The following is a 115,343-nucleotide window of genomic DNA, read 5'->3' as shown; positions in this document are numbered from 1 at the left end:
GATCGGGAGAAGCTGCTTGCTTATCGGCGCTTGGCCGCAGCCGAATCCCGCGACAAGGGCGTGCTTTTCGGCGGGCGCCTGGGCACCTACCAGTACCTAGACATGCACATGGCCATTGGTGCGGCGCTGTCCCTGTTCGACAACCACCTGCGCCCCCACTTTGAAAACGGTGCGCCGCTGGAGCAGCCGCGCGGGCACTAGGGTGTTGCGAGGCGAGTGCCAAAGTTTCGCGTTTCGCTTTCGCATTTCGCTTTTCGCGCAGTCGCCCAGCGCGAAAACAGCCGAGGGATTTTTACTGCCCAAATTCCTTCTTGTAGTGCGCGTCCCAGTCGTAGCTGTCGAAATCGCCCTGATTGTTGGGAATGCTCGGGTCGTCCGCCTCACCCACCTGGGTGAGGCCGAGATCGGGCGCGCTGCGGGAGGTGTCGGTTCCTTGCGCGCCGCGAATGAGCAAGACAGCCGCGGCAATCGAACAGAACACCGCTACGTAGACGGCGGTGGGGCCGTCGAGAAAGATGACCGAGAAGGCGGCGAGGATAAGCAGCGCACCGCCGGCGACGTAGTTGCTCATGCCCCGAGTATCCGGGTGCGGGGCGCGGGGCGCAACCAGGTAAGGGGTCCGCATGCAATGGCGGGGAGTTCAACGATTGCCACCAACTGTTGAGCTGCAAGGCTTTTCAGCAAGGAGTAAAGCCCAGGGGCGCACAAATCCTGCTGGCCGGGCACACCGCCCTGAAAGCCCCGGATGTCGGGGGCGGTTGGGGAGGCGTCGACAAGCTAAGGCGCGCATGCTTGTCAACGCCCGCACCGCGCGCAGCAGCGCAACCTTCGGTGCGAAACGCCTACGCCTTGTCGCGTCGAGGTGAGGGTTCGCGCCCCACGGACGCTACTGTCTAAGGGAGTAGACACGATACGCCTATCCCGAAAGAGAGATCTGTGAACGCCGAACCAGCAGTCGAGGTGCTGCAGCGCATTCTCATGCCCCGCAAGGGCGAACCGCACGACGTCCGGATGCTTTACCTGATTGAGGCGGAGCAGAACAAGGCGCGCCTGAGCTGGCCAGACCGCACCCGGCTGAGCATCCCGGCGGGCGCCGAGGTGTCCTTCCAGACCTACTTCAACGCCTTCCCGGCATCCTACTGGCGCCGCTGGTCGCAACTCGACCGCGTCATCCTCTCCCTCGACGTCGAAGGAGAGGCCACCATCTCCGTCTACCGCTCCAAGCACGACGGCGTGCGCATCTGCGTGGTCAGCGTGGAGGCGCGCGACGAGCACATCGAAATCCCCCTCGAACTGCGCAACTTCGAGGACGGCGGCTGGCTGTGGTTCGACATCACCGCCGAAACAGAGGTAGCGGTGCGGGGCGCCGGTTGGTGCGCCGACCGGCTGCCGCAGCCCCAGACCATGCCCGACGGCACCCAAGTCGGGCCCTTCCCGAAGGAAGTGGCGGTAGGCATTCCCACCTTCAACCGTCCACGCGACGCGGTCAACGCGCTGCACGCCCTGTCCGAGGACCCAGTCGTGCTCGAGGCGATCACTAGCGTCCTAATGCCCGACCAGGGCAACCAACACCCCGCCGATGAGACGGACTTCACCGCCGCAGAAGCCAAGCTTGACGGCAAGCTGCGCATGTTTTCCCAAGGCAACCTCGGCGGCTCCGGCGGGTACTCGCGCATCATGTACGAGGCTGTCAACAACACCGACGCCCCCTACATCCTCTACATGGACGACGACATCGCCATCGAACCCGACTCCATCCTGCGCGCCGTCCAAGCCGCCCGCTACGCCAAAAGCCCCATCCTGGTCGGCGGGCAAATGCTCAACCTGCAAGACCGCGCCCAGCTGCGCACCACCGGCGAGGCGGTCGACCCGCACACCTTCATGTGGGGCGCGGCCCCCCACGCGGTCTATGACCACGACTTCGCCACCTACCCGCTGGGCTACCTCGGCAGCGAACAAGAGGAGCTGGATCCGCGTAAAACCACCTCGCGTGCGCTGCACCGCCGCATCGACGTGGACTACAACGGCTGGTGGATGAACCTCTTCCCGCGCGTCGTCGCCGAGAAGCTCGGCCTGCCTTTGCCGCTGTTTATCAAGTGGGACGACACCGAGTACGCCCTTCGCGCCAAGGCGGCGGGCTTTCCCACGGTGACCTGGCCCGGCATTGCCATCTGGCACATGGCCTGGGCCGACAAGGACGACGCCATTGATTGGCAGGCCTACTTCCACCTGCGCAACCGCCTCATCGTCGCGGCGATGTACCACGAGGGCGAAAACCCAGATGGCATTTTGAAGAACATGCTGAAGTCCACCTACAAGCACATCATGTGCATGGAGTACTCCACCATGGCCATTCAGATCGAGGCCATGAAGGACTTCCTGGCCGGCCCCGAGCAGCTTTTCGACGTCCTCGAGTCGAGCCTGCCGCGCATCCAAAACGTCCGCAAGGATTACTCCGACGCCCAGGTCATTTCCTCTGCCGCCGAACTGCCCGCGCCCACCGGCGCGCCGGGCGTGCCCACAGCCAATATCGGCGGCCGTTTGGCCAAGGTGAAAAAGATCCCGTGGGCTGTCAAAGCGTTGCGCCACCAGATGCGCACCGAGGACCGCGCGCATTGGCAGGCTCCGCAGCTCAACTTGACGGCGGAGGAAGCCCGCTGGTTTACCTTGGCGCGCGTGGATTCGGCGACCGTTGCCACCGCAGGTGGCACGGGGGTGGTGTTTCGCAAGCGTGACAAAGAGCTGGCCGATAGCCTGCTGAAGCAAACCAAGCGGCTGCACAAGGACATCGCCGAGCGGTGGCCGCAGCTCAAGCGCGAATACCGCGCGGCGTTGCCGGAGCTGACCAGCCACGATAACTGGGGGAAGATCTTTGATGAGCAAGCGTGAAGCCGACCTGCTTGTTGAGGTGCAGTCGCGGGCCTTTGCGCCGGGAGTGCTGAAGCTGGCACGCGGTTTGAGCCACTTCGGGGAGCACGACCTGGGCTGGCTTGTAGTGGCCAGCGTCGGCATGGCTACCGACGCCAAACGTCGGCGTCAATGGGCTGCGCTGGGGGCCGGTACTTTTGCTGCCCACGCCGCCTCGGTGGTGATCAAGCGCATAGTGCGCCGACCGCGCCCGAGCGACCCGCGCGTCCAAATCGGCGCGAAAACACCCTCCCAACTGAGCTTTCCTTCCTCGCACGCGACGAACACAGCCGCGGCCGCAGTGCACCTCGCCGACATCACGGGATCGAAGGTGCCGTATGTCGCAATCCCCGTCATGATGCTTTCGCGTATGGTGCTTGGCGTGCATTACCCGACTGACACCCTCGCGGGTGCTCTCCTCGGCGCGGGTGTTGCCTCAGCAACTATCAAGGCGGAGAAGGAGACGCGGTGAGAAAAACGCACGAGCCCTTGCTCAAATCGGAGCCACATACCGAGGGAGTCGACTACTCCCGGAAGAAAACGCCACCGAAGAACCTGCCGGACGCGATCCTGAAGGGTTTGCGCCCGAAGCAATGGGTAAAAAACGTCCTGGTGCTCGCGGCGCCCCTCGCGGCGGGCATGGACGCCTTCACCTCCCGCACGCTTTTGGATGTCGCTTTGGCGTTCATTGTTTTCTGTTTAGGTGCTTCGTCGATCTATCTGGTCAACGACGCCCGCGATGTGGAGTCCGACCGTGAGCACCCGACGAAGCGGTATCGCCCAATCGCCTCGGGCATGTTGCCGATTAAGCTGGCCTACGCCATGGCGGTGGCACTCATTGCTGCGGCGGTAGGGATTTCTCTGCTCGCCAGCGACGGCGTCGCCTTGGCCACGGTCATCGCTATCTACATCGTTTTGCAGTTGGGTTACTGCTTCGGCTGGAAGCACATCCCGGTCATTGACATTGCCCTGGTGTCTTCCGGTTTCATGTTGCGCGCCATGGCTGGCGGCGTCGCCGCCGACATCGAGCTGTCCCAATGGTTCCTTTTGGTTGCGGCTTTCGGCTCCCTGTTTATGGCCTCCGGCAAGCGCTATGCCGAGATGCTTCTGGCGCAGGAAACCGGCGCGAAGATCCGCAAGGCGCTGGAGGGCTACACCCCCACCTATCTGCGTTTCGTGTGGACGCTTTCGGCCACAGCCGTGGTCATGTCCTACGCCCTGTGGGGTTTCCAACTGTCATCTTCCGTGGTCGGTCCGGCCAGCGTGTGGTACCAGATATCGATGGTGCCTTTCGTCATTGCCATCCTGCGCTACGCCGCGAAGGTCGACGGTGGACACGGTGGTGCACCGGAGGAAGTTGCGCTCGAGGACCGTATTCTTCAGGTGCTTGCGCTGCTGTGGATTTTCTGCATTGTCATGGCGGTGTATGTTGTTCCGCTGCTGACCCAGTAGACTCACCCCGGTGAAGATCAACGCCCGTTTTTCCCTGCTGTTTTCTGCGGTTTTCGCGGGCGTTTTCGCTTTTGTGGGCGGTTGGCAACGCCGCTGGATCAGCGATGACGGCCTGATCGTTTTGCGGACGGTGCGCAACCTGCTTGCCGGCAATGGCCCCGTCTTTAATGTTGGCGAGCGCGTGGAGGCAAACACTTCCACTCTTTGGCAGTATGTGATCACGATAGTCGGGGCGGTATCGAACGCCAGGTTGGAAAACGTCGCCATGTGGCTTGCCCTTGTGTTTGCCACGGGCGGGGCGCTGCTTGCCACGCTGGCCAGCGGGCGGTTTTGGAACCGCTTTTCCGCTGCACCTGTTCACATTTTGCCCTTCGGCGCCATCATTTATTTTGCGCTTCCCCCGGCCCGCGACTTTTCCACCTCCGGTTTGGAGTGGGGTTTATGTGTTTTTTGGTTGGGGCTCTGGTGGGCTCTCCTGGTGGGGTGGGCGCTGCCAGCGGGGAAGCGTTCCTTGCCTGCTGTTGGCTATTGGTTGGCGTTTTGGGCGGGCCTGTCGTGGCTGGTGCGCCCGGAGTTCGCCTTGTACGGCGGGGTGACCGGCATTGTTTTGCTGGCCGCTAACCCGCGCAAGGCGGCAGGTATTCTCGCGGCGGCTTTGCCGGTGCCGGTGGGCTACCAAGTTTTCCGGATGGGCTATTACGGTCTGCTCACGCCGCACACGGCGGTTGCCAAGTCTGCCGCTGATTCCGAGTGGGCGCAGGGCTTCGGGTACTTGAAGGATTTCGTGGGGCCTTACGCGCTGTGGTTGCCGGTTCTCGTGGCGGTGGCGTTGGGGCTGTGGTTGCTTCACGACGCCTACGGGCGCGAGGCGGCCATCGTTTTGCTTGTTGTCGGCTGCGCGCTGGTTCACGTGCTGTACGTGCTGCGTGTCGGTGGCGATTTTATGCATGGGCGGATGCTGCTTCTGCCACTGTTTGCTCTGCTTCTTCCCGTCATGGCGCTGCCTGCACGCCCGCTGACTGTTGTGGCGTTCGTGGGGTGTTTGTTGTGGGCTGGCGTGGTGATTCAGCGGGCTCACCCGTTGGAGGAGGATTTGACGTCGGCAAGCGCAAACACGTTGGGGATCGTCGATGAGCGCGAGTTTTGGACGATGGCTACCTTGCGTCAACCGGGCGACCCGCCGCGCTACGCCGAGGATTTTTTGACCACCAAACTTATGTCCGACTGGGCTGAGGTATTGCCGCAGGCCGAGGCGGCTGACGCGGCGCAGATGGCGTTGGCGCGCATCCAGGAAGATCCGGAGATGTATCGCTGGTATTACCGCGACCGTGTGCCGGGCACGGTTGCGGAGACGGACTTGCAGAATTTCTTGCTGTCGGTGTACTTAATCAACCTGGGGATGACCGGGATGAATTCGGATTTGGATGTGCGCATCCTCGACACCGTTGGTTTGGCGACCCCGCTTGCTGCGCGCATGCCGCGTGACCCGGAAGGCCGCATTGGTCACGACAAGTATTTGGAACCGGAGTGGCAGGTCGCGGACACGGCGACGGACATCGATAAGCTTCCCGAGTGGTTCGACACGCAGAAAACTCTCCAGGCGCGCGCTGCGCTGCGCTCCCCGGAAATCGCGGAGCTTTTGGCTTCGTCCCGCGAGCCGATGTCGTGGTCTCGTTTTGTTAGAAATTTCGCGTTCGCTCTCGGGCCGGGACGCACGCTGCAGCTTTCCGACGACCCCTCGATCTACCTTTCCGAGGACACCCTCCGTCGCATTTCGGCGGGCGAGGATGTCGGCCAGCGCGGAGCCCAGGTTGCATGGCCGACTAATTGACGTTGAGTAACGCAAAGCGAGTGGCGTGAGATACAACAAATTGATAACGTAACCGTTGATTTTGTATTTCAAACACCCTGAGGGGGTCCTGTGAACTCGTTCAGCACTTTGAGGCGCGCCGTTGTGGCGATGCTTGTCACGCTCGCCACCGCACTCGGCCTAATCGTTGGCGCGCCGAACGCCGCCGCCGCTAACCGAGACTGGCTGCGTGCCGATAACACTGGTGCCTGTATCTGGGACCCGGTCGGATATTGGGTTCAGCGCTGCGATGTGTGGTCGCCTGCGATGAACCGCAATATCGCGGTCCAGATCCAGCCTGCTATCCGTGGCGGCAACGCGGGCCTTTATATGCTTGACGGTTTGCGCGCCACTGAGCGCACGAGTGCCTGGGTTCACGACGTTAATGCCGCCCAGACTTACGTCGATTCCAATATCACCCTTGTCATGCCCGTCGGTGGCGCCAGCTCTTTCTACGCTGATTGGCAAGCCCCGGCGACGTATGATTTCAACAACCCGGTCATCTACCAGTGGGAGACTTTCCTGACGAAGGAACTGCCGGGCTACTTGGAGCGTAATTTCGGCGTTGCCCGCAATAACAACTCCATTCTGGGCCTGTCGATGGGTGGAACTGCCGCGATGAACCTCGGCGCTAAGTACCCGCAGCAGTTCCGTCAGGTCTTGTCGTTTTCGGGTTACCTGACCACCACCTTCCCTGGTTCCCAGACGGCGTTGCGCGCCGCGCTTCTTGACGGCGGCCTCTACAACCTCAACTCCATGTACGGCTCCGTGATTAACCCCCGCCGTTTTGAGAACGACCCGTTCCTCAATATGGGGGGTCTGCGTCACTCGGACGTTTATGTTTCCGCAGGTTCTGCGTTGCCCGGCCCGCAGGATGCCGGTTATAAGCCGGAGCACGTTGCTTCTGGTGTTGCGCTTGAGGCATACTCGAATTTGACCACCCGTGCGTGGTCGCTCAAGGCCCGTGCGACGGGTCTGAGGTTTACCGAGGTTTACACTCCGACTGGTCTGCACAACTGGGAGCAGTTCGGCGGCCAGATGCGCGCCACTAAGAGCCGTGTTCTCGATGTGATGAACGCCTGGTAGTCAACCTTTTGCCCTGCACCACCCCCGCCCGCGTGGCGCCTTTCACGGCGCTCGTGGGTGGGGGTGGTTTTTGGTGCAGGGCATGCGGCTAAGGTTTCGGCGGCTTTTGCTGGATTGGGGGTGGTGCGCTTTTGGTTGGTTGCGGTTTGGCGGGAAAATCGCAGCGCGTGTCGCTACATAAAGTCTCAAGTAAGACTTCATGTTTCGTGTAACGTAACGCCACGATAGATGTGACCGATGTTTCTGTTGTGTAAAGGCGCCGGGGGAGGGGAACCCTCGGAGCCGAAAAGCGCAACGGATCTAACCATGCGATCTCGAAAACTGACGAAGGCAGGAAATATAATGCGAGTTCACCGTTTTCCGCGTCTGCGACGCTCTTTGTACGCGGCAGCCGCGATTCCTACCGCGGCGGCTGTAGCTTTGAGCGCTTCCCCCGCGATGGCGCAGAGCAGCCTACCACTCGGCTCGCTCAGCTCCGGCAGCAGCCTGTCGGACAATATCCGCCCCTCGGATCCGCCGCAGCGCACCCCGATTGAGGTTGACAACAACCCACGGGTAGACGGCCTTCCTGAGGGCGTCTCGGTGGACCGCATTGAGTGGTTGACCAACCGACGTGTCGCTGTTTTTATCAAGTCAGCCGCCATGCCGGAACAGCTCATGCAGGTGCAGATCCTGCTCGCCCGCGATTGGCACTCCAGCCCGACCGCCACCTTCCCGGAGGTGTGGGCACTCGACGGCCTGCGTGCCCGCGACGACGAGAACGGCTGGACCATTGAGACCAACATTGAGCAGTTCTACGCCGACAAGAATGTCAACGTCATCCTCCCCGTCGGCGGCGAGTCCTCTTTCTACTCCGACTGGCAGCGCCCAGACAACGGCAAGAACTACAAATGGGAGACGTTCCTGACCAAGGAGCTCGTCCCAGTGCTGGACAATAAGTTCCGCTCGAACCACAAGCGTGCGGTGGTGGGCATTTCCATGGGTGGTACTGCCGCGATGAACTTAGCGCAGCGCAACCCGCACCTATTCGACTTCGTCGGTTCCTTTTCCGGTTACCTAGACACCACCACCTCCGGCATGCCGACGGCTATCAAGGTTGCGCAGATGGACGCTGGTGGCTACAACTCCGATGCGATGTGGGGCCCTCCGGGGACCCAGGACTGGATTGATCACGACCCGAAGCTCGGCATCGAAAACTTGGCGGGCAAGACCGTCTATGTCTCATCCGGTTCTGGCCGCGACGACTTCGGCACCCCGGATTCGGTGGCTAAGGGTGCGGCCAACCCGGCCGGTGTGGGCCTGGAGGTCATCTCCCGCATGTCCACCCAGACTTTCGTCAACTACGCGAATCGAACCTCGGTGAAGCCGATTGTGAAGTTCCGCCCCTCGGGTGTCCACTCGTGGGAGTACTGGCAGTTCGAGATGAGCCAGGCGTGGCCGTACATCGCTAACGCCCTTAACGTCTCTGAGGGTGACCGTGGCGCCGATTGCGCGCCGATCGGTGCGATCGCTGAGGCTACCAAGTCCGGCATCATCGGTTCCTGCGTTAACAATGAGTACGACGTCGCTGGCGGCAAGGCCGAGGACTTCCGCGGCGGTCAGGCTTTTTGGCACCCGAGCACTGGGGCGCACGCCCTGTTCGGTCAGATCCTGGCCAAGTACAACGCTCTCGGCGGCGCTGCCGGCTGGTTGGGCTTCCCGACGACCGGTGAAACCAAAACTCCGGACGGCCGTGGCCGCTTCGTCCATTTCCAAAACGGTTCTATCTACTGGACTCCGCAAACCGGCGCGTTTGCCATCCCGGGCGATATGTTCGAGGCTTGGGGAGCAAACGGCTACGAAAACGGTGACCTGAAGTACCCGATCGCTGAGGCGCAGAAAATTGGCGACGGCTGGGTGCAGAAGTTCGAGGGCGGCTACCTGACCCGCAACCCGGACGGAAAGAGCCACTACATCGTCCACGGTGCGATCGGGCAAAAGTACGGCGCGCTCAACCATGCTGCCTCCAGTTTGGGCTTCCCCAGGGGCAATGAGAGGGCCATCAGGGGCGGGTTCTTCCAAGAGTTCGAGAAGGGCAACATTTACTGGTCACCGAGAACCGGCGGTCACGTCATCTACTACGGCAACATTTTCAACGCCTGGGGCGAGCAAGGCTGGGAGCAGGGTCGCCTGGGCTGGCCCACCGCCGACATGAAAGAGATTCCGGCTGGCGGCTTGACCATGAGCTTTGAAAATGGCGTGCTGCAGGAGATCAACGGCCAGGTCCAGGAGATGGGTCGCTAGTGCGCCGCAGTCTGCCTGGGGCCACGCTCGTGGCCCTTACCTGCGCGGCGCTGGCCCTTTCCGCGTGCGGAGAAACGACCGTCGAAAGTACCCAGGCCCCGGAAAAACCCACGGCGAGCGAGTCCGCCACTGCCGAATCGAGCGCGACAGAGTCGAGCACGACAAGGTCGAGCGCCACAGAGTCGAGCGCGGCAGGTTCAAGCGCGGCCACGGTGGCGTCGGCAAGCAATGGCTCCGCGCAACAACCTGAACAGCCGGCACGTGAGGTGACCTCCGTGCCCGAGACCGGCGGGAGTTTCTCACCAGCGGAGGAGAAGTTCTTCGACGCTCTCAGGAACAAAGGAGTCAACGTCGATGGAGTTGAAGCCCAGGTCGCAGCAACCGGGTTTAGTGTGTGCGACGGAACCACGTTCACCCGTGACGCGGTTGCGGGCCAGTTAGTTGAGCAGCGACGCACCGATCTAGACCCAGCGGCGACTGCAGAGCTTATCGACGCCACCGCGCACGACCACCTCTGTTAAGGAAAACCATGCGTAAGCCCCTCACCGTGGCGGCGGCCATCGTCATCCTCGCCCTGATCGGCCTCGGCCTGTACCAGTGGAGACTCGGCGACGGCCCAAACAACGAGGGAACCGGACCCCTGCCGGGTCTGCCCACCGAGGAAACGGCGCCGGAGGCTCCCGCGTGGTGCCCGGCCGTGCAGGTGGTGTCTATCCCCGGAACCTGGGAGTCATCGCAGGAGGACGACCCGTTCAACCCGCAAGCCAACCCGTACTCTTTCATGCTCTCGATCACCCAGCCGCTCCAGCAGCAATACCCCATTGAGCAGGTTCGGGTGTGGACAACGCCCTACACAGCCCAGTTCCGCAACATCCAAACCGACCACGGCCGCCGGGAGATGACCTACGATGCCTCCCGCGCCGAGGGCACCGCACGCACCAACGGCGAGCTGAACTTCGTCGCCGAGACGTGCCCGGCAACCAAGTTCATCGTCATGGGTTTTTCCCAGGGAGCGGTCATCGCCGGGGACATCACCAACCAGATCGGCACCGGCAACCATAAAGTCAGCCCCGACCGGCTGTTGGGCGCCGTGATGATCGCCGACGGCCGCCGCGAAAACGGTGTGGGTGTCAACCCTGGAGTGGACTTGCCGGGTGTTGGTGCCGAAATCGCTTTGAAGCCTTTCAACCAGGTCGTTCAGGCTGTCACTCCGGGAGCAACCATGACGGGCGCGCGTCCGGGCGGATTCGGTCAGGTCGCGGACCGCGCCTACGAGATCTGCGCTCCCAACGACACTGTTTGCGACGCGCCGCAGGACGCGGGCACGCTCGTCGCCCGGGCCGGCGACATCATTTTGGCAAACGGCAACCACGCTCGCTACGCCACCAATCCGGAAGTAATTCCGGGTATGACGGTGCCGGAGTGGACTGTGGGCTGGGTGCGCGATGTGGTCAACGGCGGGTGAGAGGCGACAAAAAGCGCCCGCAGTGCCCGCCTGCTCAGTAACACTTAACTAAGCGAAACAATATACTTTAAGCACAGGTACGTAGAGGTAGCGCTAAGAAGTGCGAACCTCAGATTGCGAACGCTGTCACTGGAACGATCCACGAAGAAAAGGAGTCCCATGGATCTCAGCGTTATTATCCAGCGCTTCATCGACGAAGACGGCCAGATTGTTCTGCCGCGTAACTTCACCATCCCGGCACTGACCGAAATGTTGCACTTCATGGGTGCTCAGATGGGGCAACTGGATGACACGAACATCCGCTACTGGGACTTCTCCGAAAGCGCGGAAGGTGAGCTGCGTACTTACACCCGCCGCGACGTCAACACCCGCATCAAAGCCGTCGCCGCGCGCCTGATGCAGGTGGGCAAGCCCGGCGACCGCGTCGCCGTTCTCGCCCCGAACTCGCCGGAGTACCTTTTCGGCTTCATGGGCGCAATGTATGCAGGACAGGTGCCCATCCCGCTCTACGACCCCAACGAGCCGGGCCACGGCGAACACCTCAAAGCCGTGCTCGAGGACTCCGGCGCTACCACGGTGGTGACCAGCAAACTCGGCGCACCAGCCGTGCGTGCCTACTTTGCCAACCGCCCTGCGGCGCAACGTCCCCGCATCCTCTCCGTCGACTCCTTGCCGGACTCGCTCGCTGAATCCTGGGAGCCGCTGGAGGTTCCCGAAGGCACCGACACCGCCCACGACACTGCCTTTTTGCAGTACACCTCCGGCTCGACCCGGATGCCGGCCGGTGTGGTGCTAACCAACGAGTCGGTGGTTACCAACGTCATCCAGATCTACACCGCCGCCGACTTGAAGCAGCCGTTGCGTGGCGCTATCTGGCTGCCGCTACACCACGACATGGGCATTATTGTCAGCATGCTGCTCGTCGTGTTGGGCAACGAGATCGAACTGATGACCCCGGCTAACTTCATGCAGCAGCCCAAACGGTTTATCAAGCAGCTTTCGCGCCGCGAGGACGACCCAGAAGACATCCACATCTACTCGGTCATCCCGAACTTTGCCCTTGAGGTTGCCGCCACCTACGCCAACGTCACCGAAGGCGACAACCTTGACCTTTCCGCCGTCGAGGGTTTGGTCATCGGCTCGGAGCCGGTAACTAAGTCGGGCGTGGACACCTTCGTGGACACTTTTGCGGCCAACGGATTCAACCGCAATGCCATTCGACCTGGCTACGGCTTGGCGGAAGCGACTTTGATCGTGGCGTTGGCGCAGCGGCCGGAGCGTCCGAAGTTTCTCACCTTCGATCGTGAGAAACTCACCCAGGGGCAAGCAATTCAGACGGAGGACCTTTCCAAGGGCGTTGTTTTGGCCTCCAACGGTGAGCCGGTGCGTTGGATGGACTTCGCCATCGTCGACCCGGAAACCACAAACGAGGTCGGGGAAGGTTCCATCGGCGAGATTTGGATTCACGGGGCCAACATTGCCGGCGGTTACTTGGATCGCCCGCAGGAGACTGAAGCTGCCTTCGTCAACACCATCGGCACCACGTTGCAGGACAATGTGCCTACCGACGGCTGGCTGGCCACGGGCGATCTGGGCACTTTGATTGATGGGGAGCTCTACATCACGGGCCGGCTGAAGGACCTCATCGTGGTGGCGGGGCGCAACCACTACCCGCAGGACATCGAAATCACCGTCCAGGAGGCGAGTGAGCACGTGCGTGCCGACTCGGTGGCGGCCTTTGCGGTGCCGGGGGAAAACGTCGAAAAGCTTGTGGTCTTTGTCGAACGTGCCGAAGGTGCCGATGGTGCCGGCGACAAGGCCGCCGAAGATGCGATCCGCGCCGCCGTGACCTCGGCGCACGGCCTGTCGCCGGATGTGATCGAGTTCTACGCGCCGCACGAGATCGCCCGGTCTTCCTCCGGCAAGATCGCGCGCCGCGTGAATATGACGAAGTACCTCGAGCGCGAGCAGAACTAGAAGAAGCAGAGGGAAAATAACGAAAGGGTCAACGCGAACGATAGTGTTGAGTGCTATGAGTGACAACGAGCTAAGTGCATGGCTGCAGAAGTGGGTCGCCGAGGCCGTCGGCATCGATGCGTCCGAGGTCGAGCCCGCAAAGCCGCTGGAATCTTACGGCTTGTCCTCCCGTGATGCGGTGATCATGTCGGGCGAGCTGGAAAACCTGCTTGGCCGCCGCGTCGACCCGACGATCGCCTACCAGTACCCGACGATCGGGGCGTTGGCCGCCGCGTTGACCGCGCCGGAAGACGAGGCCCCGGTGGTGCAGCAGCGCCGTGTGGAGAAGTCCTCCTTGGCGGCGCGCGACATCGCCATAGTGGGTTCGGCGGGACGTTTCCCGGGCGCGAAAAACAACGACGATTTCTGGCAGTTGCTTATCGACGGCCGCACCACCACGGGCCCCCTCCCGGAGAAACGTTGGTCGGAGTATCTGGGTGATCCGGTGGTGCGCACGAAGATGGCGGAGGAGAACACCTCCGGCGGCTACCTCGACGACATTGAAAGCTTCGACAACGAGTTTTTCGGGCTCAGCCCCCTTGAAGCCACGAACATGGATCCGCAGCAGCGCATCATGCTCGAGTTGGCCTGGGAAGCGCTTGAAGATGCGAACCTGCCAGCCAACACGCTGCGCGGCACCTCCGTCGGCGTGTTCGTCGGATCTTCCAACAACGACTACGGCATGCTCATCGCCGCCGACCCGGCCCAGGGACACCCTTACGCGCTGACCGGGGCGTCTAGCGCGATTATCCCGAACCGTATCTCCTACGCCTTCGATTTCCGTGGGCCTTCGGTCAACGTGGACACCGCCTGCTCGTCCTCGCTGGTGTCAGTACACCATGCGGTGCGCGCGCTGCGCGACGGCGAAGCCGACGTCGCCCTGGCCGGTGGCGTCAACATCATGGCCAACCCCTTCGCCTCCCTGATGTTTTCCGAACTGGGCGTGATCTCCCCGACCGGCCGTATCCACGCCTTTTCCGAGGACGCCGACGGTATCGTGCGCTCGGAGGCAGCCGGCTTCCTGGTGCTCAAGCGGGTTGAAGATGCGCTTGCTGATGGCGACACAATCCACGCCGTCATCAAAGGCTCCGCCACCAACTCCGATGGGCACTCCAATGGCCTGACCGCACCGAACGTCGACGCGCAGGTCGATGTGCTGCGCCGTGCCTACGCCGACGCCGGCGTTGACCCGGCCGAGGTCGACGTGATTGAGGCACACGGCACAGGCACAGTCCTGGGAGACCCGATCGAGGCGACCGCTTTAGGCACGGTGCTCGGCAAAGGCCGCAGCAGCGCCAACCCGCTGCTGCTCGGTTCTGCAAAGTCCAACATCGGCCACTCCGAGTCGGCCGCCGGTGCCGTCGCGTTGATCAAAGTGCTGCAAGCACTCAAACACAACACCATCCCGGCTTCGGTGAACTACACCGGCCCGAACAAGTACGTCGATTTCGACGCGAACTTACTCGAAGTAGTGGAGGATCCGCGCGAGTGGCCGCGCTACTCCGGTCGGCGCATCGCCGGTATCTCCGGGTTCGGCTTCGGCGGCACCAACGCGCACGTGGTGGTCGCCGACTTCGACCCGGCGGACTACCACGAGCAAGCCACCCCAGCCCCGGCGGAACTCACCGGCGGTGAAAACGTGGCCCTGCCGGTGTCCGGCCTGCTGCCAACGAGGCGTCGTGAAGCGGCTGCCGCCGTGGCCGATTTCTTAGAGGGCCGGCCCGATAGCGAACTTGTAGCCGTCGCCCGTTCGCTAAGCAAGCGCAACCACGGACGCTCCGCCGCGGTTGTGCAAGCCGCCACCACCGAGGAAGCCGTGAAGAAACTGCGGCAAGTCGCCGAAGGCAAGGTCGCACCCGGTATCACCGTGGCCGACTCGCCGAACGCGATGGGCCCCGTTTTCGTCTACTCGGGCTTCGGCTCGCAGCACCGCAAAATGGCCAAGCAGCTCCTTCAGACATCTGCGCTGTTTGCCGCGCGCATGGAAGAACTCGACGAATACGTCAAGTTTGAGGCGGGCTGGTCCATGCTCGAAATCATCCGCGACGACGAGCAAACCTACGACACGATGACCGGCCAGGTCACCATCACCGCGATCCAAATCGCGCAGACGGACCTTCTGGCCTCCTTCGGCATCATTCCAGCCGCGACCATGGGCATGTCCATGGGGGAGATGGGCGCAGCCTACGCCGCAGGCGGCATCACCGCCCGCGACGCGATCCTCATTGCCTGCCACCGTGCCCGCCTGATGGGCGAGGGCGAGGAGATGATCGCCGGTACCCCGCAGGAAGGCGCCATGGCGGTCGTTGAACTCAGCCGCGAAGACCTCGCCGCCTTCATCGAGCAGCACCCCCAAGCCCACGGCGCGGAACCCGCCGTCTACGCCGGGCCGGGAATGACCACCATCGGCGGGCCTGCTACCGCCGTCGACTTTGTGGTCGCCGAGTTGGAAAAGGCCGAGAAATTCGCCCGCAAACTCAACGTGCGCGGCGCCGGCCACACCAGCATGCTGGACCCAATCATGGGCGATCTCGCCGCCGAACTGGCCGGCCTTGAGCCGAAGCCTTTGCAGATACCGTTGTTTAGCTCCGTTGACCGCGGTCGCATCTACCGCCCCGGCGAAACGGTGCACGACGTTGACTATTTCCTGCGCATGACCCGCCAGCCGGTGTTTTTCCAAGACGCCACCGAGGCTGCCTTCAACGCCGGCCACACCACTTTGGTGGAGATTGCCCCGAACCCGGTGGCCATGATGGGAATGATGAACACCGCGTTTTCCGTGGGCAAGCCCGATGCGCAACTGCTTTTTACCACCAAGCGCAAGGTCGACGAGGTTAGCTCCATCATGGATCTGGCTGCCAAACTTTACGTGCAAGGCGAAAATGTTGACTTCACCGGCTTTTACGGGCCCGGTAAGGTCATCCCCGCCCCGGCCACGCCGCTGCGCCGCAACCGGTTGTGGACCAAGGCGCGTCCCTCGGCGTCGGCCACCTCGCTGCTCGGCGCGAAGGTGACGTTGCCGGACAACACCGTCGCCTTCGCCACACAGGCCGACCAGGTGTTTAGCCCGCATCAACTGGTGGAGGCTGTGGCCGAGGAGATCGACCCGGCAGCGCATGTGGTAGCGACTGAGGAGCACGGCTATCTGCCCGCCGATGGCGAGCTGACCACTATTGTGTCGAGTTCGCTCGGCGGTTCCAGCATTAAGGTCTACAACGGCACCGAGTTGGTTGTTGAGGGCTTCGCTACCTCCCTGGACTTCGGCCGTCCCAGCAGCCCCCAGGGGGTACGTGAAGTCACTCTCGCTGAAGGTCCGGTTACTGCGGCCAGTGAGGACCCAGAAATTGAGGTGGTGCGCTGGGATCCTGCCTCCGGTGAAACCGTCCGCGAGCGCCTGCGCTCAATTGTGTCTGAATCCATGGGCTATGACGCTGAGGACCTTCCTGACGAGCTGCCCCTGATCGATTTAGGCCTCGACTCTTTGATGGGCATGCGCATTAAAAACCGGGTGGAAAACGATTTCCAGATCCCGCCGCTGCAGGTGCAGGCGCTTCGCGACGCCTCCGTGGCCGACGTGATCCGCATGGTCGAAGAAGCAGTTGCGCAGCGCACCGGCGAGGAATTCGCGGCTGAACCTGCTGAGGTTTTAGCCGTGCCTGCTTCCGTAAACCCTGCTGCGCCCCAGGGCGTCGGCGTTGCCCCGCGCGATGCGGCCGAGCGCGTGGTTTTTGGCACCTGGGCTAAATTTACCGGCGCTGCTGCGGCCGGTGTGACCTCGCCGCTACCGGCGATCACCGCCGAGCAAGCCGGTGAGATTGCCGCGCACCTCAGCGATCGCTCCGGCATCGAGGTCACTGCCGCTGAAGTGCAGGCAGCCGAGAGCCTTGAACCGCTGGCCAACAAGGTCCGTGAGGGACTCGAAACACCGGTCGACGGCAACATTCGTGTGCTGCGCGAGCGCACCGAGGACATGGACGCGCCCAGTGTGTTCGTTTTTCACCCCGCTGGCGGCTCCAGTGCGGTTTACGAGCCTTTGACCCGCCGCATCGCAAAAAACATTCCGGTTTACGGCGTGGAGCGTGTGGAAGGAACGCTTGAGGAGCGTGCCGCGGCCTACCTGAGCGACATTGAGAGGCTTTCCGGCGGCAAACCCGTTGTCTTGGCTGGTTGGTCTTTCGGTGGCGCCTTAGCCTACGAGGTGGCGCACCAGATGGGTGATGACAAAGTGGCGTTCATCGCGCTGCTGGATACCACTCAGCCCTCGGAGCCTGCCCCGGATACCCCGGAGGAGACGAAGAAGCGCTGGCAGCGCTACGCCCAGTTTGCCAAGGACACCTACGGGCTGGATTTTCCGGTGCCCTACGATCTGCTCGAAGAAGCCGGTGAGGAGGCGGTGCTTAACATGCTCGGTGAGTTCCTGGCCACCACCGACGCCTCCGCGCACGGTTTGGCCGCCGGTGTGCTGGAGCACCAGCGCGCCTCCTTTGTGGATAACCAGATTTTGGGCAAGCTGGACTTTGCCCGTTGGGCAAGCGTCGGCGTTCCAGTGCTGCTGTTTCGGGCGGAGCGCATGCATGAGGGTGCGATCATCCTTGAGCCTGCCTACGCCCACATTGACGAAGACGGCGGGTGGGGCGCTATCGTGGAGGATTTGAGGATCGTGCACTTGCCGGGGGATCACCTCGCTGTGGTGGACGAGCCGGCGGTTGGGATCGTCGGCAAGCATATAAACGAATGGATTGATAATGTCGACAGCCTCTAAGCTCGCTGAACTGCGCGCCCGGCTGGAAAAAGCCCAGGACCCAGGTTCTGAGCGGGCCCGCAAACGCCGCGACGACGAAGGGTTTACCACACCACGTGAGCGCATCGACGCGCTTTTAGACGAAGGAACCTTCGTTGAAATCGGCGCGCTTGCCCGCACCCCAGGCGACCCAGATGCCGTCTACTCCGACGGCGTGGTCACAGGCTATGGGCGTGTTGATGGCCGTCCGGTGGCGATCTACGCGCATGACAAAACGGTCTACGGCGGCTCCGTCGGCGTCACTTTCGGCCGCAAAGTCACCGAGGTAATGGAGATGGCCATTAAAGTTGGCTGCCCCGTTATCGGTATCCAAGATTCTGGTGGCGCCCGCATCCAAGACGCAGTGACATCTTTGGCGATGTACTCAGAGATCGCCCGCCGCCAGTTGCCGCTTTCTGGCCGGTGCCCGCAAATTTCGGTCATGCTGGGCAAATCGGCGGGCGGCGCCGTCTACGCCCCGGTCACCACCGATTTCGTGGTGGCCGTGGATGGCCAATCCGAAATGTATGTCACCGGCCCCAACGTGATCCGGGAGGTCACAGGCGAGGACATTTCCTCCGCTGAGCTGGGAGGCGCCCGCATCCAGGAGCAGTCCGGCAACATTTCCGCCGTTGTCGATTCCGAGGAGGAGGCCTTTGATTACGTGCGCGACTTGTTGGCGCATCTGCCCACCTCCGCTTTCGACCCGGCGCCGGAGGCATGGGCGCCGGCCGACGAGGATCTTGACGATTCCGCGCTAGATACCTTCATGCCCGATGACACCAACGCGGGCTACGACATGCGCGACCTGTTGGTCCAGCTTGGCGACGACGACGAGCTCATTGAAATCCAAGCCAACTACGCCGAGAACATGATTTGCGCCTTCGGGCGCATCGACGGCAAAACGGTCGGCTTTGTGGCGAATAACCCGATGCACTACGCAGGTTGCATCGACGCGGACGCCGCCGACAAGGGCGCTCGTTTCGTGAGGATTTGCGATGCCTACAACATCCCCCTCGTCTTTGTCGTGGACACCCCTGGTTACTTGCCGGGCGTGGAACAGGAAAGGCAGGGGTTGATCCACCGTGGCGCGAAGTTCGCCTTCGCTGGGGTGGAAGCGACAGTTCCCAAAGTTGCGTTGATTGTGCGTAAGGCCTACGGCGGCGCCTACGCGGTGATGGGCTCGAAGAACCTCTCCGGCGACATTAACTTGGCGTGGCCGACAGCCCAGATTGCGGTCATGGGCTCCGCTGCGGCTGTTGTGATGATCCAGGGCAAGCAGCTTGCTGCCGTGGAGGACCCAGTGCAGCGTGAGGCGATGAAGAAGATGTTCATGGACTTCTACGACGAGAACATGACCTCACCTTATGTTGCTGCTGAGCGCGGCTACATCGATTCCATGATCCAACCTTCGCAGACACGGCTCGCTTTACGACGCGCCCTTCGCCAGCTCTCCACCAAGTACGCATTGGATTTGCCGAAGAAGCACACCATCTCCCCGCTGTAACATTCCTTCTCGGCAGCACGCTTAACCAAAGAGATACAGTCACTTAAAAAAGAAAGGCTCGCGCTTATGCTCTCCAGTGTCCTCGACCTCTCCGGCGACCTCATCAACTACCTCATCTGGGTCATTTCCGCTCTGCTGTCGGGCGACCCGCTCTACAACCTGGGTTCGAGCTTTCCCCGCCCTTAAAAATTGATGGAACTGCGCACGCCTTCCGCGTCGCTCTACGAATCATTCCGCCGGGCCTTTAGCGATATTGAAGGCAAGTTGCCGCCCGGCTGTGGCCTTGCCTCGCCCGAGGAGGCGGACAGCCCGGAGGTGGTTTCCTTGCTTGTCGAGGCTGAAACCGCCCCCCAACACGCAGGCTGGGTCACCGCTTCTAACTACTGGATTGTCGACGACGGCGAAGTGGCTGGGTTTATCAACCTCCGCCACGCCCTGACACCCCAGATTGAGCAGTTCTACGGCCACATCGGCTACTCCGTTCATCCCTCTTGGCGGCGACAGGGCGTTGCCAAGTGGGCGCTTGGGGAAATTATCCGCCGAGCCGCCGAGCGTGGCATGGACCACGTCCTCGTCTGCTGCGACCACGACAACGAAGCCTCCCGTCGCGTCATCCTCGCTCACGGCGGCGAACTGGAGGACACTCGCCTAGACCCTGCCGGGGTGAAGGTGGAGCGCTATTGGATCCCGACCGGGGCTTAAGGCTGCGGCGCCGGGTTGTGCCGCAGCAACCCTCACTTCGGCACAACCCGGCGAGGCAAGAAAATACTATCGGCGCTTGAGTACCACGCGGTAGGCGCCGCGCCAGCCGAGCATGAGTAGCGCAGACATAGAGCTAGCCACAATGACAAAAGACGGGTGGGGGAGTTTGTCGCGGTAAAAGCTCCAGATGACCAAGCCCACCACCAGTGTGATGAGCCAGAGGGCCCAGCCTTTGTTTTGCCGAAGGGCGAGCCACGCTAATGTCAGCCCGACGGCGAAGGGGACAAATGTTTCTAACCACCCGAAAAAGTTAAAGGGCATTTCGGGGGTGCGGTGTGCTGCGCGGGCCAGCAGTGCGAAGGCGGCGATGGCGACGAAGTCGGCGGCGCTGGCGCAGGGCTTAGAGATCCTAGTGTGAGGCATAATCCGAGCCTAGCGTGCCGGTGCGCTGAGCATGAAGCCGCGCCCGGCGTAGTGGGTGAGGTAGATGATCCAGCCGATGGTTGTGATGAGGACGAAGGAGATGAGTCGGTAGAGGACGGTGGTGGCGGTGGCGTCGACAAGCGTGAAGCCGGAAGCGACAAGGACGCCGACGGTGGCGGCTTCGACAGTGCCGACGCCGCCTGGGGTGACTTGGGCGGCGCCGGCGAGTTTGGTCATGGTGTAGGCGAGGGCGATGGCCTTAACGGAGGGCTCCCCGCTGATGGCCCAGGCGGCGCAAAAGAGGACGGTAGCGTCAAGCAGCCTATTGAGCAGGGAAAATAAGACAGTGAGGCTGAATTCGGCTGCGTTCATGCGCAGCGCAGCGATCTGTTCAGCGAGATTGCTGACTTTGGTGCCGAGGAGCTCGGGCAAAAGCGAAGCGCCGCGTTTGATGATGTGCGGGTTGTGTGCCGCCCAGTAGAGCGCGGTTGCGAGCGTGATGGATAAGGCGAGCGAGAAAAGCAGGGAGGTGAGGGACAAGGACGCGTCGAGGGCGACAACGGAAACAATGCCGATGAGGATCAGCCACATGGTGGATATTGCCCCGGAGATAACGATGAACCAGCCACTAAGGCCGGTGGAGGCGCCCCAAAAGCGGTGAACTCGGTACGTGAGCCAGGCGGACCACGCGGGGCCACCCGGCAGACTTGTCGACCATGCGTTGGAGGCCAAAGTCACGGACATGCAGGGGCCAAGGCTAGTGATGCGACCTTGAATGTTCAGAAGAACCTGCATAGTAGCGGCCATTGCGGTAATCGACGCGAAGGCGAACGCAACGGAGGCAGCGACAGGTATCGGGGAGGCACGGCGAAGTGACTGCCAGGCTTCGCCGAGGAAGGGCATTTCGCCGCGGAACAAGATGAGGCCCCCGATGAGCAGCGCGACTGGAAAGAACCAGCGTAACCAGCGGGCGAGATCTCTCACTAGCTTTCGAGCTCCCGGCCATTGCGAGCTTCGATTCGGCGCATGAGTTCGGCAAACGGAACGAGTTCGGCGTCGTCGTTGACGGAGACGCCGCCGCGGACGGGGGTGGTGTCGACGACCATGTCGCTAATCGCGAGTTCGCCGGTGCGGGGCTGTTGAACACCAGGATCCACCGGGGCAGGCGCGGAATGTTCGCCTAGCGTGTCGTAGGCTTTCTTCACCCAACGCGGCGCCCACCAGTTGTCCTCGCGGAGAAGATGCATCACGGCGGGTACCAGCAAAAGACGAATCACGGTGGCGTCTAAAGCCAGTGAGAAGATCATGCCGAAGGCGATGTATTTCATCATGACGATCTCGCTCATGGCGAAAGCTGCCGCCACCACGATCATGATGGCGGCAGCGGCAGTGATGATGCCGCCTGTGTGAGCTGTGCCGTAGCTGATGGCGTCGTCCGTGGATCTACCTTTGTCGCGGGCTTCAACCATGCGGGAGACGAGAAAAACTTCGTAGTCTGTAGATAGCCCGTAAAGGATTGCGACGATGAGCACGAGGACTGGGCTCATCAGTGGCCCAGGGGTGAAGTTGAGCAGGCCAGAGCCAACTCCGTTGACGAAAACGGCAGTGAGGAAGCCAAGGGTCGCACCGATGCCCAGCACGTTCATGATAACGGCCTTGGTGGGCAGGAACAGGGAGCCAAACAGTAACGCCATGAGGATGAAGGTGGCTACCACCATGTAGAGAGCCATCCACGGCAACTTCGCCAGGAGCGCTTCGATTGATTCGACTTCCATGGCTGGGGTGCCCGCGGCGTAGAGCTCAACTCCGGCGGGGGCTTCAATGCGGCGCAGTTGCTTGACCACCTCCGCCCCGCCGTTGCGATCCGCGAGTGGTGCGGAGAGCACGGTTGTTCCGTCGACCGTTGGGTGAGAGGGTGCCAAGGGGGAGGCGAGGCCTTCGATGTTGCGGGTTTGCAAGACGACGTCGACAAGCTGCTGGTTGTCCGCGCCGGTGACGACAAGCTTGACGGGGTCGGTGCGGAAAGCCGGAAACGCCTCGTTGAAGTGGTCTTGGGCTTGGCGTGTTTCCTGATTTGGCGGCAGGTAAGTTTCGTTGATGCCGCCGAAGGTGATGCCCACCATCGGAATGGTCAGGGCAAGAAGGAAAAGGGAAACACCGACGGCGACGAGTTTGGCGCGGCGCATGGCCCACCGCGGGATGCGATACCAAATGGTGTCTTCGATCCGACGCCCGCGGCGGGAGGTTCGCCGCACCGACCATTTGTCAATGTTTCGCCCCAACAGCCCAAAGAGGGAAGGCAGAACGGTCACGGAGATCACAGCAGCTAGAACCACCGCGCTGATTGCGCCGTAGGCCACAGATTTCAAAAAGGCCTGGGGGAACATGATCAGGCCCGATAAGGCCACGCCGACCATAAGCGCTGAGAAGAAAACAGTTTTACCGGCGGTGGCGGTGGTCACCGCCACCGCTTCCTCGATGTCGCTGCCGCGGTCGAGTTCCTCCCGGAAACGCGAGACCATGAACAACCCGTAGTCAATAGCCAGGCCCAAACCGAGCAGGGTGATCACCGACTGGGAAAAAACATTGACCTGCTGGAAGCTCGCCAGAATGGACAGAAGCGACAATGAACCGATGATGGAGAGGATGCCAACCACCAACGGCATCGCGGCGGCGATAACACCGCCGAAGACGAACAGGAGGATACCCGCAACAAAGATCAAGCCGATTCTTTCGGCGCGGGCGATATCGTCGGCCATGCCGTCGTCAAGCGCGTCCGCGACGGCTGTCGCACCGGCGACTTCCACGGTGGCGCCCTCGGGCAACTGGATGGCTCTCAGGTCCCCCTCAATGGTGCGGAAGTCTTTCAGGGTTTGCTCGCCGTCGCCCTTCAACGCGATGGCGGCGAAAGCGCGGGTGCCTTCGCTGTTGACCTGCTGCGGGTTCGGGGAGGCGAAATAGCTGGAGACAGACGCGATCTGCTCTGGATATTTCTGTTTCAGCTCGTTGATCTGCCGGTTAGCCTCGTCAAAGACGGGGCCTTGGGTGAGGCCGTTGGGGGCGTGGACAAGCACAATAACATCGCCGGAGTTATCCCGGCCGAAAGTCTCCTCCTCGATGCGCGCTGCCGTAGTCGAATCGGCGTGCGGGTCCTCCCAACCCTCTTGCGACATGCGCTCTCCCAGCTTGGAGCCGAAGAAAACCTGCAGCACAAGGATCACGGCGACGACCACGACAGGAATGATCCGGCGGCCCCGGTAGGCCAAGTGGCCCCACGTGTAAAACACTCCGCCTCCTAGTTTGTGTTTGTGTTGGTGTTGGTGTCGCGGGAGTTTTTGAGCAGCGCCGCGAGCGGTCGGAAAGGCTGCAGCCAGGCACCTTCGATGGGCAGTTGGTCCAAGTTGATCCGCGGCAGGGGCTCACGGAAAACCCCGGGGATGTCCTCAAGGTCGACGAAGGTGATGTCCGGGTTTGTCACCGCCCAGGAAGCATGCTCGTGGAAGCCGAGGACGGTGACGGGGATGTTTGCGTTGAGAAGTGCCTCGATGTCGGCGAGGAAGTTCTGCCCGTCGGCGGAGGCGATGACTACCCCGCGCAGCACACCTTCGCTGCGGCGCCGTTCAATGTGGACAAGCATGTCCTGGTCGACGTCGGAGTCCTCCTCGCTTTTCGGTTTAGCAAACACTGCAAAGCCGACGTTGCGCAACGCCTCAACCCAGGGACGGACCACGTCGGCGCCCTGCGCGGAGACGTTGGTAAAAACGGTGGCCTCCGGTTCGACGCGGCGGCCAAGTTGCTCGGAGCGCTGCTCAGCGAGGCTGATAAGCCAGCGGCCGATGGCGTCGAAGCGCGGGCGGTAGGCGGCAGTGGGGCGCCCGCCGAGAATGGCCCCAAGTCCCATGTCCAGGTTTGGTGCGTCCCATACCAGCAGCACGCTTTCCGGGCCGGGCTGCGCACCGGGGGAGTAAGGGTGGGTCAGTCCGTGCAGGTCGGTCATCTAGATCTTCTCCCAGAGGTATTCGCGGATCACGTGGTCTTTGTCCAGGCCTTTGCCTTCGAACTTAGTTATCACCTGGCGGTCGGTCATATGCGGGCAGTTGGGCCACGGCCAGCCGCGGTAGCGCAGCGCAGGCTCAACTTCGACGAGATCGTCGATCCATTCGGCGTAGTTGGCGTGGTCTGTGGCCACGTGCAGCACGCCACCTTTTTTGAGGCGGGTGGCGATGAGGTTGAGTGTGCCCGATTGGATGATGCGTCGTTTGTGGTGACGCGCTTTAGGCCAGGGGTCGGGAAAGAAGATGCGCACCCCGTCGAGGGATTCTTCTGGGAACATGCGGGCTAATACTTCGACGCCGTCGCCGCGGATCATGCGGATGTTGTTGATGTTGCCGCGCACCACGGCGCCGAGCAGTTTTGCTAGGCCCGGTTTATACAATTCGACGGCGATGATGTTGGTGTCGGGCTCTAAGGGGGCCATCGCGGCTGTTGAGGTTCCCGTGCCTGAGCCGATCTCCACGATGGTGGGGTGGTTGGCGCGGCCGAACCAGCTTTCTACGTCGATTTCTTCTTCGCTGAGAAGCTTACCTAGGCGCGGCCAGTGTTCGTTGAACAGGGCTTCTTGGTTGTCGGTGAGGGTGCCGCGGCGGAAGGTGACGGAACCGAGGCGCGGGTAGTCGAGGCCGGTGTTGAATTCGGTTTGTGGAGGTCGGCCGTGGGGCAATTCGCCTATCCCTGGCCGAACAATTTTAGGATTATCAGAAATATTCATCGTGTTAATTCTTCACATGACATGCGATAACGCAAGTAGCGGGACGGTGGGTGCGTGGGTGGGGACGGACACAAGGTTATTACCCCCGTACAGGGGTGGCAATCGGTAGGGTGGGCTATGGCTAGTTGTTTGATTTTGAGGTAGCCCCTTGTTTGTGCAGTTTAGCCCATAAAACGGCCTCAATCGACTTGTGTTTTCCACCCCTTAATGGGGGCATGTTAGGGCGCCGGAAAGGTGCAAAGTATGTGCCGTCCCTCACTGGTTATAACCGGTTGGTGTATGCTTAGACGTGTGTTTAGGCACGGTGCGCCCACTTTTGGTTAATCTAGGCACCTACCGAAATTGAGTCTTGACTCCCCACCGGAGATAACCAGTCCCGGATGTTGAGTCCCCCTACAAATTCACATTTTGATTGAAGAAAGCGACAGGAGAGCACATGGCTACTGCAGTCAAGCGCATGGCGCAGGCCGCGCCGACTGACAACGAAGCGCTCATCTCGTGGGTGAACGAAGCCGTAGAGCTGTTCCAGCCCGAGCGCGTGGTATTCGCTGACGGTTCCCAACAGGAGTGGGACGACATGGCGGCTGAACTGGTGGAAAAGGGCACCCTCATTAAGCTCAATGAGGACCTCCGTCCGAACTCCTTCCTGGCCCGCTCGCACCCCTCCGACGTTGCGCGAGTCGAGTCGCGCACCTTCATCTCCACGGAACACGAGGAGGACGCAGGCCCCACAAACAACTGGATGAAGCCGGCGGCCCTCAAAGAGGAAATGCTCACCCACTTCCGCGGCGCCATGAAGGGGCGCACCATGTACGTTGTTCCTTTCTGCATGGGCCCGATCTCAGATCCCGATCCCAAACTCGGCGTCCAGCTCACCGACTCCGCCTACGTCGTCATGTCCATGCGCGTCATGACACGCATGGGCCAAGAAGCCCTGGACAAAATTAAGGGCGACAACTTTGTGCACTGCCTCCACTCCGTCGGCGCCCCGCTCAAAGACGGCGAGGAGGACGTCGCCTGGCCGTGCAATGAGACCAAATACATCTCCCAATTCCCAGAAACCAAGGAAATTTGGTCCTACGGCTCCGGCTACGGCGGAAACGCCATCTTGGCTAAGAAATGCTACGCGCTGCGCATCGCCTCCGTCATGGCGGAAGAAGAAGGCTGGATGGCGGAGCACATGCTGATCCTCAAACTCAACTCCCCGGAGGGCAAAAGCTACCACATCGCTGGCGCCTTCCCCTCTGCTTGCGGCAAAACCAACCTCGCCATGATCACCCCGACCCTGGAGGGGTGGTCTGCCGAGGTAGTCGGCGACGACATCGCCTGGCTGCACCTACGCGAGGACGGCCTGTACGCCGTCAACCCGGAAAACGGCTTCTTCGGTGTCGCGCCGGGCACCAACTACGCCTCCAACCCGATTGCCATGCAGACCATGGAGCCAGGCAACACCCTGTTTACCAATGTGGCGCTCACCGACGACGGCGATATTTGGTGGGAGGGCATGGACGGCGAAGCGCCAAGCCACCTGATCGACTGGCGCGGCAACGATTGGACACCGGAGTCTGGCAACGACGCAGCCCACGCGAACTCCCGCTACTGCGTCCCGATCGAGCAGTGCCCAACGGCCGCGCCGGAGTTTAACGACCCGAAGGGTGTCAAACTCGACGCCATCCTCTTTGGCGGTCGCCGCTCCGACACCGTCCCACTTATCACCCAGGCCCTGGACTGGAACCATGGCACCATGATGGGTGCCATGCTCTCCTCCGGCCAAACCGCCGCCTCGTCCGAGGCGAAGGTAGGCGCTTTGCGCCACGACCCGATGGCCATGTTGCCCTTCATGGGCTACGCGGCGGGCGACTACTTCCAGCACTGGATCGACATGGGAGAAAAAGGCGGCGACCGGATGCCAGCTATCTTCCTGGTCAACTGGTTCCGCCGCGGCGAGGACAAGCGCTTCCTGTGGCCGGGATTCGGCGAGAACTCGCGTGTACTGAAGTGGATCGTGGACCGCATTGAGGGCCGCGTCGGCGCCAATGAGACCCTGGTGGGCCACACCGCCCGCGCCGAGGACCTCGACTTGAGCGGCCTCGACACCCCGCTGGAGGATGTTGCAGAAGCCCTCTACCCGGACCCGGAGCTGTGGGCGCATGACATCGAGGACTCGCGCGGCTACCTTGAAAAGCTCGGGGATCGCGTGCCGAAGGAGATCTTCGACCAGCTCGACGCTTTGGAAAAGCGCGCTGACATGGCTCGCGCTGAGGTCAAAAGCTAAGGCTTGAGGACCACTACTAGGTTGGACACCGCAAACTCCCGCAGCAGCGGGATACGTGTCAGCCACCACGCCCAGTGGGGGTGGTAGCGGGGAAAAGCGACAAGGAAATCGCCTTTCCCCGCTTTCGCTACGCCGCGGGCCCAGGCGAGGCCTTCGGCGGCGGAGACACTAAAAAGCGAGGTGCCCCATAGATTCTTCGGTTCGTGACCGTGTTTTTTCACATAGCGGCGACGCGCGAACTGCCCACCGAGGTAGTGCTCCCACAGTCCAGTCTCGTGGCCGCCGAAGGGGCCGAGCCAAACGGTGTACGACAAAACCACCAGCCCACCGGGGCGGCACACACGCAGCATCTCGGCGCCCATGTCTTGCCAGTTAGAGATGTGCTCGGCGACGTTGGAGGAATAGACGAGGTCGAAGGAGTCGTTGGCAAAGGGCAAGGCTGTGCCATCGCCGCGCACGGCACCGAAGCCGGAAAGCCCCGCAGCGCTCAGCTCCGACACACTGGGCTCTAAACCGACGTAGAAGGTGCCGGAAAAGGCGTCGGCGAAGTAGCCGGGGCCACCACCGACATCGAGGACACTGTGCCCGGCGAGACTGTGGCCGGTCAGGTCGCTGGTGAGGGCGTCGAGAAGCGAGCGCGTGTCGCGGGCCAGCCCTGAGTAGAAAATGGCGGGCCGGAACTGTTCATAACGAAAAGACCGCAGCAGACGCAGCGAACGGCGGAGCGTGGCAAGGCGGCGGGTACGGTACATAACCTATGAAGATACTTCTCCTGTGCTGGCGCGATACGACCCACCCGCAGGGTGGCGGTTCTGAGCGCTACCTCGAGCGGGTGGGGGAGCACCTGGCGCGGCAGGGCCACGAGGTCATCTTCCGCACCGCTAAGCACACCGACGCGCCGCGGCGCTCGCGTCGTGGCGGTATCCGTTACGAACGTGCCGGAGGTAAATACAGCGTCTACCTGGCCGCGCCGCTGTCGGTGTGGCGCCACCGCCCGGACCTTATCGTGGACACACAAAACGGCATCCCGTTTTTTGCCCGACTGTATTCGCGGGCAACAACGGTGCTGCTCACCCACCATTGCCACCACAACCAGTGGCCGGTGGCAGGCCCGGTCATCGGCAGACTTGGGTGGTTTTTGGAGTCTCAGGTCGCCCCGCGGGTCTACCGCCACGCGCAGTATGTGACGGTTTCCGAGGCCTCCAAGTCCGACCTGGTGGGGTTGGGGGTGCCTGCGGGCGACATTGAAATCGTGGAAAACGGTGTCGATCCGATCCCGCAGGAGGTTGCGGTGCCGCCTTTGGACGACAAACTCCACGTGGTCACCCTGTCCCGGCTGGTGCCGCATAAGCGCATTGAGCACGCCATTGATGCGGTCGCCGGGCTTGACGGGGTTGTTTTGGACATCATCGGCTCCGGCTGGTGGGAGGACAAATTGCGTGAATACGCTGCGCCTTATGGGGACAAAGTTGTCTTTCACGGACACGTCAACGAGTCCTACAAGCACGGCCTTTTGTCCCGCGCCGCGTTGCATCTGATGCCTAGCGCGAAGGAGGGCTGGGGTATCGCGGTGATAGAGGCGGCCCAGCACGGCGTGCCCACGGTGGGCTACCGCGATTCAGGTGGGTTGCGCGATTCGGTGGAGCACGGCAAGACGGGCGTGCTCGTCGGCAGCAGGGAAGAGTTCAACGAGGCCACGAAGGCATTGCTTTTCGACGCCCCCTTGCGCACCCGCCTCGGCTGCGCCGCCCGCGCCCGCGCTTCCGCTTTTTCCTGGGAGGAGACGGGCCGCCGGTTCGCGGCGGTGCTGGGGCTGTGAGTCGTTTTCTGCGCTGGCGGCTGAGCGACTCGTTGGCAATGTAGCTAGTCTGTGTTGCATAGCTATAAAAAGCGCCGCACCCTCTGGCTTTCCAGGGGTGCGGCGCTTGCTCTGTCGAATGTGTTTAGTGGGCTTGTTCCATCTCTCCGTCGCGGAGGCGGTTGAGCATTTCGGCCTCGACGAGGACGGGGACGAAGTCCTCGATGACTGCTTCTGCGCGGTGGTTGGCGAGGACGTTGTCGAAGACGTCGTTGATGTGGGCGGCCTCGTAGCGGTCGGACCAGTCATTGATTAGGTCCTTGCGGATGTTGCGCAGGGCGCGCTCACGGATGATGCTGAAGTCGATGTTGTTTTTCATGGTTACTTCTCTTTCTTTTTCAGATTGTGGTCCAAAAGGTCGTTCGTCTCAGCTTCGGCGAGAACGGGGATGAAGTCGGTGATCGTGGCCTCTGCCTGGTGGTGGGCTAAGACGTTGTCGAAAGTGTTGACAACTTCTGCGTCGCTGTAGTGCCCGCTCCATTTCTTCACGAGGCCACGGCGTACACGCCGAATTACCCTTTCGGTCAGTGCGTTGGTCATGTTGTTGATCACCCTTTCTGATTTTCTCGATCTACACCCCTTTCGGGAATGTAACCTTTTGTTCAACTGCCGTTAACTTTAGGGAGATGGGGAAAGCGAAGCAAGTGTCCAAACGCTTGGCGCGCACAATTAATTGCGTTTCACCAATCAATTCGGCTAAAAATGCAGCTCAAAGACTTGATAACGATTTTATAACGATATGGGTGCGCGGGTTATCGGCACCCAGGAAGCAGCCCTCTCCAGCCCTCACGGGAGAAACTTCACGGCTAGTTAAATCGACGTTTGCTAAACGCAAGGTGAACAGCCATTGTCGCAAACGGTGCCAGCCACCACACACCCAGCAAAAACAGCCCCAACGGCGCCAGCCTGCCCGCCGGCACGTCCATGTGCCACTGACTCCCGTCAGGAAATACGACCACGCCTACGCCCAGCGCCTTCAACGCCTCCTCGTCCCTGCGCTGCGTCGCATCGCGGGCCGCGACCCAACGAGGGGACACGGGGTCGACGACGGTGCCGTCAACCACAAGCTCACCGGGCTCCACAACGTTCATCATCTTCGGCGCTGGATCAACCACAGGCGTGCCGTCATCGCGCAAAAGCAGTGCTGGCCTGTCCACGAAGAACACGTCGCGACCATTGTGCTCGACATCTGGAACCACGAGGGCGGGCACCGGTGTGAGGGCAGCAACGGCGACAGGAGCATCCGGGACCTGCAACAACGCCAAAAACAGAGCGGCTGCCGCACCGCGGGAAGGCAAAGCGCCAGCAGCGATGACAAAGGAAGGAATGGCAAGGATGAGCCACTTGTGGGCGTCGCGAAGCAATCCTCCCCCAGGCACGTGCGTCACCGCCCAGTCAAGCAGACCCGCATGTGAGGCGAGCGCGATAACGAAACCGAGTCCCGCGAGCACCAACAGCCGCCGCGGAACGGCCCGCCACCCAAAAGCAAGGACCACGAACAAACCAACGCCAAAGATGGCAAAACCAACCGAACGAGAGGCCGGCACGGCAGCGGCGTTCCACATCCCGCCCAGGCCAGCAAGCGCACCGAGCGTTCCTGCCCACTGCTCAGCACGCGGAGCGAACGCAGCGGCAGAGGCTTGCGAGGCCACACCCGAACCCGCGAGAGCTCCCGACACCACCCACGGCAAACACAAAACCGCCGCGAGCAGCGCCCCCGCCCGCGTACGCGCGACCAACAGGCAAGCAAGCGCCCCAGTGGGAATCAACGAGGAAACCCACACCGCGACAGGCGCCGCAGAGACCGCCACCAAAGGGATCAGCCAAGCCGCTGCCGCTAAGGACCACTGACCCTGCAGCAACCGCTCAACAACGAAGGGGTTCCACACCGCAACCGTCATCGCCGCCGCCTTGCCCCACGCCGTTGCAGAGACGCGCCACCCAGCACACGCAGCACCACAGGCCGAGGCCACCATGATCACGCGCACAGCCAGAACTGGGAAAGGAAGGATCCCCAGCAGCGCATCCTGCGGCACGTTACGGGCGGGTAAGTCACCGTAACCAAGAGAGGCTCGCGTCAGCGTCATCTCGGGAAACACCATCATGTCGCGCAGCGCGAAAGCCTCACCAGGAACAAAGAAGGGCCACGTCAGAGCCAACACCAAGAAAAATCCCCAGGCTTTAGCGGCGCGCATAAGACAACGCCAGCCACACCAGGGTCACAACTATCACAGCGCGAGTAAGCCACGCAAGAACTTGCAAGGCACGCAAAAGGATCACGTCGCCCTTCGCCTGATCAAAAGCCTCCGCCCGCGAGCTTTCCGCCATCCGGAAAAAGCCCTCGACCGGCCCGCCCGAGGTTGTCCACGTCTCGTCGAGGATCCGGCCGGTGCGCCGCTCCATATCGAAAGTGCGCTCGGCGCGGTAGTCGCCGTCCTCGATGAGCGCGAGGTACTTGTATGTTTCCAGGCCTCCAACATTGCGAGGGCCCACGTAGTCCATGGCGACAGCCTCCAACGCGAAGGGATCCGAGTAGGGGTAGCTGCGCCGTTCCGGACGGTAAGGGAAAATATAAGTCATGCCGCCGCGATCGCGCACAGGAAAAGCAGTGGTGACAGCGGCGGTGTAGGAGTCGTGGTATTCGGTGGAACCGATAAGCAAACGCGCCCGAATGTCCACCTCATCCTTTTTCGTACCCTGCTCAAACTCCGTTGTGACGGAATAGGGCACAGGCCCGTCGAATACCGTGGTGTACGTTGCAGGGCGATCAATGGCGCGCTGTGAAGCGATTACCGCCGGCGGGATGAAATTCAAAAGAATGCACAAGAGCACCACAGCCGCGGCGATGCGGACACGCCTGAGTCCTACACTGTACACATCAGAAACAATAACCTATTGCCGGAACTTGAGGGCCTGCGCGCTGTCGCCGCCCTCGGGATCCTTGTCACGCATGTAGCGTTCCAGACCGGCGAGGATTCGCCGATCCTCGCCCGCTTCGACTACTTCGTCGCTGTATTTTTCGCCCTGTCCGCCTTCTTGCTTTCGCGCGCCACCCCGCGGACTGGTTACTACTCGCGCCGTATCGCGCGCATCGCGCCCGCATACCTGGTGTGCGTAGTTGTGGTTTCACTCGTACTGCCGGAGCTTTCGCACCTCGGCGCGAGGCAGTTTCTGGGCAACCTCTTTTTGGTGCAGATTTACATGCCTGACGGCCTTGTCGCCGGGCTGACCCACATGTGGTCGCTGTGTGTGGAGGTTGCCTTCTACCTGGCTTTGCCGCTGTGCGTGCGGATACGGCAGCGGTGGATCGCGCTTTTGGTTATGGTGCCGCTGTCACTATTGTGGCCGTGGGCTGTGGCGCCTGTCGACGCCGTAAATATGCAAATCTGGCCGCCGTCGTACATTCCTTGGTTCGCGGTGGGCTTGGCCGCGGCAGAACTGGAACGTTTGGGCGTGACCTGGCGCTGGCCCCGGTGGCCTCTCGTCGCGCTTTTTATCCCTCTGGCCTGGCTCGGCGGGGTTGTGGGCCCAGCCGGTCTGGAACACCCCACACCGGCGCAGTTCAACGTGCGAGTGCTCATCGGCGCTGCCTTCGCTGCGGTTATCGTGGTGCCCTTCGCTCTCGGCCCACGCGAAAACGGACTGCTCGCCTCGCCGGTGATGCGCCATCTTGGGCGCTGGTCTTACTCCATTTTCCTGTGGCATGTCGCCGTGTTGTCATTGGCTTTCCCTGTTCTCGGCGTGCCAGTGTTTAGCGGGTACTTCCTGCCAGTGCTGGTGTTTACTGCTGCGGCGAGTGTGGCAGTTGCATACATCTCCTACGAATGGGTGGAAAAGCCCGGCGCGCGCCTGGTCCGTGGCCTGTCTGGGAGGGTGCTTCGACCTGCAACGACCTCTACAGCAATGCCGCCATCTTCGGGTTGATCAGGGCGCGCACCGCTGCTTGGGCATCGGCGGCGGAAGCAGCGTCGAGGGCGTAAGCCGCCATCTGTTGGCAGGTGGCGCGGTCGTGCATCCTCAGCGCTGCGCGCACGGCGGGCACCTTGGATGCCGCCATGGACAGCGAGGACACACCCAGGCCGACCAAAACCAGCGCCATGAGGGGCTCTCCTCCGGCCTCACCGCACACACCGACGGGTTTGCCGGTGGCTTCGCCGCCCTGGCAGGTGGCCTTGATGAGCTGCAAAAGCGCTGGCTGCCACGGCGAAAGCAGCTCGGCCAGTGCGCCTTGCATGCGGTCGGCGGCCATTGTGTACTGGGACAAGTCGTTGGTGCCGATGGAGGCGAAGTCCACTACCGATAAAAGCCGTGCTGAGGTGATGGCGGCGGCGGGGATTTCGACCATGACGCCCACTTTGGGTAGGTTACGGGCGCGAGCCGTGTCGGCAAACCAGGTGGCCTCGTCGAGGGTGGCGACCATAGGTGCCATAACGCGCAGGTCCGCGGCGCGGCCGGTGGCCTCGTACGCGGCGGCGAGTGCGTCAAGTTGGGTGTCCATGAGATCCTCGCGGGCTTGCGACAGGCGCACGCCACGGCGTCCCAGCGCTGGGTTTTCTTCCTCGCCGAGGTCGGCGAAGCGCAAAGGTTTATCGGCGCCGGCGTCGAGGGTGCGCACCACCACGCGCCGGGTGCCGAAGGCTTTAAGCACTCGGGTGTAGGTGTCGGTTTGTTCCTCAAAGGAGGGGGCGCTGTCGCGGTCAAGGAAAAGAAATTCGGTGCGAAACAGGCCGGTGCCTTCGACGTCTTGGGCAGCGGCGGTGTCGGCGTCTTCGGGGGTGCCGATGTTGGCCAGGAGGTTGATGGGGTAGCCGTCGGCAGTTAAGCCTGCGCCGGTCGAACCAGCCAGCGCTGCTGCACGGCGCTGTGCCCGCTCCCGGAGTTGCGTGACGTCTTCGTCGGTGGGGTAGACAATGACTTCGCCGGAGCCGCCGTCGATGGCAACCTGCGTTCCGGCCTCAATGTCCATGGCGCCGGAGGCACGGACGACGGCGGGAATGCCGAGCTGCGCGGCGAGGATTGCGGTGTGGCTGGTTGGCCCGCCAGCGGCGGTGACGATACCAACGATGAGCTGCGGGTCGAGGCCGACGGTTTCGGCGGGCGCGAGGTCCTCGGCAATCAGGATCGTCGGCGAGGTGACATCGGGGACGCCCGGTTTGGGCAGTCCGCGCAGCTCACAAATGGTGCGGTCGCGAACGTCGTAAAGGTCGGTGACGCGCTCGGCCATGTACCCGCCGAGGTTGGCCAGCAACTGCGCGTATTCTTCGACAGCGTCGTTGACGGCGCGGGTGACACCGGAGCCATGTTTGAGCCGCTTATCGACGGCCTTAGCAAGCGCCTTGTCTTTAGCTAGCTGCGCGGTCGCCTCGAGGATCGGGCGGGCAGCGGGAGCGGAGGTTTCGGCCTGCGCTTTTAGCGACGCCGCCACCGCGTTCATGGCCTCGCGCACTCGTGCGCCATCTGCCGCTGGGTCGGTGGAGTTTGGCTCATGGGCATCCACACCCGGGGCGGGCAAAACCTTGACCACCTCGGCGTGGGCGGTGCCGGTTGAAACGCCGATGCCGTAGATGACGCTGTGTTGCTTAAACATGTCTCCAGTTTCCTTCCAATCAGGGCGAAACGGCGTGCTACTCGGCGTCGAGGTCGCGCTCGAGCATGGCGGCGAGTGCGTCGAGGGCTTCAGCGGCCCCGTCATCTTCGCTGCTTAAGGTAACAACGTCGCCGTGTTTGGCGCCCAAGGTCATGACCTCCAGGATGGAGGCGGCGTCGGCTTGTTCTCCGTCGAGGGAGATGACGATGTCGAAGTCGTACTCGCCGGCGGCCTCGGTGAACAGGGAGGCCGGGCGGGCGTGGAGTCCGACGGAGGAGCCAATGGTGGCGGTACGGGAGATCATGGTGGAATCCTTTCCGGTTGTTTGCTTGCTACTGCCTGTATACCCCGGCGCGGGGGCGGGGGTTGTCTCGGCTGCTTTGAGGATGCGCACGATGTGCAAAGTGAGGTAGGAAATTTCGTCTTCGGTGAGCCCGGATCCGAGCCGCAGCTCGATGACGGAGGCGATCCGCTGCGCGCACTTGTGGGCCGCGGGAGAGGAGGCGCGAATAGCCTCCGTGATGGCAAGGCCCTGCTCGTCGAGTTGTTCATGGTTGGAGATGCGCACGAAAAGATAGCGCATGTGGGTGATGAAGCGGGCGACGTTGATGGTGTCGCTGCTCAAAGCGATGGAGAAATCGCTTTCGATAATGGAGATAAGCTGGTTCAACACACCGGTCATGGCGTAGGTGAAGCTGAGGTCCCCGGTGGAAAAGCCTGCGTTGACCAGGTGCAGGGTGATTGCGATGGCTTCCGTGTCGGGCAAGGGGTCGATGCCGCGACCCGCGAGGGCGGCATTGAGGTGGGCCAAAATCGCTTTCGCCTGCTGGTATTCGGCGCCGTAGAGCTGGCTGACCTCAGCGAGGAGCGGATAGTCGACCTGCTGCCCGTTGGCCGCGCGGGTCAGGGCACAGCCGATGTGGTCGGCAAGGGCGATGAGCAGCGAGGAGTTCTGGGAAAGCTTCTCAGGCACTCCGGTTGCGGCCACCGCATCTGTGACCAAGGTGATATGGGCCAGGGGAATTTCGGAGAGTAGCGAGGCAATATGGTCGGGGTCGGGGTCGGGGTCGGGGTCGGGGCCGTCGTCAGGAACGAAAGTGCGGGCGATCTTCGCCGGGTCGACAACACTGCCGGGGCGGGCTTTGAAGCCGATGCCGCGCCCGGTGACGATCCTCTCGCCTGCGTGGTCTTTTGCCAAGACCACGTTGTTGTTAAAAACCCGCAGAATTTCCATCCTGACACCGATTATGGCTGAACTTCGATCACGGTGTCCCCGGCGCTTACCGTTCCTGCGGCGAGAGGTTCAACGCTGGAAAGCTTCTTGCTGTTCGTCACCGTGATCAAGGTGGTTGTGGGGTAGCCGGCCTTTGAGATGGCGTCGAAATCGACGGTGGTGAGCAAGTCGCCCGCTTTCACGCGCTGCTTTTTCTCCACGGCCACCTCGAAGCCTTCACCGTCCATCTTGACGGTGTCGATGCCGACGTGGACGAGCACCTCGACACCCTCATCGGTTTTGATGCCAAAGGCGTGGCCGGTCTTGGCCACAGTGACCAGGGTGCCAGTTACCGGCGCGACCACGGCGGATTCTCTAGGTACGATGCCCACGCCGGCGCCGAGGGCCCCGGAAGCGAAGACTTTGTCGCCGGATTCTGCGAGGCTGACCAGCTCTCCAGCAACCGGCGCCTGCACTGGGATAGTGGCAATCGCGGTGGCGACGGCGGTGCCGCCGCCAGCAGAAGCAGCAACCAGCGTGGGTTCGACACGCTCAGCCTCGGCACGCTCAGCCTCGGCACGCTCAGCTTCGCGTGCGGCTGCGGCTTCGGCTTTTTCCTCGGGTGTGCGGTAATCAGTAAGGACGATGGCGAACATGGCCACGAAGAAGGCCACCGCGATGGACACGATGTAGACCCACACGGGGTTAAACACCACGGTGGTCAGAAGCGAGGTGAACACGAAAGCTTGCGTCTTCACACCTTCAAAGGGGGCGGACAGGATCGCGATGGTCACACCGCCTGCGAAACACCCCAGCAGCATACGCGGGTAGATGCGCTTAAAGCGCAGGTGGATGCCGTAGAGCGAGGGCTCGGAAATACCGCCGAAGAGGCCGGCGGCGAGGGCACCGCTGGCGGTTTGGCGCATCTGGGTGTCGTGGTCGCGCATCGACAAGGCAAGCACACCGGCGGTGGCGCCGAAGCAGGCGAAGTTCCACACGCCCATCGGGCCCTGGATGAAGTCGTAGCCCAGTGTTTGGATATTCACCAGCATCAAGGCGTTGAGCGGCCAGTGCAGGCCGAGCGGCACGAGGAAGGGGTAAAGCATCGGGATCAAAATGGCGAAGATAAACGGCGCGTTTGAGTTCATCCAGGCCAAACCGGTGCCGATTCCGTTGCCCAGCCATATCCCCAACGGGCCGATGAAAAAGGCAGTCAGCGGGATCATGATCAGCATGGAGATAAACGGCACAAACACCATCTGCACGTTGTCCGGGAAGATCTTTTTGAGTGCGTGGTAGACCACCGCCAGGATCGCCACCATGATCAGCGGCACGAACACCTGCCCGCCGTAGTCATTGAGCTGCATCGGCAGACCGAAGATCGTGGTGCTAAACAGGTCCTTGCCCAGGGCCTCGTTGGTGGTGGAGACGGTTTCGGGGAAGCGCTGCGGGTCCGACAGGCTCATGAACTCGGGTGTCATGAGCGCGCCCATGATCGCAGCACCCAGCCACGGGTCGACGCGCAGCTTCTTCGCCGCGTTGTAGGCCACCATCAGCGGCAGGAAGTAGAACACGCTGCGCCACATTGCGTCGAAGAATACCCAGGTGGCCGACTTGTTGTCGTCGCGGAAATCAATCACGTGGAACGCGTCGAGCACCGCCGCGATCGCAATGATGAGCGACGCACCCAGCAGCACGCCCAAAATAGGACGAAACGAGTCCGACAGGTACTCGAAGAAGTTGTCCAGCCAGGCGTACTTGCCGCGCGCTTTGGAGCGGGCTTCTTCCTTGACGTCGGCGTCGGAGCGTGCGGCTGCACCACTGTTTTTCATCTCGGGCAGGTGCGTAATGGCGGTATACATGGACTCCACGCCACCACCGCAGATCACTTGGTAGCGGCTGTCGCCTTGGTGGACGGTTCCCAAAACTCCGGGGACTGCATCCAATTCGACTTCGTTGACTTTGCCCACGTCATGTAGCTCGAGGCGCAAACGTGTGGCGCAGTGCGTGAGGCTGGCGATGTTTTCTGCCCCGCCGAGATTTTCGACGATCGCCCGCGCACTGGAATCCCGCGATGTTGACATCGTGACCTTCCTTGACTTGTTAGGGCAGGGCTGGTGTCGAAGGTGAGGGGAAAGAAAAAGACCCGAGACACCACCAAGTGGATGCCTCAGGTCTTGCCTCATTTCCGAGTAACAACCCTGGGTTGGTTTCTACAATTGTGACTTTAGACCCCACCACGGCAATAAGGCAAGGCAAGTCACAGTCCGTCCCCATCAGGCCAGGAAAGAGCCGCAAGCGCCGCGCAGCCCGCTATCAGAACCAAAAATGAGCTGCCCGCGTAGTTTTCCTGGGGCCAAGGCGCACGCGCCAACCACAAACCCATAAACACGGTGGACCCGCCAGCGATTAACCACGAGGGGATCAACGTGAAGCGTCGGATCGCCCACACAGCGGTAAAGGCCAACGCACCCGGCACAAGGCCAACACCGACGGCGGCCAGTGAGGCAGACCAGGTGCGCTCGCCCGGGCCCGGATGGGCGAAACATTCGCGGCGGCGCAACCCACACAGGCCAAGTATGGTGCAGCCCACAAAGGTGAGAAAGGAAAGTGCACCTCCTGCGGCGAGACTGAGGCGGTAGGGGCGCTCACCGGCAAAGGTCATGGTGAACTCACCGCCGACGCCGGGTGGGACGCGGAAGCCCTGCATGTGGGCGTCGATAAGCGTGGGCTCAAGCGTTGTGTCGTCGATACTGCCGCGCAAGCCTGCGTTGAAACCGCGGGTAGTCACAATGATCTGTTCATTCTCGCGCGCGTCGACGTGGCCGTTGAAAGCCGTCCACGCTGGCGGCTCAAACACCGTACGGCTAATGCTGAGGGTTTCAGCGGTCGAAAGCACCTCATGGGCGCCCGCCTCAAGGTAGGCAGTGCCTTCGACGGGCTCGCCGTCAACCGTGGCGGGCGCACTAAACTCCCAGGTCGCAGGGGTGTCCGTGGTGAAGCGGCGGTGGATGAGCTGCGTTGCGGGAAAGATGCGCTGGAAGAAGTAATTCTCAGCGGTGCCCGGCACCTCCACGATGCGCGAAACACCTGAGTCGATTTGGGTAATGCCCACGCGCCCTGTCAACGTGATGCGCGCTAAATCACCGTGAACCCGGATGGAGCGAGCTTCTGCGCCGACAAGGGAAATGGAGCGCTGGGAGGAATCGTCACTAAGCACAACGGTGGTGTCCTCAGTGGCGGTAATAGAGATGGAGCTGCCCTCGACACTTGTTTCGATCCAGGCCTCCTCGTCGCCGGGGGCGGGCCACCAAGCCGTCTCAGCAAGACCATCAAAAGCGGCGGTGAGCGAAGCGGAAGGGTTGGCGCCGCCGAACGCGGTGGCGTCGGCAGCAGAACTCGAAGCGCGAGCCTGACCCACCTGCGTTACCGCCACCGGCGTGCCGGAGGAGGGGTAGTCCTTCAGGCGGTTGCGCACATCGGCGCCCTCCGCAAGATCGTAAAGATGGGCAGAAAGCGGAGAGCGCAGCGTGCCGTAGTTGCGTGCCGCCAACGCTGGGGTGTCGGTAATGATCGTGGGATTGTCCCCGGTCAAAGTGGCGGGGAAATAACCGCGCTCCTTATACAAAAGGGCTAAGACCTCCCCGCCGCCGTCGACACGCACCGGGGCAAAAGACGTAAGCATCATGTCGCGGCTGCCCTCCAGAAGATGAATTTCCACCGCGCCGAAACGCGCCGTGGGCGCACCTAACTGCGGGGTGTCAGGTGCGGCCTCAAGGTCATGGCGCACAATGATCGCACCGACACCAAGGGAGCGCAACGCCTCCCCGTCCAAAGCGTAGACCTGCCCGTCAAGCCCACGGATTGTCTCCGGAGCCACCAAAGGAACCGCGTCGCGCACCGCAAAATTGACATCAGTGACAGCCTGAATCGGCTCGTCGCGGGTCCAGCCCCAGTCTTGGCGCGCAAAGGAACTCGCCGGCACCACCAAACTACGAGTGCCCGCAGCATGCTCATTGAGCCACTGACCAGCCGCAACCCAGTCGGGCGACACTTCCGTCCACGTCCCCTGGGGCAAAAGGCGCAGCGACCATACAGGGGCAATCGCCACCACCGCCGCCAGCACCGCCGCCACCACCGCCGGTGGGCGCACATGCGACAGCGCCCACCCAGCACCTAAAACCACAGGCAAACGCACCAAGAAATCGAGTTTGTGCAAGTTGCGGAAGGGGGCAAGGGGGCCGTCGTAAAGCGAAGGCACAAAGTGCGCAGTGCCCAGAACAAAAAAGCCGAGCGCGAAAAGTGCCACGAAGAAACCACGCCACGGCATGTCGCGCCGGGCAAGTCCCGCCACCCCGATCGCAGCAACAAAGGTGGTGGCCAGGATGAACACAGGTTCAGCAACAAGCAGGAAACCGGCGGCGCGTTCCGTGTCCACGAACGGCGACCAACTTGTCATCCCGCGCAGGATCTCGGCTGGGTTGAGCCAAAAGGAGGTGACGAAGGCGGATTCGATGAACTCCGTAAACGGCGGCGAGTAGCGCCCCAGCACGAGCAGCGGGCCGATCCACCAGGCGCTTAGCAACACCGCACCAACAAACCAAAGAGCAGCGGCGCGGGCTTGGCGGCGCCACAGCAAAAACACCAACGCCGGAACGCAAGCGAAAATGGTTGCGGTGGCGTTGACCGCCCCCATCAGGGCGACCGGGATGAGCGAAGCCGCCACGTTTGGGCGTTGCCGCACAAGACCAACAAGCGTCCACGGCACGAGCGCGACCGGCCAGGCCTCCGAAGAAATAGCGGTCAGGGTGGTCAAAATCCGGGGGCTAAAGGCGTAGAGCACCGCGGAGAAAACAGCGGCCCCGTGCGGCAGCCCGATCCGGCGGGCCAACAGTAAGGTTCCCGAAAAGGCGAGGCAGACAAGCAACGACCACCACAAACGCTGCAGCACCCAATCCGGAAATGGCAAGAGGAAAAAGGGGCCCTGGGGAAAGAGGTAGCCGTAGGCTTGGTTTTGAATCTGCCCGAGAGTGAACTGGTCGGTATAAGCGTGGGTGGCTTGGCGCAAAAACCCGAGCGGGTTCTGGGTGAGGTTGAACTTCGTATCGGCGGCGACGCGGCCCGGAGGTTGCGCGAAAATGACCAGGGTGAAAAGCACCCACCCGAAAAGGTGACTGAAGACGGGGTGTTTATTAAGCAAGGGCGCCTACTGGCGCGAGCCGTACTCCGGGCCGCCGAGGACGGCCTCGTGTGCGGGCACGGCGTTGCCCGCCGGCACTGTGCTTTGACCGGAAAAGGAGGCGATGCCGATAACTCCGACGGCGCCCAGCACGATGCCGACAACGATGCTGGCCACCAGCGGGGACAGTGCGCGCTGGGGAAGGTGCTGGGGTTTTTTCGACATGGCCGAGATTCTAGCAGCGCGGGCGGTTGAATCCAGGCTGTGTTCGGGAGAGGGGGCGTTTTTCGCTGTTATGGGTAGGTGGAGTGGGCGCCTCTGGGTACAGTGAACACGTTTTGTCCCCGTCGAAAGACCGCACCTAGTAAGGAGGAAGACGTGATAGTTTCCGCCCGCGCCTTCGTGGTCGCCTTCAGTGTGTTGGCGCTTGCCGGGTGCGCGCCGCAGCAACCCGCCGGGGAGTCGTTGCCGGAGCCGACGGTGGACGTTGAGCAGCCGGAGGTTTCGCCCGCCCAGCAGCGCGTTCCTCAGGAAGTCAGGGCGAAGGTCGCCTCTTTGATGGTGGTTGGCGTGGCGAACTATGAGCAGGCCCGCGCCGCGCTCGACGAGGGTGTGGGTGGGCTGATTGTTCCGAGTTGGGCAGATCCGCGGCTGCTGACGGAGCAGGGGCGCAACATTAACGCGCTGCGGGAGCAGTACCAGCGGCCTTTTTCGGTGGCGATTGATTTTGAGGGTGGCCGTGTTCAGCGCCACACGCAGGTGCTCGGCGAGTGGATGCCGCCGGGTGACCTTGCCCAGCAGCCGCCGGAGGTCATCCAGGGCACCGGCTACGACATTGGGCGTTCCCTGCGCGCCCACGGGGTCAATGTTGATTACGCGCCGCTTCTCGACGTCGACGGCGCTGGTCTTGCGATCGTCGGCGACCGTGCTTTCGATTCCGACCCGGCCGAGGTCGCGCGCGTGTCGATGCTGTTTGCGCAGGGGCTTGCCGACGCCCACGTCACCCCGACCTTCAAGCATTTCCCCGGCCACGGCCGCGCCTCCGGCGATACTCACTTAGGTTTGGCGCTGACCCCACCGATTGAGGAGCTGCACCGCTTCGACCTTGTGCCTTACGGCCCGGCGTTGAGTCGTTTTACCCAGGCCAGCGTGATGATGGGGCACATGATTGTGCCTGGCCTCGGCCCGGAGGGGGTGCCGTGTTCGCTTAACCCTGAGGCTTACCGCATCCTGCGCGAGGGCGATTACCCGGGAGGGGTTCCTTTCGATGGGGTGGTGGTGACTGACGATTTATCGGGCATGCGCGGGATTTTGGATTACCAGCCCACCCCGGAGGCGGTGAAGAACTCGATTGCGGCTGGTGCGGATCAGGCGCTGTGGTCCTCGGGAGCCGATGTAGCGTTGATCATTGATGAGGTCACCGCCGCGGTGAAATCCGGGGAGATCCCAATGCAGCGCATTGATTCTGCGGCGGTGAGGACGCAGCAGCAACTACTCAGCGTAGGCCTCTGACAGCGGCATCTACGGTCACCACTAGGCAGTTTTTTAGTCCTCTACTACCCTTAGACGGGTGAGTAAGGTAACAGGAACTTCGCGCGGACGGCAAGGTGGCGGCAGGGTGGGCAGGATCCTGCTGGGGATAGTCGTCGGTATTTTCGCTATTTTGCTGGCGCTTTACGTCGCGGACATGGCGATGAACCGAGGCAATGTGCCTCGCGGCACGACGGTCGGCGGGGTGTCAATCGGCGGTAAGGCACCCGATGAGGCAGAGGCGAAGCTGAAAAATGAGCTCGGTTCGAACGTGACGAAACCTGTGACCGTACACGCCGGCAAGCAGTCCGCGAAGTTCGTTCCTGCCGAGGCGGGACTGGACGTAGATTGGCGCGAGACGGTCCGCTCCGCCGGTGTTGAGTCCGCCAACCCGATTGTGCGGTTGAAGAACCTGTTTACTACCCACGAAGTTGATACGGTCACCGCTGTCGACGATTCAAAGCTTTCCCCCCAGCTCGACCGTTTGCGCAAGGAGCTCTACCGCGACCCGATCGACGGCTTCATTGAAATTGCCAGCGGCAACGCGAAGGTCAACGACCCGGTCTTAGGGCAAGAAGTTGAGCGCGCCGCGTTGAAAGAAGCGATCACTTCCGGTTGGCTCAGTCCCGAAGGTGTCAACGTTGAGCCGAATCCTGTGGAACCGAAGATCAACGAAGCAGTGATCACAGCGGCGCTGGAGGGCCCCGTTAAGGCCGCACTATCTGGCCCGCTGAGCGTGCGTGGGCGCGAAAACGTCGAGGCGGTAATAAGCAAGGAGCGGCTCGGCGAGATCGTTGAGTTCAACAATGTCGATGACCGCATCGACGCGGTGATCAACCGTGAGCGCGTCGGGCAAATCCTCGGAGAACAGCTCGCCCCCACAGTCACCGAGATGAAAAACGCCCGTGTGCTTGCAGGCGGCGGTGTGGAACCCAGTGTTGATGGTTTGGATGTTGACTGGGATAAAACCCTTGCGGGTTTCGATGATCGGCTCCTCGGCGCCGCTGAGCGCGAGTGGGTTGCGGAGTACAAGCCAGTCCCGGCGAAGTTCACCACCGAGCAAGCGGAGTCGGCGACCTTCAACGAGGAAGTGGGCTCCTTTACCACCGGTGGGTTTAGTTCCGCCTCCGGGACCAACATTCGCCTCGTGGCTAACAAGGTCAACGGTGCCATTGTCAACCCGGGCGAAACTTTCTCCCTCAACGGCTACACCGGGCCGCGCGGCACGGCTCAGGGTTATGTGGAATCTGGGATTATTCTCGATGGACACGCCGACAAGGCTGTCGGCGGCGGTATCTCCCAGTTCGCCACCACGTTATACAACGCCGCGTATTTCGCGGGCATGACGGATGTGGCTCATACGCCGCACTCCTACTACATCTCCCGCTACCCGGCTGGCCGCGAAGCGACCGTCTTTGAGGGTGCGATTGACCTGGTCTTTCGTAATGATTCGGCGTACCCAGTCAGAATTGTCGCTAGCGCCAGCGCCAGCGATGTGACCGTGAGGCTGATGGGTGTCAAAACGGTCCAAGTTGAGTCGATCAACGGTGGGCGCTGGGTGCCGACCCAGCCCCAGCCGAAGACGGTGGCTGGCCCCAGTTGCGCACCTTCGGGTGGGGCGCCGGGCTTTACCACCTCAGACACACGGGTAATTAGGGACCTTTCGGGCAACGAAATCTCCCGCGAGACGCAGACCACGGTGTACGACCCCCAGCCGATTATCCGCTGCGGGTAGTCCCCCGGCGCATTGAGCCCACACCCACTGCAACAGCGTGAGTCCGGGCCGCAACGGCAGACAAATTGGGTGAGGTAGGCCTAAAGAGTCATTGCCGGGCAGGGGCGCTGGGGGGATACGGCCCTTAAAGTTTGGAGCCGGCGACGAGAATCGAACTCGCGCTCTCAGCTTGGGAAGCTGATGTTCTACCATTAAACTACGTCGGCAATGCTAGGAAATCTTAGCACCCGACGGCGGGTGTTTAACAAACTGGTGGCAGCTAGACTGTGGGCGTGCTTCTTTCAGACCATGACATCCGCGAGGCCGTCGATTCGGGCCGCCTCGGCATCGCCCCTTACGACCCTCAGCTCGTGCAGCCTTCGTCCGTTGATGTGCGCATGGACCGCTTTTTTCGGGTGTTTAACAATTCGAAGTACACCCACATTGACCCGAAGTTGGAGATGGAGGAGCTGACCACACTGGTTGAGGTCCCGGAAGGCGAGGCTTTTGTGCTTCACCCGGGCGAGTTCGTGTTGGCTTCCACCCTTGAGCTTTTCACTCTGCCCGACGACCTCGCTGGCCGTCTTGAGGGCAAAAGCTCCTTGGGTCGCTTGGGCCTTTTGACCCATTCAACTGCCGGTTTCATTGACCCCGGTTTTTCCGGCCACATCACCTTGGAGTTGTCGAATGTGGCAAATTTGCCGATCACGCTGTGGCCGGGCATGAAGGTGGGGCAGATGGCGCTGTTCAATCTGACTTCACCAGCGGCTGTGCCTTATGGTTCCGGTGGTTTGGGGTCGAAGTACCAGGGCCAGCGCGGACCGACACCGTCGAAGGCGTACCTGAATTTCCGTTAGTTTCTCGCGCAGCGGTTTTCCTGTGTGCGTGCCATGATGGGACGCATGCGTATGACGGTGATTGGTACCGGGTATTTGGGTGCGACGCACGCGGCGTGCATGGCTGAGTTGGGTCATGATGTGTTGGGTGTGGATGTCGATGAGTCCAAGATTTCGCGGTTGAAAAATAGTGAGGTTCCGTTTTTTGAGCCGGGTTTGCCGGAGGTGTTGCAGCGCAACATTGAGGCGGGCCGGTTGGATTTCACTACTGATTACGCTGCGGCGGCGCGGAGTGCGAATGTCCATTTCATTGGGGTGGGTACGCCGCAGCAGCGTGGTTCTTATGCGGCTGATACACGTTTTGTGGAGGCTGTGATTGATGATTTGGTGCCGCTGTTGGAAGGCGATCATGTAATTGTGGGCAAGTCGACGGTGCCGGTGGGTACGGCGGCTGCTTTGCAGGAACGGGCTGATGGTTTGGCGGGGCCGGGCACGCGTGTGGAGATTGCGTGGAATCCGGAGTTTTTGCGTGAGGGTTACGCGGTGAAGGACACGATTGAGCCGGATCGGATTGTGTTGGGTACGCGGGGGCATGATTCGCGTGCGGAGGAGATCGCCCGTGAGGTCTACGCGGCGCCGTTGGCTCAGGGCACGCCGTTTCTTGTGACGGATTTGCAGACGGCGGAGCTGGTGAAGGTGGCGGCGAATGCGTTTTTGGCCACGAAGATTTCGTTTATCAACGCCGTGAGCGAGGTCTGTGAGATCGTGGGTGCGGATGTGACGCAGTTGGCGGACGCTATTGGTTATGACGACCGCATTGGGCGGAAGTTTCTTGGTGCGGGGTTGGGCTTTGGTGGGGGTTGTTTGCCGAAGGATATCCGTGCCTTTATGGCGCGTGCTGGTGAGGTGGGTGCGGATCAGGCGTTGACGTTTTTGCGTGAGGTCGATGCGATTAATATGCGGCGGCGTCAGCGTGTGGTCGATATTGCGCGTGAGGAGCTTGGGTCGTTGATTGGCCGGCGGATTACGGTGCTGGGGGCGGCGTTTAAGCCGAATTCGGATGATGTGCGTGATTCGCCGGCGCTGGCGGTGGCGGGGCAGTTGTCGTTGGCGGGTGCGGATGTGCGTGTGTTTGATCCGGAGGCGATGGATAATGCGCGCCGTGTGTTTCCCACGTTGGATTACGCAGCTTCGCTTGACGATGCGCTTTCTGGCGCCGAGCTTGTCATCCTCGCCACGGAGTGGCAGGTGTTCCGCGAGATGGATCCTGTTGAGGTGGCGGGGCTCGTCGATAAGCAATTGCTTATCGACGCCCGCAATGTCCTCGCTGTGCCCGCCTGGCAAGCTGCTGGCTGGACCGTGCGCGCACTGGGAAGAAACGTTTGACATGCGAAGCTGCCTCAGCGTCGGGCAAGATGGTTCCCATGGCCAAAAAGATGACAGGAAAGTTTGGCAAAGGCGCGCTCGGTGCCGCCGCTGCGGTGTTGGGTGGCGTTGCCATTCATGACCTCACCCAGACGAAGCACCCCATCTTGCGGATGTACCCTGTGCGACGTGCCCTCTGAATGGGCCGCCGACTGGGAACTGTCCTGCCCGGACAGCTTCCGGCAAAGCTAGGGCGCTGGGCTTTCAGCTTCTTCGTGCACCGTAGAGCCCCAGGCCACAAGACCCCCAGCAGCCCTAGTGTTGGTGGTAATCGCTAAGGAAGTTGCCGAGACGCTCGATGGCGTTTTCAAGCTGGGATGCCCAAGGCAGGGTCACTACACGGAAGTGGTCAGGTTTCGGGTAATTGAAGCCGGTGCCCTGCACCATGAGGATTTTCTCGGATTTGAGTAAGTCGAGCATGAAGCGTTCATCGTCGTGGATGTTGTACATTTCAGTGTCGATTTTGGGGAAGGCGTAGAGCGCGCCTTTGGGTTCGATGACAGAAATGCCGGGGATTTCACGCAGCTTCTTCACGGTGATGTTGCGTTGTTCGGTGAGGCGTCCGTTTTCGGCGGTGAGTTCGTAGATGGATTGGCGGCCGCCGAGGGCAACTTGAATGGCGTGTTGTCCGGGCACATTCGCGCACAGGCGGGTGCCGGCGAGCAGATCAAGGCCTTCGATGAAGCCTTTGGCGCGGCGGCGAGGCCCAGTTATCACCATCCAGCCAGCACGGAAGCCGGCGACGCGGTAAGCCTTGGACAGGCCGTTGAAGGTCACAGTGACAAGGTCGGGGCCAACCTCGGCCATGGAGATGTGTTGGGAGCCGTCGTAGAGCACACGGTCGTAGATTTCGTCGGAAAAGACGACCAGCTCATGTTCGCGGGCGATGTCGGCGATACCTTTGAGGGTTTCGCGGGAGTACACCGCGCCCGTCGGGTTGTTGGGGTTGATCACCACGATGGCTTTGGTTTTTGAAGTCACCTTGGAACGGATGTCTTCGAGCGAGGGGTTCCAATTATCCTCCTCGTCACACAGGTAGTGCACCGGTTTGCCGCCAGCGAGGGTCGAAGCCGCAGTCCACAGTGGGTAGTCGGGGGCGGGGATGAGGATTTCGTCGCCGTCATTGAGCAAGGCTTGAGTAGACATGGTGATCAGTTCGGAGACACCGTTTCCCAAGTAGACATCGTCGATATCGAAGTGGGGGAAGTCGTCGATCACCTCGTAGCGGGTGACAATCGCGCGGCGTGCCGGGATGATGCCTTTTGAGGCGGAATAACCTTGTGAAGTCGGCAGCGCGGCGATCATGTCGCGCATGATCACATCGGGTGCGTCGAAGCCGAAAATGGCGGGGTTGCCGGTGTTGAGTTTGAGAATGGTGTGGCCGTCGCGCTCCATCGCCTCAGCGGTGGCGCTCACAGGGCCACGGATGTCGTAGAAGACGTTTTTCAGCTTGTCCGCCTGGTCGAAGTGGCGGTGCTTGGGCACAGCGCTCGTCGACTTGACGTTGTCACCAGACTTGCCATCCTGCTTTTTGCTCATGTGACAATACTAGCCAGGAGTCTTAAAGCCCCGAGGGTTATTGCTTTTTGAAGCGGTTGACTGTGTGGTGCGCGACGTTGATCGCGTCGGTCGTCAACTGGCTGACCTGTTGTTTGCGTTGGACGCGCTGAGCTGCGATCTCGTGCGCGCGGGAGGCTTCAATTTCGAGTTGTTGGACGCGCACCAGCTCGCGGCGGCGCTTCTCCAGTTGGCGGATGCTGGGGAGGTACCAGTTGTCTGGGCCGACCTTCATCACGTAGAGCAGGATGAAGAGGGTGGGGATAATGAGCAGGGGCAGTGCCGTCGCGCCGCTTCCGGAAAAAAAGGCTGCGATAATGGTCGTACCGATGGAGCCGAGGGTGCCCAACCAAAACACGCCAGCGCGGGTGCGTTTGCCGCGCATCTGCGCGTAATGGATCTCCTCCGGGGTATAAAGCGTTTGCTCGCCGGGTACCGGTGCAGCGGGCAACCCGGAGAGTTTGATGGCGGGGGCGGGGCTGGGCAGATCGTCGAAAAGCGGTGTGAGCTGGGAGAAAAACTGCGCCTTGGACACGGCTGCGCAGCGCTCGTCGAATTCGTCCATGGTGAGGCGACCTTCGCCGAGCGCCTGGCTGAGCGCGCTGATCGCTTCGGTGCGTTCGCTGTCGCCGATGCGGAAATTTCCGTATGAGGTGCTCATAGGTCCTCAGTTTAGCTACTTTTCGCCGGAGAATTGCGACTGGTTAAGCCTCCAGTAGGTGCCGCGGCGGCCAAGTAACTCGGTGTGGTTGCCGTGTTCAACGATGCGGCCGTTTTCCATGACGAGGATGGTGTCAGCTTCGCGGATGGTAGAGAGGCGGTGGGCGATAACGAAGGAGGTGCGCTCGGCGCGCAGCGCGTTCATCGCCTTTTGCACGAGAACCTCGGTGCGTGTGTCCACTGAGGAGGTCGCTTCGTCGAGGATGAGCACCTGCGGGCGGGCAAGGAAAGCGCGCGCAATGGTAATTAACTGTCGCTCGCCCACGGACAAAGAACCGGAGTCTTGGTCGATGAGCGTGTTGTATCCCGCGGGAAGGGAATGGACGAAGCGGTCGACAAAAGTTGCCTTGGCGGCGGCGATGACTTCCTCGTCGGAGGCGTCGAGCCGACCGTAACGGATATTGTCCATAATGGTGCCCGAAAACAGCACTGCGTCTTGCAGCACCATACCGATTGCGCTTCGCAGTTGCGTGCGCGGCATGTCGCGGATGTCTTTGCCATCGAGGGTGATCGAGCCTGAATCGACGTCGTAGAAGCGCATGATCAGGTTCACCAGTGTTGTTTTGCCGGCGCCGGTGGGCCCCACGATCGCCGCGGTGTGGCCCGGCCGCACTTCCAAGGTGAGGTCCTGGATGAGCGGCTCGTCGGTGTAGGAAAAAGACACGTTGTTGAAGCGCACATGGCCCGCCTCGGCCTTATCGCCCACTTCTTTCGTGTCGGGAGATTCCTCCTCGGCGTCGAGGAACTCGAAGATGCGCTCGGCGGAGGCCACGCCGGACTGCAACATTTGGGCCATGCCAGCGATCTCCCCGAGGGGTTGGTTGAACTGGCGAGAGTACTGAATGAACGCAGTGGCACTGCCGAGCGTGATCGTGCCGGAGGCGACTTTCAAACCACCTAAAACTGCGATGACCACATAGGACAAGTAGGAGATGAACTGCATGATCGGGTGCATGGAGTTCGACAGGAACTGGGCGGTGGAGGAGGCGTCGAAAAGCGCGGAGTTTTTGCGCTCGAAGTCCTCGCGCAAAGACTCAGTGCGCCCAAAAATCAACGCGATCTCGTGGCCGGTAAAAGACTCCTCGACGTGGCCGTTGAGCTCTCCGGTTGCCTTCCACTGCGCGGTGAACTGTCTTTGGCTGCGGGTGCCCACCACACCCATGACCAGCGCGGTCAACGGCAAGGTGAGAAGGGCGACGAGCGCGAGTTGCCAGGAAATCCAAAACATCATGGACATGATGCCCAGCACCATCAACGCAGCGTTGAAAAGCTGCGACAGCGCCTGTTGGAGGGCCTGCTGGACGTTATCTACGTCGTTGGTGGTGCGCGACATGATATCGCCGCGTTGCCGCGAGTCGAAGTAATTTAGGGGCAGCCGATGAAGTTTGGTTTCCACACCCTGGCGCAGCGCGTACACCGCGTCCATGGTGAGTCTGTTCAAAATGGCGCCCTGTAACCACATGAGGATGCTAGATGCCAGGTAGAGCCCTAAAACGACGAGGATAAGGCTGCCTAATCGGTCGAAATCTATGCCCTGCCCGGGACGCACATCCATTGCCTCCGCCATGGAAGCGAAGCGTTCCTGACCGGCCGCGCGCATGGATTCGACGGCCTGCTCTTTGCTTAGCCCGGCAGGGATCTGCGCGGCGAATACGCCGGAGAAAATTACGTCCATTGCGTCGCCGAGCACGCGCGGGGCAGACACGGCAAAAACAACAGATCCAACGTTCATCAAAAAGACCGCGGTTAGCGCGATTTTGTAGGGGGCGAGCAGGCCAAGTAGACGTTTGGCGGAAGGCCAGAAGTGTTTCGCCTTGCGTGGGGCTTTGTTGGACCAGTCGTCGCCGGCCATCTTCTCCTCATATTCGGCGAGTTGTTCGTCGCTCATCTGCTCGCTCACGCGCTGACCTCCTGTTGGGACGCGACGATTTCTTGGTAGGTTGCGTTGGTTTCCAGCAGTTCGTCGTGGGTGCCGCGCGCGACGATTTCGCCGGCTTCCATAACGAGGATCTGGTCGGCACCGCTTATCGACGCCACCCGTTGCGCCACCACCAGCACCGTAGCGTTTCGGGTGTAGGACGTCATTGCCTCACGCACCTTCGCGTCCGTGATGGCGTCTAGGGCAGAAAATGAGTCGTCGAAAATAAACACTTTCGGGCGTGCGACTAACATGCGGGCGATGGACAGTCGTTGGCGCTGCCCACCGGAGACGTTCGTTCCGCCCTGGGAAATTGGCATCTCGAGGCTGTCCACGAAGTCTGCCTGCGCGGCGCGCAGCGCTTCCCACAGTTCCTCGTCAGTTGCCTCTGGGTCACCCATGCGCAGGTTGGAGGCTACCGTTCCAGAGAAGAGATAAGGTTTTTGGGGCACCATCGAAACCCGTTGAACTAAGTCAGCGCGTTGCATTGCGGTGACATCGGTGGCGTCGACGAGGACTTGCCCCTCGGTGGCGGTGCGCAGCCGGGGGATGAGCGAGATGAGCGTCGACTTGCCGGAACCAGTAGAGCCAATGATCGCGGTGGTGGTGCCGGGGCGCGCGGTGAAAGACACGTCGCGCAGCACCGGTTCCTCAGCGCCGGGGTAGGTGTAAGTGACATTGCGAAGCTCCACGAGCCCTTCGTTGGTGGCCGGGAGCACAGTTTGTGTCGGCCGGCCCGCGACCGGCTCATGTGTTAGAAGTTCCCTGATGCGGCGAGCGCACACGAGGGCGCGTGGCAGCATCATCGCCACATAGGTGCCCATCATCACCGCCACAAGAATCTGCATCAGGTACTGCATGAAAGCGGTTAGAGCGCCAACTTCGACCTCGCCGGCTGCAACCCGATGCCCGCCGAACCACAACACCGCGGCGGTGGCCAGGTTGAGAACAAACATGATCACGGGAAAGAGCAACACGAACACGCGGCCAATGTTGAGGGAGATCCGTGTGATCTCATCGTTAGCAGTTGTGAAGCGCTGCGTTTCGTGTTCCTCGCGAACGAAAGCGCGCACGACTCGGATGCCGGCGATTTGCTCCCGCAGCACCCCGTTGATGCTGTCAAGCTTGTTTTGCATTGACTTGAACATGGGCAGCAACAGAGCCATGAGCACACCGACAATGGCAAAAAGCGCGAGGACTGCTGCCGCAACGAGCCACGACATTCCAGGGTCCTGCCGGATGGCCATGACGATGCCGCCGACAGCCATGATGGGGGCCGCAACCATGAAATTGAGAAAGAGCAGGAACACCATTTGCACCTGCTGGACGTCATTGGTGCCGCGTGTGACCAGGGTGGGGGTGCCGAACTTACTTAAGTCCTCCGCAGAAAACGCATTGACGCGCGTATATACTTCGCGGCGCACATCGCGCCCGAGCCCCATTGCTGTCCGCGCCGCGAACCATACCGCCGCAACGGCGGCTATGACCTGAACGAAGGCGACGAGCAGCATAAGCGCGCCGATGCGCCAGATGTAGTCCACGTCGGCGTTGACTACGCCCTCGTCGATGATCTTCGCGTTGAGGTCGGGAAGATACAAGGTGGCCAGGCTGGTAATGAACTGCAGTAGGACGATCAGGCCGACGTACCCCTTATACGGCCTAGATGCCCGGATGAGAATGGTCACGAGGTCCAACGTCGGTGGCCCTTTCACAACATAACAAGGTGGGCAAAAGTGACCACGCCGATCTTACGCGCCGAGCTTCAGTGCCCCCAAACTGCGCAAGGCGTGGCCAATTCGAGTGAATGAAAAACCAGTGGCCTATATCACTAAAGTTCCTTGCTGTGTTATAGAGTTATGAACATCCCACAATTGGCGTCGAGACGTTGTCCCCTCACAGGAAGGGGGCAACGCGGACCGGACCTCAAAAGGAGTACGCCATGGTTGACAACGACAAAAGCCACAGCAAAGACGACTCGCGCGGCGCGGGAGCCGTGACGTCTCCGGACAGGCCCTCGGCACCTTCTGGGACTGACAACACCTCCACAGGCAATAAATGGGTGGACAAATTCCTCAACGGTGTCGAGTACGTGGGCAACAAGCTGCCCGAGCCGTTCACCATCTTTTTGTTCCTGTTCTTGCTCACGGGCGTCATCTCAACCTTGTTCGCGTGGCAGGGAGTGACGTTTTCCGTTCCCGGTGACGAGGAGGCGAAACAAGTCAAGGGCTTGTTCACCGGCGAGGGCCTGGCGTGGTTTACCACCACCATGGGACAAAACTACATCGGCTTTCCTCCCTTGGTCACGGTCCTGCCGATCTTGCTGGGAGTTGGGATCGCGGAGCGCTCCGGCATGCTCTCCGCGCTGATCCGCAAACTTTTCGGCGCAGCACCTAAAGCGATCCTGCCCTACGCGGTGGGAATCATTGGTGTGACGGGATCAATTCTGGCGGACGCTGCCTTCGTTGTCATCCCTCCCTTGGCGGCGATGGTGTTCAAGGCGGCGGGCCGCCACCCCGTCGCCGGTTTGCTAGGAGGATTTGCTGCGGTGGGCGCGGGATATTCCACGGCCCTGTTCCCAACCTCCCTTGACGCGCTGTTTGCCGGAATCACCACGGCGGTGATGGAGACGTTGCCTAACTTTGATTTTCAGGCTGTCAACGCCGTGTCTAACTACTTCTTCAACATCGCTAGCTCGCTTGTTTTGGGTTTGATCGCCGGCTTTATCATCGACAAGGTTTTGGAGCCGCGCATGTGGAGCCAGAGCGTGCCCACCGAGGAGGAAATTGACCCGGCAGAAGCGAAGGAACGCGGCGACCGTGACGCGGAGGGCAACGAGTTGTCCCCGGAGCTGTCCGCGGCAGAAACCCGCGGCTTGGTGTGGTCGCTGCTGGCGACGCTCGTGCTGACAGGGCTCATCTTGTTCGGGGTGCTCATCCCTGATTCGCCGTGGCGCAACGAAGACGGCGGCTTTTTGCCGAAGTCTCCGCTGCTCGGATCCATCGTGTTCATCATTTTCGCGTATTTCATTCTCATGGGCGTGGTGTACGGCTCGATTGTGGGAACGGTCAAGGGCATGAAAGATGTCGTGAAGATGATGGGGCAGTCGTTGAACTCGATGATGGGTTTTTTGGTGCTTGCTTTCATCCTGGGGCAGTTCGTGGCGTTGTTCGCCTGGACCGGAATCGGCACCTACACCGCAGTCAAGGGTGCGGCGTTTTTGGAAGGCATCGGTTTGACTGGTTTCGCGGCCATCCTCGCCTTCTGCGTGTTGGCTTCGCTGCTGAACCTTCTGATCATCTCCGGCTCGTCCATGTGGACACTGATGGCCGCAGTGTTCGTGCCGATGTTCGCGTTGTTGGGCTACGAACCGGCGTTTATTCAGGCCGCTTTCCGTGTCGGTGATTCTGCAACGCAGATCATCACCCCGCTTAACCCCTACCTGATTGTCATGCTTGGGTTGTTGCAGCGCTACGAACCGCAGGCCGGCATCGGCACGTTGATGTCGCGGCTGATCCCGTTCGTGCTTCCTTTCTGGGTGGCCTGGGCAACCCTGCTGGGAATCTGGTACTTCGCGGATCTGCCGCTCGGACCCGGAAATGGCATTATGATCGGCGGTTAATATGTGCGCCGAACAGCCCCAAAGACAGCCCCAAACGCCATCGACAGCTTTCCTTGAAGCGACGAAAAACCTGATTGAACAACGGGTCGCCGCAGCGCAGGAGGAGCACCTAGCACGAGATTTCGCTGTGGATGCTTATCCGCAGCAGTCCGCGGTGTGGGCTGGTGTGGAGGCAGCCGTTGAAGAAGTAGCGGGGGATCTCGAGTTCATTGTGGGCGACCTCCACGCCAACCCGGAGGTGGCGTTTCGTGAGGTGCGTTCCCAGCGAATCTTGGCGCAGGTGCTGGAAAGACACGGCCACAGTGTTGAGTTGGGGCCCTACGAAGTGGAGACAAGTTTCGAGTCTTCGGTGAGCTCGGCGGCATTTGACCCTGCGGTGCACCCGAGTGTGGTGATTATGGCGGAGTACGACGCTTTGCCAGGAATCGGGCATGCCTGCGGCCACAACATCATTGCCGCGGCCGGGGTGGGGGCGTACTTGGCGGCGGCGAAGACGTTGTCCTCCGCGGCCGCGGAGGGGGTCGAAGGCCGGGTAGTCCTGCAGGGCACTCCCGCTGAGGAAGGGCACACCGGCAAGGAATACATGATCCGCGGCGGCAGCTTGGAAGGCATCGATGCTGCGGTGATGGTGCACGGTTTCGGCTACGACATTGCCTCTCATGCGTGGGTGGGAAGGCGCTCTGCGACTGTGCGGTTCTACGGGGTGGCGGCGCACGCGAGTTCGCAACCCTACATGGGTAAAAATGCGTTGGATGCGGCGTCGTTGGCTTATCAGGGATTGGGGCTTTTCCGCCAGCAGATGCCGCCCAGCGACAGGCTGCACGCGATCATTACCGAAGGTGGGCACCGGCCCTCCATCATTCCTGCCGAGGCGCAGATGGAGCTTTACGTGCGCTCTTTAAGCGTGGATACGTTAATGGATGTCTCGCAGCGCGTGGAGGAGATCATTGAGGGGGCGGCTTTGATGGCGGGTTGCGGTTGGGAAATTGAGTGGGATCCGCACCCTATGTCGCTTCCGGTGCGTAACAATGAATCTATGGTGGCTCGGTGGGCGGCCACGCAGGCTAGGCGGGGCAGGGTGGCGTTGCCGGCGGGGACGGTGCCGGACTCGTTGGCGGCTTCGACGGACTTCGGCAATGTTTCCCAGTTGGTGCCAGGTATTCACCCGATGGTGAAGGTTTCGCCGGCGGATGTGGCGTTGCACACGGAGGCTTTTGAGAAGTGGGCGAATTCGCCGCAGGCTGTGGCCGCGGCGGTCGATTCGGCGGTGGGTTTGGCGCAGGTGGCGCTCGATCTGCTTGCCGACGCCGCCTTGCTTCGCGCCGCTAAAGAAGATTTTGCTCGGGCGGGCGGGAAGGTGGGCGTCGATAAGCTTTTGCCCTCATCGAGCCCACGCACTGCCCGGTAGTGGTTGGGGCCACGCCTTAGTCTAGTCATCCGGCTGGTGGCGACGCGATTGCCAAAGCGCCCGGTGGGGTGCGCACTAGGCCTGCGCGTGGCGCACCATTTCTTCCCACTCGACGATCTTCTTGCGCTCGCGCGGGTTGAGGTCGCATTTCTCTCCGAGGGCGCGCTCGATCTCGTCGAGGCGGTACCAGCCGTCCCAGGTGGTGTACGTGATGCCGCGTTTCTCCAATAGGTTCAGGATCTCGTCCGGGTCGGCGACGGCTGGGGCGGAAAGCTTGCCGGCTTCGGCGTCAGCGAAAAGCATGTCGATGGTTTCTTTCGCATCCGATTTGGTGTTGCCGATCAAGCCGACGGGTCCGCGTTTGATCCAGCCGGTGACGTAGAGGGAGTCGACGAGCTGGGCGCCGTCTAGGACGTGGCCGCCGTCGTTCGGGATGACGTTGCGTTCCAGGTCGAAGGGCACTCCCTCGATCGGTTCAGAGCGGTAGCCGATGGCGTGGTAGACCTGCTGGGCCGGCCAGTCGGTGAACTTGCCGGTGCCGCGGATGCCGCCTTCGCCGTCGAGTTGCTGGCGCTCGGTACGAATACCCACCACCTTGTCGCCTTCTGTGAGAACTTCGACGGGTTCTTCGAAGAAATGGATGTGGATTTTGTGGGGGGCACCGTCCGGCTCGCGCATGGCGTACTGCTCAAGAACTTGGCAGACCAGGTCAACGGACTTGTCGGCGCGGCGCAGTTGTTCGGATTGGGTGTCGTAATCGATGTCTTCTGGGTCGACGAGGACCTGGATGGTGTCGGACTCGTCAAGTTCGCGCAGCTCCTTCGGCGTGAACTTGGCCTGGGCGGGCCCGCGGCGGCCGAACATGTGGACCGTTTCCGCCTTGTTGTTTTTCAGGGAGGCGTAGACGTTGTCGGGGATTTCGGTGACGAGCAGTTCCTCGCCGGTCTTGGCAAGGATGCGGGAGATGTCTAGGGCGACGTTGCCCACGCCGATGACGGCGACTTCGCGGGCTTCGAGGTTCCAGTCGCGCTCGAAGCGGGGGTTGCCGTCGTAGAAGCCGACGAACTCTCCGGCGCCGATGGATGTTTCGCCGCCGGGGATGGTGAGCTCTCGGTCGCGCACGGCGCCGGTGGAGATGACAATGGCGTCGTAGCGTTCTTGCAGTTCCTCGATGGTGATGTCCTTGCCTACTTCAATGTTGCCGAGCAGGCGGAGGTTCGGCTTGTCTAAGACGCGGTGCAGTGAACGGACGATGCCCTTGATGCGTGGGTGGTCGGGTGCCACGCCGTAGCGGATGAGGCCGAAAGGCGCCGGCATCTGCTCAAAAAGGTCGACGCTAACGTCGTGGTTTTCGTTGCGCAGCAGCAGGTCGGAGGCGTAAATGCCGGCTGGTCCGGCGCCGATGACGGCGACACGCAGACTCATGTGAGGAGGTTTCCTTTCCACGGGGTCAGATTTTTATTCGTCCATGATACCTCATAGACCGATTAGTCTAAGAATTCTTAAGCGTGCCCTGTGTTGTCAAGGCAGCGGGCCTTTTTCTATTCATGTGCTCCCCTGCGGGCTTTTAATTCATGGGTAAATGCACTGCTTAAATGCCGTTAATGGAGGAGACCTGTTGTTGTAGACAAAGTGGTATGGCACACTTGCGGAACACAGCAGAAGGATAGCCGTAAATAGACCAAGCAGTACGGCTTTGGTTGTGAAGAACAGGAGCGTACATGGCCGCGACCCACACCAAGACCCACACCAAGACCCACACGTCAGGAACCCGCACGCCCAAGCCTGAAGGGCAATGGCTCGTCGACGGCACCACCCCCCTCAACCACGACGAAGAGCTCAAACAGATGGAGCCGGTGATGCAAGTCAAACAGCGCGTCATCGACATCTACTCCAAGCAAGGATTCGACTCCATCCCACCGGAGGACCTCGCCCCGCGTTTCAAATGGCTCGGCATGTACACCCAACGCAAGCAAAACTTGGGTGGCGAGTACACCGGCCAGGACAACTCGGTTTTGCAAGACAACTACTTCATGATGCGCATCCGCTTCGACGGCGGCCAGTGCACCACCGCGCAAGCCCGTGCCGTCGGCGAGATCTCCCGCGACTGGGCGCGCTCGACCGTGGATCTAACGGACCGGCAAAACATTCAATTGCACTGGGTCGAAATTGAAAACGTCCCCACCATCTGGGACAAACTCGCATCGGTGGGCCTCAACACCTGGGACGCCTGCGGTGATGTGCCGCGCGTGGTGCTCGGCTCGCCCGTGGCAGGCATTGCCAAAGACGAAATCATCGACGCGACACCGGCGATCCGGAAAATCCAGCAGATATACACCGATGAGGAATTCCAAAACCTGCCGCGCAAATTCAAATCCGCGATCTCAGGAAACGCCCGCCAAGACGTCGTCCACGAGATCAATGATGTCGCCTTCATCGGCGTGGAGCACCCCCAACTCGGCCCCGGCTTCGAGTGCTATGTCGGCGGAGGGCTTTCGACCAATCCGATGCTTGCCCAGTCCCTCGGGGCCTTCGTCACCCTCGATCAGGTCCCGGAAGTGTGGGCGAGTGTGGTGCGCATCTTCCGCGACTACGGCTACCGCCGGGTGCGCAACCGCGCACGCCTAAAGTTCCTCGTCTCCCAGTGGGGCGTGGAGAAGTTCCGCCAGATTCTTGAGGACGATTACCTAGGCTACAAGCTTCCCGACGGCCCCCGTGCCCCCAGCAACCTCGTCGACCGCGACCACATCGGTGTCCACGAGCAGAAAAACGGAAACTTCTACCTGGGTGTCAAACCCACCCTCGGACACATGTCCGGCGAGCAACTCATCGCCGTGGCGGACTTAGCCGAATCCTACGGGCTGCACCAGCTACGTTTCACCCCCTTTAAAGAGCTGCTGTTTTTGGATGTGAAACCGGAAGACGTCGACAAGCTCAAAGCCGACCTGACGCAGATGGGGCTGTACTCTGAACCCTCCGAATTCCGCCGCGGCCTGTTGTCCTGCACCGGGCTCGAGTACTGCAAACTTGCGCACGTGACCACCAAATCCCGCGCCATCGAACTTGCCGATGAGCTTGAGGAGCGCTTCGGTGACCTCGACAGCCCAATCACCATCTCACTCAACGGCTGCCCGAACGCCTGCGCCCGCCACCACGTCTCCGACATCGGGCTGAAAGGCCAAATGGTGCCAGGCCCAGACGGGGAGAAAGTCGAAGGCTTCCAAGTCCACCTCGGCGGCACCATCGGCGAAGGCGCGAACTTCGGCCGCAAAATCCGCGGCCACAAGGTGCGCTCCGATGAATTAGCCGAATACGTCACCCGCATCGTCGGCCACTACCTCAACGACCGCCACACAGGGGAGGTCTTTCGCACCTGGCTGCAACGAGCCGACGAGGAGCTTCTGAAATGAGTATCCGCCGCAAACCGAACCCGAACCGCAACTTCCCCACGTTTTGCCCCTACTGCTCAGGGGAGGACTTATATCCAAACGAAGAAACGGACTTCGCCTGGAAGTGCGGTGAGTGTCTGCGTGTTTTCGAAGTGAAGTTCTACGGCCAAGATGACCCGGATATCGCCCACGCCGCAGCCCCGTCCACCGAGGAAGCGCTGCAGAAATCGCTGGCGAAAAACGGACACACTGCGGTGTTGGCAAGGATCGGTGAAACTTATGGGGATCAAGGAAGGGACTGAAAAGAAAATGCAGAACTTGCTCGGCGGCAACGCCGACTACCGCGACCCCGCCATATCCCCCACGGGGCCGACCACCACAACCCCGCTGAATGAAAAGGTTGCCACACGCAACCGGGAACTCGTCGACAAGCATGCAGCGAAGCTCAACGACGCTTCAGCAGAGACCATCCTCACCTGGGCCCACGAACATGCGCTGGGCGCAGTGGCCGTAACACTGTCGATGGAAAACACCGTGCTTGCTGAGCTTTCCCGGCGCCACCTACCTAACGCAGACTTCATCTTCCTCGACACCGAATACCACTTCGAGGAGACTCTTTACGTGGCGCAGCAGGTAAAGCAGCGCTACCCGCAACACCCGCTGGTGCGCGCTACGGCGCAGCTTTCGCGGGCGCAGCAAGACGAAACCTACGGCCCGAACCTGTACCTGACCAACCCCACCGCCTGCTGCCGAATGCGCAAAGTGGAGCCATTAGCAGTCTCTTTATCTCCTTACGTCGGCTGGGTGACGGGGATTCGCCGCGCTGACGGCCCGACCCGCGCCGAAACCCCGGCCCTGTCGCTGGATTCCACAGGCCGACTCAAGATCTCGCCGCTGGTGACATGGAGCCTGCAAGACACCGAGGACTTCATCGCCGACAACAATTTGATCGTCCACCCGTTGACCACGCAAGGCTACCCCTCGATCGGCTGCGCGACCTGCACCCTGCCGGTGGCGCAAGGCGATGATCCGCGCGCCGGACGGTGGGCGTTCGCTGACAAGACCGAGTGCGGCCTACACGGTTAATGAAAGGGCAAAAGATGACAAGGAAAGGACGTAGGTGAAGTGACTATCGTTAGCCACGCGGCGTTGTCGCCGCACTTAAAGGACCTTGAGGGCGAGTCCATCCACATCCTGCGTGAGGTGGCAGGACAGTTTGACAAGATAGGGCTCCTGTTTTCCGGCGGCAAAGACTCCTGCGTGGTGTTGGAGCTTGCGCGTCGGGCCTTCGCCCCGGCGGCGATGCCCCTGGAACTGGTCCACGTGGACACGGGCCATAACTTCCCGGAGGTCATCGAGTTTCGCAACCGTGTTGTTGAGGAGTACGGGGTGCGCCTGCGCGTGGCCCATGTGCAGGACTGGATCGACCGCGGTGATGTCGTTGAGCGCCCCGACGGCACCCGCAATCCGTTGCAGACTGTGCCGCTGGTCGACACGATCTCTGAGGTGGGCTACGACGCGGTGCTTGGTGGTGCGCGCCGCGATGAGGAGCGTGCCCGGGCCAAGGAGCGCGTGTTTTCGGTGCGTGATTCCTTCGGCGGCTGGGATCCGCGCCGCCAGCGCCCGGAACTGTGGGACTTGTATAACGGGGCGAAGCTGCCCGGCGAAAACATTCGCGTTTTTCCGATCTCCAATTGGACGGAGGCGGATGTGTGGGAGTACATCGGGGCCCGCGCAATCACGCTGCCGGAGATTTACTTCGCCCATGACCGTGAGGTGTTCCAGCGCGACGGCATGTGGCTGACCGCCGGTGAGTGGGGTGGCCCGCGCGAGGGTGAAAAGTTGGAGGTGCGTCGGGTGCGCTACCGCACCGTCGGCGACATGTCGTGCACGGGGGCCATTGAGTCCACAGCGTCCACTATTGATGAGGTCCTCGCTGAGATTGCCAATTCCACGCTGACGGAGCGCGGGGCGACCCGCGCCGACGACCGTTTAAGCGAATCTTCGATGGAGGACCGCAAGAAGGAGGGCTATTTCTGATGAGCGTTGCATCCGTTTTAGCCGAGCGCCAGACGCTGCGGCTGTGCACCGCAGGCTCCGTCGACGACGGCAAATCAACCTTCGTTGGCCGCCTGCTGCACGACACGAAGTCGGTGCTTGCCGACCAGCTTGCCAGTGTGGAGCGCACCTCCGCTGACCGCGGGTTCGATGGCCTCGATTTGAGCTTGCTTGTCGACGGCCTCCGGGCCGAGCGGGAACAAGGCATCACTATCGACGTTGCCTACCGCTACTTCGCCACCGACAAGCGCACCTTCATCCTTGCCGATACTCCAGGCCATGTGCAGTACACCCGGAACACGGTAACTGGCATGTCTACCTCTCAGGTGGTTGTGTTGCTTGTCGACGCCCGCCACGGCGTCGTCGAACAAACCGTCCGCCACCTCAACGTCGCCGCCCTTCTCGGGGTCAAAACGGTGATCCTGGCGGTCAACAAGATTGACCTGGTCGATTATCAAGAAAGTGTTTTCGCCGCGATCCGCGACGAGTTCGAACGCAAGGCCGACGAGCTGGGCATCGCTGAGCCGCATGTGGTGCCGATTTCCGCTTTGCAGGGCGACAATGTGGCCGAGCGCTCTCCAAACACCCCGTGGTACGCAGGCCCTACGGTGTTGGAGCTGCTAGAGGACATCCCGGTTCACTCCGGCCGCGCTCTCGACTTGGATTTCCGTTTTCCCATCCAGTACGTGTTGCGCGAGCATGCCAGCGACTACCGTGCTTACGCGGGTCGCATCACCGCCGGCCACATCAGCGTGGGCGACGCCGTGACAGCTGGTGGGCGCACTTCTAAGGTGACGCACATTGACACCTCCGACGGTGAGGTAGATCGCGCCGCGGCCGGGGATTCGGTGGCGCTCAGGCTTGCCGACGACATCGACCTTGTCCGCGGGGACCTCATCTGCGCCGGTTTCGCCCCGGAGCCGGTGCGTCAGTTCGCCGCCACGGTCGTGGGCCTGACGGAGAAAAACCTCGCCCCCGGCCAGGCGGTGAAGCTGCGCATCGGCACGGCCCTGGTCAAGGCTCGCCTAGCCAGCATTGAGCGCTTAGTGGATATTGACTCCGCCGATAAAGATATTGCCTCCCCCGAGTCCTTTGGACTCAACGACATCGCCCACGTGACCATTCAAACTGCCCAGCAGGTTTTTGCCGAGGACTACGCCGCCCGCGGCGCGGTGGGCAATTTCCTTCTGATCGACCAGGCTTCCGGCGGTACCCTCGCCGCCGGGCTGGTGGGCACCCGCCTGCGTTAAGGAGCCGACGATGACCGCGCTGATCACTTTGTCTCACGGCTCCCGCCACCCCGGCGCGCAGCGTGGCATCAAGGAGTTAACAGCCCACGCCGCCGCGGACCTTGGTGTGCCTGGGTGGGATTCCCACTTGGAATTCAACTCACCCGACCTCCTGAGCGCGGTAGACGCCGCCCATGCGGCGGGGGTGGAACGCGCCGTGGTGGTACCTCTGTTGTTCACCAGGGCATTCCACGCCACCCACGATGTGCCCGCAGCCCTCGCAGCCGCAGCTGCGCGCGGCGTTGAGCTTCACCTGGCGCAGGGGCTGGGTCAAGGCGCAGACATCGCTGAGCTTTTGGCCGGCCGTGTCGCGGAGGGCGCCCACACAATTTTGTATCCGGTGGGCACCTCCCACGCCCAAGCCGCCGCGGAAACGACGCAGCTTGGACAGCAGCTTTCCCGGCTGACTGGGCAAGGCACCACCGTGGTACCCGCCACTGGGAAAAACGGGCTGCGGGGCAACGAGGGCATTGAAGCTGTGGCGAAGCGCCACAACGCTGTGCACCTTGTGCCCCTTTTTGTCACCGAAGGGCTGCTGCTGGATAAGGCCATGTCGGCCTTGGACGCGATAGCTGCTCGCACAGGGGCAAGCATCACCGCCTCGCCGCCGTTGGGCGTGGCGCTGAGCCGTATCGTCGCTGCCCGCCACCGGGCAACGGCGGTGACATTTCCACCCACCGAGAGATGAAAGCCGGGTTTTTCAATGCACCGCTTGACTACCCTCATCCTGATCGCCGCGGCCGGTTTGGCCGCCCAGCTTGTCGACGGCGGACTCGGCATGGGCTTCGGCGTCACCTCCACAACTTTGTTGATCATGCTGGCGGGCCTGGGCCCGGCACAAGCATCGGCGGTGGTTCACGCCGCGGAGCTGGGCACCACGCTGGCCTCCGGCGTATCGCACTGGCGCTTCGGCAACGTGGATTGGAAAACCGTGGCCTGCATCGGCATCCCCGGCGCGATCGGCGCCTTCGCCGGGGCGACGTTGTTATCGTCGATTTCCACGGAGGCGGCCACGCCGGTCATGTCGGCGATACTGGCGCTCATTGGCATCAACTTGATGTTGCGGTTTTCCCGGGGGCTGACGCGCCGCACGCTCGCGGCGAAGCCCCATTCGGCGGGTTTTTTGGGGGTACTTGGCATCTTCGGCGGGTTCGTTGACGCCACCGGCGGTGGTGGTTGGGGCCCGGTGACCACCTCGTCGCTGCTCGCGGCAGGTCGCTCGGAACCGCGCCGTATCGTGGGCACCGTCAACACCGCTGAGTTTTTGGTCACGTTCGCAGCCACTCTCGGCTTCGTCATCGGGATGTGGCAGGACCTCGTGGCTAACACCGCCGCAGTGGTGGCGTTGCTTATCGGCGGCGTCATCGCAGCGCCGATTGGTGCGTGGCTGGTCACCCGACTTAACCCCATCCTGCTTGGTGGGGTGGTGGGAACCTTGATTGTGGTACTTAACCTGCCGGTGGTGCTTTCCGCGCTTGGGGTGAATGAGCACCTGATGTGGGTTCGCGGTGGAGTGCTCGTTGTCGGCCTGCTGCTCGCCGCCCGCGGAGTCAAACGTGCGCGGGCAAACTCCAAGGCGGCGTCTGTCAAGGAGGGGCACAGCACCGGCGAAATGCGCCACCCCGCGGTTACGGGATCCGCCTCGTCCACTCATCGGTAGCGAACTTCGTGGCCACCAGATCTTCGGCCGCAGCGATGTCTGCGGCTAAAAGCTCGGCGGGACGCGAGTCGTAGCGAGACATAAACGTCTCCAACAATGTGCTGATGACGTCTTCGCGTGCCACACCTGTTTGGCGGCGCAAAGGATCCACTCTTTTCTTCGCACTGCGCAAGCCCTTGTCGGCGACCTTCACCTTGCCCACGCGCAGCACTTCCATCATTTTGTCGGCGTCAATGTCGTAGCTCATGGTGGTGTGGTGCAGCACCGCGCCGGGTACCCGCTTTTGCGCCGCGCCGCCGATCTTGCCGGCGTCGGAGGTGATGTCGTTGATGGGCACGTACCAGGCGTTGACACCCAACTTCTGCAACCCGGCCAGCACCCAAGCGTCGAGGTATTCGTAGCTGTCGACGTAGCTTAGGCCCTTGACGGCGTCGTCGGGCAGGTACAGGGAGTAGGTGATGCAGTTGCCTCCTTCCATGAACATTGCCCCGCCGCCCGAGATCCGGCGAACAGGAACAATGCCATGCTTTTCGACGCCTTTTTGATCCAGCTCGTTGCGATAGGACTGATAGGAACCGAACACGACTGCCCGGTCCTCCCACTCCCAAAACCGCAACGTGGGGTTGCGCTTTCCTGTCCGTACCTGATCCAGCAGCAACTCGTCGAGCGCGACATTGACTGGGGTGGGAAGTACCGGGGTTGGGGTGAGCACATCGAAGGTGTAATCGGTCAGATCGGTGGCGTCGACAAGCGCGCGGCGCGCGGTCACGGCGACGTCACGGGGACTGAAACCGTGTAAATCTACGCCGTCGATTGGGGCAAGCGCATCCTCGATGCGCTTGTGCAGTGCGTCCGTGTCCGCAGAAACCTCTGCGCCGACGAGCGCACCCGTCATCGCCTCGTAGGCATGGTCGGGTTCGAGGAAGAAATCGCCCGAAATGACGGCCTCAGTAATGTGCTTTCCGTCATCAGTGATATCGGCGACCACCAATTTTCCGCCTGGGACTTTCAATTCGAAGTGATGCTGCGACATGGCCGCGACTATACGCTTGTAATCTGGCTGTCATGAGCCTGCTTATCGTCGCCGCCATGAAAGAGGAGGCCGCGGAGATCACCGCGCGCACCGACCACGAAGTGCTGGTCACCGGCATTGGTACCGTGCCCGCAACGATCGCGCTGACGAAGCGCCTCGCCAAAGGGCCGCTGCCGCAGCGCGTCGTGAACGTCGGCACCGCAGGCGCCGTAGCTGACATGGAACCGGGAGTCTACGAGATCGTCGCCGCGCTGAAACACGACCACCACGTTTTGCGCGTCGATGGCCTCACCGACTTTGTCTACCCCCGGGTCTTTCACTTCGAACCCGTCACCGACCTGCCCAAGGCGTCACTGGCCACCGGCGACACCTTCGTCAACACCACCCCATTGCGTGAAAAGATCGCCAGCGAAAGCGACCTGGTGGACATGGAAGGCTACTGCTTGGCGGCGGTGTGCAGCGAATTCGGTGTTCCGCTGACGCTTCTTAAGCAAGTCTCCGACAACGCCGATGAAACCTCCAACATCTCCTGGCCGGAGTCCCTCGCCGCCGCTGCCGTCGACCTGCACGAGGCGCTGAGACTGCTCTAAGGGCTGGTTGAATTAGTGAGAAAACAGCTCAACGATCGCTTTGTTAAACGCCGGCAGGTCATCCGGGGTGCGCGAGGAGACGAAACCACCATCGACGACAACCTCCTCATCTACCCACGTGGCGCCAGCGTTGGACAGATCCGTCTTAAGCGAGGGAAAAGACGTCAGTGTGACACCTTGGATCACGTCGGCGTCGGTCAGAATCCAGCCGCCGTGGCAAATCACGCCGACTGGTTTATCAGCGCCGCGAAGCTCCGCCACCAGTTTCACGGCGTTGGCGTCCGTGCGGATCGTGTCTGCGTTAATGGTGCCACCCGGCAAAATCACCGCGTCGAAATCAGCAGCATTGGCATCAGCCGTGGTCAGATCAACCGCCACCCTCGTGCCCTTCTTTCCCTCAATCTCACCGGAGGCGGTTGAAATCACCCGGGCGGTGGCGCCGGCTGCTTCCACCGCCTCCTTCGGCGAGGTCAACTCGGAATCCTCGAAACCGTTGGTGGCAATGATTGCAATTATCTTGTTGTTCAGATCAGCCATGATGGTCACTTCCTTGCATCACCACAGTGTTTTGACGAAGTGTTGCGTATGCCACCCCAGGGTAGGGAAGAAGGAAGTAGTTCGCACAAAGCCCGCAATGACTACTTGTCGTGGTTGATCGCAGCGGTGTCTTCCTCGCCGTTTTTAGAAGAGGCTTCGTCTTTTTGGGGGACGCGAGTCGAGCCCAGTTTGGTTTTGGTGGCGGAGGTCAAACCGCGGCGGATACTCATGTCGCGTAAGTGGTCGCGCAGTGCGCTGAAAGCTGTGCGGGAGTCCACTGTTTGGCTTTGTTGAGTGGCGATTTTGATGTCGTCGGCAGTGATTTCTCCGGCGCGCAGGGCGGTCATCTCGGCCCAGTAGCCGAAAAACACCGCGATGACGGCGGCGACTGGAACTGCCAGGAAAGCACCGATGATGCCAAAGAGGGTGCCACCGACGGTGACGGACAGCAACACGATCGCCGCGTGGAGGCCCATTGCTTTAGATTGCAGGATTGGCTGTAAGACGTTGCCCTCAACCTGTTGGACGATAATGACGAGGCCAAGGACCAGCAGGGCGGTGACTACTCCTTTCGACACCAGCGCTACCGCGATGGCGAGTACGCCAGCGGTGAAGGCGCCGATGATGGGGATGAACCCGCCGAAGAAGGTCAGCATGACCAGGACCGGCCAGAGGGGAATGCCCAGAATGATCAAGCCGATGCCGATGAAGATGCCGTCGACGGCGGAGACGATTGCTTGCGTGCGGATGAAACCTGACAGGGTGTTCCAGGAGCGCATGAGAACCTCGGTGAGGTGCCAGCCGGTTTTAACTCCGGCGTATTTGCGCAACCATGGCAAGAAGCGGTCGCCATCTTTGAGGAAGAAGAAGGTCAAAATGAGGGTGAGCACAAGGGTTGTGCCGACAGAGGCGACGATGCCAAGCCCGGACATCACGCCGGACGCGATGCTTGAGGATTGACCTCGGATGAACTCGGCGGCCTGGTCGAAGGCTTCCTGTACGCGGTCACTGTCGATAACCCCGATGTCGAAGCGTTGCTCCGCCCACTCGACGACCTTGGTAATGCCTTCGCGTCCCTGGTTGATGAGCTCGCCGCCCTGCGCTTGGACCAGTGGGGCCATGGCACTGATCAGCCCAGCAAGGATGCCGAAGAAGGCAATGAGCACTCCTCCGGTGGCCAGGGCCGGCGGAGCGTGGAGTTTGCTGCGCAGCCAACGCACAGGGGGCCACAAAACAGTAGAGACGATCAAGGCGAGCAGTGTTGGCAGGATGCCTACCCACACGAACTTCAGCAGGTAGAGCAGCAGGGCTGTGGCGGCGACGATGATGATGAAGCGCAGTGCCCACGCTGCGGCGGTGCGACCGTCAGCAGCGATGATTTCGCCGCGGTCGATCTGAGCCGACGACATTTCCTGGGCGGCATCGGCTGGGGTGGGAAACGTCTCGACGGGGTTGGCGGCGGTATCCAGCGCGCCAATGAAGTCTTTGTTGCGGCGGTCCTCGTTGGAGGTGGCGCGGTCTTTGTCTTTCGAGCTAGTCACGCAATGTGATTCTGCCACACGGTCTGAACTGGTAAAAGCGGCGGCTACAACACGGCATTGTGGCGCATATTACGTCGCACCGATAATGTGAGCTATATCTACTTTTGCGCACGAAAGGATATGACCGTGACTATTTACCCCAACCCCGGCTCTGCCGGCTCGAAAGTCGAGTACAAGAAGCGCTACGACAACTACATTGGCGGCCAATGGGTGCCGCCAGTCGACGGCGAATACTTCGACAATCTCACCCCGGTCACTGGCGAGGTTTTCTGCCAAGTGGCGCGGGGTAAAGAGGCTGATATTGAAAAGGCGCTCGATGCCGCGCATGCCGCCGCCCCCGCGTTCGGCGCTACCTCACCCGCTGAGCGTGCGTTGATGTTGCACCGCATCGCTGACCGCTTGGAGGAACATCTGGAAGAAATCGCCATCGCCGAAACCTGGGAGAACGGCAAGGCTGTGCGCGAGACTCTCGCGGCGGATATCCCCCTGGCGATCGACCACTTCCGCTACTTCGCGGGTGTGATCCGGGCCCAGGAAGGTCGCCTTTCGCAGATTGACGAGGACACAGTGGCCTATCACTTCAACGAACCCCTCGGTGTCGTAGGCCAGATCATTCCGTGGAACTTTCCGCTGCTCATGGCGGCGTGGAAGCTTGCTCCGGCGTTAGCGGCGGGAAACTGTGTCGTGCTCAAACCGGCGGAGCAAACTCCGGCGTCGATCCTGTACGTGATGGAGCTAATCGGCGATCTCATCCCAGACGGTGTGATAAACATCGTCAACGGCTACGGCGATGAGGCTGGCGCGGCACTCACGAGCTCTCGCCGTGTGGCTAAAATCGCGTTCACCGGTTCGACGCAGGTAGGCAAAATTATCAACAAGGCGGCCGCCGACAAGGTCATCCCGGTCACCCTCGAATTGGGCGGCAAATCGCCGGCTCTGTATTTCCCCGACATCATGGATCGCGACGACTCTTTCCGGGCCAAGGCAGTCGAGGGCTTCGCTATGTTCGCGCTGAATCAGGGCGAGGTGTGTACCTGCCCGTCCCGCGCGCTGGTCCACGAATCCATTGCAGATGAGTTCATCGCTCTCGGCGTTGAGCGGGTGAAGAAGATCAAGATGGGCAACCCGCTTGACACAGACGTGATGATGGGCGCGCAGGCGTCCCAGGAACAGATGGATAAAATTACCAGCTACCTTGAGCTCGCCCCGCAGGAAGGTGCGGAAACTTTGACCGGCGGCAGTGTGGGCAAAATTGACGGCCTCGGCGGCGGCTTCTACATTGAGCCAACTGTATTTAAGGGCAGCAACGACATGCGCATCTTCCAGGAGGAGATTTTCGGCCCCGTCTTGTCGGTGACCACCTTTAAAGAGTTTGACCAGGCGGTTAAGATTGCCAACGACACTATCTACGGTTTGGGTGCGGGAGTGTGGGCGCGCAACGGCAATACTGCCTACCGCGCAGCGCGGGCGATCAAGGCCGGTCGTGTGTGGGTCAACCAGTACCACACCTACCCCGCGCACGCAGCTTTCGGCGGTTACAAAGAATCCGGTATTGGCCGGGAGAACCACCTGATGATGCTCAACCACTATCAGGAGACGAAGAATATGCTCGTGTCCTACTCCGAGCAGGAGGCGGGCTTGTTTTAGGTGCACGCCCACCGCAGCGGCCTAAAAGGCGACCCCGCGTATGGTGTGGGTCGTTTTTTAGGCGTAGAATCCGAGGACAAGAACCTGTGATATGGGTTAAAGTTGTCGTAATTGTTTCTGATTCGAAAGGTTAGCCATGGCTCGTGCCCGCCTTCTGGCCCCCGTCCTTGCTGTATCCCTTCTTGCCTCGGGTGTAGGTGCGCCCCAGGCTCAGGCGTACAGCGTCTCTGTAGATAAAGACTCCGATGTCTGCACCATCACGTACACGGATTCCGACAAGATTAACGTCAACAACGCCTACTCGGGTCTGTTCCTGCGCTTGGCGCAGGAGGTCCGCGACTCCTTCGAGAGTGAAAAGTCTAAGGCTGACGCGGCCATTGTGTACGACTACGGCATCCGGGAAGATGTCAAACGTGCGAGTGATCCGCCGATTCCGGCCACTCCGCCGGTTAACGGGGCGCAGCTCCGGCTTGCCTTGGGCGGCGAAAAGGACAAGTACTGGCAGATGGTGGGATTTATCAACGCCTCGAAGAAGGAGGTTATCACGCGGCAAACCCTCACGATGACCCGCGAGGAGGCGCGTAAGAACGGTGGTGTGACCTACGGGGTGCCGCTTGGGGATATCGCCGGGGGAGTCATCGGCGGGCTTTTCTTCGGCGGTGAAATCGCCGATGTGAGGGACGCGATTTTGAACGGGGCGCAGAAATACGCACCTGAGTTCGCGGTGCCGATTGCGTTGTATGCAAAGTCCTTTAAGGACTGTGAGGAAGGAAAGAGCACTTCGAGTTCGATTATGCCCGGCAGCGCCATGACCTCCAGTCAGGCGACAGGCCTGGGGATAGCGGGCTTGATCGTCGGTCTCCTGTCCTTGGTTGGCATTGGGTTCGCCATGCGTCCGGCGATCGACCAGTTTATGGCGCAGTTCGCGCGTTAACCCCCGCCGCTAAGGCGCATCCCCTCCCAGCAGTGACTGTTGGGAGGGTTTTTTGCGCCTGCATTAGGGCTGTCCCGGGGCAGTTGTGAAAAAGTTGAGTGAATCGGGAACAAGTTTGGGCGGTATGCCGTTAGATGAATTGAGTGCGAAAGGCTCAAGGCTTCGGAGACTATATGTATAGTGGTTGCCGGAAGTTGAGCTAACCGCCATCAACCTACAAACGAAACATTTTCTACAGGAGGAAAACACATGGCACGTGCAGTTGGTATCGACCTTGGTACGACGAACTCGGTCGTTTCTGTTCTCGAGGGCGGCGAGCCCGTCGTCATCGCCAACGCTGAAGGCTCCCGCACCACCCCGTCGGTGGTTGCCTTCGCAAAAAACGGTGAGGTCCTGGTCGGTCAGTCCGCCAAGAACCAGGCTGTCACCAACGTCGATCGCACGATCCGTTCCGTCAAGCGCCACATGGGCGATGACTGGACTGTTGATATCGACGGCAAAAAGTACACCCCGCAGGAGATTTCCGCTCGTACCCTGCAAAAGCTCAAGCGTGACGCCGAGGCTTACCTAGGCGACGAGGTCACCGACGCAGTCATTACTGTTCCGGCTTACTTCGAGGACGCGCAGCGCCAGGCCACCAAGGAAGCTGGCCAGATCGCGGGCCTGAACGTTTTGCGTATCGTCAACGAGCCGACCGCGGCCGCTTTGGCTTACGGCCTTGAAAAGGCAGACAAAGAGCAAACCATCTTGGTCTTTGACCTCGGTGGCGGCACCTTCGATGTCTCCCTGCTGGAAATCGGCGACGGTGTTGTCGAGGTTCTCGCCACTGCCGGTGACAACGAGCTTGGCGGCGACGACTGGGACCAGCGCATCGTTGATTGGTTGGCTGACAAGTTCAAGGCCCAAAACGGCATTGACCTGACGAAAGACAAGATGGCCTTGCAGCGTTTGCGTGAGGCCGCCGAGAAGGCGAAGATTGAGCTGTCTTCCGCCCAGCAGGCTTCGATCAACTTGCCGTACATCACGGTCGACGCCGAGAAGAACCCGCTGTTTCTCGACGAAACTCTGACCCGCACCGAGTTCCAGAAGATCACCTCCGACCTGCTGGATCGCACCAAGAGCCCGTTCAACCAGGTCATCAAGGACGCAGGTATGTCCGTCGGCGACATTGACCAGGTTGTTCTGGTCGGTGGCTCCACCCGTATGCCTGCTGTCTCCGACCTGGTCAAGGAGCTCACCGGCGGCAAAGAGCCGAACAAGGGCGTCAACCCGGACGAGGTGGTCGCTCTCGGCGCTGCCCTGCAAGCTGGTGTTTTGCGCGGTGACGTCAAGGACGTGCTGCTTCTCGACGTCACCCCGCTGTCCCTCGGTATTGAAACCAAGGGCGGCGTGATGACGAAGCTTATCGAGCGCAACACCACCATCCCGACGAAGCGCTCCGAGACGTTTACCACGGCTGAGGACAACCAGCCGTCGGTTCAGATCCAGGTGTTCCAGGGCGAGCGTGAGATGGCCTCCGCCAACAAGTTGCTCGGCTCCTTCGAGCTGGCCGGCATCGCCCCGGCGCCGCGCGGCGTTCCGCAGATCGAGGTCACTTTCGATATCGACGCTAACGGCATCGTCTCCGTCTCCGCCAAGGACAAGGCGACAGGCAAGGAGAACACGATCAAGATCCAGGAGGGCTCCGGCTTGTCCCAGGAGGAGATCGACCGGATGATCCAGGATGCGGAGCAGCACGCTGACGAGGACCGCAAGCGCCGCGAGGAGCAAGAAACCCGCAACAACGCAGAGTCGATGGCTTACCAGACGCGCAAGTTTATGGAGGAAAACTCCGACAAGCTCGCCGAGGACCTGAAGGCCCGCGTCACCGAAGCGGCAGATGCTGTCGACGAGGCACTCAAGGGCGAGGACCTGGATGCGATTAAAGGTGCCGTCGAAAAGCTCACGACCGAGTCCCAAGAGTTGGGTAAGGCTCTCTACGAGGCGGAGGCAAACACAGGCGCGACCGAGGCTGACTCCGCGGCTGATGACAACGTCGTCGACGCCGAGGTTGTCGACGAAGACGACAAGAGCGACAACTCCGAAAAGTAAGCCCGACTAGCAATCCCTTCTACGAAAGGAGGCCTGCCCATGGCACATGGCGATTCCCAGATGCCGGAGGACCCCGGCGCGCCGGAAAACACCGATCCGGAATACATTTCCCCGGACCAGGCGGAAAGCTTGGCCGACGAGGCGGCTGAATCCGAGGCGGAAGAATCCGAGGCGCTTGGCGGTGAGAATGATCCGCTGGCGGACAACCTCGACGAAGAACTGGACAACCTTGAAGCCGAATTGGCTGAGCAGGTCAACCCCGACTTCGACGGCGATGGAACCGTCTCGGACACCGAGATGCAGCTTGCGGAACGTACAGAGGATTTGCAACGAGTAAGTGCGGAGTACGCCAACTACCGGCGCCGCACTGAGCGTGAACGTACGCAAATCATGGCACAGTCCAAGGCCAAGGTTCTCACTGAGATGCTGCCGCTTCTCGACGACCTCGACCTCGCCGAACAACACGGCGATCTTGAGCAGGGCCCGTTGAAAGCCTTCGCTGACAAGTTCCGCGCGCTGCTGACTGGCCAGCAGGTTGAGCAATTCGGCGCCGAAGGTGAAGTATTCGACCCGGAGATCCACGAGGCGGTCCAGGACCTATCTACGGGAGATGAGAAGGTCATTGGCACCGTCTTGCGCAAGGGCTACCGCGTCGGCGATCGCCTGGTCCGCAATGCGATGGTGATCATCTCTGATCGCGTTGCAGGCAACGAAGCGCACCCCGGCTCCCAAGAGCCGACCAACGCCTAGGTGTTTTCTTAAACGAGGCATGTGCCGGGGTCGGTTGGGGCACTTGATAGTCGCTACCCCAACCCACCTCGGCTTTTTACTTAGATAGCAATAAAACTAAAACTTAGACTGGCAACGACCCCACACTCTCAGGAAAGGAGGGGTGAGACTGATGGCCATGCAGCAGGAATGGGCGAACAAGGATTACTACGGTGATTTGGGTGTTTCCTCGACCGCGTCGAGTGCAGACATCAAAAAGGCATACCGGAAACTGGCGCGGGAGAATCACCCGGACTCCAACCCCGGAAACAAAACGGCGGAGGAGAAATTCAAGCGCGTCGCTGAGGCTTATGACGTCATCGGTGATGAACAGAAGCGCAAAGAATACGACGAGATGAAATCTATGATCAACTCCGGCGGCTTTAGAGGCTTCGGAGGGACAGGAGGTCCGGGCTTTCCGGGCGGGTTTCGTTCGACGTCCACGACGGGAGCGGACTTCGGATTCAGCGACATCTTCGGAGGAGGCGCTGGTGGACAAACTGCAGACGGCGGCCTTGGTGATATCTTCGGTAGCTTCTTTAACCGCGGCGGCGGTCCTGGCCGGAACGCTCGGCCGTCGCGGGGGGCCGACGTCGAAACGGAAATAACTCTCGATTTCCGGGAGGCGGCCAAAGGAACCACTATCCCGTTGGAGTTGACGGGCGACGCCCCCTGCACCACCTGCCACGGATCCGGTTCACGTTCGGGCCACGTCTCGACGTGCGACCAATGCTCCGGAAGCGGCTTCATTCGGGAAAACAGCGGCAGCTTCGGCATGGCCCGACCCTGCCCGAAGTGCGGCGGCACCGGCAACATGATCGAAGACCCCTGCCCGACCTGCACCGGCACTGGAACTGTGCGTCGCACCCGCTCAATTACGGTGCGCGTGCCCGCAGGTGTCGTCGACGGGCAGAAAGTTCGTCTTGCCGGGCAAGGCGAAGCGGGGCCCAACGGCAAGCCGGCCGGTGACCTGTTTGTCACAGTCCACGTGCGCCCCGACCCGGTGTTTACCCGTTCCGGCGACGACCTCGAAGTCACCGTCCCGGTCTCCTTCGGTGAACTCGCACTGGGCGGCACCGTCGCAGTGCCCACCTTGGACAACCCAGTCAAGGTCAAAATCCCGGCAGGTACACCAAACGGTCGCACCTTGCGCGTGAAAGGCCGTGGAGTGCCGAAGCGCTCCGGTGACAACGGCGATCTCCTAGTAACGGTCGAAGTGGCGGTGCCTTCCAGCCTCGACGCCACCGCCACCAGCGCGTTGCGCGCCTATGCCCAAGCGGAAAAGGACTCCGGTTTCGACCCGCGCGCCGGGTGGGCCGGACTTAACTAGCGGGGAGGTGGAAAAGAAGATGGCCACGCAGAAACATCAGGAGTATTACGTCATTTCCGTCGCTGCGGAGCTAACCGGTATGCACGCCCAAACCCTGCGCACCTACGACAGGCTCGGTTTGGTCACTCCGTTGCGCACCCAAGGTGGTGGGCGCCGTTATTCAGGCCGTGACATTGAGCTGCTCCAGCGCATCCAGCAACTGTCCCAGGAAGAAGGGGTCAATCTCGCCGGAATCAAAACAATCATCGAGTTGACCAGCCGGATCGATGACCTGCAAGACGAGCTGGAACGCCAGCGTGAGGAAAATGAGCAGTTGCGCCGCGAACTGGATACCCGCCCAGCCCGCGGCGGGGAGTTAGTCCACGTTCCACGTTCCACAGCCGTCGTGTCGTGGGAGCCTGCTTATCGACGCCGCCGCAACCGCCCAACGTCATAGTTATGCCCGCTTTCGTCCCAGGGTCTACTTCAACGCAATAGAAGACGCCGCGCCGATGTGGCGGAGATTAGAGCGGGCTAACTCGACCATGCGGCCCACGCCGCCGTCGAGAACAGTTTTTATGCCGGCGGTGGTAAAGCCCTTCATCATGTCCCAGGTGATGTTCGGGGGCATGGACAAGGCATCGGGGTCGGTGACGATGTCGACAAGGACGGGGCCGTCGTAGGCGAGGGCCTCTTTGAGCACTGGGCGCAGGTCTTTGGGGTCTTCGATACGGAAAGACTTGATGCCCACACCTGCGGCAATGGCGGCGAAGTTGACCTGTTCGTGGTCAGTTTCGTGGTCCGGGTATCCAGCGACCAACATTTCTAACTTGACCATGCCGAGCGAGGAGTTGTTGAACACCACGGTTTTAATCGGCAGTTTGTGCAGTTTGACGGTGAGCAGTTCGCCCATGAGCATCCCGAGGCCGCCGTCGCCCGACCAAGAGATGACCTGGCGGTCCGGGAAAGCGGCCTGAACACCGATGGCTTGTGGTAGCGCGTTGGCCATGGTGCCGTGGAGGAAGGAAGCGGATTCTCCGCGCTTGCCGTTGGGGGTGAGATAGCGCGAAGACCACACGTTGCACATGCCGGTATCGACGGTGAAGTAGGCGTCTTCGTCGGCAAGTTCGTCGAGCACGGAGGCTGCGAGCTCTGGGTGGATCGGGACGCGGGACTCGTTGGCTTCGTGGGTGTATTTGTCCACGACGGACTCGAGAAGTTGAGCGTGACGGCGCAGCATGGAGTCGAGGAAAGAGCGGTTAGTCTTCTCCTCAATGTGGGGCAGGATGTTGTCGATGACGCTTTTGACGTCGCCGACAACCGGATAGTTCACCGGGGTGCGACGGCCAATGTGGGTACCGTCGATATCTACCTGGGCGACGTTGTGCTCCGGCAGCCAGTCCGAGTAAGGGAAGTCGGTGCCCAGCATGATGAACAGGTCGGCCTTCTTTGAGGCTTCGTGGCAGGCACCGTAGCCCAGCAGTCCAGACATGCCCACGTCGAAGGGGTTGTCGTACTCCAGGAACATCTTGCCGCGGAAGGAGTGGCCCACCGGCGCCTTGATCTTGTCGGCAAGAGCGAAGACTTCCTCTCGGGCGTCGCGGGCACCGTAGCCGACGAACAAGGTGACGGTGTCGGCCTTGTTGATAGCCTCCACCAAGGCGGCTGCCTCAACCGGGTCGGGAAAAACACGCTTGCGGGCGCCGCTGGCGTAGGTGCCGGACGTGGTGTGGCGGGACGTGGAAACCTCGTCGTCGAAGATGTCGCCCGGGATAACCATTACGGATACGCCGTTGCCGGCCAGGGTGTTTTGAATTGCGTTGTGCAGCACACGCACGCCCTGATCGGCGCCGTTGACCACCTCAAGGTAGGAGGAGCACTCTTGGAACAGGTGCTCCGGGTGTGTCTCCTGGAAGAAGGAGGAGCCGATTTCCATCGAGGGGATGTGGGAGGCGATCGCAAGAACCTTGGAACCATTGCGGTGAGCCTCGAAAAGGCCTTGGACGAAGTGGGTGTTGCCGGGCCCGCAGGAGCCACCGCACACAGCCAGTTCGTCGGCGGCGAGGGAGTCGGCGCCGGCGGCGAAGGCAGCGGCCTCCTCGTTGCGGACATGGACCCATTCCATGCCTTCGGTGCGGCAGGCGTCGGAAAGCGGGTTCAGCGAGTCGCCCACGAGGCCGTAGATGCGCTTGACGCCGAGGTCTTTGAGGTGCTTGACCATGAGATTGGCAAACTTTTCAGCCACTTGTGTTCTCCTGACTCTCCAGTTTTGTGGTTGTGTCACCCACAATACGTCCACGGCGGGATTTAAGGCGGGGGTTGTGAAAGTGCTCTCAATAGGTCCGGGTCTGTGAAATAAGCCGAGTGACCACCTTCGACTCCGGGCACCACAGTGGCACCGAAGGAAGGGGCGGAAGGCGAAAAGCCGTGCACGCCACGTTTGTCGTTGCGGAGAAACCTGATGAGGTCGCGGTCGGAATCGGCAACGAAAACGCGCGGTTGATCGCCGAGCAGTATCATCTCATCGACGTGGCTTACAGGAACGCCGGGAGAGCCAAGCAACCACAAGTCATCAGCAATCAGACCTTGGTGCTTGGCGGCCCGGGCTGCAACCACAGTGCCGTAACTGTGGGACAGAACTGTCTTTTGGGCGTCGGGGTAGTGCAGATCTAAAGCTATCTGGAAACGAGACAGGGCTTCACCGCCCGCCCGCGCCGCACCAGGATCGATGCCCTCAGCAACGCTGGGTGGTGGCTCGTAGCCCTGCCAAACCACCACAGCACCGCCGGTGGCCTTGGCAATCGTGGCGGCGCGCTCTAACTCGTGAGAGAGGTCATCGGGCTTGCCCGTCGAGACACCCGCAACCATCGTGGTGATCCTCTCAGGGTTGGTGATATCACCCACGATCACTGAAGCGCGCTGGGGGCTAGCCTCCAGAATGAGCCCACCGGCACGCGAAACCGCCTCGGCGGTGGACGCCGGCACGGTAGTTAGGTTGAGTTCGTGGATCTGTTCTAAAGGTGTGTACGGGCGGTAAATCAGTTCATGGAAGTCCCCGTCTCCTCTCCCGCGCAGAGCAGTATAAAGGCCCTGCGCTGCGGCGGAATCGAGCGCCCAGGACACGAGGTTGAGCCATACGATCATGTCGTTGTGGCTGACACTTAAGAGCAAAGCAGCGAACTCGTCGAGCTTTAACTGCACCGAAGCAGCGGCACTGAGTATCTCCGCGGCGCGGCGCAGCGCGTCGGCCCTGGTATAGAAGGACTCCGAAAAGTCGTTGAGCTTGGCCAGCCCGACGTTGGCGGCGGGGCCGGCGAAGCCCGTGGCGCGGATCATTTCCACGGCGGCAGCGGCGCTGGTACCGCGCTGTTCAACGAGGTCGGCGGCGGCGTTGAGGGCTCGGGTCGCGACGTAGAGCTCCCCGGTCCGAAGCGCCGGGGAGTACACGGCGCTCACAGCTTACCTGCCAAACGGCGGGCCAAGGCCGAGTCCAGCCGCTGGGCTTTTTGCGTGAAGTCGGCAAGGGCGGCGGTGTGGGCGCGGGTGGCGGCAGCGGTGGCTTTGATAAGCGAATGTTCTTGCGCCTGCACCTCGGCGAGCGCGGCTGAAAGCGAGCCAGGGCTGAGGTGGGCGGTGGGCAGATTCGGCCAGGGAGGAAGGCTATTGCGGGCGGTTTCGGCGGTGGCTGTGGTGAATTTCAGATAGGACATGCCCACACAGTGGTAGAGGGAAGGCGCGCGAGCAAGGGTGCGAACACGAACCTGGGGATAACGCATGGTGCCGAGCGAGTTTTCCACATATCGTGGCGCTATGAGAATCGCTCTTGTGCAAGTTGAGACCACCGGTGATAAGAAGCGCAACCTGGAGATCATTGAGCCTGAAATCCGCGACGCGGCCTCCCACGGCGCCACCCTCATCGTGCTGCCCGAAGCCACCATGTACGCCTTCGGGCAAGGGCGCCTAGATACGCAGGCGGAACAGCTTGACGGGCCCTTCGCCACCGCACTGCGGTCACTCGCGAAAGAACTCGACGTGACCATCGTGGCCGGCATGTTTCGCCCGGCCGACACCAAAGGCAAGCGCAACCGCGTCTATAACACGGCACTGATCACTGGAAACGGTGTGCATAAGGGCTACGACAAAATCCACACATACGACGCTTTCGACTTCAAAGAATCCGACAACGTCAAGCCCGGAACAGAGCTGGTCACCTTCACCCACGAAGGCGCCGTCGTGGGAGTGGCGACCTGCTTTGACATCCGCTTTCCCGAGCAGTTCAAGGACCTTGCGCGCCTGGGGGCGGAGGTCATTGTGGTGCCGACGAGCTGGGCTGACGGCGACAACAAGCTTGATCACTGGCGCGCGCTGACGGTGGCGCGCGCCCTCGACGCTGGAGTGTTCATCGCGGCGGCCGACCAGGCCCGCCCCGGTGGGGACCACGTAGATAAGCCCGATGGTGCGCCGACGGGTGTGGGTCACTCCGTGATCGTCAGCCCCACTGGGCAGCGTCTCGTCGAAGGCGGATTTAATCCCGGGATCATCTACGGCGACATTGACACCGCAGAAGTGGCACGGGCGCGCAAAACGCTGCCCTTGCTGTAACCGTCAACAGTAATCCTGGCCCAGCCCCAGCGACTGATCTGGGGAGAGGACGTCGACCCGCACGCCGGCTGAGCGCACGTTGGCGGCGGCCGCCTCGGCGCGTTGTCGCGGCCCGCACACGACCACGCTTGAGCCCTCGCACAGCTCCCGCGGTATGTCGCTGCCCAGTGGCGCGCGGTGCAAGTTCAGCCAATCGTGGTGTTGAGCCACGGCGTGAAAGGTAGAAAAGTCATAGTGGTCGCGCCGGTTCTGTGCGTGCAGCAAAAGGTCGACCTCGGGGCGCTTGTCGCGCTCTAACAGGTCGAACACCAGTGCTTTGGCGGTGGCTGCACCGGTTTCCAAGGCCACGATGAGGACCCGTTCCTGACCGCTTAGCTCTACTACGGGGCCGCGGGCGGCGCCGAGGGTGAGGTAGCTTCCGGGGGCTGGGTCAATCGTGTTGTCGACGTGGAACTCCAACTGTCCGTATGGGTTGGCGGGGCAGGCGGGCACCAGGTTTGTCCACACTCCGGGGGTGGCGGGGTCGAGCACGGGGATGAATTGGCCGGGGGCGTAGTTTAGCTCCATGCCCGCTTCGAGTCGGATCACTTTAATGCGGGCGTCGGTGCCGCGGGCGTCGACGTGTCCGACTCGGGCGGCGGTGGCCGGGGGGATGCCGGCGTAGTCGGCGGCGGAGGCTTCGGCGGACATAAGGGCAGCGGTGGCGTCGATAAGCGCGGCAGCGTCGGGCTCGGCCAGCAGTTTTTTGAGTATGTCCGCGAATGTTTCGTAGGTTTCGGCGGGGAAGCCGAAGCGGCGCAGATCACGGGCGGCGCCGCGCAATTTCGTCCTCAGTTCGGCGGTGAGATCGCCGTCGAAGGAGTTGGCCAACAGGTAAGTCAACGAGTCGAGCAGCGCAGGGGCAACGGCGCTCGCTCCGGCCGGAAACATGCCCGCGGCATGGGGAATTTCGGCGAGGAGTTCGTCGAAAAATTGCGTGCGCAACCTCTCCGACTGTGCTTCCAGGCGGTCGATGAGTGCTGAAAATGGGGCCATGGGGACAGCCTACTGATTCCGAAAAAGCGGATAGGCTCGGTTAATGTCTGCAACACTGAACACGATTGCGCACGCATAGGGAGGATCGGTGATGGAATACACGCCGTACACACTGCTTCTCGACGTCGGGTGGATCTCAATCCTCCTCATCGTTGGTCACGCTCTACGGAACCGGCTCAAGTTGTTGCAGGCGCTGCTTCTTCCTGCGCCGATCACCGCGGGCCTGATTGGTCTGGTGCTTGGCCCGGAGGTGCTGGGGTGGATCTCCTGGTCCGATCAGGTGGGAACGTACACGTCGCTGTTAATTGCGGTGGTTTTTGCCTCAATGGCCTACTCGATGGATCTGGGCGGCTCCGTAGCGGCTGGCGCGCGTAACATGTGGGCGTACTCCACTACCATGTTTATGGGCCAGTGGGGCCTTTTTATCTTGCTGGGCTTGTACCTGTTTGCTCCCCTGTTCGGCACAGAGCCGTGGTTCGGCATGATGCTTCCGGTTGGGTTCATCGGCGGTTTCGGCACCGCGGCTGCGGTCGGTTCCTCTTTGGAGGACAACGGGGTGGAAGAAGCGATGTCGATTGGTTTTACTTCCGCGACTGTGGGTACGCTCGTGGCGATCGTGGGTGGGGTTATCGTGGCTAACTGGGGGATTCGAAAAGGCAAAGCTACGCAACTGACAGGTGATCTGCCTGACGACCTGCGCACTGGGTACATCAGCGAGTTAGATGATCGTCCCTCTATTGGCAGCGCGACGACGAACCCCTCCTCCATTGAGCCGCTCGCCTTACACGGCGGATTCGTCGTGTTTACCGTGTTAATGGCGTATATGGCAAACAGTATGATCAAACAACAGTGGGAAAACGTGTCGATTCCTCTGTTCGCTATGTCTTTCGTTATCGGTTTGGTTGGCCGCGTGGTGTTGCGTGTGGGCAAGCGAGAAAACTTCCTCGACGGCCGCACTATTAACACCATTTCGGGTGCGGCGACGGACTACCTGATCGCCTTCGGCATTGCCTCTATCGTCCCGGCGGCACTTGCCGACTACTGGCAGGCGCTGGTGGTGTTGTTTCTCCTTGGTGTCGTTTTTTGTGTGGCGTGGATGTTGTGGGCCGGTCCGCTGTTTTTCGGTGAGCAGTGGCTTGAGCGCGGCATTTTCGGCTGGGGTTGGGCAACGGCTGCGGTGGCCACCGGCATTGCGTTGTTGAAGATGGTGGATCCGCGTTTGAAGTCCGGCACGCTCAACGAGTATGGGGTGGCCTATGTCGGTTTCGCGCCTTTCGAGATCGGTATGACGATCCTGGCGCCGATCGCGGTGATCGCAGGCTTTACGACGGGCTTCGGGTGGGCGTCGTTTGTTATTTCTTTGGCTGTGTTGATCGCAGCGTTTGCTTTTGGGTGGGTGCCCGCGAAGAAGCGTGGTGCGGCGCAAGGTGGCGGGGAGCAAGGTGGCGCGGCGCAAGGTGGCGGGATCTCCCGCGCGAAGATGATCAACAATAGTTAGCTTCTGCTCTTTGGCGTGCCTGAAAAAATCTTTGGGTTGAGTGGAACAGACTCAACTTGTCGTGCGTTGCATCGGGTGTAACAACAAATCATGAATTGAGACAGAAAGGAAGGATGCGCATTATGGCATCGTTCAACCCGACAACGAAAACGCAGGAGGCGATCCAGCAGGCACTGCAGCGCGCCTCCAGCGCCGGCAACCCGGATATTCGTCCGGCGCACTTGCTTGAGGCCATTTTGCAGCAGGAGGACGGCATTGCCGCGCCGGTGCTCAAGGCCACGGGTGTGGATCCGGCTACGGTTGCCTCCGAGGCCGGCGAGATCGTCGACGGTTACCCGAAGGCGGAAGGCCAAAACATGGCGAACCCGAACTTCAACCGTGACGCCCTCAACGCGATAAATACCGCTCAGGAGCTAGCTGGCGAACTGGGCGATGAATATGTTTCCACCGAGGTTTTATTGGCCGGCATCGCCCGCGGCAACGACCAAGCTGCGGAGCTTTTAAAGAAGCGCGGCGCGACATACGACGTGCTCAAAGGAGCTTTCCCGTCGGTGCGCGGCAATAAGAAGGTGACGTCGCAGGACCCAGAAGATCAGTTCCAGGCGTTGGAAAAGTACTCCACTGATCTCACGGCGCGCGCCCGCGAGGGCAAGATCGACCCGGTGATCGGCCGTGATTCGGAGATTCGCCGGGTGGTGCAGGTGCTGAGCCGTCGCACGAAAAACAACCCGGTTTTGATTGGTGAGCCGGGTGTGGGAAAGACCGCGATTGTTGAGGGCCTTGCCCGCCGTATCGTGGCTGGTGATGTGCCGGAGTCGCTGAAAGGCAAGACGTTGATTTCCCTGGATTTAGGCTCGATGGTTGCGGGTGCGAAGTTCCGCGGAGAGTTCGAGGAGCGTCTCAAGGCGGTTCTCGATGAAATTAAGTCGTCTAATGGCCAGATCATCACCTTCATCGACGAATTGCACACGATCGTGGGCGCTGGCGCCTCGGGCGATGGTGCGATGGATGCGGGCAACATGATCAAACCCATGCTTGCCCGTGGGGAGCTGCGGCTGGTGGGTGCAACCACGCTTGATGAGTACCGGCAGTACATCGAGAAGGACGCCGCCTTGGAGCGCCGTTTCCAACAGGTGTATGTGGGTGAGCCGACGGTGGAGGACACCATTGGCATCCTGCGCGGCTTGAAGGAGCGCTACGAGGTACATCACGGCGTGCGCATCCAGGACTCTGCCTTGGTGGCGGCGTCTGAGTTGTCGAACCGCTACATCACGAACCGTTTCCTTCCGGACAAGGCGATCGATCTTGTCGACGAAGCCGGCTCTCGCTTGCGTATGGAGATTGATTCTTCTCCGCAGGAGATCGACGAGCTTGAGCGCGTCGTTCGACGTTTGGAGATTGAGGAGATCGCTTTGCAGAAGGAATCGGATGCAGCTTCTCTGGAGCGTTTGCAGGTTTTGCGCCAGGAGCTGGCGGACCAGCGGGAGGCCCTCGGTGAGATGAAGGCACGCTGGGCGAACGAGAAGTCCGAAATTGACCGCGTCCAGCAGGCCAAGGAGGAGCTGGAAAAGCTGCGTAACGAGTCCGAGATCGCGGAGCGTGAGGGAGATTACGCGAAGGTGTCCGAGTTGCGCTACGGCCGTATTCCCGAGTTGGAGCAGGAGGTAGCGCAGGCGGAGTCGCAGGCTGAGGCGAATAACCGCACTATGTTGACTGAGGAAGTCACCCCGGATGTCATTGCGGAGGTGGTTTCTAGCTGGACGGGTATCCCGGCGGGCAAGATGATGCAGGGTGAGACGGAAAAGCTGCTCAACATGGAGGCCGTGTTGGGCAATCGTGTCATCGGCCAGCATGAGGCGGTCACCGCGGTCTCTGATGCGGTACGTCGTTCCCGTGCGGGCGTGGCTGACCCGAACCGTCCGATTGGTTCTTTTCTTTTCCTCGGGCCCACGGGCGTGGGTAAGACCGAGTTGGCGAAGGCCCTGTCCGAGTTCCTCTTTGATGACGAAGCGGCGATGATACGCATCGACATGTCTGAGTACGGCGAGAAGCATTCGGTGGCGCGCCTGGTCGGTGCCCCTCCGGGATACGTCGGTTATGATTCCGGCGGCCAACTCACGGAAGCTGTGCGCCGTCGCCCGTATTCGCTGATTCTTTTCGACGAGGTGGAAAAGGCCCACCAAGATGTCTTCGATGTCTTGTTGCAGGTGCTCGATGAGGGCAGGCTTACCGACGGTCAGGGACGCACTGTTGACTTCCGCAACACGGTTGTCATCTTGACCTCCAACCTGGGAGCCGGCGGTAGCCGTGAGCAGATTATGGATGCGGTCAGGGCCCACTTCAAGCCGGAGTTCATTAACCGATTGGACGACGTGGTGGTCTTTGAGCCGCTGAGCAGTCAACAGCTTGTGGGGATCGTGGATATTCAGCTTCGCCAGCTCGCGCAGCGGCTTTCTGGCCGGAGGCTGACGCTGCAGGTGTCTGACGCGGCAAAATCCTGGTTGGGTGAGCGTGGCTACGACCCAGCTTATGGTGCCCGCCCGCTGCGCCGTCTGATCCAGCAGGCTATCGGTGATCGTCTGGCCAAGGAGCTGTTGGCTGGCTACGTCCGCGACGGTGATACCGTTTTCGTGGATGTGGCAGAAGGTGGGCAGTCGTTGACTGTTGATGCCGCTTAAGGCAAAGCCGGGAGGTGTCGTGGGTCATTTTCTTCCCTTGAAGATGATCCACGGACTAAGGTACGTGGCATGCAGCCGACAACGACGATCATTACTCGTGTGGCCGTACCTGGCATCGAAAACGAGCAGCTTGCAGCTCACCAGTTGGGAGGAAACAAGTTTGTGGTTGCCAGCGTCCCTTTCGTCGACACGACGCTGGCGCTGGGCGACATTGTCGAGTGCGTGGTGCTCAACCGTCAGTACCACGTCGACCGCGTCCTGCTTAGGGGAGGTGCGTCGACAGTGCGGATCCTGCCGAATGAGGAGCAGCCGCAAGACATCGCGGAGACTTTGCTGGCCTTCGGTTGCCGCGTGGAGATGGGCCCGGGCGGCATGCTCGCCGCCAGCATTGGGGCGGACTGCCCGCGCGAGGGCATCACGCAGTGGTTGGACGGCTTGGAAGACGAAGGAGTCATCCAGCTTGCCCCCGGTTACACCGCCTAGCCGCTTCGCCGGGGCGCGCCTGAACGGGTAAGACTTTAGACTGGTGCGCATGAGCGTCTTTGTATCCGTCGAAGAACTGCACGAACGCATCGCTTCCGGGCCGAACCAATCGGTTATCGCCGTTTTGTGGGAGGCCGAGGAAACGAAGGCGTGGTCGAAGTTTCAGTCTGAGCACATCCCGACCGCGCAATTCTGCGATCCTTCGCATGCGTTGGCGGGGCTGCCGGGACGTCAAGTGGGGCGCAACCCGATGCCGTCGATAAGCACTCTCACAAAAGCTGCCCGAAGCTGGGGTTTGCACAAGGCAACACCAACCTACATTTATGATTCGGGTAATGGGCTGTACGCGGCGCGCGCATGGTGGTTGCTGCGGTGGTTGGGCATCGACGACGTCTACATTGTCAACGGTGGCTTCCATGCGTGGGAGGCGGCAGGCTTCGATACGGTCGCTGGACCCGGCAACATCACTGTTTCCTCACGGGTCGAGCCGCAGCCGCACTCGATGCCGACGAAAACAATCGACGAGGTGAAAAGCTTCGCAGGCTTGCTTATCGACGCCCGCGGCACCAGCCGTTACAGCGGACGCCGTGAGCTATTCGACCTCAAAGCCGGCCACATCCCCGGTGCGGTAAACCTGCCGGTTACAGGCCTGTTCGAGAGGTCCACCTACAAGATTAAAAGCACCGATTTCGTGCGCGACCGCTTCTTCGACATTGGCGTTACCCAAAACACCGATCCTGCTCGCGCCGTCATCTACTCGGGCTCAGGCAACCACTCCGCACTCCTGCTCGCCGCCATGGAACATGTCGGTTTGCCGGTGCCCTGCCATTTCGTCGGCGGTTGGTCGCAGTGGAGCGCTGACCGTTCAAACCCGGTGGCCAGTGACCTGTAGCGCCCGGCGCTGCAGCTACAGTAAACCGCGATGGCCTACATACTCATTACCCTCGGCGTTGTCGCCCTCGTAGCGGCTCTCCTGCTGCTTGTCTCCGACGTGCGCGAAAAGAGCGAAAAGTCGCAGCGGTGCGAAGACCTGGGCACAGACAGTGATGCGGATAACCGGATGCAAGGAGAAGAGCCCGGCGCGTTGAACATGGCTAGCGTGACTGGCGAGCCGGAGGTGAAGCCCGAAAAGGAGCGTGAGCCGGAACCTGAAGCCGAGGATGTGGCCCCAGAGCCCAACGCGGAAGAACCCGCCCCAGAGCTCGAGGCCACGCTTCGCCCGCACCGTCGCTCCGGCCTGCAGTTGCCGGGTTCTTCGCGCCGGGAGCGCCGCGCGTGGGCGCAGCGCCACGACTTTTCTTTTGCCAAGCAGGACGAGTTTTTGCTGGGGGAGTGGGAACGCGGTGCGGCGTCGACAGGCGCGGCGGCTAGGGATGTGGCTTCCGGGTCGATGTATGGCCACGAAACCTTCGTCGCGGATTTGGGTGGGGTGACTGTGATGGCGATGCGCACGGGTGAAATCAGCGACGTGGTTGTTGATTTGCGCCGTAACGGTTTCCTGCCAGCATCCTCGAACGATTTGGTGGAGGTCGGCCAATTTAGCGGCTTTAGCGTCCACGCCACCGAGGCAAATCCGGCAAAGCGTTTCCTCGACGTGCGTGTGCGCACCGCGCTGGAGCAGCTACCGGCCACGGTGAGCGCAGTGTGGTTCGAGTCCGAGTGGGTTCTTGCGGAGACTGACCGTGGCGCCAGCCCCGACGAGTGGGACTCGATGCTAGCCCCACTTGCTTTGCTTGCCGACGCGGCCCGCGTCCTGCCCCCGCGCACCTTCACGGTCCTGGAGGTGGACTATCCCGGACGGGAAATGGGCGAACAGATCGACGTGCCGGGGGAAATTGAAACGCTGGACAGCGCCGCACCGAAGGTGCAACGCCCAGAGGAACCGCTTGAGATGCCCACCCGCTCTACTGGGGCGCGGCGCGGGGAGATGGATTACCGTGCCGTCGGCGGAGACGAAGTTGAGGCGATCGCGGATGGTGCACAGGGCCCCGAGACTGACTCAGATGGTGCGGGCGATCTGACGCGGGTGCGCCGCGAGCAGCATCCCCCATCGATCTTCGGGGACTGAAACAGCCTGCGATCGCCCGATAACCACGGATCGCGCGGAACCTTCACCACTGTCCGCGCGCGGTGAGACTACAGTTTAGAGGCGACACAACACGCTTAATCTCCGAAGGAGTCATCCATGAGCCGCACCGAAGTCGATGCCGCCGCGTTGTCGAAGCTGGCGGGGTTGGTCAAGCAATTGGCCGTCGTGCACGGCGAGGTGACGTTGTCTTCCGGCCGAAAGGCCGACTACTACGTGGACTTGCGCCGTGCTACGTTGCACAACGAGGCTGCCCCGCTCATCGGTGCGTTGTTGCGCGAGTTAACGGCAGATTTGGATTTCGACGCGGTTGGCGGGTTGACGCTGGGCGCGGACCCGGTGGCGACTTCCATCATGCACGCCGCAGGCCGGCCCATTGACGCTTTCGTGGTGCGCAAGGAGGCGAAGAAGCACGGCATGCAGCGCCGTATCGAGGGGCCGAGTATCCAGGGCCGCCGCGTGCTCGTCGTGGAGGATACAACCACCACGGGCAATTCACCGTTGACGGCGGTGGAGGCGTGCCGTCAGGAAGGTGCGGAAGTTGTGGCGGTGGCTACGGTGGTCGATCGCGCCACTGGTGCGGGCGATGTGATTGAGAAAGAGGGCGTGGAGTACCGCTATTTGCTTGGGCTTGGGGATCTTGGACTCGCCTAAGCCAGATAGGGGCCCCACCGAGTGGGCTGAGGGACGTCACGGCGTCGGTCCGTGGGAGGGTTCATGGCCGGATGATCCGCGCTACGACCCTGCGCTTTTGGAACAGGGCGATCGCCGCAACGTTGTCGATGCCTACCGTTTCTGGTCCCTTGAAGCAATCAATGCTGACTTGGACCGGCGCCGCCACCCGTTCCATGTGGCCATTGAGAATTTTGAAAACGACATGAATATCGGCACCGTGGTGCGCACCGCTAACGCTTTTCTCGCCGAAGCGGTGCATATTGTGGGCCGACGTCGCTGGAACCGGCGCGGCGCCATGGTCACTGACCGCTACCAGCATGTGCATCATCATGACACGGTGGCAGATCTTGTGGTGTGGGCGCGGCAGGAGGGCTTGGCTGTGGTGGGCATTGACAACACGCCGGGTTCGGTGCCGTTGGAGACTGCCCAGTTGCCGCGCCGCTGCGTGCTGGTTTTCGGACAGGAAGGACCTGGCATTACTCCGGAGACTCAGCAGGCTGCGGACATGACCTGTGCGATTGCCCAATTTGGGTCGACGCGTTCGATCAATGCGGGTGTGGCGGCGGGCATTGCCATGCATGCGTGGATTCGCCAGCATGCGGACCTGAAACGATCCTGGCAGTGATGGCAATATAGGTAGCAGATTAGTGATACAAGAGGGAGCGTTGCGTGTCGGAAACATGGTCACACCGTGCCGACCTGGCTGAAGCTGCTATCCAGGAGCGTCATGCGATGCGGCTTTTAGGTATGCCCCGCACCAATCTTGCTGCCGTGGCGTGGCCGCCGAGCTGGCGCGAAACCACTTTCCTGCACTGGCACTACTGGTGGCAAGCACACTATTTGGACTGCTTAATTGATGCTGCTTATCGACGTTCCACTAAACTGCGTCGTCGCCGCATCCAGCAGACCTTGCGCGGCATTTATGTGCGGAGTCGCCGCAAGCTGACAGCGAACCGTTACTACGACGATAAGTCGTGGCTCGCCTTGGCTTGGAATCGAGCGTTGAAGTTGGACGGGTTTTCTCGCACCAAGCAGCTTACTGCTTTGGAGTTCGACATCCTCTCCGGTATTGACAACTCCACCGGGGTGTTGCCGTGGCGGCGCAACGAAACCTTCTTTAACGTGCCATCGAATGGTCCCGCCGCGATCCTGTTCGCGCGCACAGGGAGGTTGGATAAATCTCGCGAGATCGTCGACTGGATTTTTGACAACTTGATGGCGGATAACGGGCTAATCCAAGACGGTATTCGGATGCGGATGGACGGTCCAGAAGTTGTGGACAAGATCTATACCTACAACCAGGGCACCGTACTTGGCGCTAGCCTGGAGATTGCGCTGGCGCTGCGGCAAGACGTCGGCCTGGCCAAAGACGAGCCCATCGACTCCTTCGACCACTCCGAGCGCGCCGACGCCTCCGTGTTCTACATCACCCACATCCGCTCCCTGGTGCGCGCCATTGCTCGACATCTGGCCACCCCGCGGGGGGTGATCGTGTGCTTGCCTGAAGAAACCCACGACGGCGACGGAGGCCTTTTCCAGGGCATCCTCGTGCGTTACCTAGCGGATGTGGCAGTGCGACTGCCGGAAGACAGTCGGGAGAACATCGCCACGAAAAAGCTGGCAGCGCGGCTTGTTATTGCCTCCGCGGAATCCATGTGGGAGCACCGCCTGGAGGTCGACGGGTTGCCGATCTTTCCCAGTGATTGGACGAAAGACGCGCGCCTGCCCCATAATTACTCGCTTGGCCCCTCAACTCTTGGCGAGGCCGTGGGGCTTGTCCGTATCAATGAACGTGACTTGTCGGTGCAGCTATCGGGCTGGAAGCTGCTGGAAGCAGCGGCGAAGGTGGCTGCTGCAGCAGCCGAGTAAAGAAGGCATACTGGGGAGAGTACGTAACTTTCTCACTTGGAGGTTTTCCAGCATGCCTATTGCCACCCCTGAGGTTTACAACGCGATGTTCGACCGCGCGAAGCAGGAAGGTTTCGCGTTCCCGGCGATCAACTGCACGTCGTCGGAAACCATTAACGCTGCTATTAAAGGCTTCGCTGAAGCTGAGTCGGACGGTATCATCCAATTCTCCATCGGTGGCGCGGAGTTCGGCTCCGGTTTGGCACTGAAAAACAAGGTGGCTGGCGCCACCGCCCTGGCGGCGTTCGCGCACGAGGTAGCCCGGCACTACGATGTCAACATCGCTTTGCACACTGATCACTGCCAGAAGGAAGTGCTCGACGATTATGTCCGCCCGCTCATTGCGATCTCGCAGGAGCGCGTGAACCGCGGTGAAAACCCCTTGTTCCAATCTCACATGTGGGACGGTTCGGCCATCCCAATCGACGAAAATCTGGAGATTGGCCAGGAACTGCTGGAAAAGGCCCGCCAGGCCAACATTATCCTCGAAGTTGAGATAGGTGTCGTCGGTGGCGAGGAGGACGGAGTCGAGGCGAAAGCCGGCGCGAACCTTTACACCACCGAGGAGGATTTCGCCAAGACCATCGACGCGCTAGGCACCGGCGAAAACGGCCGCTACCTGCTTGCTGCGACCTTCGGCAACGTCCACGGGGTATATAAGCCAGGCAATGTGAAGCTGCGCCCGGAAGTGCTAGACCAGGGCCAGAAGGTGGCCGTCGCCAAGCTTGGCCTCAACGAGGGCGATCAACCTTTCGACTTCGTCTTCCACGGCGGCTCCGGCTCCGAGAAGGACAAAATTGAGCAGGCTTTGCGCTACGGCGTGATCAAGATGAACGTCGACACCGACACACAATACGCATTTACCCGTCCCATCGCTTCACACATGTTTGAGAACTACGATGGCGTGCTCAAGGTTGACGGTGAGGTAGGCAACAAGAAGGCCTACGACCCGCGCTCATACCTCAAAAAGGCGGAGCAGTCCATGTCAGAGCGCGTGATCGAAGCGTGCCAGGATCTGCACTCCATCGGAACCTCCTTGAATAAATAAGGACGCACCCGGCGCCTCGTCGGCGAGTGCATGTCGCGTGTGGTCGAGGGCAAAAGACTGCACCGAATATGAAACAAAAGCCCACTATCGTCTGCAGGGAGAAGAAAAGCAGCTAGGCTGACTCCTGAAATGTGAGAACCCTAGCTGCGTATCTTTAGGCCCCAGTGCCTCGCCCATGAGACGCAGCACCCTTCGAGGAAGGAGGACTGTGTGACAGCACCAATTGGAGCCACAGCCGCCCCGACAATCGAATATCATCCTGACGCACCTCGTCCGAGCTTTGTATGGGCTGCGCAGTTGCCATTGAATTGGCGATATGTAGATACCCACCCCGCCAAATGGCGCACATGCGCCGAACGCTTGGCAGATGACTACCTGCCCGGAGTGCGGTTATCGTCCCCGCAAAAAAAGACCGTCAAAGCTCAACTAGAACAGACAATCGCACAGGCGCAAAACGCGGGAGTCCTCGTGGTTCTCATACTGCCTGGGCTCGAAGGCGAAGATGCCTCTGCCGCAACTCTTCTTCTGCGGTGGGTTGATTCCTCCCCGTCGCCGGCGAGTGTGATTGCAACACAACGTCAGATGCAGGCGCACAATCCGATCGTGGAGCGTACTGGTCGCGGCGAAAGCTACGTTTTCGTCTCAAAGACCGGATTGGTGGGTCCGGTGACGGACCGGCGCACATCCTATACGCACCAGGCGTTTTTGCCGGTGGCGGGCACAAACTGGACGCTCGTAGTATCCGGTAGCGCCCCGAGCGAGGAAACTGGCGCTGCGATAGCCAGTGTTGTCCGTCGATTAGTATCAAGCGTGCGTACGTACGCTGACACTGCCGGGCAGAGGGTCATCGAGCCTGCTGCCAGCGGTGAAGACGTCGAATCGGTAGAGGGAGTTGTTGTCCTCATGGGCGCAGAAGGGTCAGTGAAATAAATGGCTTCTGATTTCTGGCAGGTTCCGGTGGCGGATCTGGAGACGATCCAAGCAAATCTGACTTCGCTAAGCGATGGCCTAGACAGCGTGGAACAAGGCGCGCAAGGAGTCAAAGGTGTCGATGATATTCACGGACATGTCATCGAGTCTGCGGTGAGCGATTTCTTCGCTGACTGGAAGGCATCGCGGCGGGTGTTAATTGAAAACGTTGAAAAACTGGGTGATGTTTCGGGTTCCATCGCCCAGGTAGTCAGCGAATTTGATTCCGAGCTTGGCGGCGGGATCGACCAGATGGGTGCGGCACTGCGCGGAGAGGAAGTTTAACTATGGCGAGTGTTTATTCTTTCCAAACATCGGACGCGACAATTTCCGCCTCGGGCATCCTACGCACGCAAAGTGATATCGGCGAAACTTTAAACGAGATTGATGCTGCGCTGAAGCGACTGCATCCACAGTGGGAAGCAACCGAGTCAGATATGTACCAGGAAATGATGGCCAAGTGGCAGGAAGGAGCGGAAGGCCTGCGCAGTGTACTAACCGAAGTACGCGAAGTTTTGCTGAAAACGAGAGATGGAAATACCGAGGTGCGCAGCGCAGTGCAGCAGGTCCTGGATCAAACTCACTGATGGTGCAAACAATTTCTAAATAGGGGGTTATCGGTGCACACAGGTTGAGGGTCGGAAATCCTCGCTTCATAAGGTTCCAGTGCTACCGAAACCCCACCCAACTAAGTCCGTCGTCGACGAAAAGCAAAGGATATAACCACCATGTCTATGTCAGACAAACTCTCCGTTGAACATTCAGCCGTCTCCAGCCATGTTTCATCGTTGCAAACGAGCTATGGCCAGTTGAAGGCGCAGTCCCAACAGTTCCTGGATGCCATTGAACCACTGAAGTCCTCCTGGAAAGGCACCTCGGTTGAAGCATGGAATCGAATGACCGAGGCATGGAACGACAACATGGAGCAAGTCAACTCTGCGCTTGACCAGCTCACTAGCCGCGTGGAACAGGCCGGCAAAGACTACCAGGCAGGTGAGGAGGATCAAACCGCAACGCTGCAGCAGCGTTTCGCAGGTATGAACTTCCAATCCGGTCCGATTCTTTAAACCTCAACTTTTCATAGGAGAACTTGAAATGTCTGTTTATTCTTACACCCGTTCTGACGCTGAAGCTGCGGGTTCTGATTTGAACTCGGTGATGAACGCCATCGAATCCACTTTGTCTGAGATGGACTCCGATATCCAGAAGCTTGCCGCTGGATGGGAAGGTTCTGAGCAGGAAACGTATCGGGGTATTCACGGTAAGTGGTCGTCGGCGGCGCAGAACATGAAGTCGATTCTGGGACAGATCCGTTCTGCGTTGGAGGAGAACACCGCCGCTGTTGCCGAAACTCGCGGTCGGGTAACGGGCTCGCTCGCCGGCCAATAACACCTCTTTTCGCCGGTCGGGTTTCGCGGCCGGGCATCGTCCTTTTGATTTTAAATGTTGGTCTCCCTCTCGAAGTTAAGGAATGAGTTCTCGTAATGCCTGCTGTGCCACTTCCACCGTTTGAGGTGTTTGTTCGTCCGCATTTCCATATTGGTGGGTCTGTGTTCTCGGTGTTGGCGTCGGCACGGACGTGGCGTGATTTTGCGGATCGTGCGGTGGAGACGTCGGGGTTGCTGCGCGCGATTAATGATGGGGGGTTTGTGGGCAGCGAGGGGGATCGGTACCGGGAGTTGTTGCACGGGGATTTCCCGCAGCATCTTTTGGTCACGGGCCAGGCCCATGCTGGGTTGGCTGATGCTTTGCATGCCTATGGTTTAGATTTGGGTGCGCGGCGGACTGAAATGGATGCTTTGCGGTCTGTGGCGCGTGTAGATCATACGGCGGTCAATGCTGCTGTTGTGCAGGTTAATCAAGCTGAAACTGCGGTGGCTTTGGCGCCGGACGCTGCAACGAAATCTGCGGCGGCAGCCGCGTTAGTAGCGGCGCAGGCGCAGCTTGCGGCTGCGCAGGCGAAATGGGAAGCGGATATTGCAGCGGCTGAGGAAGTTAAGGCATCGCTGGGTGGGCAGGTTTCGCTGCATGCTGCGGAGATCTCGGCGCAGGCACGTAAAGCCTTTGAGGAAAATCCCGGGTTTTTGGGTGGGACTTGGCAGGCGATTAAAGATTTTATGCATGACAACGCCGACCTTTTGTCGGTGGTGTCCGATGCCTTGCAGATTATCGGCGGCATTATGATGCTGATTCCTGGTTTGCAGATACTTGGGGCGGTGTTGGTTGGCATTGGTGTGGGGTTGAAGTTTTTACTGGCGGCAGCAGGGGAGGCAAGTTGGGGTGAGTTCCTCTTTGATCTGGCGACGTGTGGGGCGCTGGGGGCTTTAGGCAAACTGGCGAAGACTGGAAAACTTGGTTCGAAGGTTGCTGCCTTGCAGCAGTCGGCGGTGGCGCTGAAAGAGTCGGCGGGTAAAGCTGCGGCTCGTGGCATTGATCGGATCTTGTTTGCGCTTGATCCGGTTGATATTGCTACTGGAGCAATGGTAGATAGCGACACTGATATTCGCATTGAGGGTACGTTGCCGCTGGTGATAGACCGTCACGCGTTTTCTACGCATGAGGTGGGTCGTGCGTTGGGGCCAAGGTGGATCTCGCGTATGGATGTCCGTTTGGAGGTTGCGGCGGATGTGGTGACGATGCTGTGCCCGGATGGGGCGCTAATCCAGTTTCCCCCTGCCCCTGTGGATGGTTCGGAAGTGCGCGGTAATGGACGTGGCTGGCTGTTGTCATTTGGGGACGGAGCGTACCGCGTGCGTGCCGTCAATGAGGCGGTAACGTATCACTTTCATGTGTATGAGCAAGACGATCTGCGTCCCGATGGTGTAGGGGTAGCTCATGGGCCTGCAAGCGTGGGACGTAGCATGGTCGGAGCTGGGATTGTGTCTGGCAGTGTCGCTGAACGTTTCGGTATAAGCATTGAGCTGGGAATAAGCTCGATGGTGCACCGTACGGGGCAGCGGATCGACTATGTGTGGGATAACGCGACGGGGCACATGGTGGCGATGGTGCGTTCTGATGGCACCCGATTGGATCTGAGTTGGGATGGAGCGATTAACCGGGTGTCGGGGGTTTGGGTGTCGAACCCGTTGACGCATCCGGACGACGATCCAGTGCGGTTGGTCTCTTATGGCTATGACCCGTTTGGTCGGTTGATAACGGTGCGGAACTCGCATGCGGGTGTGCTGCGTTATCGCTACGACGAGCAGGGACGTCCGTGTGGGTGGACGGATCGAAATGGGGTGTCGTATGTGTACCGATTTGATGAAGCAGGTCGTGTGAGTTCCCAGGTTGGCACGGGAGGGTTCTTTCCGAATACTGCGGTGTGGCTTGACGATACTGCCGAGGATGCCCCAGCCGGCGGGATAGTAGTGGTAGCGATTGAAACTGCGACGCCTTTTGAACAGGACCCGTTGGCAGTCGGGGACTCAGTGATGGATGAGTTTTTGGACCGGTTGGATCAGCTTGAGTTGGTCGCAGCTTTGCGCGAGGGCGGTCTTGTTCAGGCAGGGTTGACCGGGCGTGGCCGTGCAGGTGTACGCGATGAGGATGGTTGGAGTGTCCCCGACGCGTGGCTACACGATGAGGTTCTGGGGGATGTGCGTCCGACGGTGTACCGGTGTAGCGCGGACGGGGATGTGTGGCGGATAATCACCCCGGAGGGCCGGGTAACGGATTTCGAGCATAATTCGTATCACCAAGTCACTAAAATTGTCGATTCGGCCGGAGAAGTGTGGTCGATGACTTATAACGAAGATGGGGTGTGCGTTGGTGAAGGCTTCCCCGATGGCACGAGTAGGCGCGTAGAGCCTGGAGCGTGGGGCGTTCCGGCACGCATCATTGAACGCGACGGCTCGATAACTGAGTGTGATGTTGATGCTTTTGGGATGGTTACTGCGTTGCGTGAACCTAGTGGCGCCGAAACTAAGTGGGATTGGCAGGTGCGTGCCTCAGGGATTGTTTTATCGTCTGTGACCGACCCGGGCGGATACACAACCGTAATGGAGCACGATGATGCGGGCCGTTTGATGGCAACTGTTGATCCTGCTGGGCGACGCATGAGTTGGGTGCGTGATGTGTGTGGTCGTGTCATTGAGGCAATGGACCCGAATGGTGCTGTCACCATGATTGGCTACACCCCGGAAGGGTGGGCAAATGAGGTTGTGTTTGAAGATGGGGCGAGGCAGTCAGCAACATTTGATGGTGAGGGAAACCAGCTCAGTTTCACCAATGAGCTCGGGCTGACATCGACGGTGCAGTACACTGTGTTCGATCAACCTGCTTTAACGACCGACGCGGATGGAGCGGTAACTCGGATTACCTATAACACCCAGATGCAGCCTGTGGCAGTGACCAACGCTGATAATCGTACGTGGCGGTACGAATACAACCTTGATGGGACGATCGCCCGCGAGATTGATTACAACGGCCGCCCAGTGACTGCCTCGACCTCTGTGGATGGATTGCGCACGGTCGTTGAGTCCCCGGCTGGCACGACAACCCTTGAGCGTAACTGGATGGGGAATGTTGAGCGCGTAGTTGACTCCTCTGGAGTATCTGAGTTTGCTTATGACCTGGCGGGGCGCGTGACAGGCGTATCTAATGCCTTCTCGTCGGTTTCTTACACTTATGATGCGGATGGCCAGATAGCCGGGGAGACGGTCACTTTAGCCTCCGGGGAGTCTACCGGCTATGAAGCTCACGTTGATGCGGCGGGCCAAGCCTACGGCTATAGCATCCTTCTTCCGGCGGGCGAGAGGATTTATACCGAATTTGCTCGTGATGGTTATGGGCAGATCGCAACCTCAGATGTTATGTGGGAGGGGTCAGGCAATGAGGGTGCACGCACTTTGGTGGGGCTGTCGTATAGCCGTGATCAGCGAGGTTTGCGTGACACTATTGATATCGGCGCGTTGACTCGTAGTTTTTCCTACGACCAACGTGCTCGCCGTATCCAGGATCGCATGAGTATGTCTGGTGCTTCTGTGGGGGGTGCAGCGCAATCCGTGGCTGGCCGTGAGCTGACGTGGCGGGCGGATACCAAGATCACCGAAGTGAGAGACCAGCTCCGCGGACGCAGCTTGTATAGCGTCGACGAGGTTGGGCGTGTAACTGCGGTCCGACGTGAAAGTTCTGCTGCAAACCCGCAGAAGGTATCGCACGGAATTTATCCGGATGGGTGCTGGCCAGGAATCTTACGAGTATAGCCCAGCCGGTGTATTGAACCGGTATGATGCGCCTCAGCCTGAAGAGTCATGGCAAAAGCCAGCCCTCCGCACTTCCGCTGCAAAGGAAAAGATCGAGTTTTCGGGCACGATGCCTACCCGTGTAGGGCGTACCACCTATATTTATGATGGGGCGGGCCGAGTTGTTCGTACCGTTACGAAGCGGATTAGCAAGAAGCCTTTAGTAAAGAATTTTTACTATGCCACTGGTGAGCAGCCGATAGGTTTTGATTCTTCTGATACTCCTGGCATGGGCTGGCGCTACATTTACGACGGTTTGGGCAGGCGCGTAGCGAAAGAGACCATCAACACCGAAACTGGTGAGGTGATAGCGCGGACGGTGTTCGCCCATGCTGGTGATCAGTTAGTTGGTGAGTACACCACTATGGGTCCTGATGCAGGTTGTGGTTGGGTGGTATCTACTGATCCAGAGACTGGGGAACTTGTTGGCCAAGTTGCGTTTTCCCCTAGCAGTTCTAGTGCTTCTGTGGAAGATGATCCCGCCCAGTGGTCGCAGCAGCGCGTTGACGCTGAGTTTTATGCCCTTATGGCAGATTTGGCGGGTGCGCCGCAGGAGATCATCGACCCGCGAACAGGTGAAGTGCTTGGGTGTGCTGTCCACACGTTGTATGGTCAACGTCGCTGGAGAGGCACGCTCAGTATGCCGCTTTTATTTGCTGGACAGTATGTTGACCAGGAATCGGGGTGGGCGTATAACAGGTTCCGGTTTTATGATCCGAAAGCCGGTATTTACAATGCGCAGGATCCTTTGGGGGTAGCAGCACGGCTTTCTTCTGCGCAGGGTTATGTTGCCCATCCTGTGCTTTGGTGTGATCCTTTCGGGTTAAAACAATATAGTCAAGTCGATAATCCGGCGTTGCAGGCGCGTATCGACGCATTGACTTCGAATCAAAAAGGACAAGTTGGGGAGAAGATCGCCCGGGAGATGTTCGAAGGGCGATTCCTCTGGGATGATCCTCGTGGTGATAAATACGTTGTTAACGGGAGGACATACATCCCTGATTTGACACTGACCTCAGATCAGATCGTGGAAGTGAAGTTTGTCAAGAAATTGGATCTAAGAAGGCAGATCCGGGATGGTCTGGCACACGCAGGGCCCGGAAATTATATCCTGGTTACAGCGCCAAATACGCACCTCTCGCGGAGCGTGCGTAAGCTGATTGAATCCGGTCAGATAATCCACAAAACAATGCCGGAATCCCTAATTGAGCGTATGGTGCCTTAAAACTTAAAAGTCTGGTTGTCGAGGGATATGGAAGTGAGTAAGTGATATGCCGGTACCGAATCCTTTTGAGCCGATTTTCGACTCTAAGCAGTTTTTGACTGAGCGGTTTATTGAGTTGATTCCGGGGTTTAGGGAGGAGCAGGACAAGGACAATTATGTCAACCATGCTGTGGCGGCAGTGGAGATGACGGATCGGAAGATGAGAAGGGACATCATTGCTGCGTTGCGTCCCTATGCGGAGCAGTTGCATTGGGGTCCGATTAGCAGGGGGGCCTTTGGGATGTTGAATCAGCTCGGGGCGAAGGATCTGGATGTCACGGCGGTGGTCGACGAGTTTGAAAAGTATAAGGAGTACCCAGCCAACAAAACAAAAACTTTGTTTAGCGGAAGAACTGGTTCCTTGCAGCGGAATGTGCATCCGCGTAATTTTGAGCAGTTCAATCGTTTTTTGAAGATGCAGTCCTCGAGGCGGCCGGATCCTTTATTGAAATCTCAGCAGGGCCTGATTTGGGATGGGGTGGGCACAAGTAAGAAGTTTCGGGAGCATCCTGGGTTTGCGTGGCTGGTGCACAGTAGATTTGCTGGTACAGCACCGGAGGTAGATAAGGCCTTGGAGCGCATCGCTAAAGCTCAAGGCTTGGAGTAGTGTGTCCTTTTTCGGTTATGGAGGACCGGATCTACCTTCGGCAAACTGTGGGTACCAAGCTGCATAGCTCCAGTTCTAAGGATTAGCCCCTAGTGTTTTCCGTGTTTTTGAACTGTTTTCTTGCATGGAAGTAGGGTTATGTTTTGGGTGTAAGGCTTCGGTGATGTCACGGTAGTCATTGCTATGGTCGGCTGCGTGGTTTACCTCGTGAGGATCTTTTAGCGTCTTGTGAGTTTCTTTTAGCGTTGCGGTGTTGGCTACTGCTTTGAAGGGCGAGAAAGTGCTCGCGGCAACACTTGTCGGACCAACCCACATATGAGGCGCAATATCTATGACATTGGGGAACTTGTTGGCCAAGTTGCGTTTTTCCCAGCAGTGCATTGACGCTGAGCTTTAGGCCCTTTATGCCCTTATGGCAGATTTGGCGGGTGCGCCGCAGGAGATCATCGACCCGTGTACAGGTGAAGTGCTTGGGTGTGCTGTCCACACGTTGTATGGTCTGGAGTGGTCTGGTTTTTAGGGCCAGGTGACTTAAGCGGCTTGTAACCATTGTTTCTTGTATTCCTCTGGGGCGATGAATCCTAGCGCCGAGTGAGGATGGTACGTATTGTACCGGTCCGACCATAGGCCCACACAGTGACGCGCGTGGGCAACGGGAGAGTGTCCGATAGTTTGTGTGCGGGGGTTTGGTTTACAAGTACTCCGTGAAGTGCCCCGGGTTTTGTTCCTAGGCATGTGCCTTGATTTCCATTATGTCCTGAGCTGAGCTTTTGCTCCAAAATTCTGATTCAACCTCCGCCGGCGTGCGGTAGTCTAGGGACTGGGAGGGTGTCAGGAAGTTTGTGTGTGAGGCTCTGATACAGAAGGAGTTTCACCGATAATGACAACGGTGACAACGAAGAAAAACCATGACCAGGACAAGGTCAACGAGATCAGCGAGAAGCTGATGGAAAATCCTGAGCTCGCCAAGCTGATTGGCGAGTTGTCGACGTCCACCGGTGACGCCAGTGACCTGGTCAAAGGTCTGTTGCAGGCGTCGATTAACGCTGGTCTGCAGGCGGAAATGGATGCCCATTTGGGCTACCGTCATTCCGACCGGAAGATGAAGGCCCAGGTTGAACCAACACAGGGTGGTAACCACCGCAACGGGTCGTACACCAAGACGGTTAACTCTGGTTACGGCACGTTGGAAGTGACTGTACCCAGGGATCGTTGCGGCACGTTTACGCCCCAGATGGTGCCCAAGGGCGCACGCCGGCTGACAGAGCTCGATGACATAATCATCTCGCTGTACGCCGGTGGGATGACAGTGCGTGATATTCAGCACCATCTTGGGTCCACCCTGGGGGTGGATATGAGCCCGGATACGATCAGCACCATTACCGATGCAGTCTTAGACGAGGTCATGATCTGGCAGAACCGTCAGCTCGACGAGTTTTACCCAGTAATCTTCCTTGATGCGCTACGCGTGAAGATCCGCGATGGCCACCGTGTAGTCAACAAGGCGTGCTACATGGCGGTGGGCATCGACATCGACGGTATCAAGCGCATCCTGGGCTTGTGGATTGCTGATAATGAAGGCGCCGCCTTGTGGGCATCGGTGTGCGCAGATCTGGCCAACCGTGGCGTCCAGGATGTCTTCATCGTCTGCTGTGATGGGCTTAAAGGCTTAGCGGAAGCCGTGGAGGCGACCTGGCCGAATTCGATGGTGCAGACCTGCATCGTGCACCTGATCCGGGCGGCGAACCGGTGGGTGTCCTATCAGGACCGAAAAGCTGTCTCCAGCGCGTTACGTGCGATCTACACGGCCGCAAACGAAGATACCGCCCGTGCCAGCTTAGATGCGTTCGAAACCTCTGAGCTTGGCCAGAAATACCCGCAGTCGGTGAAGGTGTGGCGTGATGCGTGGGAACGGTTCGTGCCGTTTTTGCAGTTCCCGCCAGCAGCGCGCAAGGTGTTGTACACCACGAATTCGATCGAGTCACTTAACGCTGAGCTGCGCAAAGCTACCCGGAATCGGGGCCAGTTCCCGAACGATACAGCGGCTGTGAAGACGCTTTGGCTGATGATTTGCAACATCGAAGACAAACGCGCTGCCAAACGCTCGAAGCAAGCCAAGCGCGCCGTTGAGTGCAACGGGTATGTTGAAGGAGCAAAGGCCAATGGCTGGAAGCAAGCCATCAACCAACTAGCTGTGGCATACCCCAACCGATTCGCGGAGTACTTGTAAACCAAACCCCCGCACACAAACTATCGGACACTCTCGGGACTGGTGGAGCCGTGATTCGTTCCACCAATTCACCCATTCAAACGTCGCGATTTCCACCTCGACAACGTCCGCCCACCTCCGAGTTTGAATGAGTTCATTCTTGTAGGAACCGTTAACGTTTTCAGCCAGAGCATTGTCGTAGGAGTCACCGACCGTCCCAGTAGACGCAGCGATCCCGTGCTCACCCAGACGCTCGTTGTAGATGATGCTGACGTATTGCGAGCCGTGGTCCGAATGGTGAACTAGACCTTCGGTTTTCTTCGCACACACAATCGCTTGGTTCAGCGCCTGCAGAGGCAACGCCTCGGTACGCATCGAGTCTGACAACGCCCACCCGACAATCCTGCGGGAATACACATCAGTGACAAATGCGGTGTAGACGAAGCCTTTCCGCGTGCGCACATAGGTGATGTCAGCCACCCACAGTCGGTTGGGGCTTGGCGCTCTGAATTCACGATTGACCAGATCAGGTCGCACATCCGGCCCCTTCGGCTTGCGGGTCGTGCGAGGTGCACCTCCTTTGCCTTTGCCGGACAGACCGGCCAGGCGCATCAGGCGGGCGGTCTGCTCGCGGCCGATATGAATGCCTTCACGTCGAAGGGCACGCCACATTTTCCGCACGCCGTAAACGCCGTAATTGTTTGCGTGAACCTGGCGAACATGCTCCATGACAGCTGCGTCACGAAGTGCGCGGGCACTTAAGCCCCGGGCTTTCGACTGCCTGTAACCACGCGAGGTAATGAAGCCACCTTCACGATTATTCTTTAACGTCGCACAGATGAACTCGACCGTGAAACGATCCCGATAGTCGTCGACGAACCGGATCATTTCCGACGTGTTGGGCCGAGTTCCGATGCGAAAAAAGCCGAGGCAGCTTTCAACAGCTCGTTGGTGTCACGTAGCTCCTGAACTTCGCGCCGTAGCCTGGCGTTTTCAGCAGCCAAGTCTTCAGGCAAATGATCAGGGACTCGTCCGTCGCGGCGAGCAGCCTGCGTCCACTGTCGGGCTGTGTGCCACGAGACACCCAGTTTGGGTGCGACAGCCTGACATGCGTCTTGCATCGAAAGATTTTCCGCCACGATACGGTCTTCAACGAGACGGACAACGCGGTCCTTCGCATCCTGGTCAAATTTCCTCGGCATGTTCCAGATTTTCCCATCTACTCAAACGGAACAAAACCTGGGGCACTTCACCTTCTGTATCAGAGCCTCACACACAAACTTCCTGACACCCTCACGAAAAGCAAAGGATATAACCACCATGTCTATGTCAGACAAACTCTCCGTTGAACATTCAGCCGTCTCCAGCCATGTTTCATCGTTGCAAACGAGCTATGGCCAGTTGAAGGCGCAGTCCCAACAGTTCCTGGATGCCATTGAACCACTGAAGTCCTCCTGGAAAGGCACCTCGGTTGAAGCATGGAATCGAATGACCGAGGCATGGAACGACAACATGGAGCAAGTCAACTCTGCGCTTGACCAGCTCACTAGCCGCGTGGAACAGGCCGGCAAAGACTACCAGGCAGGTGAGGAGGATCAAACCGCAACGCTGCAGCAGCGTTTCGCAGGTATGAACTTCCAATCCGGTCCGATTCTTTAAACCTCAACTTTTCATAGGAGAACTTGAAATGTCTGTTTATTCTTACACCCGTTCTGACGCTGAAGCTGCGGGTTCTGATTTGAACTCGGTGATGAACGCCATCGAATCCACTTTGTCTGAGATGGACTCCGATATCCAGAAGCTTGCCGCTGGATGGGAAGGTTCTGAGCAGGAAACGTATCGGGGTATTCACGGTAAGTGGTCGTCGGCGGCGCAGAACATGAAGTCGATTCTGGGACAGATCCGTTCTGCGTTGGAGGAGAACACCGCCGCTGTTGCCGAAACTCGCGGTCGGGTAACGGGCTCGCTCGCCGGCCAATAACACCTCTTTTCGCCGGTCGGGTTTCGCGGCCGGGCATCGTCCTTTTGATTTTAAATGTTGGTCTCCCTCTCGAAGTTAAGGAATGAGTTCTCGTAATGCCTGCTGTGCCACTTCCACCGTTTGAGGTGTTTGTTCGTCCGCATTTCCATATTGGTGGGTCTGTGTTCTCGGTGTTGGCGTCGGCACGGACGTGGCGTGGTTTTGCGGATCGTGCGGTGGAGACGTCGGGGTTGCTGCGCGCGATTAATGATGGGGGGTTTGTGGGCAGCGAGGGGGATCGGTACCGGGAGTTGTTGCACGGGGATTTCCCGCAGCATCTTTTGGTCACGGGCCAGGCCCATGCTGGGTTGGCTGATGCTTTGCATGCCTATGGTTTAGATTTGGGTGCGCGGCGGACTGAAATGGATGCTTTGCGGTCTGTGGCGCGTGTGGACCTGACCCCTTGGTGGTGGACACGCTGAAACCAGCATTTCGCTGGGGAAGTGAGGTACCTTTCCACCATGCCACGCAAGACCTACACCGAGCAGTTCAAGCGTGACGCAGTGACGTTGTACGAGTCGACCCCTGGAGCCACGATCAACGCGATCGCCTCCGATCTCGGGGTCAACCGCAACTCCCTGCGCACCTGGCTCGACGCCTTCGGCACCGGCACCAAAACCAACGCCAACGGTGAAAAAGTCGCCAGCCCGATCGCCGCAGCCAACAGCGAACGTACTCCTGCTCAAGGACTCTCCGATGCCGAACGCATCCGCATGCTGGAACGCGAAAACGCCACGCTACGGGAAGAACGAGAGATCCTGCGCAAGGCGGCCAAATATTTCGCGGAAGAGACGAACTGGTGAACCGCTTTCAGTTCGTTGATGACCACCGAGACTTCTACGAGGTCAAGCGGTTATGTGAGGTCCTGAAGATCAACCGGTCCTCCTACTACAAGTGGAAATCTGCTGCTCCTGCCCGCCGGCGACGCCTCGTCGCTGACGCGGCGCTGGGAGCGAGGATCAAGGCCGTGTTCACAGCTGAGAACGGCTGTTACGGGGCGAAACGCATCACAGCGGCCATCAACTCGGATCCGACCAGCGATGATCGCCTCAATCACAAGCGCACCGCCAGGCTGATGCGCCAGATGGAATTGTTCGGCTACACCAAGAAACGCCGCGTAAAGACCACGGTGTCTGCGAAACGCGCTCCGACGTTTCCGGATCTGCTCGCACGCCGTTTCACCGCGGAGAAACCAAACACGGTCTACGTCGGCGATATCACCTACCTCCCGATTGCAGATGGGTCGAATATGTACCTGGCGACGGTCATCGACTGCTACTCGCGGCAGTTGACCGGTTTCGCGATCGCCGTCCACATGCGTACGGAGTTAGTTGAAGAGGCTTTGATGATGGCTTACGGGATCCGTGGCGGGCTTGACGGAGCGATTTTCCACTCCGATCATGGCAGTGTATACACCTCTGATCGGTACCGAAGACTATGTGAACGTCTCGGTGTTACCCAATCGATGGGAGCAATTGGTACCAGCGCGGATAATTCTCTGGCGGAGTCGTTCAACGCCACGTTGAAACGGGAAGTCCTTCAAGATGCACCTGTTTTCGCCAGTCAGCTGGTGTGTCGCCGGGACGTGTTCCAATGGTGCAGTCGCTACAACACCAAACGCCTGCACTCGAGGTGCGGCTATCGTTCGCCGAACGCCTTTGAATCTTCCGAAACAGCTATACTCAAAACCGCATCTGATTAAAACTCCGTGTCCACTTTCCGGGGTTCAGACCCAACAGATCATACGGCGGTCAATGCTGCTGTTGTGCAGGTTAATCAAGCTGAAACTGCGGTGGCTTTGGCGCCGGACGCTGCAACGAAATCTGCGGCGGCAGCCGCGTTAGTAGCGGCGCAGGCGCAGCTTGCGGCTGCGCAGGCGAAATGGGAAGCGGATATTGCAGCGGCTGAGGAAGTTAAGGCATCGCTGGGTGGGCAGGTTTCGCTGCATGCTGCGGAGATCTCGGCGCAGGCACGTAAAGCCTTTGAGGAAAATCCCGGGTTTTTGGGTGGGACTTGGCAGGCGATTAAAGATTTTATGCATGACAACGCCGACCTTTTGTCGGTGGTGTCCGATGCCTTGCAGATTATCGGCGGCATTATGATGCTGATTCCTGGTTTGCAGATACTTGGGGCGGTGTTGGTTGGCATTGGTGTGGGGTTGAAGTTTTTACTGGCGGCAGCAGGGGAGGCAAGTTGGGGTGAGTTCCTCTTTGATCTGGCGACGTGTGGGGCGCTGGGGGCTTTAGGCAAACTGGCGAAGACTGGAAAACTTGGTTCGAAGGTTGCTGCCTTGCAGCAGTCGGCGGTGGCGCTGAAAGAGTCGGCGGGTAAAGCTGCGGCTCGTGGCATTGATCGGATCTTGTTTGCGCTTGATCCGGTTGATATTGCTACTGGAGCAATGGTAGATAGCGACACTGATATTCGCATTGAGGGTACGTTGCCGCTGGTGATAGACCGTCACGCGTTTTCTACGCATGAGGTGGGTCGTGCGTTGGGGCCAAGGTGGATCTCGCGTATGGATGTCCGTTTGGAGGTTGCGGCGGATGTGGTGACGATGCTGTGCCCGGATGGGGCGCTAATCCAGTTTCCCCCTGCCCCTGTGGATGGTTCGGAAGTGCGCGGTAATGGACGTGGCTGGCTGTTGTCATTTGGGGACGGAGCGTACCGCGTGCGTGCCGTCAATGAGGCGGTAACGTATCACTTTCATGTGTATGAGCAAGACGATCTGCGTCCCGATGGTGTAGGGGTAGCTCATGGGCCTGCAAGCGTGGGACGTAGCATGGTCGGAGCTGGGATTGTGTCTGGCAGTGTCGCTGAACGTTTCGGTATAAGCATTGAGCTGGGAATAAGCTCGATGGTGCACCGTACGGGGCAGCGGATCGACTATGTGTGGGATAACGCGACGGGGCACATGGTGGCGATGGTGCGTTCTGATGGCACCCGATTGGATCTGAGTTGGGATGGAGCGATTAACCGGGTGTCGGGGGTTTGGGTGTCGAACCCGTTGACGCATCCGGACGACGATCCAGTGCGGTTGGTCTCTTATGGCTATGACCCGTTTGGTCGGTTGATAACGGTGCGGAACTCGCATGCGGGTGTGCTGCGTTATCGCTACGACGAGCAGGGACGTCCGTGTGGGTGGACGGATCGAAATGGGGTGTCGTATGTGTACCGATTTGATGAAGCAGGTCGTGTGAGTTCCCAGGTTGGCACGGGAGGGTTCTTTCCGAATACTGCGGTGTGGCTTGACGATACTGCCGAGGATGCCCCAGCCGGCGGGATAGTAGTGGTAGCGATTGAAACTGCGACGCCTTTTGAACAGGACCCGTTGGCAGTCGGGGACTCAGTGATGGATGAGTTTTTGGACCGGTTGGATCAGCTTGAGTTGGTCGCAGCTTTGCGCGAGGGCGGTCTTGTTCAGGCAGGGTTGACCGGGCGTGGCCGTGCAGGTGTACGCGATGAGGATGGTTGGAGTGTCCCCGACGCGTGGCTACACGATGAGGTTCTGGGGGATGTGCGTCCGACGGTGTACCGGTGTAGCGCGGACGGGGATGTGTGGCGGATAATCACCCCGGAGGGCCGGGTAACGGATTTCGAGCATAATTCGTATCACCAAGTCACTAAAATTGTCGATTCGGCCGGAGAAGTGTGGTCGATGACTTATAACGAAGATGGGGTGTGCGTTGGTGAAGGTTTCCCCGATGGCACGAGTAGGCGCGTAGAGCCTGGAGCGTGGGGCGTTCCGGCACGCATCATTGAACGCGACGGCTCGATAACTGAGTGTGATGTTGATGCTTTTGGGATGGTTACTGCGTTGCGTGAACCTAGTGGCGCCGAAACTAAGTGGGATTGGCAGGTGCGTGCCTCAGGGATTGTTTTATCGTCTGTGACCGACCCGGGCGGATACACAACCGTAATGGAGCACGATGATGCGGGCCGTTTGATGGCAACTGTTGATCCTGCTGGGCGACGCATGAGTTGGGTGCGTGATGTGTGTGGTCGTGTCATTGAGGCAATGGACCCGAATGGTGCTGTCACCATGATTGGCTACACCCCGGAAGGGTGGGCAAATGAGGTTGTGTTTGAAGATGGGGCGAGGCAGTCAGCAACATTTGATGGTGAGGGAAACCAGCTCAGTTTCACCAATGAGCTCGGGCTGACATCGACGGTGCAGTACACTGTGTTCGATCAACCTGCTTTAACGACCGACGCGGATGGAGCGGTAACTCGGATTACCTATAACACCCAGATGCAGCCTGTGGCAGTGACCAACGCTGATAATCGTACGTGGCGGTACGAATACAACCTTGATGGGACGATCGCCCGCGAGATTGATTACAACGGCCGCCCAGTGACTGCCTCGACCTCTGTGGATGGATTGCGCACGGTCGTTGAGTCCCCGGCTGGCACGACAACCCTTGAGCGTAACTGGATGGGGAATGTTGAGCGCGTAGTTGACTCCTCTGGAGTATCTGAGTTTGCTTATGACCTGGCGGGGCGCGTGACAGGCGTATCTAATGCCTTCTCGTCGGTTTCTTACACTTATGATGCGGATGGCCAGATAGCCGGGGAGACGGTCACTTTAGCCTCCGGGGAGTCTACCGGCTATGAAGCTCACGTTGATGCGGCGGGCCAAGCCTACGGCTATAGCATCCTTCTTCCGGCGGGCGAGAGGATTTATACCGAATTTGCTCGTGATGGTTATGGGCAGATCGCAACCTCAGATGTTATGTGGGAGGGGTCAGGCAATGAGGGTGCACGCACTTTGGTGGGGCTGTCGTATAGCCGTGATCAGCGAGGTTTGCGTGACACTATTGATATCGGCGCGTTGACTCGTAGTTTTTCCTACGACCAACGTGCTCGCCGTATCCAGGATCGCATGAGTATGTCTGGTGCTTCTGTGGGGGGTGCAGCGCAATCCGTGGCTGGCCGTGAGCTGACGTGGCGGGCGGATACCAAGATCACCGAAGTGAGAGACCAGCTCCGCGGACGCAGCTTGTATAGCGTCGACGAGGTTGGGCGTGTAACTGCGGTCCGACGTGAAAGTTCTGCTGCAAACCCGCAGAAGGTATCGCACGGAATTTATCCGGATGGTGCTGGCCAGGAATCTTACGAGTATAGCCCAGCCGGTGTATTGAACCGGTATGATGCGCCTCAGCCTGAAGAGTCATGGCAAAAGCCAGCCCTCCGCACTTCCGCTGCAAAGGAAAAGATCGAGTTTTCGGGCACGATGCCTACCCGTGTAGGGCGTACCACCTATATTTATGATGGGGCGGGCCGAGTTGTTCGTACCGTTACGAAGCGGATTAGCAAGAAGCCTTTAGTAAAGAATTTTTACTATGCCACTGGTGAGCAGCCGATAGGTTTTGATTCTTCTGACACTCCTGGCATGGGCTGGCGCTACATTTACGACGGTTTGGGCAGGCGCGTAGCGAAAGAGACCATCAACACCGAAACTGGTGAGGTGATAGCGCGGACGGTGTTCGCCCATGCTGGTGATCAGTTAGTTGGTGAGTACACCACTATGGGTCCTGATGCAGGTTGTGGTTGGGTGGTATCTACTGATCCAGAGACTGGGGAACTTGTTGGCCAAGTTGCGTTTTCCCCCAGCAGTCCTAGTGCTTCTGTGGAAGATGATCCCGCCCAGTGGTCGCAGCAGCGCGTTGACGCTGAGTTTTATGCCCTTATGGCAGATTTGGCGGGTGCGCCGCAGGAGATCATCGACCCGCGAACAGGTGAAGTGCTTGGGTGTGCTGTCCACACGTTGTATGGTCAACGTCGCTGGAGAGGCACGCTCAGTATGCCGCTTTTATTTGCTGGACAGTATGTTGACCAGGAATCGGGGTGGGCGTATAACAGGTTCCGGTTTTATGATCCGAAAGCCGGTATTTACAATGCGCAGGATCCTTTGGGGGTAGCAGCACAGCTTTCTTCTGCGCAGGGTTATGTTGCCCATCCTGTGCTTTGGTGTGATCCTTTCGGGTTAAAACAATATAGTCAAGTCGCTAATCCGGCGTTGCAGGCGCGTATCGACGCATTGACTTCGAATCAAAAAGGACAAGTTGGGGAGAAGATCGCCCGGGAGATGTTCGAAGGGCGATTCCTCCGGGATGATCCTCGTGGTGATAAATACGTTGTTAACGGGAGGACATACATCCCTGATTTGACACTGACCTCAGATCAGATCGTGGAAGTGAAGTTTGTCAAGAAATTGGATCTAAGAAGGCAGATCCGGGATGGTCTGGCACACGCAGGGCCCGGGACCTGACCCCTTGGTGGTGGACACGCTGAAACCAGCATTTCGCTGGGGAAGTGAGGTACCTTTCCACCATGCCACGCAAGACCTACACCGAGCAGTTTAAGCGTGACGCAGTGACGTTGTACGAGTCGACCCCTGGAGCCACGATCAACGCGATCGCCTCCGATCTCGGGGTCAACCGCAACTCCCTGCGCACCTGGCTCGACGCCTTCGGCACCGGCACCAAAACCAACGCCAACGGTGAAAAAGTCGCCAGCCCGATCGCCGCAGCCAACAGCGAACGTACTCCTGCTCAAGGACTCTCCGATGCCGAACGCATCCGCATGCTGGAACGCGAAAACGCCACGCTACGGGAAGAACGAGAGATCCTGCGCAAGGCGGCCAAATATTTCGCGGAAGAGACGAACTGGTGAACCGCTTTCAGTTCGTTGATGACCACCGAGACTTCTACGAGGTCAAGCGGTTATGTGAGGTCCTGAAGATCAACCGGTCCTCCTACTACAAGTGGAAATCTGCTGCTCCTGCCCGCCGGCGACGCCTCGTCGCTGACGCGGCGCTGGGAGCGAGGATCAAGGCCGTGTTCACAGCTGAGAACGGCTGTTACGGGGCGAAACGCATCACAGCGGCCATCAACTCGGATCCGACCAGCGATGATCGCCTCAATCACAAGCGCACCGCCAGGCTGATGCGCCAGATGGAATTGTTCGGCTACACCAAGAAACGCCGCGTAAAGACCACGGTGTCTGCGAAACGCGCTCCGACGTTTCCGGATCTGCTCGCACGCCGTTTCACCGCGGAGAAACCAAACACGGTCTACGTCGGCGATATCACCTACCTCCCGATTGCAGATGGGTCGAATATGTACCTGGCGACGGTCATCGACTGCTACTCGCGGCAGTTGACCGGTTTCGCGATCGCCGTCCACATGCGTACGGAGTTAGTTGAAGAGGCTTTGATGATGGCTTACGGGATCCGTGGCGGGCTTGACGGAGCGATTTTCCACTCCGATCATGGCAGTGTATACACCTCTGATCGGTACCGAAGACTATGTGAACGTCTCGGTGTTACCCAATCGATGGGAGCAATTGGTACCAGCGCGGATAATTCTCTGGCGGAGTCGTTCAACGCCACGTTGAAACGGGAAGTCCTTCAGGACCTGACCCCTTGGTGGTGGACACGCTGAAACCAGCATTTCGCTGGGGAAGTGAGGTACCTTTCCACCATGCCACGCAAGACCTACACCGAGCAGTTTAAGCGTGACGCAGTGACGTTGTACGAGTCGACCCCTGGAGCCACGATCAACGCGATCGCCTCCGATCTCGGGGTCAACCGCAACTCCCTGCGCACCTGGCTCGACGCCTTCGGCACCGGCACCAAAACCAACGCCAACGGTGAAAAAGTCGCCAGCCCGATCGCCGCAGCCAACAGCGAACGTACTCCTGCTCAAGGACTCTCCGATGCCGAACGCATCCGCATGCTGGAACGCGAAAACGCCACGCTACGGGAAGAACGAGAGATCCTGCGCAAGGCGGCCAAATATTTCGCGGAAGAGACGAACTGGTGAACCGCTTTCAGTTCGTTGATGACCACCGAGACTTCTACGAGGTCAAGCGGTTATGTGAGGTCCTGAAGATCAACCGGTCCTCCTACTACAAGTGGAAATCTGCTGCTCCTGCCCGCCGGCGACGCCTCGTCGCTGACGCGGCGCTGGGAGCGAGGATCAAGGCCGTGTTCACAGCTGAGAACGGCTGTTACGGGGCGAAACGCATCACAGCGGCCATCAACTCGGATCCGACCAGCGATGATCGCCTCAATCACAAGCGCACCGCCAGGCTGATGCGCCAGATGGAATTGTTCGGCTACACCAAGAAACGCCGCGTAAAGACCACGGTGTCTGCGAAACGCGCTCCGACGTTTCCGGATCTGCTCGCACGCCGTTTCACCGCGGAGAAACCAAACACGGTCTACGTCGGCGATATCACCTACCTCCCGATTGCAGATGGGTCGAATATGTACCTGGCGACGGTCATCGACTGCTACTCGCGGCAGTTGACCGGTTTCGCGATCGCCGTCCACATGCGTACGGAGTTAGTTGAAGAGGCTTTGATGATGGCTTACGGGATCCGTGGCGGGCTTGACGGAGCGATTTTCCACTCCGATCATGGCAGTGTATACACCTCTGATCGGTACCGAAGACTATGTGAACGTCTCGGTGTTACCCAATCGATGGGAGCAATTGGTACCAGCGCGGATAATTCTCTGGCGGAGTCGTTCAACGCCACGTTGAAACGGGAAGTCCTTCAAGATGCACCTGTTTTCGCCAGTCAGCTGGTGTGTCGCCGGGACGTGTTCCAATGGTGCAGTCGCTACAACACCAAACGCCTGCACTCGAGGTGCGGCTATCGTTCGCCGAACGCCTTTGAATCTTCCGAAACAGCTATACTCAAAACCGCATCTGATTAAAACTCCGTGTCCACTTTCCGGGGTTCAGACCCCCGGAAACTATATCCTGGTTACAGCGCCAAATACGCACCTCTCGCGGGGCGTGCGTAAGCTGATTGAATCCGGTCAGATAATCCACAAAACAATGCCGGAATCCCTAATTGAGCGTATGGTGCCTTAAAACCTAAAAGTCTGGTTGTCGAGGGATATGGAAGTGAGTAAGTGATATGCCGGTACCGAATCCTTTTGAGCCGATTTTCGACTCTGAGCAGTTTTTGACTGAGCGGTTTATTGAGTTGATTCCGGGGTTTAGGGAGGAGCAGGACAAGGACAATTATGTCAACCATGCTGTGGCGGCAGTGGAGATGACGGATCGGAAGATGAGAAGGGACATCATTGCTGCGTTGCGTCCCTATGCGGAGCAGTTGCATTGGGGTCCGATTAGCAGGGGGGCCTTTGGGATGTTGAATCAGCTCGGGGCGAAGGATCTGGATGTCACGGCGGTGGTCGACGAGTTTGAAAAGTATAAGGAGTACCCAGCCAACAAAACAAAAACTTTGTTTAGCGGAAGAACTGGTTCCTTGCAGCGGAATGTGCATCCGCGTAATTTTGAGCAGTTCAATCGTTTTTTGAAGATGCAGTCCTCGAGGCGGCCGGATCCTTTATTGAAATCTCAGCAGGGCCTGATTTGGGATGGGGTGGGCACAAGTAAGAAGTTTCGGGAGCATCCTGGGTTTGCGTGGCTGGTGCACAGTAGATTTGCTGGTACAGCACCGGAGGTAGATAAGGCCTTGGAGCGCATCGCTAAAGCTCAAGGCTTGGAGTAGTGTGTCCTTTTTTGGTTATGGAGGACCGGATCTGCCTTCGGCAAACTGTGGGTACCAAGCTGCATAGCTCCAGTTCTAAGGATTAGCCTCTATTGTTTTCCGTGTTTTTGAACTTGTTTTCTTGCATGGAAGTAGGGTTATGTTTTGGGTGTAAGGCTTCGGTGATGTCACGGTAGTCATTGCTATGGTCGGCTGCGTGGTGTACCTCGTGAGGATCTTTTAGCGTCTTGTGAGTTTCTTTTAGCGTTGCGGTGTTGGCTACTGCTTTGAAGGGCGAGAAAGTGTTCGTGGCAACACTTGTCGGACCAACCCACATATGAGGCGCAATATCTATGACATTGGGGAACTTGTTGGCCAAGTTGCGTTTTCCCCCAGCAGCTCTAGTGCTTCTGTGGAAGATGATCCCGCCCAGTGGTCGCAGCAGCGCGTTGACGCTGAGTTTTATGCCCTTATGGCAGATTTGGCGGGTGCGCCGCAGGAGATCATCGACCCGTGTACAGGTGAAGTGCTTGGGTGTGCTGTCCACACGTTGTATGGTCAACGTCGCTGGAGAGGTACGCACAGTACGCCGCTTTTATTTGCTGGACAGTATGTTGACCAGGAATCGGGGTGGGCGTATAACAGGTTCCGGTTTTATGATCCGAAAGCCGGTATTTACAATGCGCAGGATCCTTTTGTCAGCGCTCTTTGAAAAGTAGCCCAAAACGCTCCTCGAAAAGTAGCCCACCCGGAAAAGATTGGATGGGTGATTTCATTGGAGGAATGGGCGCAGATCCGATACCTGCGTGGGCAGGGTCTGTCATTGAGGAAGATCGCGGCCGAAGTGGGCTGTGCGAAGAAGACGGTGGAGAAGGCTTTGGCTTCAGATTCGCCGCCTTGTTACAAGCCACGGGATGCCAAAGGCACGAGTTTCGATCCGTTTGAACCGCAGGTCAGGGAACTTCTCACGGAAACACCGCAGCTTAATGCCAAGGTGTTGGCTCAGCGAGTGGGCTGGACAGGCTCGGATTCATGGTTTCGCAAACACGTTGCCAGGATCCGGACTGAGTATATGCCCGCCGACCCAGTCGATACCCTTACTCACGCCCCGGGGCGTGAGATCCAATGTGATCTCACTTTTGCACCGGGTGGACTACCTGATGCTGATGGGGTCTACCGCGCGTTGCCGGTGTTGGTGATGGCAGCCTCGCATTCTCGTTTCGCTGCGGCGTGTGTGCTTCCCTCGCGCACGACTGATGACTTGATCGCCGGGATGTGGCAGTTGATAACACGTGATTTCCAAGCGGTACCAGATCGGCTCGTGTGGGATCACGAGTCCGGGATTGGCAAGGCGAAGCTGTGCGAGCCTGTTGCCGCATTCGGCGGGGCGCTGTGCTGCAGAATCGTTCAGACCCCACCGCGGGACCCGGAATCTAAAGGCATCGTCGAGCGCACCAACGGGTACATGAAGCGTTCCTTCTTCCCCGGGCGCCGGTTCAGCGACCCGGTGGATGTGCAAGCCCAACTTGATGAGTGGTTCACCACAATCGCCAACGCACGCGTTCACACCACGTTGAAGGCCACACCGGCGGACTTGTTTGCAGCTGATCAGCGGGCGATGCGCCCCTTGCCACCGTATCCGCCGGTGTTCGGTGTCAGGCCCGCGGTGCGCCTGCCGCGAAACTACTACGTCACCGTTGACACCAACCAGTACAGCGTGGATCCGACATTCATTGACCGACTAGTCACTGTGCGCAGCACGCTTGATGAAATCGCCGTGACCGGGCCACACGGTGAACCCGCCGCGGTGCACCCGCGCCACTGGGGCCAGCACAAGGTCATCACCGACCCCGCCCACGCCCAAACTGCCCGCGCCATGCGCCGCGACCTAGCTACGGCGGGCGAGAGATTCCAGCCAGATACCGCTGTTGACATCGCTGACCTATCCATCTACGACCACATCGCCTAACACGGCCTCAACGCCCCACAAACTTCAAGGAGAGCTCTTTCCTATGACCCGCACCAGCGCCCACGACACCGCGGCGGCAATTAGTCACCTCGCACGGGAGTTGAAAGCCCCACGCATCGACAACGTCTACTCAACCATCGCCAATCAAGCACGTAGCCAATCCTGGACATTCGAGGAGTACCTCGCCGCCGTGCTATCTGTCGAAGCGACCGCCCGCGCGGAATCCGGAGCATCATTACGCGTCAAACGCGCCGGCTTTCCGGCCGTGAAAACCATCGCCGACTTCGACTTCACCGCACAACCCAGTATTGACCGCACTGAAATCGCACGCCTTGAAACCGGGGCCTGGGTCGCCACAGCTGAAAACGTCGTCCTGCTCGGCCCACCCGGAACCGGCAAAACCCACCTCGCCACCGCACTTGGCATCACAGCAGCGCAGCAAGGCTATCGCGTCCTCTTCGACACCGCCGCCGGGTGGGTAAACACCCTCACTGAAGCCCACAACACCGGCAAACTCGAAACGCTGCTGAAACGATTAAACCGCTACCACCTGCTCATCATCGACGAACTCGGCTACATTCCCGTCGAAGCTGACGCGGCGAACCTGTTTTTTCAACTC

Annotated in this window: 98 protein-coding genes, 1 tRNA gene and 2 pseudogenes (2 of these 101 cut by a window edge); 67 read left to right on the top strand and 34 right to left on the bottom strand. The window is 60.1% G+C overall.

Annotated features, from left to right (window positions below):
• On the top strand, positions 1 to 201 hold the 3' end of the coding sequence (glf, locus tag VLL26_RS08025) for a UDP-galactopyranose mutase (RefSeq protein ID WP_342318580.1). The gene continues 978 nt to the left of window position 1, outside the view; 201 of the gene's 1,179 nt are visible here — the last part of the coding sequence; its start codon lies beyond the left edge, outside the window; it ends in the stop codon at positions 199 to 201.
• Between the two features lie 91 nt (positions 202 to 292).
• On the opposite strand, the gene VLL26_RS08020 is transcribed toward glf, so the two are convergent.
• A complete protein-coding gene (locus VLL26_RS08020) occupies positions 293 to 625 on the bottom strand; it encodes a hypothetical protein (protein ID WP_342318579.1) in 333 nt (110 codons plus the stop codon).
• 311 nt (positions 626 to 936) lie between these two features.
• Here VLL26_RS08020 and VLL26_RS08015 point away from each other — a divergent pair, with 311 nt between their 5' ends.
• The 12 genes from VLL26_RS08015 (at position 937) to VLL26_RS07960 (ending at position 20,047) form a co-directional block, all read left to right on the top strand.
• Positions 937 to 2,889 (top strand): glycosyltransferase, encoded by a 1,953-nt coding sequence (locus VLL26_RS08015; RefSeq protein WP_342318578.1) that lies wholly within the window; start codon positions 937 to 939, stop codon positions 2,887 to 2,889.
• Positions 2,876 to 3,379 (top strand): phosphatase PAP2 family protein, encoded by a 504-nt coding sequence (locus VLL26_RS08010; RefSeq protein WP_342318577.1) that lies wholly within the window; start codon positions 2,876 to 2,878, stop codon positions 3,377 to 3,379. The genes VLL26_RS08015 and VLL26_RS08010 overlap by 14 nt, the downstream gene beginning before the upstream one ends.
• The gene (locus tag VLL26_RS08005) at positions 3,376 to 4,359 is read left to right on the top strand and encodes a decaprenyl-phosphate phosphoribosyltransferase (protein WP_342318576.1); all 984 of its coding nucleotides are present in this window, start codon (positions 3,376 to 3,378) and stop codon (positions 4,357 to 4,359) included. The genes VLL26_RS08010 and VLL26_RS08005 overlap by 4 nt, the downstream gene beginning before the upstream one ends.
• Positions 4,360 to 4,369: 10 nt before the next feature.
• Entirely contained in the window at positions 4,370 to 6,190 is a 1,821-nt protein-coding gene (locus VLL26_RS08000; RefSeq protein WP_342318575.1) for a hypothetical protein, read from the top strand.
• Positions 6,191 to 6,319: 129 nt separating this feature from the next.
• Positions 6,320 to 7,294, top strand: a complete 975-nt coding sequence (locus tag VLL26_RS07995) for an alpha/beta hydrolase (RefSeq protein WP_342320182.1) — start codon at positions 6,320 to 6,322, stop codon at positions 7,292 to 7,294.
• Positions 7,295 to 7,636: 342 nt separating this feature from the next.
• Positions 7,637 to 9,577, top strand: coding sequence for an alpha/beta hydrolase-fold protein (locus VLL26_RS07990; RefSeq protein ID WP_342318574.1), 1,941 nt, complete (start codon positions 7,637 to 7,639; stop codon positions 9,575 to 9,577).
• A complete protein-coding gene (locus VLL26_RS07985; protein WP_342318573.1) occupies positions 9,577 to 10,098 on the top strand; it encodes a hypothetical protein in 522 nt (173 codons plus the stop codon). The genes VLL26_RS07990 and VLL26_RS07985 overlap by 1 nt, the downstream gene beginning before the upstream one ends.
• Positions 10,099 to 10,106: 8 nt before the next feature.
• Positions 10,107 to 11,042 (top strand): cutinase family protein, encoded by a 936-nt coding sequence (locus VLL26_RS07980; RefSeq protein WP_342318572.1) that lies wholly within the window; start codon positions 10,107 to 10,109, stop codon positions 11,040 to 11,042.
• A gap of 159 nt (positions 11,043 to 11,201) precedes the next feature.
• Positions 11,202 to 13,019 (top strand): FadD32-like long-chain-fatty-acid--AMP ligase, encoded by a 1,818-nt coding sequence (locus tag VLL26_RS07975; RefSeq protein ID WP_342318571.1) that lies wholly within the window; start codon positions 11,202 to 11,204, stop codon positions 13,017 to 13,019.
• Positions 13,020 to 13,074: 55 nt separating this feature from the next.
• Entirely contained in the window at positions 13,075 to 17,820 is a 4,746-nt protein-coding gene (gene pks13, locus VLL26_RS07970) for a polyketide synthase Pks13 (RefSeq protein WP_342318570.1), read from the top strand.
• The gene (locus VLL26_RS07965; protein ID WP_342318569.1) at positions 17,804 to 19,345 is read left to right on the top strand and encodes an acyl-CoA carboxylase subunit beta; all 1,542 of its coding nucleotides are present in this window, start codon (positions 17,804 to 17,806) and stop codon (positions 19,343 to 19,345) included. Before pks13 ends, VLL26_RS07965 begins: the two co-directional genes overlap by 17 nt.
• A gap of 192 nt (positions 19,346 to 19,537) precedes the next feature.
• A complete protein-coding gene (locus VLL26_RS07960; protein WP_342318568.1) occupies positions 19,538 to 20,047 on the top strand; it encodes a GNAT family N-acetyltransferase in 510 nt (169 codons plus the stop codon).
• A gap of 66 nt (positions 20,048 to 20,113) precedes the next feature.
• Here VLL26_RS07960 and VLL26_RS07955 read toward each other — a convergent pair whose 3' ends face one another.
• From VLL26_RS07955 to trmB, 5 genes are read right to left on the bottom strand one after another with little or no spacing between them, the layout of a single operon-like run.
• Complete coding sequence (locus VLL26_RS07955) at positions 20,114 to 20,470, bottom strand: DUF3054 domain-containing protein (RefSeq protein ID WP_342318567.1); 357 nt, start codon at positions 20,468 to 20,470, stop codon at positions 20,114 to 20,116.
• 9 nt (positions 20,471 to 20,479) lie between these two features.
• The gene (locus tag VLL26_RS07950; RefSeq protein WP_342318566.1) at positions 20,480 to 21,454 is read right to left on the bottom strand and encodes a lysylphosphatidylglycerol synthase transmembrane domain-containing protein; all 975 of its coding nucleotides are present in this window, start codon (positions 21,452 to 21,454) and stop codon (positions 20,480 to 20,482) included.
• The gene (locus VLL26_RS07945) at positions 21,454 to 23,757 is read right to left on the bottom strand and encodes an MMPL family transporter (protein ID WP_342318565.1); all 2,304 of its coding nucleotides are present in this window, start codon (positions 23,755 to 23,757) and stop codon (positions 21,454 to 21,456) included. Before VLL26_RS07945 ends, VLL26_RS07950 begins: the two co-directional genes overlap by 1 nt.
• 8 nt (positions 23,758 to 23,765) lie before the next feature.
• Positions 23,766 to 24,467, bottom strand: coding sequence for an NYN domain-containing protein (locus VLL26_RS07940; RefSeq protein ID WP_342318564.1), 702 nt, complete (start codon positions 24,465 to 24,467; stop codon positions 23,766 to 23,768).
• On the bottom strand, positions 24,468 to 25,238 hold the full coding sequence (gene trmB / locus VLL26_RS07935) for a tRNA (guanosine(46)-N7)-methyltransferase TrmB (RefSeq protein WP_342318563.1): 771 nt from the start codon (positions 25,236 to 25,238) through the stop codon (positions 24,468 to 24,470).
• A gap of 436 nt (positions 25,239 to 25,674) precedes the next feature.
• Between trmB and VLL26_RS07930 the strand changes: the two genes are divergently transcribed.
• Complete coding sequence (locus tag VLL26_RS07930; RefSeq protein ID WP_342318562.1) at positions 25,675 to 27,513, top strand: phosphoenolpyruvate carboxykinase (GTP); 1,839 nt, start codon at positions 25,675 to 25,677, stop codon at positions 27,511 to 27,513.
• Here the strand turns inward: VLL26_RS07930 and VLL26_RS07925 are convergent.
• Entirely contained in the window at positions 27,510 to 28,265 is a 756-nt protein-coding gene (locus tag VLL26_RS07925; protein ID WP_342318561.1) for a class I SAM-dependent methyltransferase, read from the bottom strand. The two genes, VLL26_RS07930 and VLL26_RS07925, sit on opposite strands and share 4 nt — an antisense overlap.
• Before the next feature lie 5 nt (positions 28,266 to 28,270).
• Between VLL26_RS07925 and VLL26_RS07920 the strand changes: the two genes are divergently transcribed.
• Positions 28,271 to 29,332, top strand: coding sequence for a glycosyltransferase family 4 protein (locus VLL26_RS07920; protein WP_342318560.1), 1,062 nt, complete (start codon positions 28,271 to 28,273; stop codon positions 29,330 to 29,332).
• 124 nt (positions 29,333 to 29,456) lie between these two features.
• Here the strand turns inward: VLL26_RS07920 and VLL26_RS07915 are convergent, their stop codons facing one another.
• From VLL26_RS07915 to VLL26_RS07900, 4 genes are all read right to left on the bottom strand, one after another.
• Positions 29,457 to 29,690, bottom strand: coding sequence for a three-helix bundle dimerization domain-containing protein (locus VLL26_RS07915; protein WP_342318559.1), 234 nt, complete (start codon positions 29,688 to 29,690; stop codon positions 29,457 to 29,459).
• 2 nt (positions 29,691 to 29,692) lie between these two features.
• Positions 29,693 to 29,911, bottom strand: coding sequence for a three-helix bundle dimerization domain-containing protein (locus VLL26_RS07910; protein ID WP_342318558.1), 219 nt, complete (start codon positions 29,909 to 29,911; stop codon positions 29,693 to 29,695).
• Positions 29,912 to 30,177: 266 nt separating this feature from the next.
• Complete coding sequence (locus tag VLL26_RS07905) at positions 30,178 to 31,566, bottom strand: hypothetical protein (RefSeq protein ID WP_342318557.1); 1,389 nt, start codon at positions 31,564 to 31,566, stop codon at positions 30,178 to 30,180.
• On the bottom strand, positions 31,553 to 32,248 hold the full coding sequence (locus VLL26_RS07900; protein WP_342318556.1) for a porin PorA family protein: 696 nt from the start codon (positions 32,246 to 32,248) through the stop codon (positions 31,553 to 31,555). Before VLL26_RS07900 ends, VLL26_RS07905 begins: the two co-directional genes overlap by 14 nt.
• Before the next feature lie 18 nt (positions 32,249 to 32,266).
• Here VLL26_RS07900 and VLL26_RS07895 point away from each other — a divergent pair, with 18 nt between their 5' ends.
• Complete coding sequence (locus VLL26_RS07895) at positions 32,267 to 33,295, top strand: acyltransferase family protein (RefSeq protein ID WP_342318555.1); 1,029 nt, start codon at positions 32,267 to 32,269, stop codon at positions 33,293 to 33,295.
• Here the strand turns inward: VLL26_RS07895 and ptsP are convergent.
• From ptsP to VLL26_RS07865, 6 genes and pseudogenes are all read right to left on the bottom strand, one after another.
• Positions 33,267 to 34,958 (bottom strand): phosphoenolpyruvate--protein phosphotransferase, encoded by a 1,692-nt coding sequence (gene ptsP / locus VLL26_RS07890; protein ID WP_342318554.1) that lies wholly within the window; start codon positions 34,956 to 34,958, stop codon positions 33,267 to 33,269. The two genes, VLL26_RS07895 and ptsP, sit on opposite strands and share 29 nt — an antisense overlap.
• Before the next feature lie 37 nt (positions 34,959 to 34,995).
• Entirely contained in the window at positions 34,996 to 35,262 is a 267-nt protein-coding gene (locus VLL26_RS07885) for an HPr family phosphocarrier protein (RefSeq protein ID WP_342320181.1), read from the bottom strand.
• Positions 35,263 to 35,358: 96 nt separating this feature from the next.
• Positions 35,359 to 36,192, bottom strand: a pseudogene (locus VLL26_RS07880) (PRD domain-containing protein); the annotation flags it as partial.
• 11 nt (positions 36,193 to 36,203) lie between these two features.
• The gene (locus tag VLL26_RS07875; protein ID WP_342318553.1) at positions 36,204 to 38,255 is read right to left on the bottom strand and encodes a glucose PTS transporter subunit IIA; all 2,052 of its coding nucleotides are present in this window, start codon (positions 38,253 to 38,255) and stop codon (positions 36,204 to 36,206) included.
• 176 nt (positions 38,256 to 38,431) lie between these two features.
• A complete protein-coding gene (locus VLL26_RS07870; protein WP_342318552.1) occupies positions 38,432 to 41,329 on the bottom strand; it encodes an alpha-(1->3)-arabinofuranosyltransferase domain-containing protein in 2,898 nt (965 codons plus the stop codon).
• 48 nt (positions 41,330 to 41,377) lie between these two features.
• Positions 41,378 to 41,575, bottom strand: a complete 198-nt coding sequence (locus VLL26_RS07865; RefSeq protein ID WP_342318551.1) for a DUF2613 domain-containing protein — start codon at positions 41,573 to 41,575, stop codon at positions 41,378 to 41,380.
• A 156-nt stretch (positions 41,576 to 41,731) separates the two neighbouring features.
• Between VLL26_RS07865 and VLL26_RS07860 the strand changes: the two genes are divergently transcribed.
• Together VLL26_RS07860 and VLL26_RS07855 are read left to right on the top strand one after the other, a co-directional pair.
• Positions 41,732 to 42,862, top strand: coding sequence for a glycoside hydrolase family 3 N-terminal domain-containing protein (locus VLL26_RS07860; protein WP_425292309.1), 1,131 nt, complete (start codon positions 41,732 to 41,734; stop codon positions 42,860 to 42,862).
• Positions 42,863 to 43,037: 175 nt separating this feature from the next.
• Entirely contained in the window at positions 43,038 to 44,615 is a 1,578-nt protein-coding gene (locus VLL26_RS07855) for a VanW family protein (protein WP_342320180.1), read from the top strand.
• Between the two features lie 132 nt (positions 44,616 to 44,747).
• Here VLL26_RS07855 and VLL26_RS07850 read toward each other — a convergent pair.
• Positions 44,748 to 44,821: transfer RNA gene (locus VLL26_RS07850), tRNA-Gly, on the bottom strand.
• A gap of 66 nt (positions 44,822 to 44,887) precedes the next feature.
• Between VLL26_RS07850 and dcd the strand changes: the two genes are divergently transcribed.
• From dcd to VLL26_RS07835, 3 genes are read left to right on the top strand one after another with little or no spacing between them, the layout of a single operon-like run.
• Entirely contained in the window at positions 44,888 to 45,451 is a 564-nt protein-coding gene (gene dcd, locus VLL26_RS07845) for a dCTP deaminase (protein ID WP_342318549.1), read from the top strand.
• Positions 45,452 to 45,496: 45 nt separating this feature from the next.
• Positions 45,497 to 46,816 (top strand): UDP-glucose dehydrogenase family protein, encoded by a 1,320-nt coding sequence (locus VLL26_RS07840; protein WP_342318548.1) that lies wholly within the window; start codon positions 45,497 to 45,499, stop codon positions 46,814 to 46,816.
• Between the two features lie 38 nt (positions 46,817 to 46,854).
• Positions 46,855 to 46,995 (top strand): hypothetical protein, encoded by a 141-nt coding sequence (locus tag VLL26_RS07835; protein WP_342318547.1) that lies wholly within the window; start codon positions 46,855 to 46,857, stop codon positions 46,993 to 46,995.
• Between the two features lie 115 nt (positions 46,996 to 47,110).
• Here the strand turns inward: VLL26_RS07835 and VLL26_RS07830 are convergent, their stop codons facing one another.
• Genes VLL26_RS07830 through VLL26_RS07815 form a run of 4 tightly spaced genes read right to left on the bottom strand, consistent with a single transcriptional unit; the run spans position 47,111 to position 52,744 of the window.
• Positions 47,111 to 48,394 carry a pyridoxal phosphate-dependent aminotransferase gene (locus VLL26_RS07830; protein WP_342318546.1) on the bottom strand — a complete coding sequence of 428 codons (1,284 nt, stop codon included), beginning with the start codon at positions 48,392 to 48,394 and terminating at the stop codon, positions 47,111 to 47,113.
• Positions 48,395 to 48,431: 37 nt separating this feature from the next.
• Positions 48,432 to 49,073, bottom strand: coding sequence for a DUF1707 SHOCT-like domain-containing protein (locus VLL26_RS07825; protein ID WP_342318545.1), 642 nt, complete (start codon positions 49,071 to 49,073; stop codon positions 48,432 to 48,434).
• A 15-nt stretch (positions 49,074 to 49,088) separates the two neighbouring features.
• Positions 49,089 to 51,020: an ABC transporter ATP-binding protein gene (locus tag VLL26_RS07820; protein WP_342320179.1), complete on the bottom strand. Its 1,932-nt coding sequence runs from the start codon at positions 51,018 to 51,020 to the stop codon at positions 49,089 to 49,091.
• A gap of 8 nt (positions 51,021 to 51,028) precedes the next feature.
• The gene (locus VLL26_RS07815; RefSeq protein ID WP_342320178.1) at positions 51,029 to 52,744 is read right to left on the bottom strand and encodes an ABC transporter ATP-binding protein; all 1,716 of its coding nucleotides are present in this window, start codon (positions 52,742 to 52,744) and stop codon (positions 51,029 to 51,031) included.
• A gap of 245 nt (positions 52,745 to 52,989) precedes the next feature.
• Here VLL26_RS07815 and VLL26_RS07810 point away from each other — a divergent pair, with 245 nt between their 5' ends.
• Both VLL26_RS07810 and VLL26_RS07805 read left to right on the top strand, forming a co-directional pair.
• Entirely contained in the window at positions 52,990 to 54,669 is a 1,680-nt protein-coding gene (locus VLL26_RS07810) for an AbgT family transporter (protein WP_342318544.1), read from the top strand.
• Position 54,670: 1 nt separating this feature from the next.
• Positions 54,671 to 56,077, top strand: coding sequence for a M20 family metallopeptidase (locus VLL26_RS07805; RefSeq protein WP_342318543.1), 1,407 nt, complete (start codon positions 54,671 to 54,673; stop codon positions 56,075 to 56,077).
• 75 nt (positions 56,078 to 56,152) lie between these two features.
• Here VLL26_RS07805 and VLL26_RS07800 read toward each other — a convergent pair whose 3' ends face one another.
• Positions 56,153 to 57,502, bottom strand: coding sequence for an FAD-dependent oxidoreductase (locus VLL26_RS07800; protein WP_342318542.1), 1,350 nt, complete (start codon positions 57,500 to 57,502; stop codon positions 56,153 to 56,155).
• A 296-nt stretch (positions 57,503 to 57,798) separates the two neighbouring features.
• Here VLL26_RS07800 and VLL26_RS07795 point away from each other — a divergent pair, with 296 nt between their 5' ends.
• Genes VLL26_RS07795 through VLL26_RS07765 form a run of 7 tightly spaced genes read left to right on the top strand, consistent with a single transcriptional unit; the run spans position 57,799 to position 64,473 of the window.
• Entirely contained in the window at positions 57,799 to 59,487 is a 1,689-nt protein-coding gene (locus VLL26_RS07795) for a nitrite/sulfite reductase (RefSeq protein ID WP_342318541.1), read from the top strand.
• Entirely contained in the window at positions 59,484 to 59,768 is a 285-nt protein-coding gene (locus tag VLL26_RS07790; protein WP_342318540.1) for a hypothetical protein, read from the top strand. Before VLL26_RS07795 ends, VLL26_RS07790 begins: the two co-directional genes overlap by 4 nt.
• Positions 59,769 to 59,775: 7 nt before the next feature.
• Positions 59,776 to 60,552, top strand: a complete 777-nt coding sequence (locus VLL26_RS07785; protein WP_342320177.1) for a phosphoadenylyl-sulfate reductase — start codon at positions 59,776 to 59,778, stop codon at positions 60,550 to 60,552.
• 39 nt (positions 60,553 to 60,591) lie between these two features.
• Positions 60,592 to 61,506 carry a sulfate adenylyltransferase subunit CysD gene (gene cysD / locus VLL26_RS07780; protein WP_342318539.1) on the top strand — a complete coding sequence of 305 codons (915 nt, stop codon included), beginning with the start codon at positions 60,592 to 60,594 and terminating at the stop codon, positions 61,504 to 61,506.
• Positions 61,506 to 62,774 carry a sulfate adenylyltransferase subunit 1 gene (locus VLL26_RS07775; protein ID WP_342318538.1) on the top strand — a complete coding sequence of 423 codons (1,269 nt, stop codon included), beginning with the start codon at positions 61,506 to 61,508 and terminating at the stop codon, positions 62,772 to 62,774. The genes cysD and VLL26_RS07775 overlap by 1 nt, the downstream gene beginning before the upstream one ends.
• Before the next feature lie 10 nt (positions 62,775 to 62,784).
• Positions 62,785 to 63,501, top strand: a complete 717-nt coding sequence (locus tag VLL26_RS07770; RefSeq protein ID WP_342318537.1) for a sirohydrochlorin chelatase — start codon at positions 62,785 to 62,787, stop codon at positions 63,499 to 63,501.
• A gap of 24 nt (positions 63,502 to 63,525) precedes the next feature.
• Complete coding sequence (locus VLL26_RS07765; protein ID WP_342318536.1) at positions 63,526 to 64,473, top strand: sulfite exporter TauE/SafE family protein; 948 nt, start codon at positions 63,526 to 63,528, stop codon at positions 64,471 to 64,473.
• Here the strand turns inward: VLL26_RS07765 and VLL26_RS07760 are convergent.
• Positions 64,442 to 65,506: a lipoate--protein ligase family protein gene (locus VLL26_RS07760; RefSeq protein WP_342318535.1), complete on the bottom strand. Its 1,065-nt coding sequence runs from the start codon at positions 65,504 to 65,506 to the stop codon at positions 64,442 to 64,444. The two genes, VLL26_RS07765 and VLL26_RS07760, sit on opposite strands and share 32 nt — an antisense overlap.
• A gap of 32 nt (positions 65,507 to 65,538) precedes the next feature.
• Here VLL26_RS07760 and VLL26_RS07755 point away from each other — a divergent pair, with 32 nt between their 5' ends.
• Positions 65,539 to 66,096: a nucleosidase gene (locus VLL26_RS07755; protein WP_342318534.1), complete on the top strand. Its 558-nt coding sequence runs from the start codon at positions 65,539 to 65,541 to the stop codon at positions 66,094 to 66,096.
• Between the two features lie 12 nt (positions 66,097 to 66,108).
• On the opposite strand, the gene VLL26_RS07750 is transcribed toward VLL26_RS07755, so the two are convergent.
• Both VLL26_RS07750 and VLL26_RS07745 read right to left on the bottom strand, forming a co-directional pair.
• Complete coding sequence (locus VLL26_RS07750) at positions 66,109 to 66,633, bottom strand: type 1 glutamine amidotransferase domain-containing protein (protein WP_342318533.1); 525 nt, start codon at positions 66,631 to 66,633, stop codon at positions 66,109 to 66,111.
• 101 nt (positions 66,634 to 66,734) lie between these two features.
• Positions 66,735 to 68,174 carry an AI-2E family transporter gene (locus VLL26_RS07745; protein WP_342318532.1) on the bottom strand — a complete coding sequence of 480 codons (1,440 nt, stop codon included), beginning with the start codon at positions 68,172 to 68,174 and terminating at the stop codon, positions 66,735 to 66,737.
• 126 nt (positions 68,175 to 68,300) lie between these two features.
• On the opposite strand from VLL26_RS07745, the gene exaC reads away from it, so the two are divergent.
• The 6 genes from exaC (at position 68,301) to VLL26_RS07715 (ending at position 75,380) form a co-directional block, all read left to right on the top strand.
• Positions 68,301 to 69,821 (top strand): acetaldehyde dehydrogenase ExaC, encoded by a 1,521-nt coding sequence (gene exaC, locus VLL26_RS07740; RefSeq protein ID WP_342318531.1) that lies wholly within the window; start codon positions 68,301 to 68,303, stop codon positions 69,819 to 69,821.
• Positions 69,822 to 69,957: 136 nt separating this feature from the next.
• Positions 69,958 to 70,755, top strand: coding sequence for a hypothetical protein (locus tag VLL26_RS07735; RefSeq protein ID WP_342318530.1), 798 nt, complete (start codon positions 69,958 to 69,960; stop codon positions 70,753 to 70,755).
• 249 nt (positions 70,756 to 71,004) lie between these two features.
• Positions 71,005 to 72,846: a molecular chaperone DnaK gene (dnaK, locus tag VLL26_RS07730; RefSeq protein ID WP_342318529.1), complete on the top strand. Its 1,842-nt coding sequence runs from the start codon at positions 71,005 to 71,007 to the stop codon at positions 72,844 to 72,846.
• Positions 72,847 to 72,885: 39 nt separating this feature from the next.
• A complete protein-coding gene (gene grpE / locus VLL26_RS07725; protein WP_342318528.1) occupies positions 72,886 to 73,596 on the top strand; it encodes a nucleotide exchange factor GrpE in 711 nt (236 codons plus the stop codon).
• A gap of 151 nt (positions 73,597 to 73,747) precedes the next feature.
• Positions 73,748 to 74,944: a molecular chaperone DnaJ gene (gene dnaJ / locus VLL26_RS07720; RefSeq protein WP_342318527.1), complete on the top strand. Its 1,197-nt coding sequence runs from the start codon at positions 73,748 to 73,750 to the stop codon at positions 74,942 to 74,944.
• 19 nt (positions 74,945 to 74,963) lie between these two features.
• Positions 74,964 to 75,380 (top strand): heat shock protein transcriptional repressor HspR, encoded by a 417-nt coding sequence (locus tag VLL26_RS07715; RefSeq protein ID WP_342318526.1) that lies wholly within the window; start codon positions 74,964 to 74,966, stop codon positions 75,378 to 75,380.
• A 24-nt stretch (positions 75,381 to 75,404) separates the two neighbouring features.
• On the opposite strand, the gene VLL26_RS07710 is transcribed toward VLL26_RS07715, so the two are convergent.
• The 3 genes from VLL26_RS07710 to VLL26_RS07700 all read right to left on the bottom strand — a co-directional run bounded on the left by VLL26_RS07710 (position 75,405) and on the right by VLL26_RS07700 (position 78,633).
• A complete protein-coding gene (locus tag VLL26_RS07710; protein WP_342318525.1) occupies positions 75,405 to 77,168 on the bottom strand; it encodes a pyruvate dehydrogenase in 1,764 nt (587 codons plus the stop codon).
• Positions 77,169 to 77,230: 62 nt separating this feature from the next.
• Positions 77,231 to 78,379, bottom strand: a complete 1,149-nt coding sequence (locus VLL26_RS07705; RefSeq protein WP_342318524.1) for an alpha/beta hydrolase — start codon at positions 78,377 to 78,379, stop codon at positions 77,231 to 77,233.
• Positions 78,376 to 78,633: a hypothetical protein gene (locus VLL26_RS07700; RefSeq protein ID WP_342318523.1), complete on the bottom strand. Its 258-nt coding sequence runs from the start codon at positions 78,631 to 78,633 to the stop codon at positions 78,376 to 78,378. Before VLL26_RS07700 ends, VLL26_RS07705 begins: the two co-directional genes overlap by 4 nt.
• Positions 78,634 to 78,733: 100 nt before the next feature.
• Here VLL26_RS07700 and VLL26_RS07695 point away from each other — a divergent pair, with 100 nt between their 5' ends.
• Complete coding sequence (locus VLL26_RS07695) at positions 78,734 to 79,525, top strand: carbon-nitrogen hydrolase family protein (RefSeq protein ID WP_342318522.1); 792 nt, start codon at positions 78,734 to 78,736, stop codon at positions 79,523 to 79,525.
• A 3-nt stretch (positions 79,526 to 79,528) separates the two neighbouring features.
• On the opposite strand, the gene VLL26_RS07690 is transcribed toward VLL26_RS07695, so the two are convergent.
• Positions 79,529 to 80,560, bottom strand: a complete 1,032-nt coding sequence (locus VLL26_RS07690) for a hypothetical protein (RefSeq protein ID WP_342318521.1) — start codon at positions 80,558 to 80,560, stop codon at positions 79,529 to 79,531.
• 91 nt (positions 80,561 to 80,651) lie between these two features.
• On the opposite strand from VLL26_RS07690, the gene VLL26_RS07685 reads away from it, so the two are divergent.
• From VLL26_RS07685 to VLL26_RS07605, 17 genes are all read left to right on the top strand, one after another.
• The gene (locus VLL26_RS07685) at positions 80,652 to 82,058 is read left to right on the top strand and encodes a sodium/glutamate symporter (protein WP_342318520.1); all 1,407 of its coding nucleotides are present in this window, start codon (positions 80,652 to 80,654) and stop codon (positions 82,056 to 82,058) included.
• Between the two features lie 122 nt (positions 82,059 to 82,180).
• On the top strand, positions 82,181 to 84,736 hold the full coding sequence (gene clpB / locus VLL26_RS07680) for an ATP-dependent chaperone ClpB (protein WP_342318519.1): 2,556 nt from the start codon (positions 82,181 to 82,183) through the stop codon (positions 84,734 to 84,736).
• Positions 84,737 to 84,805: 69 nt separating this feature from the next.
• The gene (locus VLL26_RS07675) at positions 84,806 to 85,219 is read left to right on the top strand and encodes a DUF4265 domain-containing protein (RefSeq protein WP_342318518.1); all 414 of its coding nucleotides are present in this window, start codon (positions 84,806 to 84,808) and stop codon (positions 85,217 to 85,219) included.
• Positions 85,220 to 85,268: 49 nt separating this feature from the next.
• Positions 85,269 to 86,111 carry a sulfurtransferase gene (locus VLL26_RS07670; RefSeq protein WP_342318517.1) on the top strand — a complete coding sequence of 281 codons (843 nt, stop codon included), beginning with the start codon at positions 85,269 to 85,271 and terminating at the stop codon, positions 86,109 to 86,111.
• Between the two features lie 30 nt (positions 86,112 to 86,141).
• Entirely contained in the window at positions 86,142 to 87,287 is a 1,146-nt protein-coding gene (locus VLL26_RS07665; RefSeq protein ID WP_342318516.1) for a hypothetical protein, read from the top strand.
• Between the two features lie 117 nt (positions 87,288 to 87,404).
• The gene (gene pyrE / locus VLL26_RS07660; RefSeq protein ID WP_342318515.1) at positions 87,405 to 87,959 is read left to right on the top strand and encodes an orotate phosphoribosyltransferase; all 555 of its coding nucleotides are present in this window, start codon (positions 87,405 to 87,407) and stop codon (positions 87,957 to 87,959) included.
• Positions 87,946 to 88,605 (top strand): TrmH family RNA methyltransferase, encoded by a 660-nt coding sequence (locus VLL26_RS07655; RefSeq protein ID WP_342318514.1) that lies wholly within the window; start codon positions 87,946 to 87,948, stop codon positions 88,603 to 88,605. The genes pyrE and VLL26_RS07655 overlap by 14 nt, the downstream gene beginning before the upstream one ends.
• A gap of 44 nt (positions 88,606 to 88,649) precedes the next feature.
• Positions 88,650 to 89,849 carry a glycoside hydrolase family 76 protein gene (locus tag VLL26_RS07650; protein ID WP_342318513.1) on the top strand — a complete coding sequence of 400 codons (1,200 nt, stop codon included), beginning with the start codon at positions 88,650 to 88,652 and terminating at the stop codon, positions 89,847 to 89,849.
• Positions 89,850 to 89,901: 52 nt separating this feature from the next.
• Positions 89,902 to 90,936, top strand: a complete 1,035-nt coding sequence (gene fbaA, locus VLL26_RS07645) for a class II fructose-bisphosphate aldolase (protein ID WP_342318512.1) — start codon at positions 89,902 to 89,904, stop codon at positions 90,934 to 90,936.
• Between the two features lie 210 nt (positions 90,937 to 91,146).
• On the top strand, positions 91,147 to 91,866 hold the full coding sequence (locus VLL26_RS07640) for a hypothetical protein (protein WP_342318511.1): 720 nt from the start codon (positions 91,147 to 91,149) through the stop codon (positions 91,864 to 91,866).
• Positions 91,867 to 92,190, top strand: coding sequence for a hypothetical protein (locus tag VLL26_RS07635; RefSeq protein ID WP_342318510.1), 324 nt, complete (start codon positions 91,867 to 91,869; stop codon positions 92,188 to 92,190).
• A 2-nt stretch (positions 92,191 to 92,192) separates the two neighbouring features.
• The gene (locus VLL26_RS07630; protein ID WP_342318509.1) at positions 92,193 to 92,492 is read left to right on the top strand and encodes a WXG100 family type VII secretion target; all 300 of its coding nucleotides are present in this window, start codon (positions 92,193 to 92,195) and stop codon (positions 92,490 to 92,492) included.
• 141 nt (positions 92,493 to 92,633) lie between these two features.
• Complete coding sequence (locus VLL26_RS07625; protein WP_342318501.1) at positions 92,634 to 92,972, top strand: WXG100 family type VII secretion target; 339 nt, start codon at positions 92,634 to 92,636, stop codon at positions 92,970 to 92,972.
• A 28-nt stretch (positions 92,973 to 93,000) separates the two neighbouring features.
• Positions 93,001 to 93,294: a WXG100 family type VII secretion target gene (locus VLL26_RS07620; RefSeq protein ID WP_342318500.1), complete on the top strand. Its 294-nt coding sequence runs from the start codon at positions 93,001 to 93,003 to the stop codon at positions 93,292 to 93,294.
• A 95-nt stretch (positions 93,295 to 93,389) separates the two neighbouring features.
• The gene (locus VLL26_RS07615) at positions 93,390 to 97,109 is read left to right on the top strand and encodes a DUF6531 domain-containing protein (protein ID WP_342318508.1); all 3,720 of its coding nucleotides are present in this window, start codon (positions 93,390 to 93,392) and stop codon (positions 97,107 to 97,109) included.
• Positions 97,078 to 98,373 carry an RHS repeat-associated core domain-containing protein gene (locus tag VLL26_RS07610; RefSeq protein ID WP_342318507.1) on the top strand — a complete coding sequence of 432 codons (1,296 nt, stop codon included), beginning with the start codon at positions 97,078 to 97,080 and terminating at the stop codon, positions 98,371 to 98,373. The genes VLL26_RS07615 and VLL26_RS07610 overlap by 32 nt, the downstream gene beginning before the upstream one ends.
• Positions 98,374 to 98,419: 46 nt before the next feature.
• Positions 98,420 to 99,019, top strand: a complete 600-nt coding sequence (locus tag VLL26_RS07605) for a hypothetical protein (protein ID WP_342318506.1) — start codon at positions 98,420 to 98,422, stop codon at positions 99,017 to 99,019.
• Between the two features lie 75 nt (positions 99,020 to 99,094).
• Here the strand turns inward: VLL26_RS07605 and VLL26_RS07600 are convergent, their stop codons facing one another.
• Positions 99,095 to 99,376, bottom strand: coding sequence for a hypothetical protein (locus VLL26_RS07600; RefSeq protein ID WP_342318505.1), 282 nt, complete (start codon positions 99,374 to 99,376; stop codon positions 99,095 to 99,097).
• Positions 99,377 to 99,550: 174 nt separating this feature from the next.
• A complete protein-coding gene (locus VLL26_RS11140) occupies positions 99,551 to 99,754 on the bottom strand; it encodes an integrase core domain-containing protein (RefSeq protein WP_425292259.1) in 204 nt (67 codons plus the stop codon).
• A gap of 145 nt (positions 99,755 to 99,899) precedes the next feature.
• On the opposite strand from VLL26_RS11140, the gene VLL26_RS07595 reads away from it, so the two are divergent.
• Positions 99,900 to 101,249: an IS256 family transposase gene (locus VLL26_RS07595; RefSeq protein ID WP_342318504.1), complete on the top strand. Its 1,350-nt coding sequence runs from the start codon at positions 99,900 to 99,902 to the stop codon at positions 101,247 to 101,249.
• Here the strand turns inward: VLL26_RS07595 and VLL26_RS07590 are convergent.
• Together VLL26_RS07590 and VLL26_RS07585 are read right to left on the bottom strand one after the other, a co-directional pair.
• Complete coding sequence (locus tag VLL26_RS07590) at positions 101,208 to 102,116, bottom strand: IS3 family transposase (protein WP_342318503.1); 909 nt, start codon at positions 102,114 to 102,116, stop codon at positions 101,208 to 101,210. The genes VLL26_RS07595 and VLL26_RS07590 overlap by 42 nt on opposite strands.
• A complete protein-coding gene (locus tag VLL26_RS07585; RefSeq protein WP_342318502.1) occupies positions 102,113 to 102,430 on the bottom strand; it encodes a transposase in 318 nt (105 codons plus the stop codon). Before VLL26_RS07585 ends, VLL26_RS07590 begins: the two co-directional genes overlap by 4 nt.
• 118 nt (positions 102,431 to 102,548) lie before the next feature.
• Here VLL26_RS07585 and VLL26_RS07580 point away from each other — a divergent pair, with 118 nt between their 5' ends.
• From VLL26_RS07580 to istB, 11 genes and pseudogenes are all read left to right on the top strand, one after another.
• Entirely contained in the window at positions 102,549 to 102,887 is a 339-nt protein-coding gene (locus VLL26_RS07580) for a WXG100 family type VII secretion target (protein WP_342318501.1), read from the top strand.
• A 28-nt stretch (positions 102,888 to 102,915) separates the two neighbouring features.
• A complete protein-coding gene (locus VLL26_RS07575; RefSeq protein WP_342318500.1) occupies positions 102,916 to 103,209 on the top strand; it encodes a WXG100 family type VII secretion target in 294 nt (97 codons plus the stop codon).
• A gap of 95 nt (positions 103,210 to 103,304) precedes the next feature.
• The gene (locus tag VLL26_RS07570) at positions 103,305 to 103,670 is read left to right on the top strand and encodes a hypothetical protein (protein WP_342318499.1); all 366 of its coding nucleotides are present in this window, start codon (positions 103,305 to 103,307) and stop codon (positions 103,668 to 103,670) included.
• Between the two features lie 39 nt (positions 103,671 to 103,709).
• Positions 103,710 to 104,950, top strand: a protein-coding gene (locus tag VLL26_RS07565; RefSeq protein WP_342318167.1) for an IS3 family transposase whose coding sequence is annotated in 2 segments (ribosomal slippage) — positions 103,710 to 104,037 and positions 104,037 to 104,950 — 1,242 coding nt in all. Because the reading frame shifts where the segments join, the coding sequence is not laid out codon by codon here.
• A 63-nt stretch (positions 104,951 to 105,013) separates the two neighbouring features.
• A complete protein-coding gene (locus VLL26_RS07560; protein ID WP_342318497.1) occupies positions 105,014 to 109,516 on the top strand; it encodes a DUF6531 domain-containing protein in 4,503 nt (1,500 codons plus the stop codon).
• A gap of 62 nt (positions 109,517 to 109,578) precedes the next feature.
• Positions 109,579 to 110,675 (top strand): annotated as a pseudogene (locus VLL26_RS07555) (IS3 family transposase); the annotation flags it as partial.
• Positions 110,676 to 110,729: 54 nt separating this feature from the next.
• Positions 110,730 to 111,970, top strand: a protein-coding gene (locus VLL26_RS07550) for an IS3 family transposase (RefSeq protein WP_342318167.1) whose coding sequence is annotated in 2 segments (ribosomal slippage) — positions 110,730 to 111,057 and positions 111,057 to 111,970 — 1,242 coding nt in all. Because the reading frame shifts where the segments join, the coding sequence is not laid out codon by codon here.
• A gap of 206 nt (positions 111,971 to 112,176) precedes the next feature.
• Positions 112,177 to 112,776 carry a hypothetical protein gene (locus VLL26_RS07545; RefSeq protein ID WP_342318496.1) on the top strand — a complete coding sequence of 200 codons (600 nt, stop codon included), beginning with the start codon at positions 112,177 to 112,179 and terminating at the stop codon, positions 112,774 to 112,776.
• Positions 112,777 to 113,092: 316 nt separating this feature from the next.
• A complete protein-coding gene (locus VLL26_RS07540; RefSeq protein ID WP_342318491.1) occupies positions 113,093 to 113,467 on the top strand; it encodes an RHS repeat domain-containing protein in 375 nt (124 codons plus the stop codon).
• 54 nt (positions 113,468 to 113,521) lie between these two features.
• Positions 113,522 to 114,724 (top strand): IS21 family transposase, encoded by a 1,203-nt coding sequence (istA, locus tag VLL26_RS07535; protein WP_342318463.1) that lies wholly within the window; start codon positions 113,522 to 113,524, stop codon positions 114,722 to 114,724.
• A 43-nt stretch (positions 114,725 to 114,767) separates the two neighbouring features.
• Positions 114,768 to 115,343: the 5' portion of an IS21-like element helper ATPase IstB gene (gene istB / locus VLL26_RS07530; RefSeq protein ID WP_342318495.1), read on the top strand. 63 nt of this gene lie beyond the right edge of the window; 576 of the gene's 639 nt are visible here — the first part of the coding sequence; it begins with the start codon at positions 114,768 to 114,770; its stop codon lies off the right edge, out of view.

The sequence above is a fragment of the Corynebacterium sp. BD556 genome, assembly GCF_038452275.1.
GTDB classification, from domain to species: domain Bacteria; phylum Actinomycetota; class Actinomycetes; order Mycobacteriales; family Mycobacteriaceae; genus Corynebacterium; species Corynebacterium mayonis.
This window is presented reverse-complemented; position numbering and strand designations above follow the sequence as displayed.

Excerpts from the sequence above, each read along its gene's own strand:
- VLL26_RS07675 (WP_342318518.1), top strand. The coding sequence starts at position 84,806 with ATGCAGCCGACAACGACGATCATTACTCGTGTGGCCGTACCTGGCATC.
- VLL26_RS07770 (WP_342318537.1), top strand. The coding sequence starts at position 62,785 with ATGACCGCGCTGATCACTTTGTCTCACGGCTCCCGCCACCCCGGCGCG.
- VLL26_RS07975 (WP_342318571.1), top strand. The coding sequence starts at position 11,202 with ATGGATCTCAGCGTTATTATCCAGCGCTTCATCGACGAAGACGGCCAG.
- VLL26_RS07595 (WP_342318504.1), top strand. The coding sequence starts at position 99,900 with ATGACAACGGTGACAACGAAGAAAAACCATGACCAGGACAAGGTCAAC.
- VLL26_RS08010 (WP_342318577.1), top strand. The coding sequence starts at position 2,876 with ATGAGCAAGCGTGAAGCCGACCTGCTTGTTGAGGTGCAGTCGCGGGCC.
- VLL26_RS07775 (WP_342318538.1), top strand. The coding sequence starts at position 61,506 with ATGAGCGTTGCATCCGTTTTAGCCGAGCGCCAGACGCTGCGGCTGTGC.
- VLL26_RS07830 (WP_342318546.1), bottom strand. The coding sequence starts at position 48,394 with ATGAGCAAAAAGCAGGATGGCAAGTCTGGTGACAACGTCAAGTCGACG.
- VLL26_RS07575 (WP_342318500.1), top strand. The coding sequence starts at position 102,916 with ATGTCTGTTTATTCTTACACCCGTTCTGACGCTGAAGCTGCGGGTTCT.
- pks13 (WP_342318570.1), top strand. The coding sequence starts at position 13,075 with ATGAGTGACAACGAGCTAAGTGCATGGCTGCAGAAGTGGGTCGCCGAG.
- VLL26_RS07695 (WP_342318522.1), top strand. The coding sequence starts at position 78,734 with ATGAGAATCGCTCTTGTGCAAGTTGAGACCACCGGTGATAAGAAGCGC.
- VLL26_RS07915 (WP_342318559.1), bottom strand. The coding sequence starts at position 29,690 with ATGAAAAACAACATCGACTTCAGCATCATCCGTGAGCGCGCCCTGCGC.
- VLL26_RS07700 (WP_342318523.1), bottom strand. The coding sequence starts at position 78,633 with ATGTCCTATCTGAAATTCACCACAGCCACCGCCGAAACCGCCCGCAAT.
- VLL26_RS07580 (WP_342318501.1), top strand. The coding sequence starts at position 102,549 with ATGTCTATGTCAGACAAACTCTCCGTTGAACATTCAGCCGTCTCCAGC.
- VLL26_RS07785 (WP_342320177.1), top strand. The coding sequence starts at position 59,776 with ATGCAGAACTTGCTCGGCGGCAACGCCGACTACCGCGACCCCGCCATA.
- VLL26_RS07835 (WP_342318547.1), top strand. The coding sequence starts at position 46,855 with ATGGCCAAAAAGATGACAGGAAAGTTTGGCAAAGGCGCGCTCGGTGCC.
- VLL26_RS07715 (WP_342318526.1), top strand. The coding sequence starts at position 74,964 with ATGGCCACGCAGAAACATCAGGAGTATTACGTCATTTCCGTCGCTGCG.
- VLL26_RS07925 (WP_342318561.1), bottom strand. The coding sequence starts at position 28,265 with ATGTACCGTACCCGCCGCCTTGCCACGCTCCGCCGTTCGCTGCGTCTG.
- VLL26_RS07670 (WP_342318517.1), top strand. The coding sequence starts at position 85,269 with ATGAGCGTCTTTGTATCCGTCGAAGAACTGCACGAACGCATCGCTTCC.
- VLL26_RS07790 (WP_342318540.1), top strand. The coding sequence starts at position 59,484 with ATGAGTATCCGCCGCAAACCGAACCCGAACCGCAACTTCCCCACGTTT.
- clpB (WP_342318519.1), top strand. The coding sequence starts at position 82,181 with ATGGCATCGTTCAACCCGACAACGAAAACGCAGGAGGCGATCCAGCAG.
- VLL26_RS07910 (WP_342318558.1), bottom strand. The coding sequence starts at position 29,911 with ATGACCAACGCACTGACCGAAAGGGTAATTCGGCGTGTACGCCGTGGC.
- VLL26_RS07855 (WP_342320180.1), top strand. The coding sequence starts at position 43,038 with ATGGCGATGAACCGAGGCAATGTGCCTCGCGGCACGACGGTCGGCGGG.
- VLL26_RS07955 (WP_342318567.1), bottom strand. The coding sequence starts at position 20,470 with ATGCCTCACACTAGGATCTCTAAGCCCTGCGCCAGCGCCGCCGACTTC.
- grpE (WP_342318528.1), top strand. The coding sequence starts at position 72,886 with ATGGCACATGGCGATTCCCAGATGCCGGAGGACCCCGGCGCGCCGGAA.
- VLL26_RS07735 (WP_342318530.1), top strand. The coding sequence starts at position 69,958 with ATGGCTCGTGCCCGCCTTCTGGCCCCCGTCCTTGCTGTATCCCTTCTT.
- VLL26_RS07965 (WP_342318569.1), top strand. The coding sequence starts at position 17,804 with ATGTCGACAGCCTCTAAGCTCGCTGAACTGCGCGCCCGGCTGGAAAAA.
- VLL26_RS08020 (WP_342318579.1), bottom strand. The coding sequence starts at position 625 with ATGCGGACCCCTTACCTGGTTGCGCCCCGCGCCCCGCACCCGGATACT.
- VLL26_RS07920 (WP_342318560.1), top strand. The coding sequence starts at position 28,271 with ATGAAGATACTTCTCCTGTGCTGGCGCGATACGACCCACCCGCAGGGT.
- VLL26_RS07995 (WP_342320182.1), top strand. The coding sequence starts at position 6,320 with ATGCTTGTCACGCTCGCCACCGCACTCGGCCTAATCGTTGGCGCGCCG.
- trmB (WP_342318563.1), bottom strand. The coding sequence starts at position 25,238 with ATGAATATTTCTGATAATCCTAAAATTGTTCGGCCAGGGATAGGCGAA.
- VLL26_RS07825 (WP_342318545.1), bottom strand. The coding sequence starts at position 49,073 with ATGAGCACCTCATACGGAAATTTCCGCATCGGCGACAGCGAACGCACC.
- VLL26_RS11140 (WP_425292259.1), bottom strand. The coding sequence starts at position 99,754 with ATGCCTAGGAACAAAACCCGGGGCACTTCACGGAGTACTTGTAAACCA.
- VLL26_RS07795 (WP_342318541.1), top strand. The coding sequence starts at position 57,799 with ATGGCCGCGACCCACACCAAGACCCACACCAAGACCCACACGTCAGGA.
- VLL26_RS07755 (WP_342318534.1), top strand. The coding sequence starts at position 65,539 with ATGAGCCTGCTTATCGTCGCCGCCATGAAAGAGGAGGCCGCGGAGATC.
- VLL26_RS07610 (WP_342318507.1), top strand. The coding sequence starts at position 97,078 with ATGGGTGCTGGCCAGGAATCTTACGAGTATAGCCCAGCCGGTGTATTG.
- VLL26_RS07620 (WP_342318500.1), top strand. The coding sequence starts at position 93,001 with ATGTCTGTTTATTCTTACACCCGTTCTGACGCTGAAGCTGCGGGTTCT.
- VLL26_RS07540 (WP_342318491.1), top strand. The coding sequence starts at position 113,093 with ATGAGGCGCAATATCTATGACATTGGGGAACTTGTTGGCCAAGTTGCG.
- VLL26_RS07625 (WP_342318501.1), top strand. The coding sequence starts at position 92,634 with ATGTCTATGTCAGACAAACTCTCCGTTGAACATTCAGCCGTCTCCAGC.
- VLL26_RS07635 (WP_342318510.1), top strand. The coding sequence starts at position 91,867 with ATGGCTTCTGATTTCTGGCAGGTTCCGGTGGCGGATCTGGAGACGATC.
- VLL26_RS07875 (WP_342318553.1), bottom strand. The coding sequence starts at position 38,255 with ATGTCAACATCGCGGGATTCCAGTGCGCGGGCGATCGTCGAAAATCTC.
- VLL26_RS07615 (WP_342318508.1), top strand. The coding sequence starts at position 93,390 with ATGCCTGCTGTGCCACTTCCACCGTTTGAGGTGTTTGTTCGTCCGCAT.
- VLL26_RS07865 (WP_342318551.1), bottom strand. The coding sequence starts at position 41,575 with ATGTCGAAAAAACCCCAGCACCTTCCCCAGCGCGCACTGTCCCCGCTG.
- VLL26_RS07585 (WP_342318502.1), bottom strand. The coding sequence starts at position 102,430 with ATGCCGAGGAAATTTGACCAGGATGCGAAGGACCGCGTTGTCCGTCTC.
- VLL26_RS07840 (WP_342318548.1), top strand. The coding sequence starts at position 45,497 with ATGCGTATGACGGTGATTGGTACCGGGTATTTGGGTGCGACGCACGCG.
- pyrE (WP_342318515.1), top strand. The coding sequence starts at position 87,405 with ATGAGCCGCACCGAAGTCGATGCCGCCGCGTTGTCGAAGCTGGCGGGG.
- fbaA (WP_342318512.1), top strand. The coding sequence starts at position 89,902 with ATGCCTATTGCCACCCCTGAGGTTTACAACGCGATGTTCGACCGCGCG.
- VLL26_RS07570 (WP_342318499.1), top strand. The coding sequence starts at position 103,305 with ATGCCTGCTGTGCCACTTCCACCGTTTGAGGTGTTTGTTCGTCCGCAT.
- VLL26_RS07760 (WP_342318535.1), bottom strand. The coding sequence starts at position 65,506 with ATGTCGCAGCATCACTTCGAATTGAAAGTCCCAGGCGGAAAATTGGTG.
- VLL26_RS07750 (WP_342318533.1), bottom strand. The coding sequence starts at position 66,633 with ATGGCTGATCTGAACAACAAGATAATTGCAATCATTGCCACCAACGGT.
- VLL26_RS07630 (WP_342318509.1), top strand. The coding sequence starts at position 92,193 with ATGGCGAGTGTTTATTCTTTCCAAACATCGGACGCGACAATTTCCGCC.
- dnaJ (WP_342318527.1), top strand. The coding sequence starts at position 73,748 with ATGGCCATGCAGCAGGAATGGGCGAACAAGGATTACTACGGTGATTTG.
- VLL26_RS07590 (WP_342318503.1), bottom strand. The coding sequence starts at position 102,116 with ATGATCCGGTTCGTCGACGACTATCGGGATCGTTTCACGGTCGAGTTC.
- VLL26_RS07545 (WP_342318496.1), top strand. The coding sequence starts at position 112,177 with ATGCCGGTACCGAATCCTTTTGAGCCGATTTTCGACTCTGAGCAGTTT.
- VLL26_RS07960 (WP_342318568.1), top strand. The coding sequence starts at position 19,538 with ATGGAACTGCGCACGCCTTCCGCGTCGCTCTACGAATCATTCCGCCGG.
- VLL26_RS07810 (WP_342318544.1), top strand. The coding sequence starts at position 52,990 with ATGGTTGACAACGACAAAAGCCACAGCAAAGACGACTCGCGCGGCGCG.
- VLL26_RS07805 (WP_342318543.1), top strand. The coding sequence starts at position 54,671 with ATGTGCGCCGAACAGCCCCAAAGACAGCCCCAAACGCCATCGACAGCT.
- VLL26_RS07930 (WP_342318562.1), top strand. The coding sequence starts at position 25,675 with ATGGCTACTGCAGTCAAGCGCATGGCGCAGGCCGCGCCGACTGACAAC.
- VLL26_RS07885 (WP_342320181.1), bottom strand. The coding sequence starts at position 35,262 with ATGATCTCCCGTACCGCCACCATTGGCTCCTCCGTCGGACTCCACGCC.
- VLL26_RS07690 (WP_342318521.1), bottom strand. The coding sequence starts at position 80,560 with ATGGCCCCATTTTCAGCACTCATCGACCGCCTGGAAGCACAGTCGGAG.
- VLL26_RS07685 (WP_342318520.1), top strand. The coding sequence starts at position 80,652 with ATGGAATACACGCCGTACACACTGCTTCTCGACGTCGGGTGGATCTCA.
- VLL26_RS07940 (WP_342318564.1), bottom strand. The coding sequence starts at position 24,467 with ATGACCGACCTGCACGGACTGACCCACCCTTACTCCCCCGGTGCGCAG.
- VLL26_RS07605 (WP_342318506.1), top strand. The coding sequence starts at position 98,420 with ATGCCGGTACCGAATCCTTTTGAGCCGATTTTCGACTCTAAGCAGTTT.
- ptsP (WP_342318554.1), bottom strand. The coding sequence starts at position 34,958 with ATGTTTAAGCAACACAGCGTCATCTACGGCATCGGCGTTTCAACCGGC.
- VLL26_RS07980 (WP_342318572.1), top strand. The coding sequence starts at position 10,107 with ATGCGTAAGCCCCTCACCGTGGCGGCGGCCATCGTCATCCTCGCCCTG.
- VLL26_RS07665 (WP_342318516.1), top strand. The coding sequence starts at position 86,142 with ATGGCCTACATACTCATTACCCTCGGCGTTGTCGCCCTCGTAGCGGCT.
- VLL26_RS07905 (WP_342318557.1), bottom strand. The coding sequence starts at position 31,566 with ATGCGCGCCGCTAAAGCCTGGGGATTTTTCTTGGTGTTGGCTCTGACG.
- dnaK (WP_342318529.1), top strand. The coding sequence starts at position 71,005 with ATGGCACGTGCAGTTGGTATCGACCTTGGTACGACGAACTCGGTCGTT.
- VLL26_RS07990 (WP_342318574.1), top strand. The coding sequence starts at position 7,637 with ATGCGAGTTCACCGTTTTCCGCGTCTGCGACGCTCTTTGTACGCGGCA.
- VLL26_RS07800 (WP_342318542.1), bottom strand. The coding sequence starts at position 57,502 with ATGAGTCTGCGTGTCGCCGTCATCGGCGCCGGACCAGCCGGCATTTAC.
- VLL26_RS07820 (WP_342320179.1), bottom strand. The coding sequence starts at position 51,020 with ATGAGCGACGAACAACTCGCCGAATATGAGGAGAAGATGGCCGGCGAC.